The organism is Streptomyces sp. NPDC060184 (assembly GCF_042728795.1).
In the GTDB taxonomy this organism is placed as follows: Bacteria; Actinomycetota; Actinomycetes; order Streptomycetales; family Streptomycetaceae; genus Streptomyces.
In genome coordinates, this window is record NZ_JBHWYX010000025.1 from 1 (window position 1) to 112,923 (window position 112,923).

The 112,923-nt window shown below is 73.3% G+C and carries 97 protein-coding genes and 1 pseudogene; 65 read left to right on the plus strand and 33 right to left on the minus strand.

Annotation, left to right across the window (positions count from 1 at the left end; translation table 11 throughout):
- Positions 1-538 precede the first annotated feature (538 nt).
- The 12 genes from ACFWEE_RS18155 to ACFWEE_RS18210 all read left to right on the plus strand — a co-directional run bounded on the left by ACFWEE_RS18155 (position 539) and on the right by ACFWEE_RS18210 (position 15,021).
- Positions 539-2,134: a phage tail sheath family protein gene (locus ACFWEE_RS18155; RefSeq protein ID WP_386890229.1), complete on the plus strand. Its 1,596-nt coding sequence runs from the start codon at positions 539-541 to the stop codon at positions 2,132-2,134.
- A gap of 137 nt (positions 2,135-2,271) precedes the next feature.
- The gene (locus ACFWEE_RS18160; RefSeq protein ID WP_327177127.1) at positions 2,272-2,715 is read left to right on the plus strand and encodes a phage tail protein; all 444 of its coding nucleotides are present in this window, start codon (positions 2,272-2,274) and stop codon (positions 2,713-2,715) included.
- On the plus strand, positions 2,715-3,242 hold the full coding sequence (locus ACFWEE_RS18165; RefSeq protein ID WP_386890232.1) for a hypothetical protein: 528 nt from the start codon (positions 2,715-2,717) through the stop codon (positions 3,240-3,242). The genes ACFWEE_RS18160 and ACFWEE_RS18165 overlap by 1 nt, the downstream gene beginning before the upstream one ends.
- Entirely contained in the window at positions 3,239-3,397 is a 159-nt protein-coding gene (locus ACFWEE_RS18170) for a DUF6760 family protein (protein ID WP_266707268.1), read from the plus strand. Before ACFWEE_RS18165 ends, ACFWEE_RS18170 begins: the two co-directional genes overlap by 4 nt.
- A gap of 3,114 nt (positions 3,398-6,511) precedes the next feature.
- Positions 6,512-7,114, plus strand: a complete 603-nt coding sequence (locus ACFWEE_RS18175) for an extensin (protein WP_386890234.1) — start codon at positions 6,512-6,514, stop codon at positions 7,112-7,114.
- Positions 7,115-7,275: 161 nt separating this feature from the next.
- Positions 7,276-7,701 carry a phage tail protein gene (locus ACFWEE_RS18180; protein ID WP_386890236.1) on the plus strand — a complete coding sequence of 142 codons (426 nt, stop codon included), beginning with the start codon at positions 7,276-7,278 and terminating at the stop codon, positions 7,699-7,701.
- A gap of 15 nt (positions 7,702-7,716) precedes the next feature.
- A complete protein-coding gene (locus tag ACFWEE_RS18185; RefSeq protein ID WP_386890237.1) occupies positions 7,717-8,439 on the plus strand; it encodes a LysM peptidoglycan-binding domain-containing protein in 723 nt (240 codons plus the stop codon).
- Positions 8,439-10,334, plus strand: a complete 1,896-nt coding sequence (locus ACFWEE_RS18190) for a VgrG-related protein (protein ID WP_386890239.1) — start codon at positions 8,439-8,441, stop codon at positions 10,332-10,334. The genes ACFWEE_RS18185 and ACFWEE_RS18190 overlap by 1 nt, the downstream gene beginning before the upstream one ends.
- A gap of 46 nt (positions 10,335-10,380) precedes the next feature.
- On the plus strand, positions 10,381-10,824 hold the full coding sequence (locus ACFWEE_RS18195; protein ID WP_386890241.1) for a GPW/gp25 family protein: 444 nt from the start codon (positions 10,381-10,383) through the stop codon (positions 10,822-10,824).
- Positions 10,824-12,815 (plus strand): putative baseplate assembly protein, encoded by a 1,992-nt coding sequence (locus ACFWEE_RS18200; protein ID WP_386890242.1) that lies wholly within the window; start codon positions 10,824-10,826, stop codon positions 12,813-12,815. The genes ACFWEE_RS18195 and ACFWEE_RS18200 overlap by 1 nt, the downstream gene beginning before the upstream one ends.
- Positions 12,812-13,378: a phage tail protein gene (locus ACFWEE_RS18205; protein ID WP_386890244.1), complete on the plus strand. Its 567-nt coding sequence runs from the start codon at positions 12,812-12,814 to the stop codon at positions 13,376-13,378. The genes ACFWEE_RS18200 and ACFWEE_RS18205 overlap by 4 nt, the downstream gene beginning before the upstream one ends.
- A complete protein-coding gene (locus tag ACFWEE_RS18210) occupies positions 13,375-15,021 on the plus strand; it encodes an NADase-type glycan-binding domain-containing protein (protein ID WP_386890246.1) in 1,647 nt (548 codons plus the stop codon). Before ACFWEE_RS18205 ends, ACFWEE_RS18210 begins: the two co-directional genes overlap by 4 nt.
- A 132-nt stretch (positions 15,022-15,153) precedes the next feature.
- On the opposite strand, the gene ACFWEE_RS18215 is transcribed toward ACFWEE_RS18210, so the two are convergent.
- From ACFWEE_RS18215 to ACFWEE_RS18225, 3 genes are all read right to left on the minus strand, one after another.
- Positions 15,154-16,182: a peptidoglycan-binding protein gene (locus ACFWEE_RS18215; protein ID WP_386890247.1), complete on the minus strand. Its 1,029-nt coding sequence runs from the start codon at positions 16,180-16,182 to the stop codon at positions 15,154-15,156.
- A gap of 400 nt (positions 16,183-16,582) precedes the next feature.
- On the minus strand, positions 16,583-17,704 hold the full coding sequence (menC, locus tag ACFWEE_RS18220; RefSeq protein ID WP_386890248.1) for an o-succinylbenzoate synthase: 1,122 nt from the start codon (positions 17,702-17,704) through the stop codon (positions 16,583-16,585).
- Positions 17,701-18,585, minus strand: a complete 885-nt coding sequence (locus tag ACFWEE_RS18225) for a chorismate synthase (protein WP_386890250.1) — start codon at positions 18,583-18,585, stop codon at positions 17,701-17,703. Before ACFWEE_RS18225 ends, menC begins: the two co-directional genes overlap by 4 nt.
- 152 nt (positions 18,586-18,737) lie before the next feature.
- Here ACFWEE_RS18225 and ACFWEE_RS18230 point away from each other — a divergent pair, with 152 nt between their 5' ends.
- The gene (locus ACFWEE_RS18230) at positions 18,738-20,288 is read left to right on the plus strand and encodes a PucR family transcriptional regulator (RefSeq protein ID WP_386890252.1); all 1,551 of its coding nucleotides are present in this window, start codon (positions 18,738-18,740) and stop codon (positions 20,286-20,288) included.
- A gap of 19 nt (positions 20,289-20,307) precedes the next feature.
- Here the strand turns inward: ACFWEE_RS18230 and dapE are convergent, their stop codons facing one another.
- The 3 genes from dapE to ACFWEE_RS18245 all read right to left on the minus strand — a co-directional run bounded on the left by dapE (position 20,308) and on the right by ACFWEE_RS18245 (position 24,137).
- On the minus strand, positions 20,308-21,420 hold the full coding sequence (gene dapE, locus ACFWEE_RS18235) for a succinyl-diaminopimelate desuccinylase (RefSeq protein WP_386890254.1): 1,113 nt from the start codon (positions 21,418-21,420) through the stop codon (positions 20,308-20,310).
- The gene (locus ACFWEE_RS18240) at positions 21,417-22,910 is read right to left on the minus strand and encodes an amino acid permease (protein WP_386890255.1); all 1,494 of its coding nucleotides are present in this window, start codon (positions 22,908-22,910) and stop codon (positions 21,417-21,419) included. Before ACFWEE_RS18240 ends, dapE begins: the two co-directional genes overlap by 4 nt.
- Before the next feature lie 462 nt (positions 22,911-23,372).
- Positions 23,373-24,137, minus strand: coding sequence for a thioesterase II family protein (locus ACFWEE_RS18245; RefSeq protein WP_386890256.1), 765 nt, complete (start codon positions 24,135-24,137; stop codon positions 23,373-23,375).
- A gap of 475 nt (positions 24,138-24,612) precedes the next feature.
- Between ACFWEE_RS18245 and ACFWEE_RS18250 the strand changes: the two genes are divergently transcribed.
- Genes ACFWEE_RS18250 through ACFWEE_RS18260 form a run of 3 tightly spaced genes read left to right on the plus strand, consistent with a single transcriptional unit; the run spans position 24,613 to position 28,048 of the window.
- Positions 24,613-25,479: a polyphosphate polymerase domain-containing protein gene (locus ACFWEE_RS18250; protein ID WP_386890361.1), complete on the plus strand. Its 867-nt coding sequence runs from the start codon at positions 24,613-24,615 to the stop codon at positions 25,477-25,479.
- A complete protein-coding gene (locus tag ACFWEE_RS18255; protein ID WP_386890257.1) occupies positions 25,476-26,153 on the plus strand; it encodes a DUF4956 domain-containing protein in 678 nt (225 codons plus the stop codon). The genes ACFWEE_RS18250 and ACFWEE_RS18255 overlap by 4 nt, the downstream gene beginning before the upstream one ends.
- Positions 26,153-28,048, plus strand: a complete 1,896-nt coding sequence (locus tag ACFWEE_RS18260) for a CotH kinase family protein (protein ID WP_386890259.1) — start codon at positions 26,153-26,155, stop codon at positions 28,046-28,048. The genes ACFWEE_RS18255 and ACFWEE_RS18260 overlap by 1 nt, the downstream gene beginning before the upstream one ends.
- A gap of 336 nt (positions 28,049-28,384) precedes the next feature.
- On the opposite strand, the gene ACFWEE_RS18265 is transcribed toward ACFWEE_RS18260, so the two are convergent.
- Positions 28,385-29,065, minus strand: a complete 681-nt coding sequence (locus ACFWEE_RS18265) for a phosphotransferase (RefSeq protein WP_386890260.1) — start codon at positions 29,063-29,065, stop codon at positions 28,385-28,387.
- Positions 29,066-29,253: 188 nt separating this feature from the next.
- On the opposite strand from ACFWEE_RS18265, the gene ACFWEE_RS18270 reads away from it, so the two are divergent.
- Entirely contained in the window at positions 29,254-29,766 is a 513-nt protein-coding gene (locus ACFWEE_RS18270) for a SigE family RNA polymerase sigma factor (protein WP_386890262.1), read from the plus strand.
- An 83-nt stretch (positions 29,767-29,849) separates the two neighbouring features.
- On the plus strand, positions 29,850-31,190 hold the full coding sequence (locus ACFWEE_RS18275; protein ID WP_386890264.1) for a hypothetical protein: 1,341 nt from the start codon (positions 29,850-29,852) through the stop codon (positions 31,188-31,190).
- A gap of 48 nt (positions 31,191-31,238) precedes the next feature.
- Here the strand turns inward: ACFWEE_RS18275 and ACFWEE_RS18280 are convergent, their stop codons facing one another.
- Positions 31,239-32,954 (minus strand): bifunctional 3'-5' exonuclease/DNA polymerase, encoded by a 1,716-nt coding sequence (locus ACFWEE_RS18280; protein ID WP_386890266.1) that lies wholly within the window; start codon positions 32,952-32,954, stop codon positions 31,239-31,241.
- A 160-nt stretch (positions 32,955-33,114) separates the two neighbouring features.
- On the opposite strand from ACFWEE_RS18280, the gene ACFWEE_RS18285 reads away from it, so the two are divergent.
- From ACFWEE_RS18285 to ACFWEE_RS18300, 4 genes are all read left to right on the plus strand, one after another.
- Entirely contained in the window at positions 33,115-34,041 is a 927-nt protein-coding gene (locus tag ACFWEE_RS18285) for an NADP-dependent oxidoreductase (RefSeq protein ID WP_386890267.1), read from the plus strand.
- Between the two features lie 48 nt (positions 34,042-34,089).
- On the plus strand, positions 34,090-35,280 hold the full coding sequence (locus ACFWEE_RS18290; protein WP_386890269.1) for a DUF2786 domain-containing protein: 1,191 nt from the start codon (positions 34,090-34,092) through the stop codon (positions 35,278-35,280).
- A gap of 132 nt (positions 35,281-35,412) precedes the next feature.
- Positions 35,413-37,635, plus strand: a complete 2,223-nt coding sequence (locus ACFWEE_RS18295) for an FUSC family protein (RefSeq protein WP_386890271.1) — start codon at positions 35,413-35,415, stop codon at positions 37,633-37,635.
- A 367-nt stretch (positions 37,636-38,002) separates the two neighbouring features.
- Positions 38,003-38,245: a DUF397 domain-containing protein gene (locus ACFWEE_RS18300; protein WP_327180091.1), complete on the plus strand. Its 243-nt coding sequence runs from the start codon at positions 38,003-38,005 to the stop codon at positions 38,243-38,245.
- A gap of 332 nt (positions 38,246-38,577) precedes the next feature.
- Here ACFWEE_RS18300 and ACFWEE_RS18305 read toward each other — a convergent pair whose 3' ends face one another.
- Entirely contained in the window at positions 38,578-39,105 is a 528-nt protein-coding gene (locus ACFWEE_RS18305; protein WP_386890273.1) for an ATP-binding protein, read from the minus strand.
- A gap of 91 nt (positions 39,106-39,196) precedes the next feature.
- Here ACFWEE_RS18305 and ACFWEE_RS18310 point away from each other — a divergent pair, with 91 nt between their 5' ends.
- The 4 genes from ACFWEE_RS18310 (at position 39,197) to ACFWEE_RS18325 (ending at position 42,470) form a co-directional block, all read left to right on the plus strand.
- Positions 39,197-39,355: a hypothetical protein gene (locus ACFWEE_RS18310; RefSeq protein ID WP_386890275.1), complete on the plus strand. Its 159-nt coding sequence runs from the start codon at positions 39,197-39,199 to the stop codon at positions 39,353-39,355.
- Between the two features lie 88 nt (positions 39,356-39,443).
- Complete coding sequence (locus ACFWEE_RS18315; RefSeq protein WP_386890277.1) at positions 39,444-40,307, plus strand: helix-turn-helix domain-containing protein; 864 nt, start codon at positions 39,444-39,446, stop codon at positions 40,305-40,307.
- 58 nt (positions 40,308-40,365) lie between these two features.
- Complete coding sequence (locus tag ACFWEE_RS18320; RefSeq protein WP_386890278.1) at positions 40,366-41,823, plus strand: aldehyde dehydrogenase family protein; 1,458 nt, start codon at positions 40,366-40,368, stop codon at positions 41,821-41,823.
- A gap of 113 nt (positions 41,824-41,936) precedes the next feature.
- Complete coding sequence (locus ACFWEE_RS18325; protein WP_386890280.1) at positions 41,937-42,470, plus strand: DinB family protein; 534 nt, start codon at positions 41,937-41,939, stop codon at positions 42,468-42,470.
- A gap of 18 nt (positions 42,471-42,488) precedes the next feature.
- Here ACFWEE_RS18325 and ACFWEE_RS18330 read toward each other — a convergent pair whose 3' ends face one another.
- The 4 genes from ACFWEE_RS18330 to ACFWEE_RS18345 all read right to left on the minus strand — a co-directional run bounded on the left by ACFWEE_RS18330 (position 42,489) and on the right by ACFWEE_RS18345 (position 46,644).
- Positions 42,489-43,910, minus strand: a complete 1,422-nt coding sequence (locus ACFWEE_RS18330; protein ID WP_386890281.1) for a glutamate decarboxylase — start codon at positions 43,908-43,910, stop codon at positions 42,489-42,491.
- A gap of 67 nt (positions 43,911-43,977) precedes the next feature.
- The gene (wrbA, locus tag ACFWEE_RS18335) at positions 43,978-44,601 is read right to left on the minus strand and encodes an NAD(P)H:quinone oxidoreductase (protein WP_386890283.1); all 624 of its coding nucleotides are present in this window, start codon (positions 44,599-44,601) and stop codon (positions 43,978-43,980) included.
- A gap of 171 nt (positions 44,602-44,772) precedes the next feature.
- Entirely contained in the window at positions 44,773-46,095 is a 1,323-nt protein-coding gene (locus ACFWEE_RS18340; protein ID WP_386890284.1) for an ion channel protein, read from the minus strand.
- Between the two features lie 183 nt (positions 46,096-46,278).
- Positions 46,279-46,644 carry a YbjQ family protein gene (locus ACFWEE_RS18345; RefSeq protein WP_327177166.1) on the minus strand — a complete coding sequence of 122 codons (366 nt, stop codon included), beginning with the start codon at positions 46,642-46,644 and terminating at the stop codon, positions 46,279-46,281.
- A gap of 146 nt (positions 46,645-46,790) precedes the next feature.
- Here ACFWEE_RS18345 and ACFWEE_RS18350 point away from each other — a divergent pair, with 146 nt between their 5' ends.
- The gene (locus ACFWEE_RS18350; RefSeq protein WP_386890286.1) at positions 46,791-47,513 is read left to right on the plus strand and encodes a DedA family protein; all 723 of its coding nucleotides are present in this window, start codon (positions 46,791-46,793) and stop codon (positions 47,511-47,513) included.
- Positions 47,514-47,601: 88 nt separating this feature from the next.
- On the opposite strand, the gene ACFWEE_RS18355 is transcribed toward ACFWEE_RS18350, so the two are convergent.
- A complete protein-coding gene (locus ACFWEE_RS18355) occupies positions 47,602-49,305 on the minus strand; it encodes a threonine/serine exporter ThrE family protein (protein ID WP_386890288.1) in 1,704 nt (567 codons plus the stop codon).
- A gap of 231 nt (positions 49,306-49,536) precedes the next feature.
- Positions 49,537-50,031 carry an inorganic diphosphatase gene (locus ACFWEE_RS18360; RefSeq protein WP_327180093.1) on the minus strand — a complete coding sequence of 165 codons (495 nt, stop codon included), beginning with the start codon at positions 50,029-50,031 and terminating at the stop codon, positions 49,537-49,539.
- Positions 50,032-50,117: 86 nt separating this feature from the next.
- Between ACFWEE_RS18360 and dacB the strand changes: the two genes are divergently transcribed.
- The 6 genes from dacB (at position 50,118) to folE (ending at position 57,794) form a co-directional block, all read left to right on the plus strand.
- Complete coding sequence (gene dacB / locus ACFWEE_RS18365) at positions 50,118-51,596, plus strand: D-alanyl-D-alanine carboxypeptidase/D-alanyl-D-alanine-endopeptidase (protein WP_386890290.1); 1,479 nt, start codon at positions 50,118-50,120, stop codon at positions 51,594-51,596.
- An 83-nt stretch (positions 51,597-51,679) separates the two neighbouring features.
- Positions 51,680-52,822, plus strand: coding sequence for a zinc-dependent metalloprotease (locus tag ACFWEE_RS18370; RefSeq protein WP_386890291.1), 1,143 nt, complete (start codon positions 51,680-51,682; stop codon positions 52,820-52,822).
- A gap of 194 nt (positions 52,823-53,016) precedes the next feature.
- Positions 53,017-54,114 carry a tRNA lysidine(34) synthetase TilS gene (gene tilS, locus ACFWEE_RS18375; RefSeq protein WP_386890292.1) on the plus strand — a complete coding sequence of 366 codons (1,098 nt, stop codon included), beginning with the start codon at positions 53,017-53,019 and terminating at the stop codon, positions 54,112-54,114.
- Positions 54,115-54,215: 101 nt separating this feature from the next.
- Entirely contained in the window at positions 54,216-54,755 is a 540-nt protein-coding gene (gene hpt, locus ACFWEE_RS18380; RefSeq protein WP_275496049.1) for a hypoxanthine phosphoribosyltransferase, read from the plus strand.
- 238 nt (positions 54,756-54,993) lie between these two features.
- Complete coding sequence (ftsH, locus tag ACFWEE_RS18385) at positions 54,994-57,027, plus strand: ATP-dependent zinc metalloprotease FtsH (protein WP_386890293.1); 2,034 nt, start codon at positions 54,994-54,996, stop codon at positions 57,025-57,027.
- 152 nt (positions 57,028-57,179) lie between these two features.
- On the plus strand, positions 57,180-57,794 hold the full coding sequence (folE, locus tag ACFWEE_RS18390) for a GTP cyclohydrolase I FolE (RefSeq protein WP_386890294.1): 615 nt from the start codon (positions 57,180-57,182) through the stop codon (positions 57,792-57,794).
- Positions 57,795-57,899: 105 nt separating this feature from the next.
- Here folE and ACFWEE_RS18395 read toward each other — a convergent pair whose 3' ends face one another.
- From ACFWEE_RS18395 to ACFWEE_RS18420, 6 genes are all read right to left on the minus strand, one after another.
- A complete protein-coding gene (locus ACFWEE_RS18395; RefSeq protein ID WP_386890296.1) occupies positions 57,900-58,382 on the minus strand; it encodes a DUF3180 domain-containing protein in 483 nt (160 codons plus the stop codon).
- A gap of 112 nt (positions 58,383-58,494) precedes the next feature.
- Positions 58,495-59,106 (minus strand): 2-amino-4-hydroxy-6-hydroxymethyldihydropteridine diphosphokinase, encoded by a 612-nt coding sequence (gene folK / locus ACFWEE_RS18400; RefSeq protein WP_327177175.1) that lies wholly within the window; start codon positions 59,104-59,106, stop codon positions 58,495-58,497.
- Complete coding sequence (gene folB, locus ACFWEE_RS18405) at positions 59,103-59,462, minus strand: dihydroneopterin aldolase (protein WP_386890298.1); 360 nt, start codon at positions 59,460-59,462, stop codon at positions 59,103-59,105. The genes folK and folB overlap by 4 nt, the downstream gene beginning before the upstream one ends.
- A 280-nt stretch (positions 59,463-59,742) precedes the next feature.
- Positions 59,743-60,249 carry a nuclear transport factor 2 family protein gene (locus ACFWEE_RS18410; protein WP_386890299.1) on the minus strand — a complete coding sequence of 169 codons (507 nt, stop codon included), beginning with the start codon at positions 60,247-60,249 and terminating at the stop codon, positions 59,743-59,745.
- On the minus strand, positions 60,246-61,106 hold the full coding sequence (folP, locus tag ACFWEE_RS18415; RefSeq protein WP_386890301.1) for a dihydropteroate synthase: 861 nt from the start codon (positions 61,104-61,106) through the stop codon (positions 60,246-60,248). Before folP ends, ACFWEE_RS18410 begins: the two co-directional genes overlap by 4 nt.
- Before the next feature lie 79 nt (positions 61,107-61,185).
- Positions 61,186-62,376 carry an ABC transporter ATP-binding protein gene (locus ACFWEE_RS18420; RefSeq protein ID WP_386890302.1) on the minus strand — a complete coding sequence of 397 codons (1,191 nt, stop codon included), beginning with the start codon at positions 62,374-62,376 and terminating at the stop codon, positions 61,186-61,188.
- Between the two features lie 171 nt (positions 62,377-62,547).
- Between ACFWEE_RS18420 and ACFWEE_RS18425 the strand changes: the two genes are divergently transcribed.
- The 4 genes from ACFWEE_RS18425 (at position 62,548) to ACFWEE_RS18440 (ending at position 66,517) form a co-directional block, all read left to right on the plus strand.
- Entirely contained in the window at positions 62,548-63,294 is a 747-nt protein-coding gene (locus ACFWEE_RS18425) for an ABC transporter permease (protein WP_386890304.1), read from the plus strand.
- A 3-nt stretch (positions 63,295-63,297) separates the two neighbouring features.
- Complete coding sequence (locus ACFWEE_RS18430; RefSeq protein WP_386890305.1) at positions 63,298-63,975, plus strand: ABC transporter permease; 678 nt, start codon at positions 63,298-63,300, stop codon at positions 63,973-63,975.
- A 58-nt stretch (positions 63,976-64,033) separates the two neighbouring features.
- Complete coding sequence (locus ACFWEE_RS18435; RefSeq protein ID WP_386890306.1) at positions 64,034-65,011, plus strand: glycine betaine ABC transporter substrate-binding protein; 978 nt, start codon at positions 64,034-64,036, stop codon at positions 65,009-65,011.
- A gap of 300 nt (positions 65,012-65,311) precedes the next feature.
- The gene (locus ACFWEE_RS18440; protein ID WP_386890308.1) at positions 65,312-66,517 is read left to right on the plus strand and encodes a hypothetical protein; all 1,206 of its coding nucleotides are present in this window, start codon (positions 65,312-65,314) and stop codon (positions 66,515-66,517) included.
- Between the two features lie 35 nt (positions 66,518-66,552).
- Here ACFWEE_RS18440 and ACFWEE_RS18445 read toward each other — a convergent pair whose 3' ends face one another.
- On the minus strand, positions 66,553-67,695 hold the full coding sequence (locus tag ACFWEE_RS18445; RefSeq protein WP_386890309.1) for an NADH-quinone oxidoreductase subunit D: 1,143 nt from the start codon (positions 67,693-67,695) through the stop codon (positions 66,553-66,555).
- Between the two features lie 70 nt (positions 67,696-67,765).
- Positions 67,766-68,737, minus strand: coding sequence for an SAM-dependent methyltransferase (locus ACFWEE_RS18450; protein WP_386890311.1), 972 nt, complete (start codon positions 68,735-68,737; stop codon positions 67,766-67,768).
- Between the two features lie 129 nt (positions 68,738-68,866).
- On the opposite strand from ACFWEE_RS18450, the gene ACFWEE_RS18455 reads away from it, so the two are divergent.
- Together ACFWEE_RS18455 and ACFWEE_RS18460 are read left to right on the plus strand one after the other, a co-directional pair.
- A complete protein-coding gene (locus ACFWEE_RS18455) occupies positions 68,867-70,066 on the plus strand; it encodes a sensor histidine kinase (RefSeq protein ID WP_386890312.1) in 1,200 nt (399 codons plus the stop codon).
- A 91-nt stretch (positions 70,067-70,157) separates the two neighbouring features.
- Positions 70,158-70,832 carry a response regulator gene (locus tag ACFWEE_RS18460; protein ID WP_386890314.1) on the plus strand — a complete coding sequence of 225 codons (675 nt, stop codon included), beginning with the start codon at positions 70,158-70,160 and terminating at the stop codon, positions 70,830-70,832.
- A gap of 15 nt (positions 70,833-70,847) precedes the next feature.
- Here the strand turns inward: ACFWEE_RS18460 and ACFWEE_RS18465 are convergent, their stop codons facing one another.
- Positions 70,848-71,960, minus strand: a complete 1,113-nt coding sequence (locus ACFWEE_RS18465) for a DUF5937 family protein (RefSeq protein WP_386890363.1) — start codon at positions 71,958-71,960, stop codon at positions 70,848-70,850.
- 104 nt (positions 71,961-72,064) lie between these two features.
- Here ACFWEE_RS18465 and ACFWEE_RS18470 point away from each other — a divergent pair, with 104 nt between their 5' ends.
- On the plus strand, positions 72,065-72,241 hold the full coding sequence (locus tag ACFWEE_RS18470; protein WP_386890316.1) for a hypothetical protein: 177 nt from the start codon (positions 72,065-72,067) through the stop codon (positions 72,239-72,241).
- 112 nt (positions 72,242-72,353) lie between these two features.
- Here the strand turns inward: ACFWEE_RS18470 and ACFWEE_RS18475 are convergent, their stop codons facing one another.
- Positions 72,354-73,499: a threonine aldolase family protein gene (locus ACFWEE_RS18475; RefSeq protein WP_386890317.1), complete on the minus strand. Its 1,146-nt coding sequence runs from the start codon at positions 73,497-73,499 to the stop codon at positions 72,354-72,356.
- A 205-nt stretch (positions 73,500-73,704) separates the two neighbouring features.
- On the opposite strand from ACFWEE_RS18475, the gene ACFWEE_RS18480 reads away from it, so the two are divergent.
- From ACFWEE_RS18480 to ACFWEE_RS18525, 10 genes are all read left to right on the plus strand, one after another.
- Entirely contained in the window at positions 73,705-74,682 is a 978-nt protein-coding gene (locus ACFWEE_RS18480; RefSeq protein ID WP_386890319.1) for a Rossmann-like and DUF2520 domain-containing protein, read from the plus strand.
- On the plus strand, positions 74,679-75,746 hold the full coding sequence (gene panC / locus ACFWEE_RS18485) for a pantoate--beta-alanine ligase (RefSeq protein WP_386890321.1): 1,068 nt from the start codon (positions 74,679-74,681) through the stop codon (positions 75,744-75,746). The genes ACFWEE_RS18480 and panC overlap by 4 nt, the downstream gene beginning before the upstream one ends.
- The gene (locus ACFWEE_RS18490; RefSeq protein ID WP_386890322.1) at positions 75,743-77,422 is read left to right on the plus strand and encodes an L-aspartate oxidase; all 1,680 of its coding nucleotides are present in this window, start codon (positions 75,743-75,745) and stop codon (positions 77,420-77,422) included. Before panC ends, ACFWEE_RS18490 begins: the two co-directional genes overlap by 4 nt.
- Before the next feature lie 80 nt (positions 77,423-77,502).
- A complete protein-coding gene (gene nadC / locus ACFWEE_RS18495) occupies positions 77,503-78,546 on the plus strand; it encodes a carboxylating nicotinate-nucleotide diphosphorylase (RefSeq protein WP_386890323.1) in 1,044 nt (347 codons plus the stop codon).
- On the plus strand, positions 78,546-79,343 hold the full coding sequence (locus ACFWEE_RS18500) for a type III pantothenate kinase (protein WP_386890324.1): 798 nt from the start codon (positions 78,546-78,548) through the stop codon (positions 79,341-79,343). The genes nadC and ACFWEE_RS18500 overlap by 1 nt, the downstream gene beginning before the upstream one ends.
- 161 nt (positions 79,344-79,504) lie before the next feature.
- A complete protein-coding gene (locus ACFWEE_RS18505; RefSeq protein ID WP_386890364.1) occupies positions 79,505-80,086 on the plus strand; it encodes a hypothetical protein in 582 nt (193 codons plus the stop codon).
- 96 nt (positions 80,087-80,182) lie between these two features.
- Positions 80,183-80,362, plus strand: a complete 180-nt coding sequence (locus ACFWEE_RS18510; protein WP_386890326.1) for a hypothetical protein — start codon at positions 80,183-80,185, stop codon at positions 80,360-80,362.
- Positions 80,363-81,033: 671 nt separating this feature from the next.
- On the plus strand, positions 81,034-81,612 hold the full coding sequence (locus tag ACFWEE_RS18515; protein WP_386890366.1) for a BlaI/MecI/CopY family transcriptional regulator: 579 nt from the start codon (positions 81,034-81,036) through the stop codon (positions 81,610-81,612).
- A gap of 9 nt (positions 81,613-81,621) precedes the next feature.
- Positions 81,622-82,191, plus strand: coding sequence for an amino-acid N-acetyltransferase (locus ACFWEE_RS18520; protein WP_386890328.1), 570 nt, complete (start codon positions 81,622-81,624; stop codon positions 82,189-82,191).
- A gap of 145 nt (positions 82,192-82,336) precedes the next feature.
- A complete protein-coding gene (locus ACFWEE_RS18525; RefSeq protein WP_386890330.1) occupies positions 82,337-82,678 on the plus strand; it encodes an Lsr2 family protein in 342 nt (113 codons plus the stop codon).
- On the opposite strand, the gene ACFWEE_RS18530 is transcribed toward ACFWEE_RS18525, so the two are convergent.
- A complete protein-coding gene (locus ACFWEE_RS18530; protein WP_386890331.1) occupies positions 82,657-83,361 on the minus strand; it encodes an SCO3374 family protein in 705 nt (234 codons plus the stop codon). The two genes, ACFWEE_RS18525 and ACFWEE_RS18530, sit on opposite strands and share 22 nt — an antisense overlap.
- A 505-nt stretch (positions 83,362-83,866) precedes the next feature.
- Between ACFWEE_RS18530 and ACFWEE_RS18535 the strand changes: the two genes are divergently transcribed.
- On the plus strand, positions 83,867-86,398 hold the full coding sequence (locus tag ACFWEE_RS18535; protein ID WP_386890333.1) for an ATP-dependent Clp protease ATP-binding subunit: 2,532 nt from the start codon (positions 83,867-83,869) through the stop codon (positions 86,396-86,398).
- A 99-nt stretch (positions 86,399-86,497) separates the two neighbouring features.
- Here ACFWEE_RS18535 and ACFWEE_RS18540 read toward each other — a convergent pair whose 3' ends face one another.
- Both ACFWEE_RS18540 and ACFWEE_RS18545 read right to left on the minus strand, forming a co-directional pair.
- Complete coding sequence (locus tag ACFWEE_RS18540; protein WP_386890334.1) at positions 86,498-89,806, minus strand: NACHT domain-containing protein; 3,309 nt, start codon at positions 89,804-89,806, stop codon at positions 86,498-86,500.
- Positions 89,803-90,162, minus strand: a complete 360-nt coding sequence (locus tag ACFWEE_RS18545; protein WP_386890335.1) for a trypco2 family protein — start codon at positions 90,160-90,162, stop codon at positions 89,803-89,805. The genes ACFWEE_RS18540 and ACFWEE_RS18545 overlap by 4 nt, the downstream gene beginning before the upstream one ends.
- 478 nt (positions 90,163-90,640) lie before the next feature.
- Between ACFWEE_RS18545 and ACFWEE_RS18550 the strand changes: the two genes are divergently transcribed.
- Complete coding sequence (locus ACFWEE_RS18550; RefSeq protein ID WP_386890337.1) at positions 90,641-91,348, plus strand: M23 family metallopeptidase; 708 nt, start codon at positions 90,641-90,643, stop codon at positions 91,346-91,348.
- A gap of 126 nt (positions 91,349-91,474) precedes the next feature.
- Here the strand turns inward: ACFWEE_RS18550 and ACFWEE_RS18555 are convergent, their stop codons facing one another.
- Complete coding sequence (locus ACFWEE_RS18555; protein ID WP_386890338.1) at positions 91,475-92,380, minus strand: A/G-specific adenine glycosylase; 906 nt, start codon at positions 92,378-92,380, stop codon at positions 91,475-91,477.
- A gap of 280 nt (positions 92,381-92,660) precedes the next feature.
- On the opposite strand from ACFWEE_RS18555, the gene ACFWEE_RS18560 reads away from it, so the two are divergent.
- Complete coding sequence (locus tag ACFWEE_RS18560) at positions 92,661-93,503, plus strand: hypothetical protein (RefSeq protein WP_386890340.1); 843 nt, start codon at positions 92,661-92,663, stop codon at positions 93,501-93,503.
- A gap of 59 nt (positions 93,504-93,562) precedes the next feature.
- Here the strand turns inward: ACFWEE_RS18560 and disA are convergent, their stop codons facing one another.
- Both disA and radA read right to left on the minus strand, forming a co-directional pair.
- Positions 93,563-94,687 (minus strand): DNA integrity scanning diadenylate cyclase DisA, encoded by a 1,125-nt coding sequence (gene disA / locus ACFWEE_RS18565; RefSeq protein WP_266707415.1) that lies wholly within the window; start codon positions 94,685-94,687, stop codon positions 93,563-93,565.
- 80 nt (positions 94,688-94,767) lie between these two features.
- A complete protein-coding gene (gene radA, locus ACFWEE_RS18570; protein ID WP_386890341.1) occupies positions 94,768-96,180 on the minus strand; it encodes a DNA repair protein RadA in 1,413 nt (470 codons plus the stop codon).
- A gap of 83 nt (positions 96,181-96,263) precedes the next feature.
- Here radA and ACFWEE_RS18575 point away from each other — a divergent pair, with 83 nt between their 5' ends.
- Positions 96,264-97,097 carry a class I SAM-dependent methyltransferase gene (locus ACFWEE_RS18575; protein WP_386890343.1) on the plus strand — a complete coding sequence of 278 codons (834 nt, stop codon included), beginning with the start codon at positions 96,264-96,266 and terminating at the stop codon, positions 97,095-97,097.
- Between the two features lie 315 nt (positions 97,098-97,412).
- Positions 97,413-99,485, plus strand: a complete 2,073-nt coding sequence (locus tag ACFWEE_RS18580; protein ID WP_386890344.1) for a hypothetical protein — start codon at positions 97,413-97,415, stop codon at positions 99,483-99,485.
- Between the two features lie 37 nt (positions 99,486-99,522).
- Here ACFWEE_RS18580 and ACFWEE_RS18585 read toward each other — a convergent pair whose 3' ends face one another.
- The gene (locus ACFWEE_RS18585) at positions 99,523-100,383 is read right to left on the minus strand and encodes a hypothetical protein (protein ID WP_386890345.1); all 861 of its coding nucleotides are present in this window, start codon (positions 100,381-100,383) and stop codon (positions 99,523-99,525) included.
- Positions 100,384-100,422: 39 nt separating this feature from the next.
- Here ACFWEE_RS18585 and ACFWEE_RS18590 point away from each other — a divergent pair, with 39 nt between their 5' ends.
- The 4 genes and pseudogenes from ACFWEE_RS18590 to ilvD all read left to right on the plus strand — a co-directional run bounded on the left by ACFWEE_RS18590 (position 100,423) and on the right by ilvD (position 105,254).
- Positions 100,423-101,379, plus strand: a complete 957-nt coding sequence (locus tag ACFWEE_RS18590) for a Ppx/GppA family phosphatase (RefSeq protein ID WP_386890346.1) — start codon at positions 100,423-100,425, stop codon at positions 101,377-101,379.
- Positions 101,380-101,590: 211 nt separating this feature from the next.
- Positions 101,591-102,415 (plus strand): sugar phosphate isomerase/epimerase family protein, encoded by an 825-nt coding sequence (locus ACFWEE_RS18595; RefSeq protein WP_386890348.1) that lies wholly within the window; start codon positions 101,591-101,593, stop codon positions 102,413-102,415.
- Positions 102,412-103,143: pseudogene (locus tag ACFWEE_RS18600) on the plus strand (TetR family transcriptional regulator); the annotation flags it as partial. The gene ACFWEE_RS18595 and the pseudogene ACFWEE_RS18600, both read left to right, overlap by 4 nt.
- A 260-nt stretch (positions 103,144-103,403) precedes the next feature.
- Positions 103,404-105,254: a dihydroxy-acid dehydratase gene (ilvD, locus tag ACFWEE_RS18605; protein ID WP_386890350.1), complete on the plus strand. Its 1,851-nt coding sequence runs from the start codon at positions 103,404-103,406 to the stop codon at positions 105,252-105,254.
- A gap of 156 nt (positions 105,255-105,410) precedes the next feature.
- On the opposite strand, the gene ACFWEE_RS18610 is transcribed toward ilvD, so the two are convergent.
- Entirely contained in the window at positions 105,411-107,795 is a 2,385-nt protein-coding gene (locus ACFWEE_RS18610) for a protein kinase (protein ID WP_386890368.1), read from the minus strand.
- A 124-nt stretch (positions 107,796-107,919) separates the two neighbouring features.
- On the opposite strand from ACFWEE_RS18610, the gene ACFWEE_RS18615 reads away from it, so the two are divergent.
- The 6 genes from ACFWEE_RS18615 to proC all read left to right on the plus strand — a co-directional run bounded on the left by ACFWEE_RS18615 (position 107,920) and on the right by proC (position 112,471).
- Positions 107,920-108,333, plus strand: a complete 414-nt coding sequence (locus ACFWEE_RS18615; RefSeq protein ID WP_386890352.1) for an SH3 domain-containing protein — start codon at positions 107,920-107,922, stop codon at positions 108,331-108,333.
- A gap of 73 nt (positions 108,334-108,406) precedes the next feature.
- Positions 108,407-108,946 (plus strand): hypothetical protein, encoded by a 540-nt coding sequence (locus ACFWEE_RS18620; protein ID WP_386890353.1) that lies wholly within the window; start codon positions 108,407-108,409, stop codon positions 108,944-108,946.
- Positions 108,947-109,012: 66 nt separating this feature from the next.
- Positions 109,013-109,804 (plus strand): class I SAM-dependent methyltransferase, encoded by a 792-nt coding sequence (locus tag ACFWEE_RS18625; protein WP_386890354.1) that lies wholly within the window; start codon positions 109,013-109,015, stop codon positions 109,802-109,804.
- 128 nt (positions 109,805-109,932) lie between these two features.
- A complete protein-coding gene (locus ACFWEE_RS18630; RefSeq protein WP_386890356.1) occupies positions 109,933-110,751 on the plus strand; it encodes an ABC transporter ATP-binding protein in 819 nt (272 codons plus the stop codon).
- Complete coding sequence (locus ACFWEE_RS18635; RefSeq protein WP_386890357.1) at positions 110,748-111,530, plus strand: ABC transporter permease; 783 nt, start codon at positions 110,748-110,750, stop codon at positions 111,528-111,530. Before ACFWEE_RS18630 ends, ACFWEE_RS18635 begins: the two co-directional genes overlap by 4 nt.
- A gap of 131 nt (positions 111,531-111,661) precedes the next feature.
- Entirely contained in the window at positions 111,662-112,471 is an 810-nt protein-coding gene (gene proC, locus ACFWEE_RS18640; RefSeq protein WP_386890359.1) for a pyrroline-5-carboxylate reductase, read from the plus strand.
- The last annotated feature ends 452 nt before the right edge of the window (positions 112,472-112,923 follow it).

Sequence of the window (112,923 nt, forward strand, 5' to 3'; positions counted from 1 at the left end):
GTGTTGCGCAGGCGGAGTCGTACGGTGGTGCTGCTGCCGGGATCGACCGTGGCCGACGCGGGTTCGAGAGAGGTCCATAGGCTCACCCGGCCACGCTAGGGCAGCGTCCGGGGACGGGGCAGGTGATCGCGGGCAGGAGCGGCCGGTCGCACGGGTCGACGTTCTGCCTGATCGGCCGCCCGGTCTTCCCCGAAGTGCGACCCGCTGCCCCCGGGTGTGCCCGTCAGGCCCTTACGGGAGAGGGGCGGGTGGTGGTAGGCAGAGAATCGGGCCCCCAGGAGCTTCTGCCGGGCCCGCTCCGGCCGGAGACCTGCCGCTCACCGGTCGGCACGGCCGCCGCTTTCGCCCGGAGCGGAGGAGGTGGGGTGCGGTCGCGCGGCTGAGGGGTGGTACCTCTCCTGCGGCGCGCCGACGTCACCGGCTGCCCTCAAGGGCACCGGCAGTGCCCCCGAGCAGGTCCCGGAGGACGTTTCGGCGGTCCTCCCGCACGGGCGAGAGTGGCAGTGGTTCCTGTCTCGTACCCCGAGGAGAGCAGAACATGCCGTCCTATCTGTCGCCCGGCGTCTACGTCGAGGAGGTGGCCAGCGGCTCGCGCCCCATCGAGGGAGTGGGCACGTCGGTCGCCGCCTTCGTGGGGCTCGCGCCGAGCGGTCCACTGAACGAGCCGACCCTGGTCACCAACTGGAGCCAGTACGTGGCGTCGTTCGGTGAGTTCACCGACGGGTACTACCTGGCGCACTCCGTCTACGGCTTCTTCAACAACGGCGGCTCCGCGGCCTACGTGGTCCGCGTGGGCGGCTCCGCCGAAGGCGCGTCCTCCGACGGTCCGGCCGGCTCCGGCCGCGCCGCGGTGAAGGCCCCCGCCGCCCCGGCCGCGCTGGAGGCCGGTGAGTTCCGGCCGCTCGGCGGGTTCTCGGTCGCGGCCATCGCGCCCGGCACCACCGGCGCGCTCAGCGTCGAGGTCACGCTGCCGGAGGACGACAGTCCGGCCGACCGGTTCAAGCTGACGGTCAAGGACGGCGACAAGGCCGTCGAGACCTTCGACGTGTCCGCCAAGAAGGGCGGCCGTACCTACGTCGTCACGCAGGTGAAGGAGCGCTCCAAGCTCATCACCGTGGCCGAGGCGGCGCCCGCCGGGCAGCTGGTCCGGCCGGACGCGCAGACGGTGGCCCTCGCGGCCCCGGCCGCCGCCGCCCCCGCGACCGTGCCCGCCGACGAGTCGTACCCCGGACCCGCCCGCTACCTGGGCGACTCCGCGGACCGCACCGGCTTCGGCGGCCTGGAGGCCATCGACGAGATCTCCATGGTCGCGGTGCCCGACCTGATGGCCGCCTACCAGCGCGGCGCGATCGACCTGGAGGCCGTCAAGGCCGTCCAGTTGGGCCTGATCGCGCACTGCGAGCTGATGGGCGACCGGGTCGCGGTCATCGACCCGCCTCCCGGTCTGAACGCGCGTCAGATCCGGGTGTGGCGCCAGGAGACGGCCGGTTACGACTCCAAGTACGCGGCCCTGTACTACCCGTGGATCAAGTCCTTCGACCCGTCCGTCGGTCAGTCGGTGCTGGTCCCGCCGAGCGGTCACGTCGCCGGCATCTGGGCCCGCAACGACTCCGAGCGCGGTGTGCACAAGGCTCCCGCCAACGAGGTCGTGCGCGGTGCGGTGGACCTGGAGACCCAGATCACCCGCGGGGAGCAGGACCTGCTCAACCCGATCGGCGTCAACTGCATCCGGGCCTTCCCCGGTCGTGGCATCCGCATCTGGGGCGCCCGTACCGTCTCCTCGGACCCGGCCTGGCGCTACTTGAACATCCGCCGCTACTTCAACTACCTGGAGGAGTCGATCCTCCTCGGTACCCAGTGGGTGGTGTTCGAGCCGAACGACCACGCCCTGTGGGCGCGTATCCGGCGCAACATCTCGGCGTTCCTGACCAACGAGTGGCGCAGCGGCGCCCTCTTCGGCCAGCGCCCCGAGGAGGCCTTCTACGTCAAGTGTGACGAGGAGACCAACCCGCCGGAGTCGGTCGACGTCGGCCGTGTGGTGTGCGAGATCGGCATCGCGCCGGTCAAGCCCGCCGAGTTCGTGATCTTCCGGCTGGCCCAGTTCTCCAGCGGCAGCGGAGAGCTGGAGGAGTAGCAGCCGATCCGGGTGGTGTCCGGCCGCGACCGGCCGGACACCACCCGGGCCCCGGGCTCCGACCGGGTTCGTACCGGACCTGGTCCGCTTCACCGCCGTAGCGCCATCCCACAGACCTTCACAAGGACAGCGAACACATGAGTCTCCAGCCGGGTGACGCCCTCACCTCGCACAATTTCGGCCTGCAGATCGACGGTGTCATGGTCGAGTACCTCGCCGAGGTCAGTGGCATGAGCATCGAGCAGGACGTCATCACCTACCAGCAGAACACCCCCAACGGCCAGAACGTGGTCAAGAACATGCCGGGTGTGAAGAAGAACGGCACCTGCACGGTCATCCGCGGTATGACCCAGTCGGCTTCGTTCACCCAGTGGATCAACCAGTCGATCTCCGGCCAGATGACCACGGCCCGCAAGAACGCCTCCATCATCATGATGGACTTCCAGAACAACCCGGTGAAGCGCTACCACCTGCGCAACGCCTGGTGCAGCAAGATCGACGCGAGCACGGTGAAGGCCGGCGAGGCGTCCGCGCTCACCGAGACCGTCACCATCGTGTTCGAAGAACTGGTCATCGAGTAATGCGTCGTTCGGCCGCCAGGGCCGGCGCGTCCGCCCAGGAGTCCGGTGCGGAGACGGCGCAGCCCGTGCCCACCGCCGCACCGGACGCGCAGCCCGCCGCGCAGCTCCCGCAGCCGCCGCAGCGGCAGGAGCAGGTGCCGCAGCAGCAACGGTACGAGCTGCGCACCGAGTTCGCGTTCCAGCTGCCGCGCGGTTACGTCGACGAGTCGGGCACCGTCCACCGGGACGGGGTCATGCGCCTCTCGACGGCGCGCGACGAACTCGTCCCGCTGCGCGACGTGCGCGTCCAGGAGAACCCGGCGTTCCTGTCGGTGGTGCTGCTGGGCCGGGTGATCACCCGGCTCGGCACGCTGCCGATGATCCACGACGGCATCGTGGAGAACATGTTCGCCTCCGACCTGGCCTTCCTGCAGGACTTCTACCGCCAGATCAACGCGGAGGGCCACACCCGCGCGTCGGTGGAGTGCCCGCACTGCTCCGAACCCTTCGAGGTCGAACTCGGCGGGAGCCGCCTGGGGGAATCGTGACGTACGCGAACGACCGGCTGCACGAGGAGATCGCGTACGTCGCCTACCACTTCCACTGGAGCCTGGAGCAGATCCTGGACCTCGAACACCAGGACCGCCGCCGCTACACCGACCAGATCGCGTCCTTCGTGACGCGCGCAGGCGCGGAGGGCTGAGCCGTGGGTTTCCTGGAGCGGTTCAAGACCGGGCGGACGGGCGGTACGGGCACGGGCGCGCGTACCGGTACGGGTACGGCGTCCGCACCCGCCGCGGGTGCGGCGCGGTCCGCGCACGGCGGCGTCGACGGGGGGCCGGCGACGGAACCGGCGACGGCGGCGGCGGAACCTGCGGGCGGCCGTGTGCCGGTCGCCGCGTCCTGGACCGGACTGCCACCGATCCAGCGTGCTGTGGCCACTCGCCCGGCCGGGGTCGCGGACTCCGGTTTCGGCGGCCGGCTGCCGACCTGGCAGAACCCGTCGTTCATGGGCACCGCGTCCCACGCCGTCCTGGACGGCCGGTCGAACGCGGTGCTCGGCGGCGGTACGCCCACGGTCTCGGCCCGGCCCGTGCCCGGCCTCGAACGCCGCGCGGGCGCACTGCCGTTGGCGGGCAACGACGCCACGGTGCAGCGCGCCCCGGCGGTCCCGCTGCGGGCGCTGCCCGCGAGCTTCCCGGGTACGCCCGCACAGTCCGCGTCCGCATCGGGCCCCGCCGCCCCCCGCGCGCGCACCGCTCGGCCGGTTCCGGCCGCGGTGGCGCCTGCGGCTGTGGCGGCGTCGGCTGCTCCGGTCGCGGTTCCGGCTGTGACTCCGGCGGCGTCCGTCGCCCCGGCCGCGGCTCCGCTCGCGGTTGCCCCGGGCCCGGCGGTCCAGCGGAGCGCCTCGCCGGTACACGGCCCGGGTGCGGGTGCGGGTGCGGGTGCTGGTGCTGGGGTTGGAGCTGGGGCGGCGCGGAGCGGCGCGGCGACGGTTGCCGGTCCGGCCCCGGTGGCCGTCGGTCCGGCCCCGGTGGCGGCGCCTGCCCCGGCGCCGGTGCCGGTACGGCGCTCGGCCCCGGCCGGTCCCGGGTCTCCGGCGGTTGCGTCCTCGCCGCGTGCGGGGCTGCGGGTGACGCCGGTCGCGTCCGGACCGTCCCCCCGGCCGACGGCCCTGACCCGGGCGCAGCCCGGGGCCGCGGTGCAGCGGCGGGCCCTCCCGGTGGCGCGGCGGAGCGCGGGCGCGGTGAGCGGCGCTCCGGCGACCGGTGCTCCCACGAACGGGGCTGCCACGAGAGGGGCCCTCACGACCGGCGCCCAACCGCCCGCCACTCCGGCAGGGCGAGCGGCCGTCCCGCGTGAGGGGGGTACGGCGGGGGATGCTCCGGGCGGAGGTTCCGGCCCGACGGGCCCTGGTCCGGCGGGTACGGCGCAGGGGCCCGTGGGCCCTGGTCCGGCCATCTCCGGTCCGGCGAGTGCGGGGCCTGGTCCCGTGGGCTCTGGTCCCGTGGGGCCTGGTCCGGTTGATTCCGGCCCTGCGGGTTCCGGTCCGGCCGTGCAGCGGTCGGTGGTCGGGCCGTCGGTGGTGCAGCGGTCGGCCGTGCAGCCGACCCGGGACGCGACGGGCCCGGCGCCCGCGGTGCCGAAGGCGTCCGCAGTGCCCGCAGCGTCCGAGGCGCCGTTCGGGGACACCCCGGCGGGGGGCCTCGGTCCTGCCCGTCCCGGCGGAGGCCCCTCCGTGGGGGCGGCTCCGGCGCGTCCCGGTCGTCGCGGAGGTGTGGGGGCCCCGGTCCGCGGGGGCTCCGGTCCCGCCCGGCCTCCGGCCGCGCCGACCCCTTCCGCGAGCGGCGACGCGGGGGCGCCACGCGGTGGTGTTCCGGTGCGGCGCCCGGAGCCCGGTGACGTCCCCGTGCAGCGCGCGGTGACGGAGGGTGCTCCGGTGCGGCGCGCGGTGGCCGGTGACGTTCCCGTCCGGCGTGCCGCGGCCGTACCGGGCGAGGCCCGGGGCGGGCAGCCCGCGCAGGGCGCGCCTTCCCCGCAGTCGCCCGGGACCCCGCCCGGAGTCGCTCGGCCCCCGGCGTCCCCGGCCGCGCCCGTCGCGCCTGCCGCGGCTCCGCTGCCCGTCGTCCAGCGGGCCCCCGACTCCGCCCGGCAGCAGCCCGCCTCGCGGGCGCGGTCCGCCGGCGGACCGGCGGCCTCCCCCCGCACCGGGCCCGCAGCGGCGTCCGGTTCCACGCCGACCGCCCCCGGCGGCCCCGGCTCCCCGTCCGGTGCCCCTTCGGGGGCGGCGTCCGGCGCGGCGCCGGTGGCTTCGCCCGCCCCGGGGACCCCCGTGCAACGCGCCGCCGCCCGGCCGAACACCCCGGCACCCGGACCCGTACAGCCCGAGCAGCCCGTACCTCCCACGCAGTCCGCTCGGCTCGCTCAGCCGACGGGACCTTCCCCGGCCCCCGGCCCTGCCCCGACGACCGGCGCCGGACCGGTACGGGAGTCGGCTGCCCCGTCTCCCGCCCCTTCCGCCGCCGCCCCTGGCACAACTGCCCGTGTCAGCAACTCCGTTCAGCCAGGCGCCCCCGTCCAGCGGGCGGCGGCCCGATCCGGAGGCCCGGAGCGGGCCGCCGGGCGGACGGCCGATTCCTCCGTCGTACCGCCCGTGCGGGGAAGCGCCGCCCGTACGCCGTCCCGCGCGGGTCTGGGTGCTCCGATCGCCTCGGCACCGCCGGTGCGCACCTCCGCTCCGGCCCCCGCCGTCCAACGGGCCCCGGCCAACCCGGCCCTGGGTCCGGCCCCGTCCGCGCGTGCCAACCCGGCCCCGTCCCCGGCGACTTCGCGACGCTCGCCCCTCGGCGCACCGGTGAGCGCCGCGCCCGCCGACGCCGCGCCGATGTCCGTACGGCCCGTGCGGCCCGTGCAGGCAGACCCGCCGGGGCGTACGGACCGGGCGCCGACCCCGCGTACGGATCCGGCTCCGGCGCCGGTCGCCCGCGCCCTCCCGCCGGTCCCGCCGCTTCCCTCCGTGCAGCGGTCACCGGCGCAGCAGCAGTCCGGGACGCCGCAGGTCCGGACGCCGCAGGTCCGGACTGCGCCGATCCGGACTGCGCAGTCCGGAATCCCGCGGCTCCGGACTCCGCAGCCGCCTGCGTCGCGGCCCCCGGTGCCGCAGTCCTCCATCCAGCGGGCCCAACTTCGCCAGCCTCAGGCCCCGTTGGCGCCGCTGCCCCTTCCGGTGGCCGCGCCCGGCTCCGTACAGCCGCCGCTGCCGACCGGGCCTCTGTCGTCTCCGTCGTCTGCGTCCCCGACGCCGACGCCGATACCCATGCCGACCCCGACCCCGACCCCGGCGCCGACCGCGCCGACCGCGCTCCAGCGCAGCGTCGCGGCTCCCGCGACGGCGGTGCCGCTGCGCCGACCGGGGACGGCCCCGGCCCGGTCGGCGGACGGTGGTTCCGCCGCGGCCGTGGCACCGCTCTCGGCTCCCGCCGCTCCCGCGGGCGCGGCGGCGTCGCCGATGCCGGTCGTCCAGCGGCTCTGGGGGCGGCACTCCAAGACCGCCGGGAACACTCCCGGCCACGTGGCCCGCCCGGGCCGGTCCGCGATCGGCAGCCTCGCGGCCTCCGCCGCGGCCACGGTCGCCGGCCACCTCACGCACTCCGCGCCGCCCGACCGCCCGGCCGGGCCACCGCCCCCGTACACCCCGGCGGGCCCTTTGCCGCCGTACTCCCAGGCCGGGCCTCCGCCGCCCGTGCTCCCACCGGAGTACACGGAGGTCACCGAGGGCGCGTTCGACCCCAAGGCGCTCACCGACTTCCAGCTCGACGAGCTCACGCACCTGCTCATCGGCCGGATCACCCGGCTGATCCGCACCGAGCTCCGGCTGGACCGCGAGCGGATCGGAAAGCTCCGCGACCCCCGCCGCTGACCGCCACGGGCCGGACCTGCGAACGGTACGTACGACCCGGACGACCGACCGACGACCGACCAGGACCCACGCCCCGCACGACCGCCCAGGACCGACGAACCGCACGACCGGCCCGCACGCCCGACCCGCACGAACGACGACAGGAAGAAAGGTCCGCCGAGATGCCCTCCAGCCAAGACCCGGGCTCCACCATCTGGTTCTCCCTCAGCATCGACGGCGAGAGCCTCGGCTACTTCAACGGGTGCGAGGGGCTGTCGTCCGAGGTGGAGATCGAGCACCGCCAGGAGGGCGGCAACAACGGCTTCGTGTGGGCGCTGCCGACCCGGGTCACCTTCTCCACGATCCGGCTGACCCGTCCCCTCACCCCGGAGACGGCGAAGGTCGCCAAGTGGATCTCGTCCGTGCAGACCGGGATCACCCGGCCCACCGCGCAGATCGCGGCGCTGCGCGCGGACGGTTCGGAGGTCGCCAGCTGGGGTCTCATCGACGTGCTGCCGGTGCGGTGGACCGGGCCCACTCTCGACCCCGCGAGCCCGGCCGTGGCGACCGAGGTCCTGGAGATCGTCCACCACGGATTCACGAACTGAGAGGCGGCCGACACCATGGCCAAGGGCAGCAAGGGCGCCGGCAAGAGCCTCGTACGCGCCAACCTGGCGATCCACGAACCCCCGGTGGGCGACAGCCTGGTTCCCGGCGGGATCATCGAGACGTTCTCCTTCGACTTCAACCCGGCGCAGCTGTCGCTGAGCCGTCGCGCGCTGTGGAAGGCGACCCCGGCGCAGATCGAACGGACCGGTGCGAGGCCGGAGTTCATGGGCGTCGAGGCGATGCAGATGAACCTGGAGATCTTCCTCGACTCCTCCGGCCGGCCGAGCGACAACACCGTGCTGAAGAAGGTGGAGTCGCTGCTGGACTGCGTGGAGGTGACCCTGCGCAGCATCGGTTCCAAGAAGCCCTCGCCGCCGTGGGTCGTCTTCCAGTGGGGGGCGTTCTCGACGGTGCGGTTCACCGCCTACATCAGCTCCGTCGACGTCTCGTACACGGTGTTCGGCACCACCGGCGTCCCCATCCGGGCGACCGCCCGGTTGCAGCTGACCGAGATCCCCAGCAAGACCAGGGGCCAGAACCCGACGTCGGGCGCGCTCACCGCGCAGCGCGTCCACCGGGTCGTGGCGGGGGACTCCTTGCAGTCGCTGGCCTGGCGGGAGTACGGGAGCGCCGCGGCCTGGCGGTCGATCGCGCAGGTCAACGACATCGACGACCCCCGGTTCCTGCCCCCGGGCACCGAACTGATCATGCCGTCCGCAGAGGAGGTGCGTGGCTGATGGTGCGCGCCGCGTACTCAAGTGTCGTCGACATCAGGATCGGTGGCGCCAAGGTGCCGTCCGATCTCACCGACTCGCTGGTCGAGAGCCATGTGGACCAGGGGATGGGCGTTCCGGCCGCGTTCCGGCTCACCTTCCGGGACCCGTACCGGACGATCCTCGGCAAGCTCGGGGTCACCTTCGGCACCAGTGTCGTCATCACGCCGATCGCCAACGGGCAAGGGGCCGGCGACCCGCTGCTGACCGGTGAGGTCACCGGCCTGGAGGTCGACTACGACGGCACCGGCACCTTCGCCGTCGTCCGGGGCTACGACCTCGGGCACCGCCTGCTGCGCCGGCGCCGGGTCACCGCCTTCCGCAACCAGACCGCGTCCGACATCGCCCGGAAGCTGGTCGCCCAGGACGGCGTGCCCATCGGGAAGATCCAGTCGACGAAGACGGTGTACGAGTTCATCAGCCAGTCCAACGTCACCGACTGGGACTTCCTCGCGCGGCTCGCCGACGAGAACGAGATGGTGATGTCCGTCGACGCGAAGGGCATGTTCCAGTTCGTGTCGCCCAAGCCGTCCTCCGGCGCACCCTCGCCGAGCACCGACGGGGACAAGAGCCCCTTCGTGCTCCAGGCCGGTCACGACATCCTGCGGCTGCGGGCCGCGGTGACCGCCGCCGACCAGGTCGGCAAGGTCGAGGCGCGCGGCTGGGACGTCACGACGAAGCGGGAGCTCACCGCGGTCTCGCCGGCGGTCTCCAACCCGGGCATCGGGATCGGCACCACCCCGGGCGCGGTCGCCGGGAAGTTCGGCACGGCCCCGCTGGTCGACACCGGGACCCCGTACGACAAGCAGGCCGAGGTGAAGTTCGCCGCCGAGGCGCTCGCCGACGACATCACCGCCTCCTTCGCCGAGGTGGAGGTCGTGGCGCGCGGCAACCCGAAGCTGCGGCCGGGCATTCCGGTGGCCCTGTCCGACGTGGGCAAGCCCTTCGAGGGCAAGTACACCGCCACGTCGGTGCGGCACCACTTCGGCGGCGGCCGGCACTACGAGACCTGGGTGACGGTCAGCGGGCGCCAGTGGCGTTCGCTGTACGGGCTCACCTCCGGCGGCACGGAGACCGCGCCCCGGCTGCCCAGTGTGGCCAACGCCCTGGTCACCGACGTGAACGACCCGTTGAAGCAGGGGCGCGTCAAGCTGCGGTTCCCGTGGCTGGACGACACCTACGTCAGCGACTGGACGCGTACCGTGCAGATGGGCGGCCTCGCCGGTGGGGGCATCTTCCCGCTGGACGTCAACGACGAGGTGCTCGTCGGGTTCGACCGGGGCGCCCTGGACCACCCGTTCGTGATCGGCGGGCTCTACAACGGCAAGGACGTGCCCACCCCCGTCAAGGACGTGCCGCTGCACGACGCCACCCGGCGGAAGGCGGCCCGGCACACCGTCTCCGACCGGGACGGCAACCGCATGGACCTGCTCAGCCAGAAGACCGGAGGCCGCAAGCAGGGCGTCCGGCTCGCGTCCGGGGACCAGCAGCTGATCATCCACCTGGACCGGACCAACACCGAGATCGTCGTGGACAGCAAGGGCACGGTGAAGATCAAGGGCAGCCGGTCGGTGTCGGTGGAGGCGGGCACGGATCTGACGCTCAGCGCGCGGCGCGCCCTGACCATCAAGAGCGGCGGGCCGCTCAGCATCAGCGGCGGCGGCGCGGTCAACGTCAGGGCGGCGGGTGAGCTGGGGCTGAACTCGGTCGGTGTCCTGAACATGAGCGCCGCGGGCGCCGCGATGCTGACCGGCGGCGGAACCGTGCAGGTCACCTCGGCCGTCAACACCACCATCAAGGCCCCCACCGTGCTGGTCACGTCCCCCGCGTTCCTGGCCAACGGAATGCCGGTGATATGAGCGTGAACCCCCACCAAGACCCCAACGGAAGGCAGGAGCAGGCCTGATGGCCGAGCAGTTCGTCGGATCCGGCTGGTCCTTTCCCCTGCGCATCGGGCCCACCGGCGGGATCGCCCTGGTCAGCGGGGAACGGGAGGTCGAGGAGGCGATCCGGCTGGTCCTGTCGACGGCACCCGGGGAGCGGCCGATGCGGCCGGACTTCGGATGCGCCATCCAGGACCTGGTGTTCGCGCCGGTCAACGAGCAGACCGCCGGCCGCATCCAGCACGAGGTGTACGCCAGCCTCGACCGCTGGGAACCACGCATCGAGGTCGACGACGTCGACGTCACCGTGGGCGGCGACCAGTCCGTCCTCTACATCGACGTCCGCTACTCGATCCGCGGCACCAACAACCCCCGCAGCCTCGTCTTCCCGTTCTACGTCATCCCGTCCCACGACGAGCCCGACACCGGCCCCCACCCGGACAACTCTCCTGAAAGCGACCGTTGATGGCCCTCCCCTCCCCGAACCTCGACGACCGCCGCTTCCAGCAGTTCGTCGACGACGCCAAGCGCTACATCCAGCAGCGCGCCCCGGAGTGGACCGACCACAACGTCTCCGACCCGGGCATCACCCTCGTCGAGACGGTCGCGCACATGGCCGACGAGGTCGTCTACCGGCTCAACCGGGTACCGGAGAAGAACCACCTGGCCTTCCTGGACCTGGTCGGCATCACGCTCTTCCCGCCCTCCGCCGCCCGTACGGACGTGACGTTCTGGCTCTCCGCGCCGCAGGAGGAGCCGGTGACCGTACCCCTCGGCACCGAGGTGTCCACCTCGCGCACCGGCGACGAGGAGGCGGTCGTGTTCGCCACCGAGCGCGAACTCACCGTCTGGAGCGCCGCGCTGAGCCATCTGCTGGTGCAGCGGCGGGGTGAGGCCGCCCTGGACCGCACGCACGACCTCGCCGACGACGAGAAGGACGTGCTCTGCTTCTCCGAGTCGCCCTCGCCGGGCGACTGCATGCTGCTGGGCCTGACCAGCGCCGTGCCGCACTGCGCGGTCGCCCTGGAGCTGGACAGCCGGGTCGACGGCGTAGGCGTGGACCCCCGGCAGCCGCCCCTGGTGTGGGAGGCGTGGACCGAGGACGGCTGGCAGCCCTGCGAGGTCGACCGGGACGGCACCGGCGGTCTCAACCGGCCCGGCGAGGTGGTCCTGCACGTCCCCGCCGGGCACGTGCTGTCCCGCAACGCGGGCCAGGAGGCCGGGTGGCTGCGGTGCCGGGTCACCGAACCCCTCCCCGGCCAGCCCTTCTACACCACCTCGCCCACCGTCCGGTCCGCCGAGGGCTTCACCATCGGCGGCACCGCCCCCGTCGTGCACGCCGAGACGGTCTACGACGAGGCGCTCGGCGAGTCCACCGGGCTGCCCGGCCAGCGGCTGCGGCTCGCGCACGCGCCGGTGGTCGGAGACACCCCGCCGGTGCTGCTCCAGACCGCCGAGCACGAGGGCTGGGCGGACTGGGAGGTCGTCCCGCACTTCGCGGCCTCCGGCCCGTACGACCGCCATGTCACCGTGGACGCCGCCACCGGCGAGATCGCCTTCGGACCCGCGGTGCGCGAACCCGACGGCACCCTGCGCCGGTACGGGATGGCCGCGCCCAAGGGCTCGCCCGTCCGCGCCCACCGCTACCGCACCGGCGGCGGCCGGGCCGGCAACGTGGCGCGCGGCGCGGTCCAGGTGCTGCGCACCTCCATCCCGTACGTCTCCGAGGTCGTCAACCGCGAGGCCGCACGCGGCGGCGTGGACGGCGAGACCGTCGAGGAGGCGAAGGTCCGCGCCCCCATCACCCTGCGCGCCCAGGAGCGTGCGGTCACCCTGCGCGACTACGAGGAGCTGGCCCGCCGGGCCGCCCCCGAGACCGCGCGCATCACCTGCCTGGAGGGCGAGGAGAGCGAGTACGGCGCCTACGCGGTACGGGTGTTGGTGGTCCCGCAGGCCGTGCCGGACCCGGGCGGACGCCTCCGCTTCGAGCAACTGGTCCCCGGGGACGCGCTGTTGGAACGCATCACCCGCCACCTCGACGAACGGCGGCTGATCGGCACCCGGTTGGCCGTCGGCCCGCCGTTCTACCAGGGCGTCACCGTCGTCGCCACCGTGCACGCCTTCCGCGGCGTCGACACCGACCTGGTGCGCCGCCGGGTCCACGATGCCCTCTACCAGCACCTCGACCCGCTGACCGGCGGCGCGGACGGCAAGGGCTGGCCGTTCGGACGGCCCGTGCAGGCCGGTGAGGCCTTCGCGGTGCTCCAGCGGATCCCCGGCGTCGAGCTGGTGGACGAGGTCGTGCTCTACCCCGCCGACCCGCTGACCGGAAAGCGCGGCGAGGCGACCAACCGCATCGACCTGTCGCCGCCGTCCCTGGTGTTCTCCTACGACCACCGCGTCCGGGTGATCGGGGACACGGCGGACGGCGACCGCACGGGCGGGAGCCGCGGATGAGAGGCTCCATCGACGGACTCGGTTCGTCGGCGCCGATCGGCGCGATGCTGCCCGCCGTCTTCGCCGACGACGACCTCGCCCTGCGCTTCGTCGCCGGGCTCGACGAGGCGATCGCGCCCATCCACACCGCACTGGACTGCGTCGACGCGTACTTCCGGCCCTCGCTGGCGCCCGTGGACTTCGTCCGGTGGCTCACCGCCTGGGTCGGCGCGGAGACCGACGGCACCGAGCCCGAGGCGCTGCTGCGCACCGCGGTGGCGACCGCCGCGTACCTCCACCGCATCCGCGGCACCCGGCGCGGCCTGGCCGAGACGGTCCGGCTCGCCTTCGGCGTCGCACCGGAGATCAGCGAGAGCGGGGCGGCCGACTGGACCGCCCGCCCGCTCGGCCCGATCCCCGGTGTCCCGCGCCCCCATCTGCACGTACACCTGAGGCTGCCCGAGCCGACCGAGGCGGACCACTACCGCCTGGACGGCATCGTGGCCGCCGCCCGGCCCGCCCACATGCCGTACACGGTCCAGGTGACCGCCGGCGATCCGTCCGAAAGGACCTCGGAGAGATGACCACGCAGAACTGCGCCGAATGCGGCACCCGCGCGGAACCGGGCCAGTCGTTCTGCGACGCGTGCGGGGCCGTACTGAGCTGGGCCGACCGCGGGGCCCCGGCCGCCGCCGCGAGCACCGCCCGCGCCCAGGGAACGGGCGCCGAAGCACCGTCGCGGGAGGCGGCGCCCGCCGGGCCCGCGACTCCGCCCCCGTCCGCCGACCGGCCGACCGCGTCCGACGGCCCGGCGCCCGCCGACCCCGGCTGGGACGCCTTCGCCCGGCCCGGCGGCGGCGCGGGACTGCCCCGGCAGCAGCGGCAGCCGATGGACGGCGGCCCCCTCGCCCGGGGCGGCACCCGGCAGGACGGTGCGTACGAGGAGGCGTCCGACGACGGGCGCGCCGCCCCGGCGGAGCGCGCCCGGACCTCCGGCCGGGGCGCGTACGACGACCGCGACGAGCCCGACACCCAGGAGGTCCCCGGGGTGACGGACGACTGGGCGGCCCAGATGGCGGCCCGCACCGCCGACGGAGGCGCGGCCGACGCGGCGGACGACTGGCCGTCGGAGAGGGCCGGTCGGGGTGCGGCCGGTGCGGCGGACGACTGGCCGTCGGAGAGGGCCGGTCGGGGTGCGGCCGGTGCGGCGGACGACTGGCCGTCGGAGAGGGCCGGTCGGGGTGCGGCCGACGCGGCGGACGACTGGCCTTCGGAGGGGGCCGGTCGGGGTGCGGCCCAGGAGACCGGCCGGGGCGCCGACGACGGGGGCATGTCGGACCGCGCCCGGCGGCTCATCGTCCCGGTCGCCGACCCCGGCCCCGCTGCGGCCCCGTCCGTCGCCCCGGTCCTGCCCGGCCTGCCGGCGCCCCAGCGCCCCCAGTCCGTACAGGCCCCGGGTGAGCAGCTCGGCTTCGACGGGGGCACGCCCTGCCCCTGGTGCAGCACCCGCAACCGGCCCGACCGGCACTACTGCACCCGGTGCGCGATGCCCATGGCGGGCGACCAGCACGCGCCGGGCCGCCGACTGCCGTGGTGGCGCAGGCTGTTCGACTCCAGCAACCGGGAGACCCCGTGGGCCGGTGACCGGCCCCGGGTGCGCCGCACCTTCGACCGCGTCCTGAGGTGGGTCGGGGCGGCGCTCGTGCTGACCCTGGTGATCGTGGCGGTCGTCCACATCCCCGACGGCGTCCAGGCGACCCGCGACCACTTCGCCAAGCGCGCCCCTCTCTCCCCGGACCGCGTCACCGCGTCCCGGTCCTACCCGGGCCACAAGCCCGACTCCTCCTTCGACAAGATCAACAACACCTGGTGGGGCCCGGGGGTCTCCGAGTCGGGCCAGGGGCAGTGGATCGAGGCGACCTTCGACTCCCCGACCAAGCTGCTGAACGTGATGGTCACCCCGGGCGTCTCCCCCCACGCCGACAAGAACACCGAGCAGGCGCTCCCGCACCTCATCGACGTCACCGTCACCCGGGCCGGCGGCGAGACCACGCAGAGCCGGCTCACCCTGGACGACGGCGCGGGCGGCCAGACCCGCAACTTCCGCTACGACGACGTCACCAAGGTCCGCTTCACCCTCCAGTCCGCCTACCACACCTCCCCGAAGAAGCAGGTCGCCATCGCGGAGATCGAGTTCTTCGGGCCGTCCCACTCCGGCGACAACTGACCCGCGTCGCCCGTGCGGTGGCGGCTCGTCCGAGTCGCCCGGACCAGCGCCGAAGCCCGGACCGGGAGTTCTCCGGTCCGGGCTTCGGTGTGCCGGGCTTCGGTGCGCCGGGCTTCGGTGTGCCGGGTGGGGTCAGCGGGGCCAGGCGCAGTGCACGTGGCGGGCGTGGCCCGCGTCGCCGGGGCCGAGGACCTCCGTCGCGCCGAGCTTGCGGCAGGCCGCCATCAGGTTCTTGTGCGGGGCCCTGTCGCCGACGTGGCGTCCGTCGATGTGGCTGATGTCGACGGAGAGACCGGCGTAGTGCCGGGAGTTCCCGCTGTGGTCGCCGCCGACGATCTCGGACACGGAGATCCGGAACGCGTACTGGGTGGAGAGCTTGAGCAGCCCGTTCAGCATCCGGGTGTCGAGCGGGACCCTCCGGCCGGGGGTGTCGCCCCACGGGCTGGTGAGGGCGTTCTTCCCGTTCGCGGTGTCGACGATGTTCTGCTTCGCGGTCGACCCGGCGTGGGTTCCGCCGGGGTGGACGGTGGCCAGGGTGATGCCCCGGGTGTCGAGGATCTGCCGGGCGAGGGCGGCCCGGTTGCCGGAGGGGGCGCTCGTACCGGGGTCCAGGAGAGCGGCCCAGGTCCGCGGGCCGACGACCCCGTCGGCGGTGAGGCCCTTCGCCTTCTGGAACTCCTTGACCTTCGCCGTGACGGCCGCCGCGTAGGTGCCGTCGACGGCCACGGCCCGGCCGCGCGCCTTCAGCAGGGTCTGCGCGGCCTTCACCGCCGGACCCCGCCCGCCCTCGCGCAGGGTCGGCACCAGCTTGTTCCAGGTGGCGGGGCCGACGATGCCGTCGGCGGTCAGCCGCTGGGCCTTCTGGAACGCCTTGACGGCTTTGACGGTGGCCGGTCCGAACTCCCCGTCCACGGTCAGCGAGTGGCCCTTGGCGACCAGCAGGTGCTGGAGCGCGGTGACCGTCGCGCCCCGGGCACCCGACTTCACGGCGGGCCAGGCGACCGGCGCCGTCCCGGTGCGGGCGGCGGACGCGGAGACGGGAGCGACGGCCGCTCCGGCGGTCGCGGCGCCCGAGAACAGACCCGCGCCGGTGAGCGACGCCAGGGCGACGACGGCGGCGGCCAGGCGGACGGCCTTCGTACGTACGGTGGTCGAGGACATGCGTGACTCCTTGTCCGAACAGGATGGATGCGGAGCCGCCGGAGCGGGTGCCCCGCCCGTGGACCGGCCGGCCGGACCGGCGGTGGAAGGGCGTAGGCGGAAGCAGCCCCCGAGGGGGCGTGGACCGAGAGGGGAACGGTCCGCTCCGGCGGCCGTGGCATCACTCTGCACGCCGCGACGGGGCGTCGGCCAGCATCTTGCCCATGCCGTCCGATGCATCCATGCATGCACCCCATGCGCGGCTCTGACCAGCGGTTATGTATCAGGCTGTGCCGGTGGCCGGTGGCCGGTGGCCGGTGGCCGGTGGCCGGTGGTTGGTGCGGGGTGCGGGGTGCGGGGTGCCGGGGCCCGCGTCGCGCGGACGCGGGCCCCGGCACGGTCGGGTACGGAGCCGTACGGCTCACCGCCCGGCGCTGCCTCCGTACAGGTCCCGTCGTGCCGTCGTGAAGCGGCGCAGGGCGTCGGGGAGCGGGGCGATGCCGATGCCGGGGGTGGTGGGGACCGGGAGGTGGCCGTCCTGGAGGACGAACGGCTCGGTGATGTCCTCGGCGAAGTAGCGGCTGGACGCGGAGGTGTCGCCGGGGAGGGTGAAGCCGGGGAGGGCGGCGAGGGCCAGGTTGGGGGCGCGGCCGATGCCGGTCTCCAGCATGCCGCCGCACCAGGCGGGCACGCCGTGCGCGGCGGCGACGTCGTGCAGGCGGCGGGCCTCCAGGTAGCCGCCGACCCGGGCGGGCTTGATGTTGACGACCCGGCAGGCGTCCATGGCGATGGCGGAGGCCGTGTCGCGGGCGTTGTGCAGCGACTCGTCGAGGCAGACGGGGGTGGCGATGCGGCGCTGGAGGAGGGCGTGGGCGTGGAGGTTGTTCTCCTCCAGCGGCTCCTCGATGAGCAGCAGGCCGAACTCGTCCAGGCGGCGCAGGTGTTCGGCGTCGGCCAGGGTGTAGGCGGTGTTGGCGTCCACCTGGAGCGGCAGCGCGTCGCCGAAGCGTTCCCGGACCGCGCGGACGGGCTCGACGTCCCAGCCGGGTTCGATCTTCAGCTTGATCCGGACGTACCCCTCGGCGAGGTAGCCCGCCACGTCGTCCAGGAGGGCGGGGACGGAGTCCTTGATGCCGACGGACACCCCGGCGGGCACCCGGTCGCGGACGGCGCCGAGGTAGGTGGCGAGGGACATTCCGTGGGCCCGCAGCTCGGCGTCGAGCACGGCCGTCTCCAGGGCGGCCTTCGCCAGCTCGTGGCCCTTGACCTTCGCCATGGCGGGGGCGAGGGCGGCCGTCGTCAGCTCCGGCCGGGCGGTGACCCGGGGCAGCAGGAAGTCGCGGATCACGGTCTCGGCGCCGGAGACGTACTCGGAGCAGTACAGCGGCTCGGGGTCGGCGGCGAACTCCGACCAGCCCTCCGCCTCGTCGGTGACGACGTGCAGCAGGAAGGTGTCCTTCGTGGTCATCGTTCCGAAGGAGGTACGGAACGGCGTGACCAGGGGGATGGCGACGTGGACGAGTTCGACGCGGTCCAGCTTCATGCCGGGCTGCCTTCCTGGTTCTGCGGGGCGGGCGGGGTGTGCGCGGGGTGCGGGGCGGCGGGGGTGAGGGTGTACCAGCCGTCGCGGGACATCGAGGTGGCGGTGTACCCGTCGGCGAACGCCCGCGTGAAGACCGCGCGTACGGCGTGGCGCCAGCGCAGCGCGAGCGCGGGGTCGGCGGCGCGCAGCTCCACGACGTCGTCGGGGACCCGGCAGCGGACGGTCTCCCCGGCGCGTACGGCGAGCGGCGCGCCGTCGGGGGCGGTGGCGAGGACGACGGGCGTACCGGCGGGCTCCGCCGTCCGCGCGGTCTCCGTCTCCCTGGGGGTACGGTCCCCGGCGGTCAGGTCCCAGGTGACGGTGAGGCGGTCGCTCTCGTCGCCGTCGTTCAGCCCGTCGGTCATCGGGCCGTAGAAGTCCACCAGGTACTCGGTGCCCGTGCCGCCCAGCTTCACCAGGTTGAAGCGGGCGTTGCGGCCCACCAGCGGGTCGAACGTCCAGCGCATGGTGCGGGCACCCCGGTCGAGCGCCCAGACCCGCTGCGCCTGCTTCACGGCGAGCCCCACGCCCCGGTCGCTGGTGCGGGCGGCGGCCACGAAGGAGTACACGTCCAGCGCCGCGGGCTCCCCGAACACGGCGACGGCCGCGCCGCACAGCTCGCCCTGCCCGGTGTACGCGGCGTGCACCGCGCCCCCCGCGTGCACGAGGCTGTGCAGCACCTCGGCCGGGTAGGGCGGGGTGCTGCGCGGGGTCTGCCACACGTCGCTGAAGAAGTCGGCGACGGCCGCGATGCCGGGCACGTCGTGGACGGTACGGGTGGTGACTCCGGCCGCGCGCGCGGTGGCCGCGGCTCGGTCGCGTACTGCGGGTGTCGCTGTCATGTCTTGAGTCTCCGCGCGCCCCTCCGGGAACTGCTTGTCCGGAGGGACAAGAGGCACTTAGAGTCGTTTTGCGATCGGCCAAAGGCGGACGGGCCGCCCCACCCGCACCGCGAACCGGGAGCCCCGCATCCCGCACCGTGAATCGAGGCCCCATGGACGCCCCCACCCTCAGCGATCTGCTCGACGTGCTCGGCGGGTCGTCCGTACGGGCGCTCGCCTCCCCCGGCGGACTCGGGGGGCGGGTCGGCGAGATCCTGCTGTACGACGCCGACGCGGCGCTCCCGCACGCCCCCGGCGCCGTGCTCCTCGCCGTCGGGGTACGCCCCCCGGCGGCGGGCCCCCTGCTGCGCGCCGCAGCCGCCGCGGGGATGGCGGCCGTGGTCGTACGGGGTGCGGACGGGCCCGCCGGGGCGGCCGAGGAGGCCGGGATCGCGCTGCTCGCGGTCGACGAGGACGCGGCCTGGCACCGGGTCCACCTGCTGCTGTCCTCGGCCGTCTCCGCCCGGTCCGGGGGCACGCCCTCCGCCGCCGGGGACCTGTTCGCCCTGGCCGACGCCATCGCCGCCGCGACCGGCGGGGCCACCGCCGTGGAGGACCCGCGCCAGCGCATCCTCGCCTACTCCACGGTGCCCGGACAGGCCGTGGACGAGGACCGCCGCCAGGGCATCCTCGGCCTCCAGGTCCCCGACAGCATGGAGAACGACGCCCAGTACCGGGCCATGTTCGCCGCCCCCGCGCCCCTGCGGCTGCCCGCGCTCGACGCCGACAACCTGCCCCGGCTGGCCGTCGCGGTGCGGGCGGGCGGCGAGACGCTCGGCTCGGTCTGGGTGGTCGACGACGGCACGCTCGCCCCCGACGCGGAGGAGGCCCTGGCCCAGGGCGCCTCCACGGCGGCCCTGTTGCTGCTGCGGGCCCGCGCCGCGCAGGAGCTCGCCCGCCACCTCGGCGGTGACCTGCTGCGCCGGGTCCTGGACGGCACGGTCGACCCGGCCGGGGCCGCGCACCGCCTCGGGATCGGCGCGGGCACCGATCCGGTGCGGGTGGCGGCGTTCGTCCCGGCGGGCGTTAGCACCGCGCCGGACGCCGAGCAGACGGCGCTGCGCCTGCTCGACCTCGTACGGCTCCAGTGCGAGGCCCGGTACGGGCGGCACGCCTGCGTCCTCGTCGACGGGGTGGTGTACGCGCTGCTCCCGGCGGTCGGCGAGCGGGGCGCTGCCCGGCACCGTCAGCTCGCGCAGGACATCGTGGACCGGGCCGGCCAGGCCCTGCGGATGCCCGTACGGGGCGGGCTCGGCGCCCTGGTCGCGGGACTGGCCCGGGTGGCGGACTCCCGGGCCGACGCCGATCTGGTCCTGCGCTGCGTCGACGACGGGCGCCCGGTCGCGCTGGTGGAGGACGTACGGGCCCGGGTGGCCCTGCTGCGCCTGGGCGAACTGATGGCCGGGCGGCGGGAGTTCGAGGAAGGCGCCTGGGCCCGGACGGTGGCGCACGACGCGGCGCACGGCACGGAGTACGCCCGCACGGTGCTGGCCTGGCTCGACGCGGGGTGCGACATGGCGGGCGCGGCCGAGCGGCTCGCCGTGCACCCCAACACCTGCCGCTACCGCCTGCGGCAGGCCCGGGAGCAGGTGGGCCTGGACCTGGACGACCCCGACGAGCGGCTGGTGCTCTGGCTGAGCGCGCGGCTGTCGGGGGCCGCCTGAAGCGGTCGGACGCTCGTGATCAGTGCACCTGGACCGTGGTCAGCCAGCCGGTCAGCTGCTCCTCGCACCGGGCGAGCTGGTCCACCGGGACGAACTCCCCGGGCGTGTGCGCCAGCGAGGGGTCGCCGGGGCCGAAGTTCAGCGCGGGCACGCCCAGTTCGGTGAACCGGGCCACGTCGGTCCAGCCCAGCTTGGGGCGCGGCTCGGCACCGAGGACGCCGACCAGCGAGGCGACCGCCGGGTGCTCCAGGCCCGGCAGCGCCCCCGCCACCGCCTCCGTCACCACGAACGCGTACTCCTGCGGCGGGAACTGCTCCGCCGGGAAGAGCGACCGTACGTACTCCTCCGCCTCCTTCGGCGAACGGCTCGGCGCGAAGCGGGCGTTGAGGGAGACGACGCAGCTGTCGGGCACGACGTTCCCGGCCACTCCGGCGCGGACCGCGACGGCGTTCAGCCCTTCCCGGTACTCCAGCCCGTCGATGAGGACCCGCTCCGGCGTGTGGTCGGCCAGGCGCTGGAGCACCGTCGCGGCACGGTGCGCGGCGTTGGCTCCCATCCAGGCGCGCGCGGTGTGGGCGCGGGCGCCCCGCACGGTGATGTCGGCGCTCAGCACACCCTGGCAGCCGGCCTCGACCCCCGCGTCGGACGGTTCCATCAGGATCGCGAGGTCCGCGTCGAGCAGCAGCTCGGGGCGTTCGGCGGCGATGCGGTGCAGCCCGTTGCGGTCGCCCTCGACCTCCTCGCACTCGTAGAAGACGTAGGTGAGGTCGCGGGCCGGTGCGGTGAGCGACGCCGCCAGCCGCAGGGCGACCGCGACGCCGCCCTTCATGTCGCAGGCGCCGAGTCCGTACAGCCGCTCGCCGTCGAGCCGGGCGGGCAGGTTGTCCGCGGCGGGCACGGTGTCCAGGTGCCCGGCGAGGATCACCCGCTCGGGGCGGCCGAGCGTCGTGCGGGCGACGACGGAGTGGCCGACGCGCTCCACGCTCAGGTGGGGCAGGGCACGCAGGGCCGCTTCGACGGCGTCCGCCAGCGGGCCCTCCTCGCCGCTCTCGGAGGGGAGGTCGACGAGGGAGCGGGTCAGCGCGACGACGTCGGCCGTGAGGTCGAGCGCCGCGGGAAGCCCGGCGGTCACGACCGGTCCTCCTTCGCCCGCTCCTCGGGCCGCTGCTCGGCGGGCGCCCGCGGCCCGGTGGCCTTCGCGAGGGCGGAGTGCTTCATCCCGTACAGCGCGTAGACGGCCAGTCCGACGACCATCCACACGGCGAAGGTGATCCAGGTGTCGGAGCCCAGGCTGAAGAGCATGTACACGCAGCAGATCACGCCGAGCACCGGCACCACCGGCGAGAGGGGCACCCGGAAGCTGCGGGGCGCGTCGGGGTTGCGGCGGCGCAGCAGGACGACGGCGACGTTGACCAGACCGAACGCGAACAGGGTGCCGATGCTGGTGGCGTCCGCGAGGCTGCCCAGCGGGACGAGCGCGGCGAGCACGGCGATGAACGTGGAGACGATCACCGTGTTGGCACGCGGCACCCCGCTCTTCGCGTGCACCCGGGAGAAGACCGGCGGCATCAGGCCGTCGCGGGACATGGAGAACAGGATGCGGATCTGCCCGTACTGGACGGTGAGCACCACGCTGGTGGTCGCCACGACCGCGCCGATCGACAGCAGGATCGGCCAGAGGCTGCCGCCGCCGACGGCCCGCACGAGGACTTCGCTGAGCGTGGCCTCGGTGCCCTCGAAGAGGCCCCACGGCATGGCGCCGAGCGCGGCCACGGCGACCACGACGTAGAGGAAGGTGACCAGGGCGAGCGAGAGGATGATCGCGCGCGGCAGGTCGCGCTGCGGGTTCTTCGCCTCCTCGCCGGCGGTCGAGGCCGCGTCGAAGCCGATGTACGAGAAGAAGAGCGAGGCGGCGCCCGCGCTCATCCCGGCGGCGCCGAGCGGGAAGAGCGGCGTGAAGTTGCCCGCGCGGAACGCGGTGAACGCGACGGCGCAGAACATCACCAGGGCGGCCACCTTCACGCCCACCATGATCACGTTGGCGACCGCGCTCTCCTTGGCGCCGCGCAGCAGCACCACCATGGAGAGGACGACGATGACGGCGGCCGGCACGTTGACGACTCCGCCCGCGCCGGGCGGGGCGGCGAGGGAGTCGGGGAGGGTGACGCCGAAGACCAGGTCGAGCAGTTCGTTGACGTACTGGCCCCAGCCCACGGCGACCGCCGCGACCGACACCCCGTACTCCAGGATCAGACACCAGCCGCACACCCAGGCGACGAGCTCCCCGAGGGTGGCGTACGCGTAGCTGTACGAGGAGCCCGAGCGCGGGATCATGCCCGCGAGCTCGGCGTACGACAGGGCCGAGAAGAGCGCGGTGACGCCGGCCAGGACGAAGGAGACGATGATCGCGGGGCCCGCCTCGGGCACCGCCTCGCCGAGGACGACGAAGATGCCGGTGCCGAGGGTGGCGCCCACGGAGAGCAGGGTCAGCTGCCACATGCCCATGGTGCGCCGCAGCTCGGTGCCGGACGGCACCTCCGCGGACACGTCCTGCCGCCTGGTCAGCCTGTGCTTCAGGCCGCCACCGGGACCGTGCCCCGGCATCGTCCGGACCGTCTCCATGGCACCGCTCCTCTCGCCCCGCGCTGGTTGGTGTGTCCGGCGGATCACGGCCGGACGCCACTGGTCGTCGACCTGATCATGCTGAGGAGCGACCGTGCGGGGGTGAGAATATCCGCCAGAAAGTTTCGAGGCGTTTTGGCCGTTCGGCCAAAGAGAGCCGAGGCGGGTGAGCGGCAGGGGCCGCGGCCGAGCCCGGCGGAACGACTGCGTCCGCTTCGGTGCCGACGGGCCGGAGCGCCTGCGGGAGTCGTGGCATCCTCGCAGGTCACCGCCAACTCGTCGGTGGCGCCCCGCCGCTGGGCGGGCCGGACGGCGCGGGGTGGAGCCGGGCCGCCGCCTCCGGTGCGGCGCCCGGTGGCCGGTCGGGGCGGGCCGAGGAGCCGGGCCGGGCGGACCTCCGGTGGTCACGTCCGCCCGGCCGGTGCGCGGGCGGACGTGACGCACTCCACGCCCGGCAGGCCGCTACACGGCGATGCGCGCCAGGGCGCCGGTGATCGTCGCGAGGACGGCGCGGGACTCGGGTTCCAGGAAGAAGTGGCCGCCGGGGAAGGTGTGCACGGTGCAGGTGCCGGTGGTGTGGTGGCGCCAGGCCTCGGCCTCCTCGGCGGTGGTGAGCGGGTCCTCGGAACCGGTCAGCACGGTGAGGGGGGAGCGCAGGACGACCCCGGGCGGGCAGCTGTAGTTCTCGAGGGCGCGGTAGTCGCCCCGGACGGCGGGCAGCACCAGGCCGACGATCTCGGGGTCCGCCAGCAGCTCGGTGTGCGTTCCGCCGAGCCGCCTGATCCGGGCGAGAAGGCCCTCGTCGTCCAGCGAGCCGACCGGCTCCGTCGCCGGGCGGTGGGTGTCCGGCGCGCCGCGGCCGGAGAGGAAGAGCGTCAACGGCGGCTCGGCGCCGCTCAGTTCCCGCAGCCTGGCCACCTCGAACGCCAGTGAGGCGCCCATGCTGTGGCCGAAGAAGGCCAACGGGCCGGGCAGGGCCAGGAGTTGCCGGTGGATCGCTTCGGCGAGCTCGCCCAGGTCCTCGACGCACGGCTCGGAGAAGCGGTCCTGCCGTCCCGGGTACTGGACGGCCACCACCCCGACCGAGGGCGCCAGGGCCGCCGAGAACGGGTGGAACCAGCCGGCGGAGCCGCCGGCGTGCGGGAAGCACACCAGGGTCACGGCGTCCGCCCCGGCGGCGTGGTAGCGGCGGAGCCAGGGATTGTTCCCCGTGTGCGGTGCGGTCATCTTGCTTCCTCTTCCCGTCCGTTCCCTTGCCGGGACGCGTTTCCCCGCATTCTCCCGCGGGGTGCCGCGTACTGGATTCCGTACGTGATCCATGCCCAAGGGCGCGCGACGGAACCGGTGCCGGAATCCGGAGCTCCGAACCGATCGGCAGCCATGCCGTGTTCACCGTGTGTTCATTGTGTGTACTCAGCTCATTCAGATAAGGATTTCATAAGTTCCTCATCTTTTGCCGATTCCTTACCTGGAGGAAGAACACAAGCGAACGGCACGAAGGGGAGCCATGACTGGCTGGCTGGGGCGACTGCGTCCAGGGGCTCGTGGCACGAAGCCCGTCGAGCAGGAAAGAGCCGGTACGCCGACCGGGGCGGCCGGGGCGGCCGGAACCGTGAACGCCTCCCCCGGGACCGGGACCGGGGCCGGGCCGGGGCAGGGGCCGGGGCCGGGGCCCAGGCAGGGCCTCGCGGGCGAGGATGCCCTGCGGGTGGCCAGCCGGCTGCACGCCTTCAACCGGTACGAGCTCAAGTACCTGGTCCCCGTCGAGCAGGCGGCCGAGATCAGTGACGAGCTGGGCGAGCGCATGGACCGCGACCCGCACAGTCCGGTGGGCGGCTACGGCGTCTGGAGCCTCTACTACGACACCCCTCAACTCCGGTTCTACTGGGAGAAGATCGAGGGGCTGAAGTTCCGCCGCAAGCTCCGCATCCGGCACTACGGCGACCTGGACGGGATCACCGACGCCTCGCCGGTCTGCGTCGAGATCAAGCAGCGGGTCAACCGGGTCACCCAGAAGCGCCGCATCACGCTCCCGTACGAGACGGCCCGGCGGATGTGCGACGACCGGCAGATGATCGAGCACTCGCCGAAGGAGGCCGCCTTCGTCGAGGAGGTCCTCGAACTCGCCGTACGCCTCGACCTCCAGCCCACCGCCATCACCGGCTACCAGCGCGAGGCGCTGGTAGGACGCGACCAGGACACCGGTCTGCGGGTCACCTTCGACCGGCGGATCCGGGGCCGCGACCGGGACTTCCACTTCGGCACCGCCGGTGCGGAGAACCGCTTCACGATCCCGCCGCACATGTCGGTCATGGAGATCAAGGTCAACGAGCGCACCCCGCACTGGATCACCGATCTCGCCGCCCGCCGCAACCTCAGCCTGATCCGCGTGTCCAAGTACGTCCAGTCCATCGAGGCGTTCGGGCTCGCGCCCCGCTCGGTGTTCCACGTACGGGAGGAAGACCTCCCACCGGCTCCGCCCCAAGACCACGGCGACGGAACCCCGTTCGCCGCTTCCCCCATCCAACTCCCCGCTCCGGGGCGCCTGACGGAGGCTGTCCGCCCGTGAATTTCGACCTGCAGGACCTGAGCGGCACATTCAGTGTCATGGACATCGTCCTGGCGATGACCCTGTCCTTCGTACTCTCCACCGTGATCGGTTACGTCTACCGGGCCACGCACAAGAACGTCTCCTACAGCCAGTCGTACGTCCAGACCCTGGTCATCGTCGGCATGGTCGTCGCCCTGATCATGCTGGTCGTGGGCTCCAACCTGGCGCGCGCCTTCTCCCTCGTCGGCGCGCTGTCCGTGGTCCGCTTCCGCAACGCGGTCAAGGAGACACGGGACGTCGGCTTCATCTTCCTGGTGATGGCGATCGGCATGGCGTGCGGCGCGCGCTTCTACACCCTGGCCGCGGTCGGCGGCGCCGTCATCGCGCTGATCATCTTCCTGATGAGCCGCTTCGACCTGTTCGCCCTCAACGTGCAGCGCCAGGTCGTCAAGGTCCAGCTCCCCGCCGGTGAGGACCACACCCAGAGCATCCAGGACGTCCTGCTGCGCCTGACCGACGAGTTCGAGCTGGTGAGCACCGAGTCCATCCGGGGCGGCACGCTGACCGAGGTGTTCTACACCGTGCGCATCAAGAAGGGCCACGAACCCGGTGAGCTGGTCGCCGCGCTCCAGGAGCGCACGAGGGGCCAGCGCGTCACCGTGCTCACCGGTTACGACCAGACGGACCTGTGATGGCGGAGGTGGAGGGGGGCGCCCGCGCGGAGCGGCGCACCCCGCCCCGCAAGCGGCTCGCGCACCGCATACCGCTGCCGGTGCGCCACCACTGGAGGCCGGTCGGCCTGCTCTGCGCGGGACTCGCCGTGCTCCTGGTCTTCTTCTCCGACGCCCGGGTCACCCCGTTCGTCACCAGCGCCTCGGCGGAGGACGCCGACACGATCACCGAGAACCTGCCGGGCACGGTCGGCCTGTACGACACGACGGCGGCGCACACGTTCCGGATCGAGTACGAGCAGACCGACTTCGACAAGATGATGAAGGAGTACGAGAAGGACGGCACCAAGGACTACATCGAGGCCGATCTCACCATCGACGGCACCTACCTCAACGACGTCGGCATCCGCCTCAAGGGGAACTCGACGCTGCAGAGCCTGCGCGGCTCCGGAGGGTTCGGCGGGGCGGGCGGGGCGGGCGGGTTCGGCCGACAGGGCCGAGGCCGGCAGGGCCAGGCACCCCAGCAGGGCCAGGCACCCCAGCAGGGCGAGGCACCCCAGCAGGGCGAGGCACCCCAGCAGGGCGAGGCTGCGCAGGGGCAGGGCGGTCAGCAGCCTGCCGGTGGGATGCCCGCGGGCGGTGGCGGGATGACGCAGTACGACCTCTCCGCCGACAGGCCCGAAGAGCTCCCCTGGCTCGTCAAGATCGACGAGTACGTGGAGGGGCGCGCGTACCAGGGCCACCGGGAGATCTCCCTGCGTCCGGGCGTGGATGACCAACTCCCGCTCAACGAGGCCCTGTCGCTCTCCCTCATGGCCAAGTCGGACCAGCCCGCCGAGGAGTTCGGGTTCGTGGATCTCACCGTCAACAACCGCCCCGCGGCGACCCGGTTGATGGTGGAGAACCCGAGCAAGGACTACGTCGAGCAGCGGGTCCTCGGTGACGGAGTCGCGTACAAGGCCCGTGCGGGCGGCAGTTTCGCCTACGTCGGTGACGACCCGACCGACTACGAGACGTCCTTCAACCAGCTCAACAAGAAGGGCAGTCAGGACCTCGCCCCGGTGATGCGGCTGCTGAAGTGGGTGGACCAGGCGTCGGACGAGGAGTTCGCCGCGGACCTCCACACGTACGTCGACGTCGACTCGTTCGCCCAGTACGTCGCGACCCAGAACCTGATCCTGAACTTCGACGACATGGCGGGCCCGGGCAAGAACTACGTGCTCTGGTACGACCTCGGCACCAAGAAGTTCTCCGTGCTCGGCTGGGACTTCAACCTGACCTTCAGCGGGGACGCGACCAGCGGGCCCGACGACAGCACCAGCATGGGCGGGTTCGGCGGCGGTGGCGCGATGCCCGGAGGCCGCCAGAACGCGACCGGCGGTCAGGACGCGGCCGGAGGCGGTCAGGGCACGACCGGTGGCCAGGGCACGAACGGCGGTCAGGACGCACCCGGCGGGGCGCAGTTCCCGGGTGGCGGGCAGCCGCCGGCCGACGGCGAGTTCCCGGGCGGTGACCTCCCGGCCGGTGGCGGCATGCCGGGCGGCGGCGAGATGCCGGCCGGTGGTGACTTCCCGGCCGACGGCGGATTCCCCGCCGGAGGTCAGGGCGGCGACGAGCAGGCGGGCGGCGCCGGCGGGCGGATGGGCGCCGGGGGCGGCATGGGCGGAAACGCCCTGAAGGAGCGGTTCCTCGCGGCCGACGCCTTCGACGCCGTCTACCACGCCGCGTACAAGAAGCTGTACGAGCAGTTCTACGGCTCCGGGTACGCCACCACCACCCTCGACACCGTCGTCGCCGCCGCGAAGAAGTCGGGCGCCGACGCCTCCGGAGTCGAGAAGACCGCGAAATCCCTGCGGACCACCGTCACTTCGCGGACCGATAGCCTCGCGAAGGACAAGGTGATCACCGGCGGCTGATCGCCTCCGCCCGGTCACCGGTCGCCCGCACCCCGTCGAGGGGTGCGGGCGACCCGCGTTCCGGCGCCCGGCCGCTCACCCCCAGCCGCCGCGCAGGGTCGCCGCCCCCCTGTCCGTACGCGGCGCCGGGGCCCCTGTCCGTACGCGGCGCCGGGGCGGCCTCGATCCGGCCGATGACGCTCCGGGCCACCATCCGGGCCGGACAGCGGTACAGCTCATCGGTGTCCCGGCAGAGCGCCTGGGCGAGGAGGCCGGAGGGGCCCGGTCGCGGCCACCGCCATCGCCGGCTCCTCGTGCTCCCGGCACCGTGGCCCTCGCCTCCGCACCGCCGTCCCGTCACCTCCCGTGCGCGGCCACCAGGGCCGCCGCCTCGCCCAGGACGGCCTGTTCGGCGGCGGAGAGGTACGGGTCCGAGGAGCGGCGGGCGACGGCTCCGGCGAGGTCGTGGTCGGTGATCCGGCCGTCGCGGGCCATGGCGTCGAGCAGCGCGGTGAGCAGGAGGCGCACCCGCTGCGCCGCCGGGAAGTCAGGGATGAGGGAGACCTGCGCCAGGATCAGGGCCGACATGGCGCGGTCCGTCCCGGGCGGGCCCTCGGTGGTGTTGCTCCAGTCGATCACCATCGGCCCGTGCCCGGTCAGCATCACGTTCTCGGGGTGGAGGTCGAGATGGAGGATGCGGACCTCCGGATCGGAGGAGAGGCGCGGCGGCAGCGCGTGCAGCTCCCGCAGCAGCCCGGCGATCATCTCGCCGCCCTGCCGGGCGTCCAGGGAACCGGCCATGAGCGCTTCGGCCAGGGTGGGGCCGGTCAGCCGCTGCATCACGAGGTCGCCGGGGCCCGCCCCCTCGGCCGGCGGCCCGATGCGCGGCACCGGGAAGCCGAACGCGGAGAGGTAGGACATCACCGCCAGTTCGGGGGTGGTGTCGGCGTCGTCGCGGTAGCGGCGCAGGACCCAGGAGTCGTCGAGTGCGTACACGTCGGCGCTGCGTCCTGACCCCAGTAGCTGACCAGTGTCCATGGCGCCGAACCTACCCGCGTGCGGGGGAGTTGGGGAGCGGTGGGGGTGCCCCGGATCCGCCTGTCCGCACCGGGGCGGACAACCGCCCGGAAATTGCTTCGCGTTCGTGTGAAACATTCCGCCGGGTCCGACGCGTCGAAGGAGTGCGGGGCGCACGGCTTGACCGGCCGTGGGAGACGGGGGGACGCATGAGGAAGTCGCGGGTCGAGGACTTCAGGGAGTTCGCGGCGAGCTGCGCGGGCCAACTGTACCGATCAGCAGCGCTGTTGACCGGTGGTGATGTGCACCTCGCGGAGGATCTGGTCCAGGAGACCCTGGGCCGGATGTACATGCTGTGGGGCCGTGTCCACCGGATCGACAACCCGGCGGCGTACGCCCAGACGGTGCTCGTCCGCGCCTTCCTCACGCATCGCAGACGCCGCTCCGCCGGTGAACGCCCCCTCGCGGAGCTGCCGGACACCGCCCCCACCCCCGCCGGGGCGGACCCCGCCCTGCGCCTGACGCTGATCGACGCCCTCGACCGGCTCGCCCCGAAGGACCGGGCGGTCGTGGTGCTGAGGTACTGGGAGGACCGCAGCGTCGAGCAGACCGCCGAGGCCCTCCGGACGAGCCCGGCGGCCGTAAGGACCCGGTGCGTACGGGCGTTGGCCCGGCTGCGCACCCTGCTCGGCGGCAGTCTCGCCGAGTTCGCGACGTACTGAGCCGGCCGGCCCCCCTCCCCGGCCGCAAGCCCGACCCGACCCGACCCACGCTGCCTCCACCGAACGAGAACGGTGACTTCGCCATGCCCTTTGAAGACGACCTGAGCGGAGAGCTCCGCCGTGCCGGCGAGTCCTTCGAGATCCCCGACCGGACCGCGCTGCTCGACGGCGCGGTCGAGCTCGGACGGCGCGGGGTGCGCCGTCGCAGGGCCGCCACCGTCACCGGGGGCGCGCTCGCCCTCGCCCTCGTGGTCCTCGGCGGCGGTCTGGCGACCGGGCTGGTCGGTGGATCCGGGGGCACCACCGACGTGGCGGCGGACGTGGGCTCGGTGTCCCCGGGCGCGGGCTCCGGCGGCGGGGTCTCCGGCACGGAGATGGTCGAGACGCTGGCCGCGCTGCTGCCCGGCGGGAAGGTCTCCGAGGGGTCCGGCATCGGCACCGGGGAGATCGAGGACGGGTCGGTCGCCTCGGCCTCCGTCGTCTACGACGAGGGGGACGGGCCCGCCACGGTCACCGCCTCCCTCTACCCGTCGCCGGCCGGTGCGCGGGACCGGGGCGAGAAGGCCGCCTGCATGAACGTGGCGGGAGCCCAGCGGGACGTACCGGAGGGCGCGGTCCTCACCTACGACGGGATCGGCGGACCCGCCCTCACCGACGGAACCGGGCGGAAGACCACCGACGGGGAGTGCCCTGCCGCCGGGGACGCCGCTCCGGGCGGCGGTCTCGTCGGCTACCGCTTCCGCAGCCTGACGGCGGACGGGGTGACCGTCGACGTCCGGGCCTACAGCGGGCTGCTCGACGGGTCCGGCGAGGGCGTCCGTTCCACACCGCCGCTCGACCGGCGGCAGCTCGCCGCCCTCGGGCAGTCCACGCGGTGGACCCGCCTGGTCCAGCGGATGGCGGCGGTCGTCGCCCTCCAGGAGAAGAACGGCCGGGGCGGATCGGGCGGCAATTCCCCGACCCCCTCGCCCACCCCGAGCAGCGCCCCCGAACTCGACTACTCCCTGCTGATGCCCACGCTCCTGAAGCTGCTCCCGGACGACGTCACCGTGGTCCGCAAGCAGCAGGACGACGGCGGGGAGTACGCCGAGCTGGTCGTGGACGACGGCCAGGGCCAGTCCCTCGTCGGGATCAACGTGCAGCGCGACATGCGGGACGTGGCGGGCGACCTGTACGGCAGTGCCGAGACGCTGCCCGGCGGGGTGCTGCTCGCGGTCCGGCAGGCACCGGGCGAGAAGGGCGGGCAGGGCATCGTCCAGTGGACGGCCGACCTCATGTACCCCGACGGCATGCGGGTCGTGGTCATGGCCTTCAACGCGGACCGGCAGGACGGGACGGCCACCCGGTCCGAGCCCGCGCTCTCCCTCGACGAGCTCAAGGCCCTGGTCACCTCACCGCAGTGGCGCACGCTCCAGGTGAAGTAGGCCCTGCGGTGGGAGGGCGCCCCACTTCGTGCCGGGGACGCCGGGACGTCACTTCGCGTCCGAGTACCGCTCCACCACCGCCGTGGTGAACGGGAACCGCACCGGGGTCACCCCGAAAGCGATCCGCCCGGCCAGCTCACCGGCCTCGCGGATCGCCCGCACCACCCGCTCGGCCTCCTCGGCCGGGCAGTGCACGATCACCTCGTCGTGCTGGAAGAACACCAGCTCCGCCCGGAGTCCCTCCTCGGCGAGCGTGCGGCGCAGCCCTGCGAGCAGCAGCAGCGCCCAGTCGGCGGCGCTGCCCTGCACCACGAAGTTGCGGGTGAAGCGACCGCGGGCCCGCGCGTCGGAGGAGGCGTACCCGGGGGTGAAGCCGTACCCCCGGCGGCCGTCCCCGGAGCCGTCCTGCTCGTCCGCGCCGCCCTCCTGCGGCAGCCCCGCCTCGCCGTCGTCCCCGGCCCCGGCGGCGGGCGGGCTGGTCCGCCCGAGCCAGGTCCTCACGAGGCGGCCCTCCTCGCCCGCCTTCGCCGCGTCGTCGACGTACCCGACGGCGAGCGGGAAGCGGCGGCGCAGCGCGGCGAGGTTCTTCAGGCCGTCGCCTGAGGTCTGGCCGTAGACCGCGCCGAGCAGGGCGACCTTCGCCTGGTCGCGGTCGCCCCGGAAGGCGCGGTCGGAGAGCGCGGCGTAGAGGTCGCCCTCGTGTCCGGCGACCTCCATCAGTCCGGGGTCGCGGGAGATCGCGGCGAGCACCCTCGGTTCCATCTGGTCGGCGTCGGCGACGACGAGCCGCCAGCCCTCGTCCGCGACGACGGCCCGCCGGATCACCTTCGGGATCTGGAGCGCCCCGCCGCCGTTGGTCGTCCACCGGCCGCTGACCGAGCCGCCGGGCGTGTACTCGGGGCGGAAGCGGCCCTCGCGCACCCAGTCCTGGAGCCAGCCCCAGCCGTGCGCGGTCCAGATGCGGTAGAGCTTCTTGTAGGCGAGCAGGGGCTCCACCGCCGGGTGGTCGATCTCCTCCAGCTGCCAGCGCCGGGTCGAGGTCACCTTGATCCCGGCCCCGGCGAACGCCTTGATCACGTCGGCCGGCAGATCGGGCCGCACCCGCCGGCCGAACGCCGCCGACACCCGGTCCGCCAGCTCGGCGAGCCTGCGGGGCTCGCCGCCGCCCGCGTACCGCTCGCCGAGCAGTTCGTTCAGCAGCGCCCGGTGCACATCGGCGCGCCAGGGCATCCCGGCCCGGTTCATCTCGGCGGCGACCAGCATCCCGGCCGACTCGGTGCCGGTGAGCAGCAGCATCCGGTCCGGGTGCTCGGCCGCCGCGTGGCGGCGCAGCTGGTCGGCGTAGACGTCGAGCAGCGCCTCGAACGGCACCTCGGCCCCGGCCGACGGCTCGAAGAGCGGGGACTGCGCCCCGGGGTCGGCGCCGCGGGGCGGCGGGTCGGCGGGTACGGGGGTGTGACGCAGGCGGGCCAGGGCCGCCGCGGCGGAGCGGGGTTCACCGAGCCGCCCCTCGTGGCCGAGGAGAAGCAGCTCCGCGCACTCGATGTCGTAGCACCGCTCGACGCGGACCCCGGCGGCGAGCAGCCGGGGGTAGATCCCGGCGGTGGACCGCCACACCCAGCGCACCACCTCGGGGCGCGCCCGGACCGCTTCGGCGAGGTCGGGTTCGCGGAGCACCGGCCCGGCCGGGCGCCCGTCCCGCTCCAGCGGAGCGAGCAGCGCGCCGCCGCCCTCCGCCTCGGCCAGGGCCCACCGTTCCGTCATGGCCCCGAGTCTGGCACCGGGCACTGACACCGACGGCCGGGGCGTGTCCCGGTGGCCCCGGGCGGCGTCTCCCGGGAGGCAGTTCCGGGGGCAGGCCGCGAGGATCGGTGCGGGGGCGACGGCGAGCGGACCGCGGTGCGCGCGGGGAGCAGGAGCAGGGATGAAGGCGATCGTGTTCGAGGAGTTCGGCGGTCCCGAGGTGCTGCGGCTGACGGAGGTGGACGCCCCGCGGGTGGGGCCGGGCCGACTCCGGGTGCGGGTGCGGGCCGCCGGGGTCAATCCGCTCGACTACAAGATCCGCAAGGGGTGGATGGAGCAGGCCCACCCCACCCCGCTCCCCGCGACGCCCGGCAGCGAGTTCGCGGGCGTGGTCGAGGAGACCGGCGAGGGCGTCACGGACTTCGCCCCCGGCGACGAGGTGCTCGGCTACAGCGAGACGGGCGCGTACGCCACCGAGGTGCTGGCCGCCCCGGAGAAGATCACCCGCAAACCGGCCGACCTGGACTGGGAGACGGCCGCGGCGCTGCCGGTGGCCACCGAGACCGCCTCCCGGGTGCTCGACGAACTGGCGCTGGACGCGGGGGAGACGCTGCTGCTGCACGGTGCGGCCGGTGCGGTCGGCTCGGCCGCCGTACAGCTCGCGACGGCCCGGGGCGCGACCGTCATCGGCACGGCGTCCCCCGCCAACCACGACTACCTGCGCGTGCTGGGCGCGACGCCGGTGGAGTACGGCCCGGGGCTGGTCGAGCGGGTCCGCGCGGTCGCTCCACAGGGTGTGGACGCGGTCTTCGACGCGGCGGGCCGGGGCGCGCTGCCGGACTCCATCGAGCTGCGCGGCGGTACGACGGACCGGGTGATCACCATCGCCGACGCGGACGCCCCCGCGCTCGGCGTCGCCTTCTCCGCCGGGGGCGGCGGCCCCTCTGCCGGGCGGCTCGCCGCCAACGCCCGGCGGGCCGTCCTCGGCGAGCTGCGCATCCCGGTCGACCACACCTACCCGCTGGCGGAGGCCGCCGAGGCGCACCGGGTCAGCGAGGCCGGGCACGTACGCGGGAAGCTGGTGCTGCTCCCTCCGCAGGAGGGGTGAGGGTGCGGGGCCGGGGACGCGGGGTGCGCCCGCCTCTACCCTGAACCCATGGAATCGGTGATCGACCAGGCGTGCGCGGCGGCCCTCTACTCGGAGGGCGACGCCGGTCTGGACACCGGTGCGTCGCTGCTCGCCGCCGCACCGGACGCGGACGACGACGCGCACCGGCGCGGCGAGGAGTTCCTGCGCCGCGCCTGGGCCCGGGGCTGGCAGCCCGCCGACGTCGTCCGGTTCGTGCGCCGGGAGCTGGACGAGGAGCGGGCGGCCCTCGCCGCGACCCTGATCGCCGCCGAGACCACCGCCTACGCGACGCTTCCGCCGCGCTGGTCCGGCCAGCTCGCCGAACTCCCGCCGCCCGTCCCGCGCAACCGCCCCGACCGCTTCTCCTACGCCTCCGCGCTGCTGGAGCTGTACCGGCTGCTGCTGCGGCTCCCCGCCGTGGAGGCGGTCGGGCCGCCGCCCGGCGGGAGCCCGGCCGGTGCCGGACCGCTCCCGCCGCCCGCGCACGACGAACCGCGCATGCTCACCCGCATCCGCGCCCTGCTGGCGAAGGCGGAGGCCACCGACTATCCGGAGGAGGCCGAGGCGCTCACCACCAAGGCCCAGGAGCTGATGGCCCGGCACAGCATCGACGAGGCGCTGCTCGCCGCCCGTACCCACAGCGGGGACCAGCCCGGCGCCTGCCGGATCGGGGTGGACGCCCCGTACGAGACGGCCAAGGCGATCCTGCTCGACGCGGTCGCCTCGGCGAACCGCTGCCGGGCCGTGTGGAACAGCGACCTCGGCTTCACCACGGTCGTCGGGTTCGAGCCCGACCTGGAGGCGGTGGAGCTCCTCTTCACCTCGCTGCTGGTGCAGGGCACCTCCGCGATGGCCCGGGCCGAGGCGGGGCAGCGGGCGGGCGGCCGTAAGAGGACGAAGACGTTCCGGCAGTCCTTCCTGATGGCGTACGCCCAGCGCCTCGGCAGCCGGCTCGCCGCCGACACCGCCCGGGTCACCGCCCAGGCGGAGGCCGCGGGCGCGGACGGCGGCGGTGCGGACGGGCCCGGGAACGACGCGCTGCTCCCCGTGCTGGCCGCCCGCGACGTGGCGGTCTCCGGCGCGGCGGAGCGGATGTTCCCGAAGACCACCACCACCCGGGTGCGCGGCGCCACCGACCTGGACGGCTGGACCCACGGCACCGAGGCCGCCGACCGCGCCCGGGTGGGCGGACGTGAGGGCCGGGGCATCACCCGGTAGGCGAGGGCCGGGGCGTCACCCCGGAGGAGGTCCGGGGCGTCACCCGGTGCCCGGCCCGCGAGCGGCCGGAAGTCGTCCCGGACGGGTGAACCAAAGGTCGGACTTGTCCCGTATCGCGGCTACGCTCGCCCCATGAGCTGGCTCCGGGCGCTGAAGGAGACCGCCCGCTCGGGGTTCACGATCGAGCGGCCCCGGCTGGAGCCGCTCGTCGCGTTGCGCGGCGCCATCGGGCTGGCGCTGGTGGTCGAGACCGCGCTCGCGGTCTTCGGGCCGGTCATCGCGGCCAGTTCCGCGTTCGGCGCGTTCCAGGCGGCCATCGCCACCTTCCAGCGCAGCTGGCGCCCCCGCCCGGTGCTCGCCCTGGTCTCCGGCGTCAGCCTGAGCGTCTCGACGTTCGTCGGCTACGTCGCGGGCCCGTACTACGTGGTGTTCCTCGGCGTCCTGGTCCTCTGGACGTTCGTCGCGGGACTCTGCTGGGCGGCGGGCCCCACCGGCGGCATCATCGCCTCCTCCAACGTGGCGATCATGCTCGTCACCATCACCCTGCCCACCTCCGTCCTGGACGCCGCCGCGCACGCCGGAGTGATCATCATCGGCGGGCTGGTGCAGGCCTCCCTGATCGTGCTCTTCCCCGTACGCAGGTGGGGGGCCCAGCGCGACGCGCTCGCCGACGCGCTGGCCGCCGAGGCCGACTACGCCCGACGGCTGCGCTACGACCCGATCGCGCCCTTCGACTCGGAGGCGCTGATGACGGCCCGCGACGCGGCGGCGATCTCCGCGCGGGAGGCCCGCCACCGCCCGGCCGAACTGCACGGCGCCCGGAGCATCGCCGAACGCATCCGCCCGGTGCTGGCCTCGCTCGCCGACCCCGCCATGGGCGTGCCCGAGGAGGGCCCGCAGCGCGACCGGGCCCGTGAGCTGCTCAAGGCGGCCGGCTCGGTGCTCGACGCGGCGGCCCGCGCGATCCGGCACGGCGATCCGGTCCGGCTGGGCGGACCGGCGCTGGCGGCGCTGGAGGCGCCCGAGACCGGCGGGCTCACCAGCGGCCCGCCCCGGCGGGCGGCCGACCGGCTGATCGCCCTCCTCCACGACGTCGTGGAGATCGCCGAGGGCGCCGGGACCCGGCACGGCTCGGAAGGCGACCCCGAGACCCCGCACCGCCGCCGCCCCGGCCTGATCAAGCTCGTCCCGGTCGTGATCGGCCGGATGAGGGGCGAGTTCCACCGCGGGTCGGCGATCCTGCGGCACGCGATCCGGGTGACCGCGGTCGCCACCGTCGGCTACTTCATCGGAGAAGCGCTGCCCTTCGGGCACGGCTACTGGGCGCCGATGGCCGCGGTCATGGTGATGCGGCCGGACTTCTCGCAGACCTACGCCCGTTCGGTGGCCCGCTTCGGCGGCACCATCGTCGGCGTCACCTTCGCCACCGTCATCGTGCAGGTCGCCGACCCCGGCCCCGAACTCTCCGCCGCGCTGGCGGTCTCCTGCGCCTGGCTGATGTACCTGCTGATGCGCACCGGATACGCGGTCGGCCAGGTCTGCATCTCGGCGTACGTCGTCTTCCTGCTCGGCATGGCCGGCAACGACTGGTCGCAGACGGTCCCCGAGCGCATCGTGCTGACCCTCGTCGGCGGGCTGCTGGCCATGGTCTCGTACGCCGTCTACCCGGCCTGGGAGACTCCGCGGCTGCGCAACCGTCTCGCCGGGTGGCTGATCGCGGTCGGCCGGTACGCCGCCACGGTCATCGACCAGTACGCCGACCCGGCGGCCCGCAGCAACGAGGACGTGCGGACCGCGCTCATCGCCTCCCGCGAGGCCCGCGTCGAGTGGACGGAGACCCTGAAGAAGGCCCAGTACGAACCGGTCCGGCACCGCGGCATCTCCCGGTCGGCCGCCACCGACGCCCAGCACGCGCTGGCGCAACTCGGCCGGGCCGCCATGCTGTTGGAGGCCCACCTGCCGGACCGCGCGGCAACCCCCGTACGCGGCGCGGCGGAACTCGCCGACGCCCTGCGCGGCTCCACCGAGAAGGGGGCGAAGGCGGTACGCGAACGGCGGGTCCCGGAATGGGGGCCGGTCGCCGAGTCGGTGGCGTACTGGGACTTTCTCGAAGCGCCCTACGACGAGGAACCCGAACCGGGAGAACCCGTACCCGACCCCGTCGTACGCCGGGGAGCCGCGCTGCTGCTCGACGCGCTGGTGGAATTGTCGTTCGCGCTGGACGACCGGGGAGCCGTGCCCAGCAGCCGCAGAGCGAGACCGGGCGATGAAGAGGCAGAAGGCGGAGAGGACCGCGAAGGCCGGGAAGGCCGGGAAGACGGAGAAGAGGACCGGGCGGAACCGGAATCCCGCTGAAAAGCATGGAAGCGGGGGAGGGCGCTCGGGCGGTGCCCGGCGGCGTCCGCCGTGGTCGCACCGAGGTGGCACCGCGGACCTGCCGCACCGGCCGTGGCCCGCGGATACGGCGGCGGCACAAGGGGAAACGGCGGGGGGAGATGTCGACGGGGATGCCGGGAGGTGCGACGGCGGAGATCACCGATCCGGGCCGCCCGGGGCCTCCTGTGGCGCACATGCCATTTGTGGTTGCCAGGAATCGCTGTAATCAAAGGACCACCCCGCGTGCACGTGCATTTGCCCATGCATTGGCATGTGAATTACCGCTATGATCCGGGTTGGTTGACGCTTGGTTGACACTTGCACCTTGCAACTCGGGGAGCTTTCTGTGCACGACGTGTACAACGGCATGGCGGCCACAGGACTTCACGGGGTCGTCTGGCAGAAGAGCAGACACAGCAACTCCCAAGGATCGTGCGTGGAGTTCGCGAAACTTCCCGGGGGCAATGTGGCCATGCGCAACTCCCGCCACCCGGACGGTCCGGCGCTCGTCTACACGCCGGCGGAGATCGAGGCGCTTCTGCTGGGCGTCAAGGACGGCGAGTTCGACCACCTGGCGTCCGGAGCCTGAGCGCTCGCCGCGCGGCACGGTCCGGCCTCGCGGGCGCCAGGGGATGCGCGGGGCGCGCCGGATGGCACCGGGAGCGGACTCCGTGCGGACTCGACGCGGGCCCGGACGGTGGGACGCGCGGCGGACGGGACCTGAGGAGCCCGGACGGTGCGACGGGCGGGCGGATGCCCGGCGCGCGGGCGGGCGGGACGTGAGGAGGGCCGGAGCGCGACTCCCCCTCGCACTCCGGCCCCCGGTCTCTCGGGTCCGGCCTCCGCACGGGTCCCGTACGTGTCGTGACGGTCCCGCACCTGTCGTTCACGCGCCCGTGCGGGGCGTGAACCTCCCTCCAGTCAGAGGGAGTTGTCGGCCACCTCGCCGTCGCCCGTCAGCAGGAAAACCGCCCAGACGACCTTCCCGCGCGGGGTCCCCGGGGTCCCGGCGGCCGGGACCGGGTGCCAGCCCCAGCTGTCGCTGAAGGACTCCACCAGGAACAGCCCCCGGCCGGACTCGGCGGAGTCCTCCGCCTCGCCCGCCATCGGGCTCTCCCGGCTGGGGTCGCGGACCGCGCACACCAGGCGGGTGGAACAGCGGGCCAACTGCAGGCGCACCGGCGGGGAGTTCGGGTCGCGGGCGACGTCGGCGGGCAGCGCGTGACGCAGGGCGTTGGTCACCAGCTCGGAGACGACCAGGGCGACATCGTCGAAACGGTCGTCGAGTTGCCACTGGTGGAGCGTGCAGCGGGTGAAGTGCCGTGCGGAGCCGACCGCTTCGTACCGGGCCGGGAGCGTGATCGATGCCGATGCCGTGATCGCCGCGGGGTCGGTGGGGGGCAGGCCACGCCGTAACGGTTCGAGCGTCGTCGATCCATCAGTCCTCATGCGAGGTGCTCCCGGGATTCGCGGCTGCGAGCGGCACTGCCTGTGAGCGGTACTGCGGGGACACAGCGGCACAACACGAACGATCACGCAGGTGCGCAAGGGCCATGCTTCCGAATGCGTGGAGCAGATGCAAGGGCAGATGCACGTGCACGCGCCGGACGTGCCCGGTACCGTGGTGGTTCCGGAGCATTTCTTCCGCACGGCATTTTTCACGGCTCCGGCAAGTCTTCCCCTCTCTGTAACCGAATGAGTACGGCCCGAAGCGTTTTGGTGGCAGAATCCGGTTCTCGGGGTTCGGGGGGCCTCGTTGCCCGGGAAGCTATGGGGAGGGTTGTCCAGTGTCGGCAGGCGAGTCGAGTGGATCCGTGGTGCGCCGCATCCTGCTGGGCTCTCAGCTCAGAAGGCTGCGCGAGTCCCGCGGGATCACGCGTGAGGCGGCCGGCTACTCCATCCGGGCCTCCGAATCGAAGATCAGCCGCATGGAGTTGGGACGGGTGAGCTTCAAGGCCAGGGACATCGAGGATCTGCTCACGCTCTACGGAGTCGCGGACGAGGCGGAGCGCGAATCGCTCCTGGGCCTGGCGCGCGAGGCCAACGTGGCGGGCTGGTGGCACAGTTACGGCGACGTGCTGCCCGGCTGGTTCCAGACCTACATCGGTCTGGAGGGGGCGGCATCCCTCATCCGTATCTACGAAGTCCAGTTCGTGCACGGCCTGTTGCAGACCGAGGCGTACGCGCACGCGGTTGTCCGGCGGGGCATGCGCGGAGCGCCCGAGGCGGAGATCGACCGCCGGGTCGCACTCCGTCTGGAGCGGCAGAAGGTGCTCGTCTCCGAGCGCGCGCCGGACTTCCACGCGGTGCTCGACGAGGCGGCCCTGCACCGGCCCTACGGTTCACGCGACGTGATGCGCTCCCAGCTGCGGCATCTGCTGGAGATGTCGGAGCACCCCAACGTCTCCCTCCAGGTGATGCCTTTCAGTTTCGGCGGACACGCGGGCGAAAGCGGCGCGTTCACCATGCTGCGCTTTCCCGAGTCGGACCTGTCGGACATCATTTTCCTGGAGCAGCTCACCAGCGCGCTCTATCTCGACAAGGCCGAGGACGTCCAGAGTTACGAAAAGGCCATGGTCCAGCTGCGGGCCGACAGTCCCGGGGAGGACGAGACCCGGGATCTCCTCCACCGACTCCTCCAACAGGCCTGATTCACCGTTACGATGACGTTCGATCAGGAGTGTGCGAACGCCTGCAGTAAGGGATTGCATGTCCTTCTTCCATGAACTGGCCCATCAGTACATCGATGGCGAATGGCTGACCGGCAGCGGTTCGTGGGACATCATCGACGTCAATCCCTACAACGGCGAGAAGCTCTGCGCCATCACGGTCGCGACGACCGCCGAGGTGGACCGGGCGTACCGGGCCGCCGAACGCGCGCAGGCGGCCTGGGCCGACGCCCGTCCGCACGAGCGACAGGCCGTCCTCGTACGGGCGTTGGCCGTCGTGGACGAGCGGGCCGACGAGATCGCCGAGGCCATCGTCGACGAGCTGGGCGGGACGCTGCCCCGTGCGCGGTACGAGATCGGCCTCGGCCGCGAGCTCCTTCGCGAGGCGATACGCCAGGCCGTCCGCCCGGTCGGCGGGCTGCTGCCCGCGGCGGTGGACGGCAAGGAGAACCGGCTCCACCGGCGCCCCGTCGGGGTCGTCTCCGTCATCAACGCCTTCAACTTCCCCTTCGTCGTCGCGATGAAGTCCGTCGCTCCGGCACTGGCGCTCGGCAACGCGGTCGTGATGAAGCCGCACCAGAACGCCCCCGTCGTCGGCGGCGGTCTCGTGGCGCGCGTCTTCGAGGAGGCCGGGCTGCCGCCGGGGCTGCTCAACGTGGTGGTCACGGACAGCGCCGAGATAGGGGACGCGTTCATCGAGCACCCGGTGCCCGCGGTGGTCTCGTTCACCGGCTCGGACCGCGTCGGCCGCCGGATAGCGGCCAAGGCCGCCCGCCGTTTCAAGCGGTGCGTACTCGAACTCAGCGGCAACAGCGCCCTGGTGGTGCTGGAGGACGCGGACATCGCGGCGGCGGTGGACGCCGCCGTCTTCAGCCGGTTCTTCTTCCAGGGCCAGGTCGGCATGGCGGCCAACCGCATCCTGGTCGACCGCCGGGTGGAGGCCGAGTTCACCGGGCGGTTCGTCGCCGAGGCGGCCCGGATCACCGCCGGGGACCCGCGCGACCCGGCCACCCGAATCGGCCCGGTCATCAACGCCTTCCAGGTCGACGCGCTCACCGGGCTGGTCGACGAGGCGCTCGCCGCCGGAGCCACCGCGCTGCTGCGCGGCCGTACCCGGGGCAACGTCGTGGAGCCGACCGTGCTGACCGGGGTGCCCGAGGGCTCGCCCCTGCTGACGCAGGAGGTCTTCGGCCCGGTGGCCGTACTGGTCCCCTTCGACGGGGAGGACGAGGCGGTGCGGATCGCCGACGACACCCCGTACGGGCTGAGCGGGTCCGTGTACACCGCCGACGTCGACCGCGGGGTGCGGTTCGCGCGGCGGGTCCGTACCGGGATGTTCCACGTCAACGGTCCCACCGTTCAGGACGACCCGCTGGCCGCCTTCGGGGGCGAGAAGATGTCCGGACTCGGCAGGCGGAACGGCGACGCGGTCGTGGACGCCTTCACGACGACCCACTGGATCTCGGTCCAGTACGGCCGCACGGTCTTTCCTTTCTGAACGCAACCGCGTGTCCCCGGTGTTGAGGACCGAAGCTGTCCGCAAGGGCTCGTAGCGTGTGGGTGTCGGCCGGGGCCAAGGGGGCACCGGCACGAGACCCCGGGACGGTCAGCATGGTCACCCACGTGTCCGAATCGCACGGCGACGAGCGCGGCACCCTCCTCGCCTTCGTCGCGGCCCAGCGCGGCGCGATCCGCCGCACCCTCCTCGGGCTGACCGAGGAGCAGGCGGCGAGCCGGCCGAGCGCCAGCGAGCTCTCCCTCTCCGGGCTGGCCAAGCACGTCGCGGAGGTGGAGCTGAACTGGCTCCGGATGGCGCAGCGGCAGCCCAACGAGAAGGTCCGCACCCAGGAGACCTGGGGGGACGGCTTCCGGCTCGTCGACGACGAGACCGTGCCCCAGGTGCTGGCGTTCTGGGACACGGTGGCGGCCGAGACCGAGAAGTTCGTCCGGTCGGCTCCGGACCTCGGCGCCACCTTCCCGCTGCCGGAGGCCCCCTGGTTCCCGCAGGGCGAGGAGGTCTCCCTGCGGTGGTTCCTCGTCCACCTGGTCGAGGAGATCGCCCGGCATGCCGGGCACGCCGACATCATCCGGGAGTCCCTGGACGGCCGGACGGCCTTCGAGCTGATCGCGGAGAGCACCGAGTAGGGCGGCGCGCAGGGCTGTTCAGTGGTGGAACGAGGTCGCGGCGGTCTTGTCGCGGCTCAGCGGGCGCGCCTGCTCGCGCAGTTCTGGCAGCAGCCCCCGCAGGTCCTCCAGCAGGAGTTCGGCGAGGTCGGAGGAGAAGCCGTTGCGGCAGACGATCCGCAGCACCGACAGGTCCTGCCGGTTGGCCGGGAAGGTGTAGGCGGGCACCAGCCAGCCGCGTTCGCGCAGCCGCCGGGACACGTCGAAGACGTCGTACGCCGTCACGTCCGGTGCGGTCGTCACGGCGAAGACCGGCAACTCGTCGCCCCGGGTGAGGAGATGGAAGTCGCCGAGGGCCTCGATCCGTGTCGCGAGGCCCCGGGCGACGTCCCGGGAGGTCTGCTGGACGGCGCGGTAGCCCTCCCGGCCCAGCCGCAGGAAGGTGTAGTACTGCGCGACGACCTGGGCGCCCGGCCGGGAGAAGTTCAGCGCGAAGGTGGGCATGTCGCCGCCGAGGTAGTTCACCCGGAAGACGAGCTCTTCGGGCAGGTCCTCGGGCGTGCGCCAGAGCGCCCAGCCGACACCCGGGTAGACCAGGCCGTACTTGTGGCCCGAGGTGTTGATGGAGGACACCCGGGGGAGCCGGAAGTCCCACACCAGGTCCTCGTCGACGAAGGGCGCGACCATGGCGCCCGAGGCGCCGTCGACGTGCACCGGGATGTCGAGCCCGGTCCGCTCCTGGAGGGCGTCCAGCGCCTCGCAGAGGCCGGCGATCGGCTCGTACGACCCGTCGAAGGTGGAGCCGAGGATGCCGACGACTCCGATGGTGTTCTCGTCGCACAGGTCGGCGGCGCCCTGCGGGTCGATGTGGAAGCGGTCGCCCTCCATGGGGACGAGCCGGGCCTCGACCTCCCAGAAGTTGCAGAACTTCTCCCAGCACACCTGCACGTTGATGCCCATCACCAGATTGGGCCGCGCGGTGGCCGGATAGCGGTCCGGGTTCTTCGCCGCCCAGCGCCGCTTCAGCGCCAGCCCGGCGAGCATGCAGGCCTCGCTGGAGCCGGTCGTGGAGCAGCCCACGGCGGTGGCCGGGTCGGGGGCGTTCCACAGGTCGGCGAGCATCGCCACGCACCGGCGCTCCAGTTCGGCGGTGCGCGGGTACTCGTCCTTGTCGATCATGTTCTTGTCCCGGCACTCCGCCATCAGCACCCCGGCCTGGGGCTCCATCCAGGTGGTGACGAAGGTGGCGAGGTTGAGCCGGGAGTTGCCGTCGAGCATCAGCTCGTCGTGGACCAGCCCGTACGCGGTGGACGGCGGGAGCGGGCCGTCCGGCAGCCGGTGCGTCGGCGGGGCCGAGGTCATCCCGGCCGTCGGATCGGCCTCCCCGAAGAAGGGGTTGAGGGCCAGCTTCCGGCCCTGGCCGGAGTCGTCCTTGCCGTGTGATCCCTTGTGGAGCGCCATGCGGCACGTCCTCTCGGTCCGCGGGCCCCGGTCGCGGGGCCCGCTCACGCCTGACTCCGCCGAGGAATCATCCCTCGGCGGCGAGTCCGGCCTTGATGGCCCGGGTGAACTTCACGACGCGCTCGGCCTGGACGCGCGCCGCCGTCAGCGTCTGCTCGCCGACCGGGATGTCCCCCTGCCCGGCGACGTGGGAGGTGCCGTACGGATTGCCGTCGACGAACTTCGACGGGTCGGTGTAGCCGGGGGCGACGAGGATGCCGCCGAAGTGGTGGATGGTGTTGTAGAGCGCGAGCAGCGTCGACTCCTGGCCGCCGTGCGCGGTGGCGGACGCGGTGAAGCCGCTGTACACCTTGTCGGCCAGCGCACCGGCCTGCCAGAGCCCGCCGAGGGTGTCGATGAACTGCTTGAGCTGGGCGGCGACGTTCCCGTACCGGGTCGGCGAGCCGAAGATCACCGCGTCGGCCCAGACGATGTCGTCGGGGACGACCTCGGCGATGTCCGCGGTCGCCCGTACGTTGGCGGCCCAGGCCGGGTTGGAGTCGATGGCGGCCTGCGGGGCGAGTTCGGCGGCCCGGCGCAGCCGTACGTCGGCGCCCGCCTTCTCCGCGTCCTCGGCGAGGGCCTTGGCGATCGTCGCGATGGTTCCGGTCGAGGAGTAGTAGACGACGGCGACATTGACGGGCGTGGACATACGAGATCCTCCGGGCGTCGGGTGGTGAGGGCCGTACGGCGGGAGTTCTCGTGCGGCTCCAAGAGGCCGTACGCATGTGACGATACGGACAAATAGCCCATCCGGCACGTCCGGCGGGGGAGCCGGTGCGACGCCGCACCGTGGGGCCTCGGCGCCGCGCCGTACGGCCGCTCACCGCAGCGCGGTACCGTCCTCGCGCAGCTGCATCTGGGGCCGCCCGGTCACCAGCAGCCAGGCCGGCAGCGTCGCCACGCAGAGCACCGGCAGCACCGCCAGGTCGCTCACCAGCACCGCGGCCGTGAAGAGGCTCAGCCAGCCCTGCCGGGTGACCGCGAGGAGCATGCCGAGCACCGCGCAGGCCACGGCGAGCGCCGGCGGCACCGCGTCGACCAGCGCGTGGGCGCAGAGCCCCAGGGCGGCGCCGGCGAAGACCGCCGGGAAGATCCGGCCGCCGCGGAAGCCGCAGGTGGCGGCCACCACCAGCGCCGCCATCTTCACCACCGCCATCACCGCGAACTCCCCGGCCGACCAGCCGTCGGGCGACGCGGCCAGCTCCTTCACCTCCTCCAGCCCCTTGAAGAGGGTCAGATGGCCCCCCAGTGCGCCCAGCAGCCCCAGCACGAGCCCGCCGGCCGTGAGGGCGAGCACCGGGTGCCGCAGCGCCTTGAACGCCCGGTGCGTCCACGGCGCCGCCAGCACCCCGGCCATGCCCAGGACCGCGCCCGCCGGGGCGATCACCAGCGCGGCGAGCAGGTCGCCCCAGCCGGTGTGGGTGTAGTCGGGGAGCGGCAGGTCGAAGCTGGGGTGATCGGCCAGCGACATGGTCAGCGCCCCCGCCGCACCCGCCGCGAGCGGGCCGAAGAGGCGGTCCCAGAGCGCCCCCGGGCCCGGCTGGGAGGCCAGCACCTCGGAGAGGATCAGGGCGGCGGCGACCGGGGTGCCGAAGAGGGCGCCGATGGTGCCCGCCGCCGCGAGTCCCACCCACAGCTGGGCGGGCGAGTCCGGGGCGAGCCGACGGCCCAGCCAGAACGCGAGCGCGATGTTGGCCTCGGTGATCGGGTTCTCCGGCCCGAGGCTCACCCCGCCCGCCAGTGCCAGCACGGTGACCAGCAGCAGCCCCGGTACGACCCCGGGGGCGAGCGGGGCGCCGACCAGTCCGGTGGTGGCCGGGTCGGGGCCCGCGTGGCCGTGCACCAGATGGACGGTGATCCCCACCGCGGCACCGGTCGCGGTGAGCATGACGATCATCCAGAGCGAGGAGTACCGGCCGATCCCCAGCGCGTCCGGGAGGGTCTTCCAGAGCACGTCCTGGAACTCCTCGGCCAGCAGGCTCACGCCGAGCAGGATCAGCGCCGAGGCGACCCCGACCAGCAGCGCCGGAAGCACGACGGGCAGCAGTCGCCGGGCGGGCGTGGCGGCGGGGGCCGAGGGGGGCGGGGAGTCCGGTGAACCGGGGGAGCCCGGAGAGGGGTGCGACGCGGGGGAGGGAGCCACCGGCTCACCCTATCCACGCAAAAGCCGCACAAGCCGCTTATCTCGCACGCCTGGCACGCCCCGCACGCCTCACGCCCCGCACGCCTCACGCCCCGCACCCCGCCTCACGCCCCGCCCGCCCCGCGCCCCGCACCCCCGGCACGCCGCACGCCTCGCCCACGGGGTGGGACGTGCGGCCGGCCGTCACAGCTCGCTGATCACCGCGGCCGTCCCGTACGCGCAGACCTCGGTGCCCACGTCCGCCGCCTCGGAGACGTCGAAGCGCATCATCAGCACCGCGTTGGCACCGCGCGCCCGCGCCTGCTCGACGAGGCGCTCCATCGCCTGGTTGCGGGTCTCCACGAGGGTCTTGGTCAGCCCCTTCAGCTCGCCGCCGATCATCGACTTCAGCCCGGCGCCGATCTGGCTGCCCAGGTGGCGGGAGCGCACGGTCAGCCCGAACACCTCGCCGATCACCCGGGTCACCTGGTGCCCGGGTACGTCGTTCGTGGTGACGACGAGCACGTCCGCGTGGTCGCTCTGGCCGCCGCCGTAATCCTCGATGCCCATGGGTGACACCTCCTGAGGACCAGCTTTGCCCCGGTTGGTGTCGTGCGCACGCCCACCGCGGCCACTGGAACCCGGAGCACCCCCGGCGCGTTGATAGCTTGGGGCGGCCACGCAGCCCCCATCGATCGATCCTGGAGCCCGGACCCTTGAATACGCTTGCGCTCGGCCCGAGCTGGCTGGACCCGGACTATCTGATCAACACCTTCGGACTCCCCGGCGTCCTCCTCATCGTGTTCGCCGAGTCCGGACTGCTGATCGGGTTCTTCCTGCCCGGCGACTCCATACTGTTCACCACGGGCCTGCTGGTGACCACGGGCCAGCTGCGCTACCCGCTCTGGCTGGTCTGCCTCCTGATCGGGCTCGCCGCGATCATCGGGGACCAGGTCGGCTATCTCTTCGGCCGGAAGGTGGGCCCGTCCCTCTTCAACCGGCCGGACTCCAAGCTCTTCAAGCAGGAGAACGTCGAGAAGGCGCACGAGTTCTTCGAGAAGTACGGCCCGAAGTCGCTGGTCCTGGCCCGCTTCGTGCCGGTCATCCGCACCTTCACGCCGATCATCGCCGGTGTCAGCCGGATGAACTACCGCTCGTTCCTCATCTTCAACATCGTCGGCGGAGTGCTCTGGGGCGTCGGCGTGACCGTGCTCGGGGCGGTGCTCGGCAAGATCGAGTTCGTGCACCAGAACATCGAGGCGATCCTCGTCCTGATCGTGCTCGTCTCCGTGGTGCCGATCGCGATCGAGTTCCTGCGGGCCCGCTCCAAGTCGAAGAAGGCCGCCGCGAACCGCGTGGACGACGAGGAGCGGCCCGGCAGCGGCCCCTCCGGCAGCTCGCCCGCCGGCCGCCGCGGCGGCCGTCACGCCAAGCGCTGACACTCGCCCGCACGGCCCTGGTACGGCGCCCCTCCCGGTACGACACGGGACGGGCGCCGTTTCGCGTGCGCCGGGGCCGTGCGAGGTCTCAGAACCCGCGGGTGCGCTTGGCGGCCCTGCGGCCCGCGCCCGTCTCCGTACCCGGTACCCGCATGAAGAGCCGGGAGATCTCGCTGCCGAGGTTCACCCCGATGGCGATCGCCAGCGCCGTCGCCACCGCCGTGGAGAGCGAGGCGAGCCCCCGGTCCAGCTCGCCCTGGGCCACGCCCAGCAGCCCGAAGTACGTCGCCGAACCGGGCAGCAGCGGGCCGATGGCCGCCGTGATGAAGGGCAGCGAGGAGGTGTAGCGGTAGCGCGAGAAGAGCTGCCCGAACAGGCCCACCAGCCCGGCCGCCACCGCCGTGGCCGCGACCGGCGAGAGGTGGCCGGTGCGGGCCATCGCCCCGTAGATGATCCAGGCCACCCCGCCGTTCAGGGTCACCGCGAGCACGGTGGAACGTTCCTGCTGGAGCAGGATGGCGAAGGCCAGGCTCAACGCCATCGAGGCCAGGATCTGGAGCACCGGGCGGTCATGGGCGACGAAACGTTCCTCCGGATTGAGCTCGGCATGCAGCTGGAGCCCCAGATAGAGCACCACCAGCACCCCGACCACGATCCCGATGAAGAAGTACATGACCTCCAGCAGGCGTGCGGCGGCGGTGATGTAGTAGCCGGTCAGCCCGTCCTGCACGCCCGCCACCAGGGCCCGCCCCGGCAGCAGCGCGAAGAGCCCACCGGTGATCACGGCGGACGGCCGCACGTCGCTCCAGTGGGTGAGCGTCAGCGCCACCCCGAGCGCGGCGGGCGGCATCGCGGCGGCGGTGAACTGGTAGAACTCCGGCAGCCCGCGCCCCGCGCAGAACCAGGCCAGCCGGTCGCCGAGCATCGCACCGGCCGCCGCCACGAAGAACACCACCACGCCACCGCCGACCAGCACCGACGCCGCCCCGGCGAGCAGCCCGGCCGCCGCCGTGAGCGCCCAGCCGGGGAAGGGGTGGCGGTTGCGCCGGATCTCCGCGAGGCGCCGGTACGCCTCCTCCAAAGAGACGTCCACGTCCTCGGTGGTGATGTCGTCGATCAGCCGGAAGACGGCCGCCAGCCGGTTGTAGTCGGTGCCCCGGCGGCGCACCGTGCGGCTCGCCGTGACCGGGTCCTCGACCAGCGAGGGCTGGTGCGAGATGGAGAGCAGCGTGAAGGTGACGGTCGGCTCGCACCGGTCGAGGCCGTACGAACGCGTCACCGCGAACATCGCGGCCTCCACGTCCTCGGCGCCCTCGCCCCCGGCCAGCAGCAGCTCGCCGATACGGAGCGTCAGGTCGAGCACCCTCGGTACGGCGGGGCCCGAGTCGTCCGTCCGCTGGACGCTCTCCGCCGCGGGGCGTTCGGTGACCGGCATGCGGAGCATGGTGCGCATCCGGTCCTGCCAGGGCGCCTCCTTGGTCAGCCGGACCATCGGGATGCCCTGGGCCGGGGTGAACGCGGGCGTCTGGCTCGCGTCGTACGCCCGGGGCGGGGTGAAGGCCGAGGCGCCGGTGTCCGAGTCGGAGAGGTTCCTGCCCGCCCGTCCCGGCCCGGAAGCGGAACCCGACCCGGGCGGCTCCGGCTGCACTCCGGCCGGCACCGCGAACTCCGAGGTCGGGTGGTCGTCTTCGAGCGGCAGCGTGGGCTGCTCCACCCCGGCGGGCGCGGTGAACGCACTGTGCGCCTCGTCGGACTGGGGCTTCTGGTCCTCCGGACCGCCCTGTTCCGCCACTGCTGGACCTCGCTCTTCCTGGCCTGACGCTTCTTGGCCGCACTCCTGCCCAGTATGGGCACGGACAAGGGACCCGCACGCGAAACGGGCGGCACACCGATGAGGTGTACCGCCCGTTCACGCTGTCCTCAGGCTGTCGACGCGGCCCCGGGTGACCCCGGAGTCCCCGTCAGGACCGGCCCCGCCACCCCTCGGAAGCGGAACCGGAAATCCCCTGCGAAGGGGACCGCGTCAGTGCGCGCCGCCCTGGTCCTGCAGACGCTTGTAGGAGGCCTCGATCTCGGCCTCGGCCGCGGCGCGGCCGACCCAGTCGGCGCCCTCGACGGACTTGCCCGGCTCCAGGTCCTTGTAGACCTCGAAGAAGTGCTGGATCTCCAAGCGGTCGAACTCCGACACGTGCTGGATGTCCTGCAGGTGCTCGACGCGCGGGTCCGACGCGGGGACGCACAGCAGCTTGTCGTCGCCGCCGGCCTCGTCCGTCATGCGGAACATGCCGATGGCGCGGCACTTGATGAGGCATCCGGGGAACGTGGGCTCGTCCAGGATGACCAGCGCGTCCAGCGGGTCGCCGTCCTCGCCGAGGGTGTTCTCGACGAAGCCGTAGTCGGCCGGGTAGCTGGTCGAGGTGAAGAGTCGACGGTCCAGGCGGATCCGACCGGTCTCGTGGTCCACCTCGTACTTGTTCCGCGAACCCTTCGGGATCTCGATGGTGACGTCGAACTCCACGGGTGGCTCCTCCATGATCAACACATACGACTGGTGGTTAAGTGTCCCCCACGCAGATGTGTGCTCGCGAAAGGGGCTGGTCAACGGTGGCCGAGCCGGTGGATGAACCGTCGAAGGAACCGTCGGGCCCCTGGGGCAAGCTGAAGGGCCTGGCCGGAAAACCGGCCCTGCCGGACAACTGGCGGCTCGTCGCAGGCTCCGCGGTCGTCGGCCTGGTGGTCGCCGCCGGCGCCGTGTTCGCCGCCGGCCCCTGGGACAACGGTCAGCGTACGGCCGAACGCGCCCGGGCAGCCGGCCAGGGCCGGACAGGTGACGCAGCTCACCGGAGTTCCGCGGCGGCCCCCGCCGCGCCCGCGCCCGCCCCCAGCGCCGCCGCGGTGCTCGCGGCCCTCGGCACCGGCCGCGCCCCGGCCGGGGCGGCGGTGGCTCCGGCCAAGGAGCTGGACCGGCTGGTCAAGGCCTCCGCGCTCGGCACCCGTACGACGGCCGTCGTCGTGGACACCGCCACCGGCAAGCAGATCTACGCCCGCGCCGCAGGCACCCCGATGACCCCGGCCTCCACCATCAAGATCGCCACCACGGTCGCCGCGCTCTCGGAGCTCGGCCCCGACCACCGCATCGACACCACCGTGCGCGCCTCGCCCGACCTGCGCACCGTCACCCTCGTCGGCGGCGGCGACCCCACCCTGGACGAGGCCGGACTGCGCGCGCTGGCCCGGTCCACCGCCAAGACCCTGACGGGCCGGAAGGTGCGCGAGGTCGTCCTCACGTACGACGCCTCCGCCTACTCCGGGCCCGCCCGTCACCCCATCGGCCCCAACGACAACATCGCGCCGGTGAGCGCGCTGATGGTCCGCGAGGGGCGGCTCGACAAGAGCGACCACGGGCCCGCCGCGCGCTCGGGCGACCCCGCCGCCGACGCCGCACACCTGTTCGCCGGGTATCTGAAGGACAGCGGCGTGAACACCGCGGCCGAACCCCGCTCCCACCGGCCCGCCGCCAAGGCGACCGTCCTCGCCACCCACCACTCCGCACCGCTCTCCGCCCTGGTCGAACGGACCCTCACCAACAGCGACAACGACCTCGCCGAGGCCCTCGCCCGGCAGACCGCCATCGGCGCGGGGCGCCCGGCCAGCTTCGCCGGAGGCCGCGCGGCGGTCACCGCCCGGCTGAAGGAGCTCGGCGTACCGGTCACCGGTGCCCGGCTCGGCGACGGCAGCGGACTCGACCGGAACGACAAGGTCTCCGCCGCCCTCCTCGCCGCCCTCCTCGCCCGCGCCGCCGACCCCGCCCGCCCCGAACTCCGCCCGGTCCTCACGGGGCTCCCGGTGGCCGGGTTCAGCGGCACGCTCGACGCCCGCTACGGCGAGAAGTCGGGCGGCGCCGGACTCGTCCGGGCCAAGACGGGCACCCTCACGGGCGTCAACGCGCTGGCCGGCACGGTCGTGGACCCCCGCGGCCGGCTGCTCTCCTTCGCCTTCCTCACCTCCGGCACCACCGCCCCGGGCGACGCCGAGAAGGCACTCGACGACCTCGCCACGGCACTCGCCACCGGCACCGGCTGACGCCCCCGCGACGCCGTCGCCCGACGCGGGCGGCGGCCGTCGACGCCCCACCGCCGGAGCGCACCCTCACGTACGGTTGACGCATGACGAGCATCGGTGGTGCCGAGTTGGTCGACTGGAATCTCGCGGTGGCGACCGCGACCCGGCTCGTACGGCCGGGTCCCGAGACCGACCGCGAGGAGGCGCGCGCCGTCGTCGCGGAGCTGCGCCGCCACGCCAAGGCCTCGGAGGAACACGTCCGTTCCTTCACCCGGATGATCCCCCGGGGCCCCGGGGCCCCCGCCCCGGCCGACACCCCCGTGCTGGTCGTGGACCGGGCCGGCTGGATCAAGGCCAACGTCGCGGGGTTCCGCGAACTCCTGCGCCCGCTGCTCTCCAAGATGCAGGAGCGGCGCGGCAACGGCCCCGGCCAGAGCGTCGTCGGGGCCGTCGGCGGCAAGGTGACGGGCGTCGAACTCGGCATGCTGCTCTCCTTCCTCGCCTCCCGGGTGCTCGGCCAGTACGAGACCTTCGCCCCCGCGAGCCGGGAGCTGCCCGCCCTCGACCAAGGCGGCGGCCGGCTGCTCCTGGTCGCCCCGAACATCGTCCACGTCGAGCGCGAACTCGACGTGGACCCGCACGACTTCCGGCTCTGGGTGGCCCTCCACGAGGAGACCCACCGCACCCAGTTCACCGGGGTGCCCTGGCTGCGCGACCACCTCCAGGGCGAGATCCAGTCCTTCCTGGACCAGACCGACGTGGACCCCGCCACCTTCGTCGAACAGCTGCGCGAGGCCGTGCAGTCGCTCGTCGGCGGGCGGCCCGAGGGCGAGCGCGGCGAGGGCGGCGGGCGCAGCCTCGTCGATCTCGTCCAGACGCCCGCCCAGCGCGAGATCCTCGGCCGGCTCACCGCCGTGATGTCCCTGCTGGAGGGGCACGCCGACTTCGTCATGGACGGCGTCGGACCCGCCGTGGTCCCCTCGGTCGCCGAGATCCGCGAGAAGTTCCAGCAGCGCCGGGCGCGCGGTGCGGGCCGCCTCGACCTGGCCCTGCGCAAACTGCTCGGCATGGACGCGAAGCTCCGCCAGTACCGCGACGGCGAGCGGTTCGTGAGCGCCGTCGTCGCCGAGGTCGGCATGGACGGGTTCAACCGGGTGTGGACCTCGCCCAACACCCTCCCCACGAAGGCCGAGATCGCCTCCCCCGCGGACTGGGTCGCGCGCGTGCACCGTAAGGCAGATTCGTGATCTTGACGCGGCCGACGACCGGATAAAGGTCCCCCAATCACCCATCCGAGGGACCATGAGGGCATGGGAAGCCGTGCAATGCTCGATGAACAGCTTGCCTCTGTCACCATCGACGCACTCTGAGTGACGTCAGGGAGGGCTCCGCCGTCCCGCCTCTCGGAGGCACCCCCCAGAACTCCAGAAGGGCACCGGACATGGGTCCCCATCCTGCGGTCGCGGCGATACGCCTGGCGGTCCGCCGCGTACTCCACGACGTACTCACCGAACACACCCTCCGCACCGGCCAGGGTCTCCACCCCGACCGGGTCCAGAACCCCCGCCTCGCCGAAGCCGGCGGAGCAGGCCGGACGGCCTTCCCCGAACGGCCCGCACCCGCCCGGCGCCCGCTCGTCCTGGTGGCCTGCTCCGGTGGCGCCGACTCCATGGCGCTCGCCTCCGCCCTCGCCTTCGAGGCCCGCAAGCTCGACGTCCGGGCCGGCGGAATCACCGTCGACCACAACCTCCAGACCGGCAGCGGACTGCGCGCGGCCGAGGTCGTCACCCGGCTGACCGCCATGGACCTCGACCCCGTCGAGGCCGTCGCCGTGCACGTCGGACGCGAAGGCGGCCCCGAAGCCGCCGCCCGCGACGCCCGCTACGCCGCGCTGGACGCCGCCGCCGAGCGCCACGGCGCCGCCACGATCCTGCTCGGCCACACCCGTGACGACCAGGCCGAGACGGTGCTGCTCGGGCTCGCCCGGGGCTCCGGCATCCGCTCGCTCTCCGGCATGGCCGCCGCCTCCGGGCCGGCCGGCCGCTACCGCCGCCCGTTCCTCCAGCTCGACCGGCAGACCGTCCGCAAGGCGTGCCTGGTCCAGTCCCTCCCCGTCTGGGACGACCCGCACAACGCCGACCCCGCCTACACCCGCTCCCGCCTGCGCCACGAGGGGCTGCCCGCCCTGGAGAAGGCCCTCGGCAAGGGCGTCGTCGAGGCGCTCGCCCGTACGGCCCAGCTCTCCCGGGACGACGCCGACGCGCTGGACGACTGGGCCGCCGAGGCGGCACGCGCCGTGCGCGACGACGACGGCGAGCTGGACTGCGCCAAGCTGTGGGCGCTGCCGCCCGCCGTGCGCCGCCGGGTTCTGCGCCGCGCCGTGATCGACGCGGGCGCCCCGGCCGGTTCGCTCTTCGCCCGGCACGTCGAGGAAGTGGACCGGCTGATCACCGGATGGCGGGGCCAGCGCGCCCTCAACCTGCCCGGCCGCGTCGAAGCCCGGCGGCAGGGTGGCAGACTGGTCATCCGGCAGAGCTGAAGAGCAAGCGGCTGAAGTGCAGGCGAGATGGCCGGCCGGGCCCGGGTGACACACACCGGGCCGGGCGGGCGAAGAAAGAGACGCGGGTGAACGAGAAGGACATGGGCAGCGACCTCCAGTCGGTGCTTCTCACGAAGGAAGAGATCGACGCGAAGCTCGTCGAGCTGGCCGCCAAGATCGACGCGGAGTACGCGGGCAAGGATCTGCTCCTCGTCGGGGTCCTCAAGGGCGCGGTGATGGTCATGGCCGACCTGGCGCGCGCGCTGTCCACCCCCGCCACGATGGACTGGATGGCGGTCTCCTCGTACGGCGCGGGCACCCAGTCCTCCGGCGTCGTCCGCATCCTCAAGGACCTGGACACCGACATCAAGGGCAAGCACGTCCTGATCGTCGAGGACATCATCGACTCCGGGCTGACGCTCTCCTGGCTGCTCTCCAACCTGGGGTCGCGCGAGCCGGCGAGCCTGGAGGTCTGCACCCTGCTGCGCAAGCCGGACGCCGCGAAGGTGGCGATCGACGTGAAGTGGATCGGCTTCGACATCCCCAACGAGTTCGTCGTCGGCTACGGGCTGGACTACGCGGAGAAGTACCGCAACCTCCCGTTCGTCGGCACCCTCGCCCCGCACGTGTACGGCGGCTGACACCCCGCCGGGAGAAACGGCCCCCCTGCCGCACGCCGGCCGGGGGGCCGTCCCCGGAGCACGGCGACGCCGGGAACCCTTACCGCGCTCCCGCCGTTGAAGGTCTCGAATAAGGGTTTCCGGTACGGCCTCGGCGGTCGAACGCCACAATGCTGGGGTACGGTCCGAAGAGCACTCTCAATCTCACAGCAGCATTTACCTACGGGCAGGAGGGACGGGGCGACTTCGCTCCGTATGGATGGACGTGAAGCGATACTTCCGTGGGCCGGTCATGTGGATCGTGCTGGCCGTCCTCGCCGTGGTCGTGCTGATGAATGTCGTCGGCCAGTCCGGCGGCTACAAGACGGTGGACACCGCCAAGGTGGTCCAGGCGATCAGCAAGAACCAGGTGAAGTCGGCCAAGCTGACCACCGGTGACGAACAAATCCTCAAGATCGAGCTGAAGGACGGACAGAAGCTCGACGACGAGTCCGGCAGCAAGTTCCAGGCCAGCTACATCGGCAGCCAGGGCGTCGATCTCGCCGAGACGATGCAGCAGAAGTTCGAGAACGGCGACATCGAGAAGGGTTACACCGTCTCGCCGTCGAAGCAGTCGCCGTTCCTCTCGATCCTGCTGTCGCTCCTGCCCTTCGTCCTCATCGTGGTCATCTTCCTGTTCCTGATGAACCAGATGCAGGGTGGCGGCTCCAAGGTCATGCAGTTCGGCAAGTCCAAGGCCAAGCTGATCACCAAGGACACGCCGAAGACGACCTTCGCCGACGTGGCGGGTTCGGACGAGGCCGTCGAGGAGCTCCACGAGATCAAGGAGTTCCTCCAGGAGCCGGCGAAGTTCCAGGCCGTCGGCGCCAAGATCCCGAAGGGTGTCCTGCTCTACGGGCCGCCCGGTACGGGCAAGACCCTGCTCGCGCGCGCCGTCGCCGGTGAGGCGGGCGTGCCGTTCTACTCGATCTCCGGCTCCGACTTCGTCGAGATGTTCGTCGGTGTCGGTGCCTCCCGGGTGCGCGACCTCTTCGAGCAGGCCAAGGCGAACGCCCCGGCGATCGTCTTCGTCGACGAGATCGACGCCGTCGGCCGCCACCGCGGCGCCGGCATGGGCGGCGGTCACGACGAGCGCGAGCAGACGCTCAACCAGCTGCTCGTCGAAATGGACGGCTTCGACGTCAAGGGCGGCGTGATCCTGATCGCGGCGACCAACCGGCCGGACATCCTCGACCCGGCGCTGCTGCGCCCGGGCCGGTTCGACCGCCAGATCGCCGTGGACCGCCCGGACATGCTGGGGCGCCTGGAGATCCTCAAGGTGCACAAGAAGGGCAAGCCGGTCGCGGAGGACGTCGACCTCAACGCCGTCGCCCGCCGCACCCCCGGCTTCACCGGTGCCGACCTGGCGAACGTGCTGAACGAAGCGGCGCTCCTCACGGCGCGCGGCAACAAGAAGCTGATCGACAACTCCACCCTGGACGAGGCGATCGACCGCGTCGTGGCCGGCCCGCAGAAGCGGACCCGGATCATGTCCGAGAAGGAGAAGAAGATCACCGCGTACCACGAGGGCGGACACGCCCTGGTCGCGGCGGCTTCTCCCCAGTCGGACCCGGTGCACAAGATCACGATTCTCTCCCGCGGCCGTGCCCTCGGTTACACGATGGTGCTCCCGGAGGAGGACAAGTACTCCACGACCCGCAACGAGATGCTCGACCAGCTCGCGTACATGCTGGGCGGGCGCGCGGCCGAGGAGCTGGTCTTCCACGACCCGACCACGGGTGCCGCCAACGACATCGAGAAGGCCAGTGCCACGGCCCGCGCGATGGTGACGCAGTACGGCATGACCGAGCGGCTCGGCGCGATCAAGTTCGGCGGTGACAACACCGAGCCCTTCGTGGGCCGCGAGATGGGTCACCAGCGCGACTACTCGGAAGAGGTCGCGGCGCTCGTCGACGAAGAGGTCAAGAAGCTCATCGAGACCGCGCACAACGAGGCGTGGGAGATCCTGGTCGAGAACCGCGACATCCTCGACACCCTGGTCCTCCAGCTCCTGGAGAAGGAGACCCTGGGCAAGGAGGAGATCGCGGAGATCTTCGCCCCGATCGTGAAGCGCCCGGCCCGCCCGGCGTGGACCGGTTCGGCCCGGCGCACCCCGTCGACGCGTCCGCCGGTGCTCTCGCCCAAGGAGCTCGCCCTGACGAACGGCTCGGCGAGCGCCAACGGCTCGGCGGCGTCCTCGGACACCACCGCCGGCACCAAGGACCTCTCCTCGGAGGACCGTCCGGAGAGCTGACCCCCGTACCGCACAGGTGTGACGGCCCTCACCCGCCGCCCGCCCGTACCGGAATGGATGCCGCGCCCCCCAGGTTTTAGCCTGTGGGGGCGCGGCTTTTCGTTGGGCCGTGCAGGCACCGCGCAGCCGGCGCGCAGAGGAACGAGGCACAGATGACCGACCCGGTGACGCTGGACGGCGCGTACGCGAACGGCCCGTACGGCGAGTTCGACGAGAAGCGGGCCGAGGCCGCGGTACGGGAGCTGCTGATCGCGGTCGGCGAGGACCCGGACCGCGAGGGGCTCCGGGAGACCCCGGCGCGGGTCGCGCGGTCGTACCGGGAGATCTTCGCGGGGCTCTTCCAGGAGGCCGAGGACGTCCTGACGACCACGTTCGACCTGGGGCACGACGAGATGGTCCTGGTGAAGGACATCGAGGTCTTCTCCACCTGCGAGCACCACCTGGTGCCGTTCCGCGGGGTCGCGCACGTGGGGTACATCCCGGCGACCTCGGGGAAGATCACCGGGCTCTCGAAGCTGGCCCGTCTGGTGGACGTCTACGCCCGCAGGCCGCAGGTGCAGGAGCGGCTCACCACGCAGATCGCCGAGTCCCTGATGGAGATCCTGGAGCCGCGCGGCGTCATCGTCGTCATCGAGTGCGAGCACATGTGCATGTCGATGCGCGGTATCCGCAAGCCCGGGGCGAAGACGATCACCTCGGCGGTGCGCGGGCAGCTCCGCGACCCGGCGACGCGGGCCGAGGCGATGAGCCTCATCATGGCGCGCTGAGGCGGCGCAGGGCGCCGAGGCGTGCGGCGGCCGGGAGCGTGGCCGGGGCGTGCGGCGGCCGGGAGTGTGGCCGGGGCGTGCGGCGGCCGGGAGTGTGGCCGGGGCTCAGGCCGCGGCCACGCTCTTGTCGTCGTCGTGGTCCTCGGGGAGCTTGCAGACGTGCTCCAGGAAGAGGGCCGCGGCGATGACGGCGAACGACGCCACCACGGCGGCGCCCGCGTAGATCGCCTGGTCGCGGCGGGGCGGCAGGTCCAGGTAGCTCAGCAGGAAGACGCCGATGCCGCCGTACACCCCGGCGACCAGTGCGGCCACCAGGGCACTGGCCTGGCCGAAGACGAGGGCCCGGGCCGCCATCAGCGGCTCGACGCCCTTGGCCCCGGGGCGGCGTTCGCGCTGGGCGCGCAGCCGGGACCGGAGCGAGAGGGCCGTGGCCAGCAGGACCGCGGCGATGGCCGCGAGCACGATCGGTGCGGCCAGCGGGACGCTCGGCAGGGTGCCGAGGGCGTTCCACAGGCGCGCGCCGGCCCAGGACAGCACGCCCGCGCCGACGAAGAGCCCGGCCAGCACGCGGAGCCGTAGTTGCCTCACCGATCAAGCCGCCCTTCGCCGCCCGCGGTCCGTCCGCGATCCGTCCGTCACCTGTCCGTCCAGGGCTGTCCGTGGTCCGGGTGGACCGGGGACAGCCCTCAGAGCCTAACGACTACTCGGGCAGACGGAGTTCCAGGTCGGCCCGGGGCAGCACGCCGTCCCGGCCGATTCCGGCCAGCAGCTCGGCGACCGGACCGGCGCCCGGCAGCTGCGCCTCGGGGTCCACGTCGTGCCAGGGCGCGAGGACGAAGGCCCGCTCGCCGGCCCGGGGGTGCGGCAGCGTGAGGTGCGGGTCGTCGGAGACCACGTCGGCGTACGCCACGATGTCGACGTCGATGGTGCGGGGTCCCCAGCGCTCCTCGCGGACCCGGTCGAAGGCCTCCTCGATGGCGTGGCCGCGCTCCAGCAGCGAGGACGGCGGCAGCGTCGTCTTCACCACGACCACCGCGTTGAAGTACGACGGCTGGGAGCCGGGCTCGACGCCCCAGGGCTCCGTCTCGTACACCGGGGAGACCGCTTTGACCCGGACGCCGGGGGTGTCCTCCAGGGCGTCGATGGCGCCCTGGAGGGTCTCCAGGCGGTTGCCCAGGTTGGAGCCGAGCGAGATCACGGCCCGCTTCGGGTTGGAGAGGGTGATGTCGGCGTCGTCCACCTGCTGGACGACCGAGGCCGGCACCGGCTGGACAGTGGGATCGCTCTGCCCGCGGGCGGAAAATGCTGTCATGCTCGGCTCCGGATGATGGTGATGGTCACGTCGTCGAAGGGGACCGTGATCGGGGCGTCCGGCTTGTGGACGACCACCTCGACCTCGTGGACTCCCTCGTGCTTGAGGCACTGCTGGGCGATGCGTTCGGCGAGGGTCTCGATCAGGTCGACCGGCTCGCCCTCGACGATGGCGACGACCTCTTCCGCGACGATGCCGTAGTGCACGGTCCGCGAGAGATCGTCGGAGGCCGCGGCGGCCCGGGTGTCCAGGCTCAGGGCCAGGTCCACGACGAAGATCTGGCCCTCTTCGCGTTCCCGGGGGAAGACGCCATGGTGTCCACGGGCCTTGAGGCCGCGCAGCGCGACACGATCCACGCGAATCACTCCTGCTGTTGTTGGTCCACGAGGCGCGGGAACCTTCCTTTCGGAGGGCGCCGGGCCCGCGCGCCCCGGCATACCGGCACCGCGCCCCGGCGAAGACGCCTTCTTCCGAATCTACCCGCGCGCACCGACAGAGCCGGGCCTCGGGTGTGTCCGGTCCACGCCCCGCGAGCGGCGTGGGCCGTTCCCACGGACGCTGGTGTCCGCGTATACCCGCTGCTCCGGGGGCTCAATCCCCCGACGGGCGGTGCCGTACCGGCCGCGCGCGGCCGGGTCAGGCCGGGGACTCCCGCTCCGGTTCCTCGTCGGACTCGGCCAGAACCGGGGATCCGTGGTGCGACCAGAGCTTCCAGCCGTCCGGGGTGCGCCGGAAGACGTTGGTCGCGACGACCAGCTGTCCGACGAGCGGGCCGACCGTGTCGTCGCCCTCGGCGGGGCCGCCGCTGAGGATGTTCTCCGTGCAGTTGACCAGGGCGGTGTCCCCGGTCATGGCGACGTCCACGTCGGTCAGGATGAACTGGATGTACTCGGTGTTCGCCATGATGAGCGCGTAGCTGCGCAGCACGTCGCCACGGCCCCGGAGCACCGGCCAGCCGGGGTGGACGCAGGAGACCGTGAGGTCCTCGCCCGGCAGCCAGAGAGCGGCGAGGCGTTCGTAGTCGCCGCTCTCCATCGCCTCGTAGAAGTCGGTGTTCGCCTGCTCCACGGCGGCGACGTCGGTGGCCGCGTCGGGGGAGCCGGGGGCGTCGTCCCCGTCGGAGCCCGCGGGCGGGGTGGTCACGCGGCTCCTTCGACGGCACGGCACACGCGTACGGCGTCGGCGCTGGCCCGGACCTCGTGGACGCGGACGGCCCAGGCACCCGCCCGCGCGGAGATCGTCGAGATCGCGGCGGTCGCCGCGTCGCGCTCCCGGGCCGGGGGCGGGGTGCCGTCCGGACCGGCCAGGGTCCGCCCGAGGAACCGCTTGCGGGACGCGGCCACCAGCAGCGGGCGGCCCAGGTCGCGCAGCGCGTCCAGGTGCGCGACGAGCGCCAGGTCCTGGGCGGTGTCCTTGGCGAAGCCGAGGCCCGGGTCGATCACGACGCGCTCGGGTGCGACCCCGCCCGCGACCACGGCGTCCATGCGTTCGCGCAGCTCGGTGACGACCTCGCCCACCACGTCCGTGTAGACCGCGCGGGCGTTCATGGACTCGCTGAACCCGCGCCAGTGCATCACGACGAAGGGGGCCCCGGTCTCGGCGACCACCCGGACCATGTCCGGGTCGGCCAGACCGCCGCTGACGTCGTTGACCAGCACGCCGCCGGCCGCGACGGCCTGCTCGGCGACGCGGGCCCGCATGGTGTCCACGGAGACGACGGCGCCCTCGGCGACCAGCTCCCGTACGACGGGCACCACCCGGCGCAGCTCCTCGTCCTCGTCGACCCGGCTGGCCCCGGGCCGCGTCGACTCGCCTCCGACGTCGATCAGGTCCGCGCCGTCGGCCATCAGGGCCAGCCCGCGCTTGATCGCGGCCGTGGTGTCGAACCACCGGCCTCCGTCGGAGAAGGAGTCGGGGGTCACGTTGACGACACCCATGACCGCACAGCGGTCCCACTCCGGCAGGCCCTCGACCGTGCCCCGTCCGCGCAAGCTACTCATACGTCCAGCGTAGAGCGTTGCGGTACCGGGGCACGTACGGCCGGGGCAGCGGGCGTACGCCGGGGGGCCGCACGCCCGGTCAGCCCGCCCGGCCGCCCGGTCGCGTTCCCGGCCCCGCCTCCGGTGCCGTGGCCGCCGCCTCCGCCGCGTCGGCGCCGACCGAGCGGCGCAGGGCGGCGTGGAGCCGGTCGGGGGTGAGGGTGCCGAGGTAGCGGCCGGACTCCTCGTCGTCCACGACGGCGATCCACCCCGCGTCGTGCTGGAGCATCGTGGCGAGGGCGCGGCGGAGCGGGGCGCCGAGCGGGAGGCGGGCGTCCAGGGGGCGCAGCCCGTCGCGGACGGTGGCGTCCTCGCCGGCGGGCGACGGGTCCGTCCCGGCGGGCAGCCAGCCCAGCGGGCGGTCCTGGTCGTCCAGCACCACCGCCCACCGGGCCCCGTCCCCGGCGATCCGGGCGGTGGCGTCCCGGAGCGGTTCGCCGGGCCGGGCGACCGGCGGCCGGTCGAGGTCGGCCTCGGCCACGGGGGTGACCGCGAGCCGCTTGAGGCCGCGGTCGGCGCCGACGAAGTCCGCGACGTACGGGGTGGCGGGGGCGCCGAGCACCCGGGCGGGGGAGTCGAACTGCTCGATGCGGCCCTGTCCGTAGACGGCGATCCGGTCGCCGAGGCGTACCGCCTCCTCGATGTCGTGGGTGACGAAGAGGATGGTCTTGCGGACCCGCTCCTGGAGTCCCAGGAACTCGTTCTGGAGGTGTTCGCGGACCACCGGGTCGACCGCGCCGAACGGCTCGTCCATCAGCAGCACCGGCGGATCGGCGGCCAGGGCCCGTGCCACGCCCACGCGTTGGCGCTGGCCGCCGGAGAGCTGGTCGGGGTAGCGGTCGCCGTGCACGGACGGGTCGAGGCCGACCAGGTCCAGGAGTTCGGCGGCACGTTCCCGGGCCTTGGCGCGTTTCCACCCGAGGAGATGGGGAACGGTGGCGGTGTTCTCCAGGACCGTCCTGTGCGGGAAGAGGCCCACTTGCTGGATCACATAGCCGATACGGCGCCGGAGCTCGACGGGGTCGACGGCGGATATGTCCTCGCCGTCGAGGAACACGCGCCCCTCGGTCGGTTCGATCAGCCGGTTCACCATCTTCATGGTGGTCGTCTTGCCGCATCCTGACGGGCCGACGAGCGTGACGAGTTCGCCCTCGGCCACCTCGAAGGAGAGCGAGTCGACGGCGGTCGTGCCGTCGGCGTACCGCTTGGTGACGTTCTCGAACCGGATCATGGTTCCCCCTTGTGGCGCGCCCTTTGTGACGGGCGTGTTGCTGGAACGGGACGGCCTCCGTGCCGGTCCGTGGACGAGGATAGGCTCGCCGCCGTGCCCGCCGCCGGAAGGCCCGGGAAGGGCCCGTACCCGGGATTCGGACGGGTACGGGGGATGGGGAGGTGGGGGCGGATGGCCGGGTCGGACTGCCTGGTGACGAACGACTGGATCTGCGGCGCGTACCTGCGCTCCCGCAGCCAGGAGCTGACGGACGCGACCGTCCAGCACGTCTGGATCACCGCCGTGTCGGTGGCGATCGGTCTGCTGATCGCCTTCCCGCTGGCTCTGCTCGCCCGCCGGGGACGGCACTTCGCCGGACCGGTCCTCGGGCTGACGACGGTGATCTACACCGTGCCGTCGCTGGCGATGTTCTCCCTGCTGCTGCCCGTGTTCGGGCTCTCCGCCGCGCTGGTGGTCACCGGACTGGTGCTGTACTCGCTGACCATCCTCGTACGGAACATCCTGGCCGGGCTCGAAGCGGTGCCCGAGGAGGCCAAGGAGGCCGCGCGCGGCATGGGGTACGGGCCCGTACGGCTGCTCTGGGAGGTCGAAATCCCCCTGGCGCTGCCCGCGCTGATGGCCGGTCTGCGGATCGCCTCGGTCTCCACCGTGGCGCTCACCACCGTCGGTTCGCTCGTCGGCAAGGGCGGACTCGGCAACCTCATCCGGGACGCCCTGCCCAGCCTCTTCAAGGCCCAGGTGCTGGCCGCCTCGGTGCTCTGCGTGCTGCTCGCCGTCGCGGCGGACCTGCTGCTGCTCGGGGTGCAGCGGTGGCTGACCCCGTGGACCCGGGTACGGGCGGCGGCGCCCGCCGCCGTGACGGCCCGTACGCCGGGGACGGCGCCGGTGGCCGACGCCGCGAAGACGGAGGTGGGCTGAGCCGTGGGAGTGGTCGCGGACGCCTGGACCTGGCTGGTCACGGGCTCCAACTGGTCCGGGCCGGACGGTGCCGGGCACCGTCTCGCCGAGCATCTCTACGTCAGCGGGCTCGCCCTCCTGGTGGCCTGCGCGCTCGCGCTGCCGATCGGGCTCCGGCTCGGTCACCTCGGGCGGGGCGGCGCGCTCGCCATCAACATCTCCAACGTGGGCCGGGCGGTGCCCGTCTTCGCGGTGCTCGCCCTCTTCATGCTCACCCCGCTGCGCAACTCCGGCTATCTGCCGACCGTGATCGCCCTGGTGCTCTTCGCGGTGCCGCCGCTGCTCACCAACACCTACGTCGGCATGACCGGGGTGGACCGCGCGGTGGTGGAGGCCGCCCGGGGCATGGGGATGTCCGGGACTCAGGTCTTCCTCCGGGTGGAACTGCCGCTGGCCCAGCCCATGATCATGTCCGGGCTGCGGTCCGCCGCCGTCCAGGTGGTGGCCACCGCCTCGATCGCGGCGATGGCCGGGCTCGGCGGCCTCGGCCGCGTCATCACCGCCGGGTTCAACCGGTACGACACCGCCCAGGTGTTCGCGGGAGCGGTCCTGGTCGCCCTGCTGGCCCTGGTGGTGGAGGGCGTGCTCCTGGCGCTCGACCGGCTGCTGTCGCCGCTGCGGCGGCGGGGCCGCCGGGCGTGAACAAAAGCCCGCCCGGCAACGTCATCTCACTGTCAACAGGCTTGGACGGAGAAGGAACATGAGCAGAACCTCGCGCATAGCGGGTGCGGTCATCGGGACGATCGCGTTGGCCGGGTCGCTCGCCGCCTGCGGGGGCGACAGCCTGGAGAAGGACGGCGGCAAGAGCGGTGCCTCCGCCCCGGCGGACGCCGGGAAGGGCACGCTCGTCATCGGTTCGGCGGCCTTCACCGAGTCCAAGGTGCTCGCCGAGCTCTACTCCCAGATCCTCGCCGACGGAGGCTGGAAGACCTCCATCACCACGGTGGAGAACCGGGAGCTGTACGAACCCTCCCTGGAGAAGGGCGAGATCGACGTCATCCCCGAATACGCGGCGACCCTGGCGGAATTCCTCAATGCCAAGGTGAACGGCGCGAAGGAGGCGGAGAAGGCCCCGGTGGCCTCCGGCGACGTGGCGGCCACCGTCGCCGCGCTGGAGAAGCTGGCGTCCCCGCTCGGCCTGAAGGTCCTTCCGGCCGGAGAGGCGGTCGACCAGAATGCGTTCGCGGTGACCAAGGAATTCGCCGCGAAGAACAAGCTGACGACCCTTTCCGATCTTGGTAAGTCGAAGATCAAGGTGAAGATCGCGGCCGGCGACGAGTGCGCGGTACGGCCCTTCTGCGCTCCCGGGCTGAAGGCCACGTACGGCATTGACGTGGCCGGTATCGACCCCAAGGGCGTCGGCACTCCGCAGTCCAAGCAGGCGGTGAAGGACGGGGTGGACCAGCTGGTGCTGAGCACCACCACGGACGCCGTCCTGGACGCGTACGACCTGGTCTTCCTGGAGGACGACAAGCACCTCCAGAACGCCGACAACCTCCTTCCCGTGGTGAATGCCAAGGACGCCGGGTCGCCGGAGGTCGCCGCACAGCTGGCCAAGGTCACCGGGGTCCTGACCACTCAGGACCTCGCGGAACTCAACCGCAAGGTCGACGCGGAGCGCGCCAAGCCGGCGGATGTCGCCAAGGAGTATCTGACCTCGAAGAAGCTGATCGGCTGACGGCCCGTCCCCGGGTATGCGGCGCGCGGGTATCGGGCCCGCCGGTATCCGGTTCGCGGGTATCGCGCCCGCGGGTATCGGGTGGCCGGTTTACGGCCCCCGGTATCGGACGGCCGGTTTCCGGCGGCCGTATCCGGGGTGACCGCCCGGTGGCCGGGGATTTCCTGACGGGATCTCCGGCCGCCGGAAAGCGGGAGGAAAGAGGCTGCCCGCGTTGTTCGACGCCGTGTCAGGTAACCGCAGGGGAACAAAAGACCGGTCGGACTCCCGTACGCCGATCGCACGCGGTAAATTCCAGCCATGCCCCGTGGACGTCATCGTCATTCGCCACCCCTGCACAAGTTGCTGCCGCCCTCCGCGGTGGCCGGAGTGTCGGTCGCGCTGGCCGCCGGTGCGTGGGTGCCCCTGGACACGCTCCCGCTGCGCCTGCTCGCGACGGCTGCCGCCGCCACCGGTCTCGTCGGCGCCTTTCTGATGCGTACCTGGGACCAGGCCGCCGGACTCCGTGTCGCGGAGCTCCAGCGCGCCCAGGCCGGTGCCGAATGGCGGGCCGAGGAGCGGGTGGCGGAGCTGGAACAGGAGCTGGAGGAGGCGCGCGAGCTGCGCACCCGGCTGGAGACCAAGCTGCGTTCCAAGCGGATGGAGCTCGCCGGACTGCGCGGGGAGCACGCCGGGCTGCTGCGCCGGTACGCCACCGCCGAGACCGAGCGGGCCAGTGCGCTGGAGGGCCGCAGGCAGCTCGCCATCGAGGCGGCGGCCACCCCGATCGCGCTGCCGCCCGCCCGTTCCACGCCCACCCCGTCCGCGTACCTCGCCGCCGCCCGCGCCCTGCGCGACCTGCCGCGCAACGCCGCGCTCCAGGAGGCCCGCCGGACCGCCGAGCTGGCCCGGCAGCGGGATCTCGCCGAGCGCGCCCGGGAGTCGGTCGCGGAGGCGGACGGCCCGGGGGGCCGGCACGCGGCGGACGGGGAGTACGGCGACCGCACGGGCGGCGACCACGCCGCGTACGGCGGCCACCTCACCGACCACCGGACCAACGGCACCAGCGGCGACGGCGCGCATCCGGCGGACCTCGCGCCCCGGGCCCCGCGCGCACCGCGGCAGCAGCCGGGTCCGCTGCCCGCGTTGCCCGCGCCCCGGGCGGCCGGCCCGTCCTCGCCGCCGGCCCGGGTGGCCCGTACGGTCCCCGCGGCCTCGGCCCTCGTACCGCACTCCGCGCCGCGCCGGGCGCAGGTGCCGCAGGGCGGGTTCGACTTCTTCGGCACCCAGCCCGGGGGCACGGGCCCGGCGGCCGGGGCGGGGACGGCGGGTGCGGCACCGGGACAGCGGCAGCCGTCGCGGCCCGTGCAGGAGGAGGACCTGGCGGACGTGGTCGGGGAGGAGGCGCTGGCCGTGCACCGCAGCCACGCCGGTGACCCGCGCGCCGTGGGCAAGGTCATCGACCTGGCGCAGCCGGACACCCGGGACCGCCCCGGCCCCTCCGGGCTGCGGGGCGCCGCTTCCTGACGGGGCGCCCGCCGCGCGGGGCGGGGCCCGGCGGGCTACTTGTCGATGTCGCCGACGACGAAGAAGAGCGAACCGAGGATCGCGACCATGTCGGCGACGAGCGTGCCCGGCAGCAGCTCCGTCAGCGCCTGGATGTTGTTGAACGAGGCGGAGCGGAGCTTCAGCCGGTACGGCGTCTTCTCGCCCTTGGAGACGAGGTAGTAGCCGTTGACGCCGAGCGGGTTCTCGGTCCAGGCGTAGGTGTGGCCCTCGGGGGCCTTGAGCACCTTGGGCAGCCGCTGGTTGATCGGCCCCGGCGCCAGCTCGTCCATCCGGTCCAGGCAGGCGTCCGCGAGGTCCAGCGCGTTGACCGTCTGCTCCAGCAGGCACTCGAAGCGGGCCAGGCAGTCGCCCTCGGTCCGGGTGACGACCTTCAGCACGTCCGCCAGCTCCCCGTACGCGAGGTACGGGTCGTCGCGCCGCAGGTCGAAGTCGACGCCGGAGGCGCGGGCGATCGGCCCGGACACGCCGTACGCGTGCACCGCCGCGGCGGTCAGCACCCCGACGTCGCGGGTGCGGCCCCGGAAGATCTCGTTGCCGAGCACCAGGTCCTCGTACACGTCCATCCGCGAGCGTACGGAGGCCACCGCGTCCCGGGCCCGGCCCAGCCAGCCCGCCGGGAGGTCCTCCTTGAGGCCGCCGACCCGGTTGAACATGTAGTGCATCCGGCCGCCGGAGACCTCCTCCATCACGGCCTGGAGCTCCTCGCGCTCCCGGAAGGCGTAGAACATCGGCGTGATGCCGCCGAGTTCGAGGGGGTACGAGCCGAGGAACATCAGGTGGTTGAGGACCCGGTTCAGCTCCGCCAGCAGGGTCCGCGTCCAGACCGCGCGCTCGGGGACCTCCATGCCGAGCATCCGCTCGACGGCCATCACCACACCGAGTTCGTTGGAGAACGCCGACAGCCAGTCGTGGCGGTTGGCGAGCATCACGATCTGCCGGTAGTCGCGGGCCTCGAAGAGCTTCTCGGCGCCCCGGTGCATGTAGCCGATGACCGGCTCGGCGCTCAGGACGCGCTCGCCGTCCAGGACCAGCCGCAGCCGGAGCACACCGTGCGTGGAGGGGTGCTGCGGACCGATGTTGAGCACCATGTCGGTGCTCTCCGCCGCGCCACCGATGCCGACCGTCGTCTCCGTCATGCGGCCCAGTATTCCTTGCGCGGTGACCCGTGCGTGCGGGCAGCCGTCCCCGTACGGCCGGGGGCGCCGCTCACCCCACCCGCTGCACCAGCCAGCCGAAGTCGCCGAGCCCGCCGCGCGCGGTGAGTTCGGCCGCCTCGCCCGCCGCCGCGAGCGCCCGGACGTACCCGGCGGGGTCGGTGGACGCCAGCGCCAGCGGCGGCCGTCCGCCGAAGACGCCGAGGCGGCCCAGGGCGGTGCGCTGGTCGAGGAGTTCGGGCGCCGGGCCGCCGGGCGGCGCCCCGGCCGCCGCGCAGGCGTCGAGGGCGACATGGGCGGTGAGGTCGCAGGAGCCGTCCGGCACCGGGTCCACCTCGCGCCCGGCCCGGAACCCGGTCAGGGTGCCGAACGGCGGCCGGGCGCCGCGCACGTGCGCGTAGTCCACGGCGACCGCGCGCCCCGCCGCCAGCGAGCCGACGGCCGCCGCCCACGCCAGGTCGCGGGGCAGCCCGATCTCGGCCCGGTCGCCGGGGCCGGCCGGTGTCCACCAGCGCTCCAGCCACCGCGCGTCCGCGCCGGACACCGGATCGCCCAGCCGCTCCGCGCCGTCCGTGGGCCGGACCCGGACGTACCGGACGGTGCCGTCCGCGTCGGCCTCCACGACGTCGAGCGGCACGTTGTCCAGCCACTCGTTGGCGAAGAGCAGCCCGGTGACACCCTGCGGCAACCGCGCGCACCACTCGATCCGGTGATCCAGGCCCGCCGGACGGTCCGCGACCTCGACGGCGTACGCGGTGATCCGCAGCCCCGCCGGAGCGGCGGCCAGCACCCCCGCGGCCAGCTCCCCGCGTCCCGCACCCATGTCCACCAGATCGACGGTGTCCGTACCCAGCTCGGCGGCGGTCTCCGCGAGCAGCCGGGCCACCGCCGAAGCGAAGAGCGGGGAGGCGTGCACCGAGGTGCGGAAGTGCCCGGCCGGGCCCTCCGGCCTCCGGTAGAACCCGCGGTCGCCGTACAGCGCGGCCTGCGCCGCCGCACCCCATCCGAGCCATTCTTCCGTCACGGGGCAAGTCTCCGGCATCGCTCTTCGGTACCTCTCGGGTACCTCTCCACCTTGGGGAGTACGGGCCGTCGTACCGGATCGATCCTCCGGTTGACCCGGGTACCCCGCGCCCTTCCCTACGCTGGCAAGGTGCAGCGCCTCTACGACTTCCTCCGCAGACACCCGACGGGCGTCGACTGCTTCTGGGCCGTCGTCCTGCTCGGGCTCTCCGGGGTGGCCTTCGTGGCCGAACCCCCGGCAGGGCTGCGGGAGCGGGCCTGCTCGGTTCCGGTCATCCTCGGGCTCTGCGCCGTGGTGGCACTGCGCCGCCGGATGCCCGAGCGGATGCTGCTGCTCGCCCTCGGGATCGGGATCGCCCAGGTGGCGCTCGGCGTCGAGACCGGCATCGCCGACTTCGCGCTGCTGGTGATCATCTACACGGTCGCCGCGTCCGGGGAGCGCTGGGCGTCCCGGCTGGCGCTCGCCTGCGGCCTGGGCGCCGCCGGGATCTCGCAGGCGCGCTGGCCCGAGCAGGAGGGCGGCTGGGTCCAGCAGGCCTTCGTCGTGGTCGTGCTGACCGTGCCGTTCGTGCTCGCCTGGGTGCTCGGCGACTCGCTGCGGACCCGGCGGGCGTACTTCCGGGCGCTGGAGGAGCGGGCGGCCCGGCTGGAGCGCGAGCGTGAGGCCCAGTCCAAGGTGGCCGTCGCCGCCGAGCGCGCCAGGATCGCCCGCGAGCTCCACGACGTGGTCGCCCACAACGTCTCCGTGATGGTGGTCCAGGCCGACGGCGCCGCCTATGTCATGGACGCGGCACCCGATCAGGCCCGTCAGGCCCTGGAGACCATCTCCACCACCGGCCGCCAGGCCCTCGCCGAGATGCGCCGGCTGCTCGGCGTGCTGCGCACCGGGGACGCCGAGACCAGCGGCGAGTACGTCCCCCAGCCCGACGTCGAGCAGATCGACGAACTCGTCGAACAGGTCCGCAAGGCCGGTCTCGCCGTCGACTTCACCGTCGAGGGCACCCCGCGCCCGCTGCCCAGCGGCGTCGAGCTGACCGCGTACCGCATCGTGCAGGAGGCGCTCACCAACACCCGCAAGCACGGCGGCCCCGACGCCGGGGCCAGCGTGCGGCTGGTCTACTTCGACGACGGCCTCGGGCTGCTCGTGGAGGACGACGGCCGAGGCGCCCCGCACGAGCTGTACGAGGACGGCGGGGCGGACGGCGCCGGCCACGGCATGATCGGCATGCGGGAACGGGTCGGCATGGTCGGCGGCACCCTCGACGCGGGCCCGCGCCCCGGCGGCGGCTTCCGGATCAGCGCGCTGCTCCCGCTGAAACCGGGCACGTGACCTCCGGTCCGCTGCCCGCGAGCCCTTCTTCCCACCCAGAGTCCCCTCGTCCGCCCCGAGCCCTCTTCCCACGAGACAGGAGCCCCGCCCCATGGCAGCCATCCGCGTGATGCTCGTCGACGACCAGGCGCTGCTGCGCACCGGCTTCCGCATGGTGCTCGCGGCCCAGCCGGACATGGAGGTGGTCGCCGAGGCGGGCGACGGCGCCGAGGCGATCGAGGTGCTCCGCGCCACCGCCGTGGACGTCGTCCTGATGGACGTCCGCATGCCGAGGCTGGACGGGGTGGAGGCCACCCGCCGCATCCGCGCGCGGGAGAACCCGCCGAAGGTGCTCATCCTGACCACCTTCGACCTGGACGAGTACGCCTTCACCGGGCTCAAGGCCGGGGCCAGCGGCTTCATGCTCAAGGACGTGCCGCCCGGGGAACTGCTCAACGCGATCCGCTCGGTGCACAGCGGGGACGCCGTCGTGGCACCGTCCACCACCCGGCGGCTCCTCGACCGGTTCTCCCCGCTGCTGCCGAGCGCCGCCTCCAGCCCCGGCGACAAGCGCGTGGAGCGGCTCACCGAGCGGGAGCGCGAGGTGATGCTGCTGGTCGCCCAGGGACTGTCGAACGGCGAGATCGCGGGCCGGCTGGTGCTCTCGGAGGCCACGGTGAAGACGCACGTCGGCCGCATCCTCACCAAGCTCGGGCTGCGCGACCGGGTCCAGGTCGTCGTCATGGCCTACGAGTCGGGGCTGGTCAGAGCGGGCGGCGCGCGCTGACCCGGCGCCCCGCGCTCAGCGCAGTACGCCCTCCAGGAAGTCGCTGCCGAGCCGGGCGACGACCGTCAGGTCCAGCTGGTGCAGGACGTACCGGCCGCGCCGCCGCGTGGTGACCAGGCCCGCCTTCTTCAGCACCGACAGATGCCGGGAGACCTCGGGGGAGGTGATGCCGTGCGCGTCGGCCAGCTCGCCGGTGGTGTGCGGGGAGCGGGCCAGGTTGCGGCAGAGCCGCAGCCGCTGCGGATGGGCCAGTGCCTCCAGGCGCAGCCGGACGAGCTCCACCGAGGCGGACGAGGGCAGCTCGGGCCGGTGCACCGGGTAGAGGATCACCGGCCGCCACGCCGGGGCGTGCCCGATCATCAGGTGCGGCCAGCCGAAACCGGTGGGGACGAGGGTGATGCCGGGCTCGACCCCGGGGCCGGTCGCGGTGGTCCGGGCCGCGTTGAGCTTGTCGACCACGATCCGGTCGCCGTCCTCGCTCAGCGAGAGCGCCGCCGACACCGCGCCGACCGCCTCTCCGAGACCCTTGCGGCGGAGCACTTCCGTCTTGTGCCGGGCGTCGGCCACCAGCGGGACGCGCGCCCGGTTCCAGGTGTCGGCGAAGAACGCCTCGTCGCAGTCCTCGAAGAGCCGCCGGAGCCAGGCCCGCACCGAGCCCGGGTCCGCCAGCAGCCGTTCGGTGAAGTCGGTCTGGCGCGGGCCGCGCGCGGCGGCCATGTCGCGCGCCCGCTCGCCCGCCGCCGCGTTCGTCAACGGGGACGCGGTGCCCGTGCCGTAGAAGGTGCAGGAGGTGAACTCCAGGGCGGCCGAGACGAACTGCTCCTCGCTCAGCCGGTCCAGGGTGTCCAGGTCCTCGGCGAGGGTCGCCCCGGCCCGGCCGCTGCCGCCCGGGAGGCCCGCGAACGGCACGAAGATGTCGGAGAAGGTGTTCCGCCACAGGAACTCCGCCTCGTGCAGCCGGTCCGCGAGGTCCGGCGGGAGCGCGGCGGCGGTCGCGGTGACCCAGCCGTGCAGCCCGGGGTGGTGCCCCGGCTCCGAGAGCGCGTGCAGCGCCATCCCCAGCTCGGCCAGGGGGGAGGTCTCGAAGATGATGCGGTCGGCGGGGAGTCCGGCGATGTCGATGGTCACGCTCACCCGACCATGGTGCGGGGTCCCCGCCTCCCCGCGCACATCGCTTGACGGAGGACGTCAATCGGCGCGCGGTGCGGGGCGGGGCCGCGCAGGCTGAAGCCATGGACGCGATGCAGCAGCAGATGTACGACACCTGGCGCGCGACCCGGCGCGGCGAGCGCCCGCCGCCGCTGCCCGGCACCCACGACCGGGAGGTCCTGCGCGACCTCCGCCGCCGGTTCCGGGCCCGCCGCGAGGCCGGAGCCCGCAGGCGGGCCGGGGCCTGGCCGCGGTGGTGACCCCGGCCCCGGTCCCGGGTCCTTGCCCGGTGGTGCCCCGGCTCCGGTGGCGACCCCGGCCCCGGTGGTGACGTACCCGTGGCGGGGGCTCCGGCCCCCGGGGCGCGCGGGCTCAGACCAGGCGGGCGACGAACGCGCGCACCGCGTCCCGTACGTCCTCGGCGGTCCACTCCAGCCCCGGCGCGTTCACGGTGACCTCGGTGTACGCGACCCCGGGCGGCAGCTGGGAGCCGGCGAACCAGCGGCGGAAGAGGGTCGTCCCGGTCTCCTCGGCCTGGCGCACCGAGGCCTCGTCCAGCACCTCGGTGGAGTACGGCAGCCAGAGGTGGAACTGGTGGGTGTGCGGGGGCTCGGGGCGCAGCCGGAACCACGGCACCGCCGACTCCTCGAACGCCTCCGTCAGCGCCTCGGCGACCATCCTGGCCTGGGCCACGTACGCGGGCAGCCGGGGCAGCTCGTTCTCCAGGCCGATGAGGGCGGCGAGCGCGGCCGGGTACTGCTGGAAGAGCTGGCCGCCGTAGCGGTGCCGCCAGGTGCGGGCCTCCTCGACCAGCGTCCGGGGCCCGGCCAGGGCCGCTCCGGACATGCCGCCGAGCGACTTGTAGAAGGAGACGTACACGCTGTCGGCGAGGCCCGCGATCTCCGGCAGCCCGCGACCGAAGTGCGGGGCGCACTCCCAGAGCCGGGCGCCGTCCAGGTGCACCACCGCGTCGCGTTCCCGGGCCGCCGCCACGACCTCGGTCAGCTCCTCCCAGGTCGGCAGCGTGAAGCCGGCGTCCCGCAGCGGGAGCTCCAGCATCAGGGTGCCGAACGGCTCCGCGAAGCCGGCGACCTCCTCGGCGGTGGGCAGCCGGGGCGCGGTCGTCGGGTACACCGTCCGCAGCCCGCTCACCGCGCCGAGCGCCCCCCGTTCGTGCACCTCGGGGTGGGCCAGCGGGTGCAGGGCGACGGTGGCGTTGCCGGTACGTGCCGCCCAGCACCGCAGCGCGACCTGCTGGGCCATCGTGCCGGTCGGGAAGAAGGCCGCCGCCTCCATGCCCAGCAGCCCGGCCACCCGCTTCTCGACCTCGGCGACGACCCCGTCGCCGTAGATGTCGGCCGGTTCGTCCGTGTCGTACACCGCTTTGGCGCCCGCCGCGAGGGCGGCCAGGTGGTCGCCGAGCGTGCCGTCGGCGGAGGTGCGCGCCAGGATGCGGCGGGAGGCCTGCCAGGCGGTCAGCCTGCGCTGCCGCATCTTCTCTTCGTCCGTTGCTGCCATGCGACGATCATCGCCCGCCCGGTCCGGGCCGCCCACCCGGGGGTTTCGCGGGCCGTCGCGGGACACCCGGCACCGGGGGCCGGGGAGGGCGCCGGGAAGTTACCCACAGGCTGTGGACAGAGCGGAACCGGGACGGGGTGCTGGCGTAGCATGCAGAGGAATCGTCCGGTACCCCCCGCGGACTGGAACGGAAGGCCATAGCCGCGTGAACACGACATCTCCGAGAGATCCTCTCGACGCCAGGGACCGCCCCGCCCGCCTCACCGTGGGCGTCGTCGGAGCGGGCCGCGTCGGCCCCGCCCTCGCCGCCTCGCTCCAGCTCGCCGGGCACCGGCCGGTCGCCGTCTCCGGCGTCTCCGACGCCTCCCGCCGCCGGGCCGCCGCCCTGCTGCCGGACGTGCCGCTGGTGACGCCCGCCGAGGTCCTCGCCCGCGCCGACCTGGTGCTGCTCACCGTCCCCGACGACACTCTGCCCGGTCTGGTGCAGGGGCTCGCCGACACCGGCGCCGTCCGGCCCGGCCAGCTCCTGGTCCACACCTCGGGGCGGTACGGCACCCGGGTGCTGGACCCCGCGCTGCGTGCCGGGGCCCTGCCGCTCGCCCTCCACCCCGCGATGACGTTCACCGGCACCCCCGTGGACGTCCAGCGCCTCGCCGGCTGCTCCTTCGGGATCACCGCGCCCGAGGAGCTGCGGCTCGCCGCCGAGGCCCTCGTCATCGAGATGGGCGGCGAGCCCGAGTGGATCGAGGAGGAGGCCCGCCCGCTCTACCACGCGGCGCTCGCCCTCGGCGCGAACCACCTGGTCACCCTGGTCGCCGAGGCGATGGAGCTGCTGGCCAAGGCGGGGGTGTCGGCCCCCGACCGGATGCTCGGCCCGCTCCTCGGCGCCGCGCTCGACAACGCCCTGCGCTCCGGCGACGCGGCCCTCACCGGACCGGTGGCGCGCGGCGACGCGGGCACGGTCGCCGCCCACGTCGGCGAGTTGCGCGCGCACGCCCCGCAGATGGTCGCGGGGTACCTCGCGATGGCCCGCGCCACCGCCGACCGGGCCCTCGCGCAGGGCCTGCTCAAGCCGGAGTCCGCCGAGGACCTGCTCGGCGTCCTCGCGGACGGCACGCGCTCCGCCGGCCGCCCGGCCGGCCCCGCACCCACCGACGACGACGAGCCGGGGGAGTCCCGATGACCGCCGCACCCACCCCGGCGGGCACCGCCGTCCTGCTGCACACCGCCGCCGCGCTGGAGGCGCTGGAGCGCCCGGCGGGCGCGCGCCGCGCGGTCGTCATGACGATGGGCGCGCTGCACGAGGGCCACGGCACCCTGATCCGGGCCGCCCGCGAGGCCGCGGGACCGGGCGGCCAGGTCGTGGTCACCGTCTTCGTGAACCCGCTCCAGTTCGGCGAGGCCGCCGACCTGGACCGCTACCCGCGCACCCTGGACGCCGACCTCGCGGTGGCCTCGGCGGCCGGTGCGGACGTGGTCTTCGCGCCCTCGGTCGAGGAGGTGTACCCGGGCGGCGACCCGCAGGTCCGGATCACCGCCGGACCGATGGGCGAGCGCCTCGAAGGCGCCTCGCGCCCCGGGCACTTCGACGGGATGCTCACCGTCGTCGCCAAGCTCCTCCACCTGACCCGCCCGGACGAGGCGCTCTTCGGGCAGAAGGACGCCCAGCAGCTCGCGCTGGTCCGCCGGATGGTCCGCGACCTGAACTTCGGCATCGTGATCACCGCCGTCCCCACCGTCCGGGACGCCGACGGCCTCGCGCTCTCCAGCCGCAACCGGTTCCTGTCGCCCGCCGAGCGGCGTACCGCCCTCGCCCTGTCGGCAGCCCTCTTCGCCGCCCGCGACCGGCTCGCCGCCCAGCAGGCGCTGCGCGAGCGTGCCCTCGCCACCGGCGGCCCGGGACGGCAGGGCGCCGGTTCCGGTCCGGCGGGCACCGGCACGGACCGGGTCGCCGGGCTCAACGCGCTCGGCGAGTCCCGTCTCGCCGCCGACGCCCAGGCCGTGGCGCTCGCGCCGCGCGGCAGCACGGCCGAGGCCGTCCGGGCCGCCGCGCGCACCGTCCTGGAGGACGCCGCCGGGGCCGCGGAGCCGCTCGTGCTCGACTACCTCGCCCTCGTGGACCCGGCCGACTTCACCGAGGTCCCCGACGACCGGGACGGCGGCGAAGCCGTCCTCGCCGTCGCCGCCCGGGTCGGCGCCACCCGCCTGATCGACAACATCCCCCTCGACCTGGGAGTCCTCGCGTGACCGGAATACGGCTGACAGCCCCCGAACCCGGCTGGTCCATCGACGCCGACGTCGTGGTCATCGGCTCCGGCGTGGCCGGACTCACCACCGCCCTGCGCTGCGTCGCCGCCGGACTCGACACCGTCGTCGTCACCAAGGCCCGCCTGGACGACGGCTCCACCCGCTGGGCCCAGGGCGGCGTCGCCGCCGCGCTCGGCGAGGGCGACACCCCCGAGCAGCACCTCGACGACACCCTGGTCGCGGGCGTGGGCCTCTGCGACGAGCCGGCCGTCCGCACCCTGGTCACCGAGGGCCCCGGCGCGGTGCGCCGGCTCATCGACACCGGGGCGCGGTTCGACACCGACGAGAGCGGCGACGTCGCCCTCACCCGCGAGGGCGGCCACCACCGGAACCGGATCGCGCACGCGGGCGGCGACGCCACCGGCGCCGAGATCTCCCGCGCCCTGGTGGAGGCGGTACGCACCCGCGCCCTGCACACCATCGAGAACGCCCTCGTCCTGGACCTGCTCACCGACGCCGAAGGCCGTACGGCCGGTGTCAGCCTGCACGTCATGGGCGAAGGCCAGCACGACGGGGTCGGCGCGGTCCGCGCCCCTTCGGTGGTGCTCGCCACCGGCGGCATGGGCCAGGTCTTCTCCGCCACCACCAACCCGCCGGTCTCCACCGGCGACGGCGTGGCGCTCGCGCTGCGGGCCGGGGCGGAGATCTCGGACCTGGAGTTCGTCCAGTTCCACCCCACGGTCCTCTTCCTGGGCGCCGGCTCCGAGGGCCAGCAGCCGCTGGTCTCGGAGGCGGTGCGCGGCGAGGGCGCGTACCTCGTCGACGCCTCCGGTACGCGCTTCATGACCGGGCAGCACGAGCTGGCGGAGCTCGCCCCCCGCGACATCGTCGCCAAGGCCATCACCCGCCAGATGCAGCTCGACGGCACCCAGCACATGTACCTCGACGCCCGGCACTTCGGCGCCGAGATGTGGGAGCGCCGCTTCCCCACGATCCTGGCCGCCTGCCGCGAACACGGCATCGACCCGGTCACCGAGCCGATCCCGGTCGCGCCCGCCGCCCACTACGCCTCCGGCGGCGTCCGTACCGACCTGCACGGGCGCACCACCGTGCCCGGCCTGTACGCCTGCGGGGAGACCGCCTGCACCGGGGTGCACGGCGCCAACCGCCTCGCCTCCAACTCCCTCCTGGAGGGGCTCGTCTTCGCCGAGCGCATCGCCGCCGACATCGCAGGGCGCCGCCCCGCCCGCACCGAGGCGGTCCACCCCGAGGGCGGCCCGCGCGCCGCGCTGCTCGCCCCCGAGACCCGTACGACGATCCAGCGGATCATGACCCGGGGCGCCGGGGTGCTCCGCTCCGCCGAGAGCCTGGCCGCCGCCGCCCGGGAGCTGGAGGCGCTGCACGACAGCGCCGCGGGCTCCGGCGCGTCCGACGGGAAGGCCGCCGTCCCGGGCGTCGAGGCGTGGGAGACCACCAACCTCCTGCTGGTCGCCCGGGTCCTGGTCGCCGCCGCGTCCGCGCGCGCGGAGACCCGGGGCTGCCACTGGCGCGAGGACCACCCGGACCGCGACGACGAGAACTGGCGCGCCCACCTCGTCGTACGCGTCGGCGAGGACCGGACGCTCGCCGTGCGCCGCACGGAGGGCTCCGACTTCGACCCCGTACGCCCGGACTGACCCGCACCGCACCGCACGACCGCACCACCGCGCACAGCACCACCGCACCGCACCGCCCGACGCCCCGAGGAGCCGCAACCGTGAGCACGCCCGAAGAGAACCGCCCGACACCGGTGGACGTTCCGCTGATCCACATCGGGGCCCCCGCACCGTCCGCGGGCGGCTGCGGCGACGACTGCGGCTGCGCCTCCGACGCGTACGACCCCGACGCCCTGGAGTGCGGCCTCGACCCCGCGCTCGCCGAACTGCTGGCCGAGGCCGGCCTCGACCCCGTCCAGGTGGAGGACGTCGCGCACGTCGCCATCGAGGAGGACCTGGACGGCGGGGTGGACGTCACCACCGTGGCGACCGTCCCCGAGGACGCCGTCGCCACCGGTGACTTCACCGCCCGCGAGGACGGCGTCGTCGCCGGTCTGCGCGTCGCCGAAGCCGTGCTCTCGATCGTCTGCACCGACGACTTCGAGGTCGAGCGCCACGTCGAGGACGGCGAGCGCGTCACCGCCGGACAGAAGCTGCTGACGGTCACCACCCGCACCCGCGACCTGCTCACGGGCGAGCGCGGCGCGCTCAACCTGCTCTGCCGCCTCTCCGGCATCGCCACCGCCACCCGCGCGTGGGCGGACGTCCTGGAGGGCTCGAAGGCCCAGGTCCGCGACACCCGCAAGACCACCCCGGGGCTGCGCGCGCTGGAGAAGTACGCGGTCCGCTGCGGCGGCGGCGTCAACCACCGGATGTCGCTCTCGGACGCGGCCCTGGTCAAGGACAACCACGTGATCGCGGCCGGTGGCGTGGCCGAGGCGTTCAAGCGGGTCCGCGAGGAGTTCCCCGAGCTGGCCATCGAGGTGGAGGTCGACACCCTCCAGCAGGTCCGCGAGGTGCTGGAGGCCGGCGCCGACCTGATCCTGCTGGACAACTTCACCCCGGGCGAGACCGAGGAGGCCGTCGCGCTCGTCGCCGGACGTGCCGTGCTGGAGTCCTCCGGCCGCCTCACCCTGGACACCGCCCGCGCCTACGCCGACGCGGGCGTCGACTACCTCGCGGTCGGCGCGCTCACCCACTCCTCGCCCATCCTCGACATCGGCCTGGACTTCCGCGAGGCCGCCACCGGTGAGGCCGACGCCTGATGCTGCTCACCATCGACGTCGGCAACACCCACACCGTCCTCGGGCTCTTCGACGGCGAGGAGATCGTCGAGCACTGGCGGATCTCCACCGACTCCCGGCGCACCGCCGACGAGCTGGCCGTGCTCCTCCAGGGGCTGATGGGCATGCACCCGCTGCTCGGCGTCGAGCTGGGCGACGGCATCGAGGGCATCGCGATCTGCTCCACGGTCCCCTCCGTCCTGCACGAGCTGCGCGAGGTGACCCGCCGCTACTACGGCGACGTGCCCGCCGTCCTCGTGGAGCCCGGCATCAAGACCGGCGTACCGATCCTCATGGACAACCCCAAGGAGGTCGGCGCCGACCGCATCATCAACGCGGTCGCCGCGGTCGAGCTGTACGGGGGCCCGGCGATCGTCGTCGACTTCGGCACCGCCACCACCTTCGACGCGGTCTCCGCGCGCGGCGAGTACACCGGCGGTGTCATCGCCCCGGGCATCGAGATCTCGGTCGAGGCGCTCGGCGTGAAGGGCGCCCAGCTCCGCAAGATCGAGCTGGCCCGCCCGCGCAGCGTGATCGGCAAGAACACCGTCGAGGCCATGCAGGCGGGCATCGTCTACGGCTTCGCGGGCCAGGTCGACGGCGTCGTCGCGCGGATGAAGCGCGAGCTGGCGGCCGACCCCGACGACGTGACCGTCATCGCGACCGGCGGCCTTGCGCCAATGGTGTTGGGCGAGGCTTCCGTCATCGACGAGCACGAGCCCTGGCTGACCCTCATCGGGCTCCGCCTGGTCTACGAGCGCAACGTCGCGCGGATGTAGTCCCCGGCGCGGCGCACCCCGGCGCACCTGCGACGACGCCTTCCGGCGGCGGCGCGGGGGGCACCGGAACGCGCCGCGCCACAGGTGACCAGTTAAGAGGATTTTGTCCCTTTAGCACGTACTGTCGCGCCATGCCCACGCCCTACGGTTCACGAGGCGGCATGGCGTTCGGCGCGGACGAGCTGCGGGTACTCCGACGCGCTCTCGCCGTTGCCCTCCACCCCATGCCCTTGCCCGACGAGGATGTCCAGGACTGCCTGCGGCTCGCGGGAGCGGTGGACGATGCGGTCGGCGAGGCGGGCCGGCTCCGCGCGTTCCTCCTCGCCGACCTCGCCCGCTACCGCGCCGCCCTCCCCGGTTCCGTCACCGGCTACCTGGAGCTCCTCCAGGACGCCCTGGCCGCCGGTTACGACCCCAAGGCGGACGACCTCGCCGCCCTGCGGGCGCTGCGCGGCAGACCGGTCGCGGCGGCGCTCCTGGAACGCTGCCAGGTGCTCGCCGAACGCTCGGTGCGGGCCCGGCTGGCGGGCCGCGGCGCCGCCCTCACCGCGCCGGGCCCCCGCAGCCGGCTGCTCGCCCTGCCGGGCGGCCGTGCGGCGGCGGAGCCCCAGCGCCCCGCGAGCCCGGCCGCCCCGTCCCGGCCGCCGGTGCCGGGCGACCGCCCGATGCCCAAGCCGTCCGAGGTCTTCCCGCCGCGCCGCCGCCCGGTGCCGCCGCCGGAGGAGCACCGCGCCGCCGGCTGACCGCCCGGCGCGCCCCCGTGACTACGGCGGCCCGGCCCCCGACCCACCGGGAGGGGTGCTGCGGGCCGCCGTACCGCGCTCGCTACTCTGGACGGCATGGACTACGTGAAGGCGCTCATTCCGCCTGTCGTGATGGCCGCATTCTTCATCCGGCTCGTGATGACGATCGTGAAAAGCCAGGGCGGGCCGAACAAGGCCAAGGAGGACGCGGCCGTGGACGCCGCCCTCGCCCGCGCCGAGGCCGCCCGCCCGACCCCGGCCGCCGAAAGCGCCTGAGCGGCGCATTCACCGGGCGCCTCAGTCCGTTCCCGTTCCCCGGCCGGTTTCCCCGCAGGGGCGGGTGCCCCCGCCGCGCATCCGGTGGTCGTATACGCGCGCGCCCGTGAGCGGCGCCTCCTGTGCCGCGCCCCTATGCGTGCCGGGTATGCCGTGCCGCTATGCAGGTGTTCGCGGGTGGCCGGCCCCCGTGGCGGTATCCGGTGCCCGGTATCCGACGCCCGGTATCAGGGGTTCGGCCCGGTGCGGATCCTGATTCATCCCGCGTTCCGGCGTCGGCGCGCCCGTTTTCTCCGGTGCGGGTATCCCGGAGTCGCGCCGTCTTCCGCTTCTCGGGCCTTCCGGCGTCTTGGGCCTTCCGCATCTTGCGCCTTCCGTGCCTTCCGCGTCTTCCGTCCGGAACAACCGACCGTGCGGACGGTTATCGGCCGCCAAGACGGGCGTGCGGCGCATAATTCGCGCCCCCCATGTCACGTGCACAACCCGGCGCACTCCAAGAGCGCACGACTCGCATCGAGCCGTGCGCTCCTTTTCGTCGCCCACAGGGTTCCCTGGCTTCTCCCCGTGTTCTCCGGGGGTGGGTCTCCCGAGAAAAATAACTACTCATTTCGGACATCTCGCATTAAGGTGGCCGTGTGCCCCGTCAATTGGGAGAGCTGGAAGACGCCGTGATGACGCGCGTCTGGCAATGGAACCGACCCGTCACCGTGCGAGAAGTCCTGGAAGACCTTCAGCGCGAGCGCTCGATCGCTTACACCACCGTCATGACGGTTATGGACAACCTTCACCAGAAGGGGTGGGTCCGCAGGGAAGTCGACGGCCGGGCTTATCGATATACGGCCGTCTCCACGCGCGCCGCCTACTCGGCCGCACTGATGAACGACGCCTGGTCGCGGAGCGACAACCCCGCCGCCGCTCTCGTCGCCTTCTTCGGCATGATGTCCGCGGAGCAGCGGGAGGCCCTCAGGGACGCCGTGCGGATCGTTTCCCCCGGTGCGGGCGGTGTGGTGGCGCAACCGGCGCCACCCGCGGGCACGGGGGGCGCCGCGGCGGGCGGTACGGCGGCAGGCAGGGGCGACGGCACGTCCGACGACCCGGTGGGAGTTCCCGGCGAAGTCCCCACCGGACCCACCCCCGGACTTCCCGCCGAACCCACTCCCGAAGTCTCCACCGGACCCACCCCTGAAGTTCCCACCGAACTCCCCGCACAAGACCCGGCCGATGGCACGGCCGAGGACGGCGGGCGATAGCGTCGGGACATGTCTGCAGACCTGACGCAAAGCGAGTCGGAAACCGAAGGTGAAACCGACTCGGCGGTCGAAAAGCCCGCCATCACCGTCCGCCGTGCCAGGACCAGCGATGTGGGAGCGGTGCGCCGGCTGCTCGACGGCTACGTGACCGACGGCATCCTCCTGGACAAAGCGACGGTCACCCTTTACGAGGACATCCAGGAGTTCTGGGTCGCGGAACGCGACCAGGACGCGCGGGTCGTCGGATGCGGTGCACTCCACGTGATGTGGGAAGACCTCGCCGAAGTGCGAACTCTCGCGGTCGATCGCCGGGTCAAGGGCACCGGAGTGGGCCACCAGGTTCTCGACAAGCTGTTGCAGACCGCGCGCTGGCTCGGGGTCCGCCGGGTTTTCTGTCTGACCTTCGAAGTCGACTTCTTCGCCAAGCACGGCTTCGTGGAGATCGGCGAGACGCCGGTCGACACGGATGTCTACAGTGAGCTGCTGCGTTCCTATGACGAGGGTGTCGCCGAGTTCCTCGGTCTCGAACGGGTGAAGCCGAACACCTTGGGCAACAGCCGGATGCTTCTGCACCTGTGAGCGGTAGAACTGCGCCGAGTCCCTATGTCCGATACGCGCCCGTTTCCCGTGTTCCCCGGGTCCTGAACCTCTCCCTGGGGTTTGTGTTTTCCCGGGAAAAGCGGTTTCCTTTCCGCGTACTCCATTTTCGATGAAAGGATATCTCGTGGCGCAGAAGGTTCAGGTCCTTCTTGTTGACGACCTCGACGGCGGCGAGGCGAACGAGACCGTCACGTTCGCGCTGGACGGCAAGACCTACGAGATCGACCTCACCACGGCCAACGCGGACAAGCTCCGTGGCCTTCTCGAGCCGTACACCAAGAGCGGACGCCGCACCGGCGGCCGTGCCGCCACGGGCCGCAAGGGCCGTGCGCTCGGTACCGGCACCGGCGGCAACAAGGACACGGCCGAGATCCGGAAGTGGGCCCGCGAGAACGGCCACAACGTGAACGACCGCGGTCGCGTGCCCGCCGACATTCGCGAGGCCTACGAGCAGGCCAACGGCTGACTCGATGGCCGGTCGGCCGGCGGACGTACCCGGGAACGCCTCAGACGGACCCGGTGGCATTCCGTCGCCGCCATGTCCACCAGTCGCACGAGATCGGGAGCATCCCCACCCCTGCTCCCGAAACCCGCGAGGGCCGGAAGGAAAAGGTCCGCGCCTCGCGGCGGTCCGGGGGGCCGCAGCCAGAGCGCGGCCCCCGGCTGACGGGGCCACGGCGCCCCGTGCGGTGCCGGTGCGGTGATCCTGCCACCGGCTCCGATGCCCACGAGATCCAGTGCGATGCCGCCCCACTCCAGCCAGTCCAGGAGCGCGGGAAGTTCCTCCGCGCTCCCGGCCGCCACGAGCAGCAGCATCCGCCCCCGCGCCACCGCCACGGGACCGGTGCGTCCGAACCGGCGCAGCACCGCGCGGCCCGCCGCCGCGGGCAGCTCCAGTACGTCGAAGCGCACCCCGGTCAGCAGCGCCGGCGGGCGGCCCCGGTCGGTCGCCCAGCCGAGACCGTCCTCGTACCACCGCTCCACGTGCTCGCACCAGCGCTCCACGGCCGGGGCGGCGCTCTCCGCGTGCCGTGCGTCCCCGGCCTCCCGGCGCGTTCCCGCGTCCGGGTCCGACCCGCGACCCGACGGGACCAGTGCCGACGTGTCGGCCCGCTGCGGGGCGCGGGGAGACGGGACGATGGGGCTCATGTGCGATGAACCGCCGGACCGCCCTCCGGGTTACGCGAGGGTCTTCCGCCGCCGTACGAGGCCCGCCCGCGAGAGGCCCCGGAAGGCGACGGGCGTCACGCACGGTGCGCGGAACGCCACGAAGGGTTCCGGTCAAGGGCGTGCGGGGAGCGTCCGGCGCCACGCGGTTGTTCGCCCGTAGCGGAGGAGACGGGCGCGCGCCGCATGGACTGTCTGTAATTGCGGGTAAGACATGACTGGTGGGAAGGGGCGACACGAGGACCGGGGCGTCTCACGTTCGCCACCGGCGTAGTGGTGACAGGGGTATCTGCCTGGCCTGCGGGAACATCGTCTCGCACCATCGGGTTGGAGCAGGTGTCGGCTGATCGGCAAGGTTTCCTCGCTGCTGCGGGGGTGATCCGGTCGGCAGTTGGAATGAGCGGTCCCCGCTTGCGGGACTAAGCTGCGGAAGGACAGGGAGGGGACCGACCCCTAACTGCCTGACCGCTCTGAGGAGCGATTAACGATGTTCGAGAGGTTCACCGACCGCGCGCGGCGGGTTGTCGTCCTGGCTCAGGAAGAAGCCCGGATGCTCAACCACAACTACATCGGCACCGAACACATTCTCCTGGGCCTTATCCACGAGGGTGAGGGTGTCGCCGCTAAGGCCCTGGAGAGCCTCGGGATTTCGCTCGAGGCGGTCCGCCAGCAGGTGGAGGAGATCATCGGCCAGGGCCAGCAGGCCCCGTCCGGCCACATCCCCTTCACGCCCCGAGCCAAGAAGGTCCTGGAGCTGTCGCTCCGCGAGGCCCTCCAGCTCGGCCACAACTACATCGGCACCGAGCACATCCTGCTCGGCCTGATCCGCGAGGGCGAAGGTGTCGCCGCGCAGGTCCTGGTGAAGCTGGGTGCCGACCTCAACCGGGTGCGGCAGCAGGTCATCCAGCTGCTCTCCGGTTACTCCACCAGCAAGGAGGCCGCCACCGCAGGCGGTCCCGCCGAGGGCACCCCCTCCACCTCCCTGGTGCTGGACCAGTTCGGCCGCAACCTCACCCAGGCCGCCCGCGAATCCAAGCTCGACCCGGTCATCGGGCGCGAGAAGGAGATCGAGCGGGTCATGCAGGTGCTGTCCCGCCGGACCAAGAACAACCCGGTCCTCATCGGTGAGCCCGGCGTCGGCAAGACGGCGGTCGTCGAGGGCCTGGCCCAGGCGATCGTCAAGGGTGAGGTGCCTGAGACCCTCAAGGACAAGCACCTCTACACCCTGGACCTCGGCGCCCTGGTCGCCGGCTCCCGGTACCGCGGTGACTTCGAGGAGCGCCTGAAGAAGGTCCTCAAGGAGATCCGCACCCGCGGCGACATCATCCTGTTCATCGACGAGCTCCACACCCTCGTGGGTGCGGGTGCCGCCGAGGGCGCGATCGACGCCGCGAGCATCCTGAAGCCGATGCTGGCCCGTGGTGAGCTCCAGACCATCGGTGCGACCACGCTCGACGAGTACCGCAAGCACCTGGAGAAGGACGCCGCGCTCGAGCGCCGCTTCCAGCCCATCCAGGTCGCGGAGCCGTCGCTGCCGCACACCATCGAGATCCTCAAGGGCCTGCGCGACCGCTACGAGGCCCACCACCGCGTCTCCATCACCGACGAGGCACTGGTCCAGGCCGCCACCCTGGCCGACCGGTACATCTCGGACCGCTTCCTCCCGGACAAGGCGATCGACCTGATCGACGAGGCCGGCTCCCGGATGCGCATCCGCCGGATGACCGCGCCGCCGGACCTCCGCGAGTTCGACGAGAAGATCGCGGGCGTCCGCCGCGACAAGGAGTCGGCGATCGACTCCCAGGACTTCGAGAAGGCAGCTTCCCTCCGCGACAAGGAGAAGCAGCTGCTGGCCGCGAAGACCAAGCGCGAGAAGGAATGGAAGGCCGGCGACATGGACGTCGTCGCCGAGGTCGACGGCGAGCTCATCGCCGAGGTCCTGGCGACCGCCACCGGCATTCCGGTCTTCAAGCTGACGGAGGAGGAGTCCTCCCGTCTGCTGCGCATGGAGGACGAGCTCCACAAGCGCGTCATCGGCCAGAAGGACGCCATCAAGGCCCTTTCCCAGGCGATCCGCCGTACGCGGGCCGGCCTGAAGGACCCGAAGCGCCCCGGCGGCTCGTTCATCTTCGCCGGCCCGTCCGGCGTCGGTAAGACCGAGCTCTCCAAGACGCTCGCCGAATTCCTCTTCGGCGACGAGGACGCGCTGATCTCCCTCGACATGTCGGAGTTCAGCGAGAAGCACACGGTTTCCCGCCTCTTCGGTTCGCCTCCCGGCTACGTGGGCTACGAAGAGGGCGGCCAGCTCACCGAGAAGGTGCGCCGCAAGCCGTTCTCCGTCGTCCTCTTCGACGAGGTCGAGAAGGCCCACCCCGATATCTTCAATTCCCTGCTCCAGATTCTGGAAGACGGTCGCCTGACCGACTCCCAGGGCCGGGTCGTGGACTTCAAGAACACGGTCATCATCATGACGACCAACCTCGGGACCCGGGACATCTCGAAGGGCTTCAACCTGGGCTTCGCCGCCCAGGGCGACGTCAAGACGAACTACGACCGGATGAAGGTCAAGGTCAACGAAGAGCTCAAGCAGCACTTCCGGCCCGAGTTCCTGAACCGTGTCGACGACACCGTCGTCTTCCACCAGCTCAGCCAGGAAGACATCATCCAGATCGTCGACCTCATGGTCGCCAAGGTGGATGAGCGTCTCAAGGACCGTGACATGGGCATCGAGCTCAGCACGGACGCGAAGAACCTGCTCGCGAAGAAGGGCTACGACCCCGTGATGGGCGCCCGGCCGCTGCGCCGGACGATCCAGCGCGAGATCGAGGACGTCCTCTCCGAGAAGATCCTCTTCGGCGAGCTGCGCCCCGGCCACATCGTGGTCGTCGGCACGGAGGGCGAAGGCGACGAGAAGAAGTTCTCGTTCCGCGGCGAGGAGAAGTCGGCCCTGCCCGACGTCCCGCCGGTCGAGTCGGCCGCCGGTGGCGCGGGACCGAACATGCAGAAGGACGCGTCGTAGTTCAGGCGTGAGCGCGTGAGTCCGCTCGCGTGAGGTGAAGAAGCTGCCCCGGACCGGTATCGGTCCGGGGCAGCTTCTCGTGTGCGGGGAGGAGGGGGTTCAGAAGCGGTCCTCGACGGACAGGCGGTCGCCCATGAGCTCGGCGCCGAAGAGCTGCCCCCTGGCTGTCAGCCAGATCACCTTCACGTTCAGCCCGTCCTGCCCGCGCAGGGGTTCCAGGTCGATCCGGACCTCTGTGTGACAGGTCAGCGTGAGGGATCGGAGGGACGGAAACAGGTCGGGGAGCCCCCGCAGGTCGTTACCGGGGCCCGGGCCGACCCCGAAGGAGAGTTTGCGTACCTGCGTGACGGGCTCGGCTCGCGGCCACGGCTCGACGCGGGGTTGGGTCACTTCGACCTCGGTGAGGCTCGGGGCGGTGCGGAGCGAGTCGACCAGCGAGGACAGCGAGGTCACCGTGGGCAACCGCAAGGACTGGAGCGAGGACCACCCCCGTAGATCGCCGAGTTCCATCACGCTGCTTCGCAGCAGGGCCAGATGCCGGAGGTGGGGGATGGGCGGGAAGTCGCTCAGGCGTCCTGTCGGGGAGCGGAGTTCCAGCGCGTTCAGACTCGCCACGTCCCGCAGAGCGGTGAGCCGGTCCCACGGGAGCCGGCTGACATCGAGATTGACCTCCTGGAGGGCGGACCATTCCTTGAGCGGCGAGAGATCGGTGACCCCGGGGCAGCCGTCGACCGTGAGATGCCTGAGGTTCTCGCCGTGGCGCAGCGTCGAGAGGTCGCGGAGCAGGGGATTCCCGAGGTGGCCCAGGATTCCGGGAGCGGCCTCGGACAGCCCGTGCCGCAGCTCGGCGTCGGTGAAGGGGCCGCCGAGGGTGACGCCGACAGAGTGCCCGAGAGAGCCGAGATGAGGTAGCGCCCTCAGCTCGGCACGGGAGCGGATGGTCAGGTACACCCCCCTGAGATCTCCCTTGCCCAGCACGTCCTTCGCGAACTCCTCGGTGGGGAAGCTCGTCCAGCCGGAGGCCAGCACGCGGGCTGCCCTTGGTGAGGCCGCGACCCAGTCGCGGGCGTACGACAGGGCCTCCGGTCCGCCGACCTCGCCGAGCAGCCGGGCGATGAATTCCGTGCCGATGCTGTCGGACCGGATGGTGGACGGCCCCCGCAGGTAGGTCAGCGCATCGGGACCGAGGGACCCGAGCAGCTTCGCCATGGACGGCAGGCGGGGCGGGAAGAGCCCGGTGAGCGCACTGCGTACCCTGCGCCGCGTCCCGTCGTCCAGCAGTGTCGCGTGCTGGGCGCAGAGGGCGGCGAGCACACGGGTCTTCGGGACGAGCTCGGCATCGAGGGCGAGGAGGCCGGGGGCGTACCCCTCCGCCCGGTCCAGCAGGCCGTTGACCAGCTCGCCGATCTCGCGTCGGCCGCAGTGGCCGGCCGCCAGCTCGATCACGTCCGCCCACGACTCGTCCTCGGCGGACCGGAGCAGTTCGTTGATCTGGTCCGACTCGACGAACTCGGCAGCCGCCAGGTAGTCCTGAAAGGTGCGGTGGGTGAACTGGTAGAGGTCCTCGGCGCGTTCCTGGAGAAGACCGCTGCGATTGAGCAGATGGGTCAGGATCGCGTCGGTCGTCCCCTGTTTCCGCACCCGCTCCATGCTCGCCAGCGCTCGGTCCAGCTGGCGCAGGGCCTGCTCGCGGGAGAACTCCGTCTGGCCCTCGCGCACCAGCCAGATCGCGATCCGCTGGAGGAGCAGTGCCTGCTCCTCCACTTCCATGGTGATGCCCTCGGGGTCCGCGATGCCCCGCCGCTGGTCCCGGTTGCCCAGAAGCATGTCGAGCGACGACCGGTAGAGCTTCCACCGGGTGTTCGGGAGGAAGCCCTCCTGCCGGCGGTGCAGGGCACAGATCACCGCGCACAGCAGGGGCGTACGCGCCAGGTCGCTCAGCGTGCGGTTGGTGCGGAACTGCCTGGCGAGGTCGTGTTCCAGCTCGCGCAGGCGCTGGTGGTCGTCGTCGTTCAGCCGTGCGGCCTTGTGCCAGGCCGCCACGAACGCCTGGACGTCCTCGTTCCGCAGGGGCAGCAGCCGCAGCTCCTCGAAGCCCTCGGCGGCCAGCCAGTCCGGTTCGACGGCGAGCGGGCGGACGGTGGCCACGCAGCGGGTCGTGGGGAAGCGGGCGAGGAGGCGCGAGAGCCAGGCGTACGCCTCCTCCCGCTCGGTGGACGGCACCTCGTCCAGCCCGTCCACCAAGAGGAGGCCACGGCCGGACTCCAGTACGCGCCCGGCCCAGCCGTCCGGTGCGGCGTCCACGGCCAGCCGGGCGGCCCCCGGGAGGCCTGCGGGGGCGGGCAGCTCCTCGCTGCGGGCCCGGAGGGTGCGCAGGGGGACGACGAAGGGGACGAGGCCGTTCAAGGCGCCCAGCCGGTCCGGCAGCGTCCCGGCCGAGGCGTGCGCGGCCAGCCACCACAGCAGGGTGGTTTTCCCGGCTCCCGCGTCGCCCCGGAGCAGAACCCGGGGGCGGTCGGTCAGGAGCTCTTCGACGCGACGCGGTGAGGACGCCGAGGCGCGGTCCGGTCGGCGGCGGTCCTTGCGGGCCCACCGCCCGCCGGTCTCCGCCTCCAGGCTCAGGTAGGCGGTGTCCAGGTCCCACTCGGAGTCGCGGCGGCCCAGCTCGTCCAGCCCGAAGATCCTGGTGCGGCGGTAGGCAGCGCCGAGGGCGTCCGCGTACTCCTCCTCGTAGCGGATGTCGGCCGGGTGGTTGCCGTGCACGTGTTCTGTACGGGGCTGTGATCCGGTGGTCTGTTCGTATGCCTGGCGGAAGCCCGCCGACTCCAGCACGGGGCGCAGCGAGACGCACTCCACCCGTCGTCCGTCACGTCGGGGAGGTATCTGGCGGGCGAGGCCGAGGAGGACCGCCCCGGCGAAGACCGGGCCGCCGGAGAGGCCGCTCAGCAGCGCCTCGCCGTCCTCGTCCGCGACCGGGGGCGGGCTGTCCAGGTCGCAGGCCAGGAGGTTGCGGAGGAGGCCCGCCAGGGGCACCACGGTGGCGGTGTACTGGTCGGCCTCCAGATGGCGGTCGGAGCCGTACCGCTGGATCTCGGGGAAGCCGGTGATCTCGCAGTGGGGGAGGGCCTGGGCCGTGGCGAGTACACCGAGGCGCACGGGCGGGACGGGCAGCAGCGGGCTGTCGGCCAGCAGGAGCGCCGCGTCCCGCTTGGCGCTCACCCAGAGGACGCGGCCGGGCACGGGGTCCGGCCGGTCCGGGTGTGCGATCGACGCCAGCGCCTCGCCGCCGAGTACGTGCGCGCAGGTCAGCACCAGCCGGTCGGTGAGCAGCACCCCGCTGCCCTGGCGGGCGGACTGGACCACGACGGTGCGGTCCGTCGGGCGTACGGGGCGGGGACGGGTGCTCACTCGCCGCCGCGCCCCCGTCCGAAGTGGGCGGTGCTGCCGCCGGGGGCGTCGTTGCCGATCTCCAGCGGGCCGGAGCCGTCGGCCTTGCGGGGGCTCAGGGTGAAGGCGACCTTGTGCGTGGTGCCGGTGGTGCGGGAGGCGTCGGCGCCTGCCTCGACCACCCAGGCCTTGACCTTGCCGCCCGCCTTGGCCTCCTTGCGGAGCTCCACGGTGAACTCCATCTGGATGTCGCCCACGCCGAAGACGACGGGGCGGCCGGTGGCGCGGGCCGCGGCCTCGACGAGCTGATTCCGGACGGATTCGACGGCGTCGGCCAGTTCGATCCGGTCCACCGGGTGGTTCTCGTCGGTACTCATGGCATCCCCCGACGCCGCCGGCCTCGGCGGCGCATTGACGTGGCGTGCCGAAGGTCCCGAAGCGGACATCCCTTGGTCCCACCGGCGGTGACAAGGCGCACAGGCCGTTTCGAGCCTACTAGGGGACTTCGTAATGACGCTCGGGATCGCCGGAAGGTCTTTGGTCCCGGAGGCGGCCGGGACCTTCGAAAGTCGAAACGATCAGCCGCGATTCTGGGGCCGTGTCCGGGTCCGGCCCTTTCGACCTGGGGTTTAGCGGCGCGTGGCGGCGGGTCCCCGGGGGCTCGCGCGGCCTCGCCGGCGGGACGTCCCGCCCCCGATTCCCGGTGTCCGATCTACGGCTTTGCCTCGTAGATGGGGTACTTGAGCATCGCTGCGGGGCGGGTTACCAAGGTGGAGCAAGCCCGGACAAACGCTCGGGTTTCGCCCCCCGGACAGAACGACCGGGGAGCCCCCCATCTTCGGAGGACCTACTCGTATGTCGAAGCGCGTTACGACCCCCACCCGCCCGTCCACCTCTCGTGTCCGTGGCGCTGTCCTGGCCGCCGGTCTGGGAGCGTCGATGGTCCTGGGTGCTGGCGCGGCGTTCGCCTCCGGCACCACGGGCACCGTCGCCCTCACCAGTGCCACCACCGCCGACGCGGTCGCCAAGCAGGCGTCCGCCCAGAGCAAGGCCGCCGTGGACGCGAAGAAGTCCGCCGCGGAGCAGGCCGACACGGCCAAGAAGGCCGCAGCCGCCAAGCAGGCCGCCGCGAAGAAGAACGCCGCCTCGTGGCAGGTCCCGGTGAAGCACTACACCCTGAGTGCCACCTACGGCACCGGTGGCGACCGCTGGGCCCACAAGCACTCCGGCCAGGACTTCGCGGTGCCGATCGGCACCCCGGTCCACGCGGCCCACACCGGTACGGTCGTCAAGGCCGGCCCGAACGGTGGCGGCGACGGCCCGGCGTACGGCAACGCGATCGTGATCAAGCACGCCAACGGCAAGTACACGCAGTACGCGCACCTGTCGAAGATCGACGTCCGTATCGGCCAGACCGTGAAGACCGGCCAGGAGATCGGCCTCTCCGGCAACACCGGTAACTCCAGCGGCCCGCACCTGCACTTCGAGGTCCGGACCACGGCCAACTACGGCTCGGCGATCAACCCGGTCAACTTCCTGCGGACCGTCAACGTGTCGGTCTGACCGATCGGGATCGCACCCGGCGCTGAGCACGGCTGATCCACGAAGCCCCCGGGACCGAACGAGAAGTTCGGTCCCGGGGGCTTCGCCGTGCCCGGAGCGCTACAGGTCCGTCCCGGACGGGCCGGGTCAGGTCAGCGGCAGCCGGTAGAGGCCGTTCGCCAGGGGTTCCACCAGTCCGTCGGCGACCAGGCCGTCCAGGGCGCGGGCGCGCTGCACCGGCTCGTCCCACACCGCGTCCAGGGCGGCCTGCGAGACCGGGGCGACGGAGTCGCGGAGCACCGCGAGGAGCCGTCCGCGCACCTGCCGGTCCGTACCGGCGTACGCCTGGCCGCGGCGGGCCGGGCCCTGGTGCGCGGGCTTCCCTGCGAGCAGCCAGGCGCACTGCGAGGCGATCGGGCAGCGCGAGCAGTCCTCGTTCTTCGCGGTGCAGACCAGCGCGCCGAGCTCCATCGTCGCCGCCGCCCAGGCCGCCGCCCGCGCGTCCTCCTCGGGCAGCAGGGCGCGGGCGAGCTTGCGCTCGGCGGCGGTGGTCGCGTTCGGCGGGTACTGGATGCCGGTGGCCGCCCGCGCGAACACCCGGCGGACGTTCGTGTCGAGCACCGCGTGCCGCTGCCCGTACGCGAACGAGGCGACCGCCGCCGCCGTGTACTCGCCGATCCCGGGCAGCGCCAGCAGTTGGGCGTGCTCACTCGGTACGTCGCCGCCGTGGCGTTCCGTTATGGCCTGCGCCGCGCCGTGCAGGCGCAGCGCGCGGCGCGGGTAGCCGAGCCGGCCCCAGGCGCGGACCGCCTCGCCCGGCGCCTCGGCGGCCAGGTCGGCCGGGCGCGGCCAGCGGGCCAGCCACTGCTCGTACACCGGGAGGACCCGGTTCACCGGGGTCTGCTGGAGCATGAACTCGCTCACCATCACGCCCCAGGCGCCCGCCTCGGGGCGGCGCCAGGGCAGATCGCGGGCGTGCTGCTCGAACCACCCGATGACGGGGGTGTGGAGGAGGGAAGCGGGGGGCGTGTGTGTCGAAGTCGTGGCAGTCATCGCACCTACGATCCTGGCACGGACGGCGCGGCGGCGGTCACGGGCGCGGGGGTGTCGCCACCCGGCGAGACCTCTGGGCGAACAACGCCACCCGTTCTGTCCCCTCTGTGCGGTATACCCGCTCTGTGACGGTATCTCCGTGCTTGCCCGGTGTGCGCGTCGCGCGAGAGGTACTCGGCAGCCGTCAACAGGCCCTCGCGGAATGATGATCCGTAAAAGTTGACGATCGGAGCGGCGGGTGGGGCGGGAGTTGGCCACGATCTCTCGTACAGTTTGCGACGTGGGATCTCTGCGCAAACCGGTCGGCCCGCTTCCCTCCAGCATCTACTGGCGACGGAGGGTGGTAGCGGCGATTCTGGTTGCGCTGCTCGCCGCGCTGCTCGCCTGGGTCTTCCTGCCCGGCGCGGGCAGGAAGAGCCCGCCCGACGCCAAGCCCGGCAGCACCGAGCCCGCGCGTTCGATCACCCCCGGCCCCGCCGAATCCGGGCCTGCCATCAGCCAACAGCCCGGCGGGCGCCACGAGTCGGGCGGCGCGGGCGGGTCCGGTGACGGTTCTGACGGAGCGTCCGACGGTTCGTCCGACGGCTCGAACGGTGACGGCGGCGATCCGAGCGCGAGCCCCTCCGCCGGTGCGCAGGCCTCCGCGGACACGGCCGGCGGCGCCGCCGCGTCGGCCGGCGGCACGGCGGGCGTCCAGGTCCCCGCGAACTCCGCGCTCCCCGACTGCCGCCCCGCCGCCGTGCAGTTGAGCGTGCGCACCAAGGTGACGTACGACCCCGAGGAAACCCCGAAGTTCGAGCTGATCGCGAAGAACACGTCCACCGGCGACTGCAAGGCCGACCTCGGCCCGAAGACCGTGGTGCTCACCGTCACCGACGCGAGCGGGGACGACGACGACCAGGTGTGGTCCTCGAAGGACTGCCCGACCGCGTCCGGCAGCCTCTTCTTCAAGGTCCCGGCGGGGCAGACGGTGATCCGCACCATCGACTGGAAGCGCACCAGGAGCGCCCCGGGCTGCGCGACCCCGCCGGCCGGGAAGGCCGCTCCGGGGACGTACCTCCTGGAGGCCAAGGCCCCGGGCGAGCCGCTGCAGCGCGCGTCCTTCGTCCTCGCCAAGGACTGACGCCCCGCGCGGTGTCCGGCGTGGGGCTGGTTCCCGCAGGGGCGCCGGCCCCCGCGAGGTCAGACGTACCGCTCCAGGATCGAGGACTCGGCGAGCCGGGAAAGGCCCTCGCGGACGCTCCGCGCCCGCGCCTCGCCGACGCCGTCCACGGTCTGGAGGTCGTCCACGCTCGCCGCGAGCAGCTTCTGCAGACCGCCGAAGTGCTCCACCAGCCGCTCCATGATCGCGCCGGGCAGCCGCGGCACCTTCGCCAGCAGCCGGAAACCGCGCGGGGAGACGGCCGAGTCCAGCGTCTCGGGCGAACCGCTGTACCCCAGCGACCGGGCCACCACGGCGAGTTCGAGGAGTTCGGGGTGGCTGAGCGCGTCCAGCTCGGTCAGCGCCTCGGCGACCGTGCGGGAACGCTTCGCCGTCGGCTCGGGGACGTAGTCGCGGACGACGAGCTCCCGCTCGGGCTCCACGCCCGCGATCAGCTCGTCCAGCTGGAGCGCCAGCAGACGTCCGTCGGTGCCGAGCTCGACCACGTACTCCGCGATCTCCGTGGCGATCCGGCGGACCATCTCCAGCCGCTGCGCGACGGCCGTCACGTCCCGGACCGTCACCAGGTCCTCGATCTCCAGTGCGGAGAGCGTGCCGGCGACCTCGTCGAGCCGGAGCTTGTACCGCTCCAGCGTGGCGAGGGCCTGGTTGGCGCGGGACAGGATCGCGGAGGACTCCTCCAGCACCCGCCGCTCGCCGTCGACGTACAGCGCGATCAAGCGCATCGACTGGGAGACCGAGACGACCGGGAAACCGCAGGACTTGGAGACGCGGTCGGCCGTGCGGTGACGGGTGCCGGTCTCCTCGGTGGGGATCGAGGCGTCCGGGACGAGCTGGACGCCCGCCCGCAGGATCTTGGTGATGTCCTTGTCGAGGATGAGCGCACCGTCGAGCTTGCAGAGCTCGCGCAGACGGGTCGCGGCGAACTCGACGTTCATCACGAAACCGCCGGTGCACATCGACTCGACGGTCTTGTCCATGCCGAGGACGATCAGCCCGCCGGTGTTCCCCCGCAGGATGCGCTCCAGCCCGTCACGCAGGGCCGTTCCGGGCGCGACCGCGCTCAGCGAAGCGCGCATCAGCGCTTCGTTACCGGTGCCTTGGCCGGACTTTCCGGGCGATGATGCCCGGTCGTTGGCTGCCACTGCACTCCTCCGGTCACAGGTTTGCGGTGCCCTTGCGTCCCTCGTGCCGCGCGTGCGAGCGGGCGAGACCAGGGCAAAGTCTACCGGCGCGCGCCGTCCTCCCGTGGTGCCTCCGAACGAGACCGGCGCGGCAGCACCCTGAGAGCATCACCCATGTCGGCGACTTCTGTGACCTTCATACCGGCCGGGACCTTGCCCGGATCGCCCGGGACCAGCGCGTGCGTGAACCCGAGGCGGTGCGCCTCGGCCAGCCGGCGCTGGACGCCGGTGACCCTGCGCACCTCTCCGGCGAGACCCACCTCACCGATGGCGACCAGGTTCTTCGGGAGAGGGGTGTCGCTCGCCGCGCTCGCCAGTGCCAGCGCGATCGCCAGGTCCGCGGCGGGCTCGGTGAGCTTCACCCCGCCCACCGTCGCGCTGTAGATGTCCCGCTTGCCCAGCGCGCTGATCCGGCCCCGCTGCTCCAGCACCGCCAGCATCATCGAGACCCGCGAGGTCTCCAGACCCGAGGTGGTGCGGCGCGGCGACGGGATCTGCGAGTCGACCGTGAGCGCCTGCACCTCGGCGACCAGGGGCCGCTTGCCCTCCAGGGTGACGGTCAGACAGGTGCCGGGCACCGGCTCGTCGCGCCGCGTCAGGAAGAGGCCCGACGGATCGGCGAGACCGGTGATCCCCTCGTCGTGCAGCTCGAAGCAGCCGACCTCGTCGGTCGCGCCGTAACGGTTCTTGACGCCCCGGACCAGCCGCAGCCGCGCGTGCCGGTCCCCCTCGAAGGAGAGCACCACGTCGACCAAGTGCTCCAGCAGCCGGGGCCCGGCGATGGCACCGTCCTTGGTGACGTGGCCCACCAGCAGGGTCGCCATGCCCCGGTCCTTGGAGGCGCGGATGAGCGCCCCGGCGACCTCGCGGACCTGCGCCATGCCGCCCGGCGCCCCCTCGATCTCCGGCGACGCGACCGTCTGCACCGAGTCCAGCACCAGCAGCGAGGGCTTCACCGCGTCGAGGTGGCCGAGCACGGCCGAGAGGTCGGTCTCCGCCGCGAGGTAGAGGTGGTCGTTGATCGCCCGGATCCGGTCGGCGCGCATCCGGACCTGGCTCGCGGACTCCTCCGCCGTGACGTAGAGGGTGCGGTGCTCCTCGCTCGCGGCCTTCGCGGCCACGTCGAGCAGCAGCGTCGACTTGCCGACCCCCGGCTCCCCGGCCAGCAGCACCACGGCGCCCGGGACGAGCCCGCCGCCCAGCACCCGGTCCAGCTCGCCGACACCGGTCGAGCGGGCCGTCGCCTGCCGGCTGTCCACCTGTCCGATGGGCAGGGCGGCGGTGGAGACCCGGCCGGCCGCGGTGGTGCGCACGGCGGGCGCGCCGCCGAACTCCTCGACGGTGCCCCAGGCCTGGCACTCCGGGCAGCGGCCGAGCCACTTGGCGGTCGTCCAGCCGCACTCGGTGCAGCGGTAGGACGGACGGTCCTTCGTGGACTTCGTACGGGCAGCCATGACGTCAGCCTAGGGGGCGGCTACGACAATGGGGTTTCCGGAGGGCCGCGGGCGACCGCGGGCCCGTTGTGGGAGGGGACCGCATGACCAGCAGCAGCACACCGTTCGACGAGGCCGAGCGCCTGAAGTGGGCGGGCCTGGCCGACGCCTACGCCGCGTCCTTCGCCCGGCTCTGCGCCCGCACCGTGCCCGACCTGCTGGACGCGGCGGGGGTGAGCGGGGGAGCCCGGGTGCTGGACGTGGGCACCGGTACCGGGGCGGTGGCCGTCGCGGCGTGCGCGCGGGGCGCGGTGGTCACGGCCGTGGACGCGGAGCCGGACATGGTGAAGAGCGCGGCCGGGGCCGCACCGGCGGCGGACGTGCGCGTCGCGCTCCTGCCCGAGCTGCCCTTCGCCGACGGTGAGTTCGACGCGGTGGCCGCCAACTTCGTCCTCAACCACGTCGGGCGCCCCCGCAAGGCGCTCGCCGAACTGCGCCGGGTGACCCGCCCCGGCGGCCGGATAGCCGTCACCATCTGGGGCGCCGACGCCGGGACCGGCCAGCGGCTGCTGGGCAGGGCGGTCGCCGCCGCCGGTGCCCTCCGGCCGCCGGAGGTGCCCCCGCTCGCCCCGGAGGAGGCGTTCGAGCAGACCCCGGGAGGCCTCGCCGCCCTGCTGGCGGGGGCCGGGCTGACGGACGTCTCCTGTACCGCCCTCGCCTGGGACCACCGGGCAGGCGTCGAGGAGTGGTGGAGCGGCGCCGCCTCCGGGGTGGCGACGATCGGCCGCATCGTCACCGCCCAGACGCCCGCCACGGTGGCGGAGATCAAGCGCCACTACGAGGAGCTCAGCGCGGAGTTCGTGGCCCCGGGCGGCGAGGACGAGAAGGTGCTGGTGCTGCCGCACCGGGCGCTGCTCGCGTCCGGCCGGGTGGGGTAGCCCGCCGGACGGTGCGGCGCGTACGCCTCACGGGCTCCGGGTGGGAGCCCGTGAGGGGCGCACGGGTTCGGGAGCCGCGGGCGCACGGGGGTACGGGTGCCGTGGGGTGCACGAGGTACGGGAGCCGTGAGGGGCGCACGGGGTTCGGGAGCCGCGCGGGGTGGCGCGAACGCTCCGGGAGCGCTGGGGGCGCACGACGGCGCTCGTGCCGGAATGGGGAGTTCCTGTCCCGTTTCGAGCGATACGTTCACCCATAGGGGTTAAAAGTCCGGAAGGGGCACCGAGGGGGTGCCCTCCTCTGCTTACGGTCGCAAGGTGACGAGCAGCAGGCTGGAGCCCCCCGCGCACACCACCGGCGCACCCCGATCGCACCGTCGCGCCCCCCACCTCCCGGCGCAGCGCCCGCCCGCACGTTACGAGCCGTACCTCGACGGACTCTTCACCTACTGCCTCTCCGTCCTCTGCGACCACGAAGCCGCCACCGAGGCGCTCGGAGCCGTACTCGCCGTCGCGGAACGCCAGGACGGCCGCTGCCCCGCAGGGCAGGAGGAACGTAAATCCTGGCTGTACGCGCTGGCCCGGTGGATGTGCCTGCGGGCGCTCGCCGAGCAGAAGCGCGGCCGTCAGGCCCACCGGAGGACGCCCCGGGACTCCGGCCGGGGGGCGCGCGAGGAGCGCGGCGCCGTCCTCGCGGACGCCCTCGCCCTGGCCGCCCCCGCCGGGGCCCCCGCTCCGGGCCCGGTCGCGGTCGCGGGTACGGCCGAGGCCCCGGTCGCGCCCCCTGCCGAGGCGCCCCGGACCACCCCCGAGGAGGCGGTCGTGCCGCCCGCGGAGGAGACCCCCGCCTCCGAGGCCCGCCGCCGCGAACTCGCCCAGCTGGCCTGGCCGGAGGCGGCCGGCACCACGCCCGAGCAGCGGGAGGCGCTCGAACTCTCCGTACGCCACGGGCTCCCCCCGCGCGCCGTCGCCTCCGTACTCGGACTCGACCCCGCCACCGCGCGCGAACTCCTCGCGGCGGCGGCCTGCGAGGTCGAGCGGACCCGGGCCGCGCTCGCCGTCGCCGAGGACGGCAGCTGCACCGCCGCCCGCCGCCTCACCGGCAACCGCCAGTCGCTGCTCTCCGCCCCGCTGCGCCGCGAACTCGTCCGCCACGTCGACGACTGCCCCGGCTGCCGCCGCGCCGCCGAACGCGCCGGAGCCACCGGCCCCTGGCCCGGCGTGGCCGTCGCCCCCGCCGCGGGGCTGCCCGTCGTGGAGGCGCCGCGCCCGTCCGTGCGCGTGGCGATGGTGCACGCCCAGCGTTCGCGCACCGGTTCCCCGCGTTTCGACCGGACCGGCTACCCGCTCGACCCGAAGGACCACGCGGCCCGCCGCGACCGGCTGCGCGCCCGGGTCATGACGACGACGGTGGTCGCGACGGTCGTCGCCGCCCCGGTCATCGCCCTGTGGGCGGCGGCCTACCGGGGGGCGCCGTGGGCCGGTGACGGCCACGAGGGCGCCTCGGCCGCCGCGACCGAGATGGACGCGGTCGGCGACTCGGCCGGGACCTACGCGGACGGCCCGGACGGATACGACCGCCACGACGGGGACGACCGGCGCGGCGTGGGCGAGGGGCACGCGGAGGACGTCCGCGCCGGTGTCCGGAGCGGCGCGCCGGACGGGGCCCACGCCCCGGAGGTCACCGCCGAGGTGATCAGCGCCGAGGGACCTGGCGGCGCCCACCGCCGGGCCGGGGCGCTGACCGTCACCGCGCGGGCCTCCGGCGGCGTCACCAGCCTCCGGCTGACGGCCTCCGGAGGCGGCCCCGTCGCCTGGGCGGCCCGGACCGACGCCCGCTGGCTGCGGCTCAGCCACACCTCGGGCACGCTCGCGGCGGGGCGGAGCGTCACCGTGCACGTCCTGGTCGACCGCGCGCGGGAGCCGCGCCACCCCTGGCGGGCCCGGGTCGTCCTGGCGCCCGGGTCCCAGCACGTACGGATCGAGGGCCGCGGCCGGACCCCCGCGTTCACCGGCTTCCCGGCGGGCAGGCCGCTCCACCCCGTGGCGCCCGCCGCCCCGCCCGGCCCCACCGGACCGGCCGCACCGGCGGCTCCCACGGCACCCGGGCCCGTCCTCGCGGCCTCGGCCGGGGAGAGCCCGGACCCGACCCACTCCGCCGGGACGCCGCCGGACACCTCGCCGGACCCGACCGCTACGAGGGTTCCGAGCGAGGCGAGCGGTGCGACGGACCCGTCAGGCCCGTCCTCGGGCCCGACTTCAGGCCCGTCCTCAGGCCCGGCCGAACCGTCCCCGCCCGCACAGTCGCCGAGCGGGACACCCGCCCGGTCGCCGGAGCCGTCCGCCCCGCCCAGCGGTACCAGTACCGGCGAACCGGCCCCGGCGGGCTGAGGCGAACCCCGGCCGCCAGGGCGTCGTCGTACCGGCCTCAGGCCGGGGTGACCGGGTCCGCCGGGTGCGGGGCCATCGGCAGCAGCGACGCGAGCCGCTGTTCGCAGAGCTCGACCAGCCGCTCGTACGCCTCCTTGCCCATCAGCTCCGTGAGCTCGGGGCGGTACGTCACGTACACCGGGTCACCGGCGCCGTGCGCGGAGGTGGCCGAGGTGCACCACCAGTGCAGGTCGTGGCCGCCCGGGCCCCAGCCCCGGCGGTCGTACTCGCCGATGGAGATCTGCAGCACCCGGGTGTCGTCGGGCCGGTCGATCCAGTCGTACGTACGCCGGACCGGGAGCTGCCAGCAGACGTCGGGCTTGGTCTCCAGCGGCTCCCTGCCCTCCTTCAGTGCCAGGATGTGCAGCGAGCAGCCCGCGCCGCCGGCGAAGCCGGGGCGGTTCTGGAAGATGCAGGAGCCCTTCCAGCGGCGGGTCTGGCGCTCGCCGTCGTCGTCGATGCCGACCCACCCCGTCTCCGTACCGACGTCGTGGAACTGCCACATCTCCGGGGTCAGCCGCTCGACGTGTCCGGCCACCCGCTTCTCGTCGTCCTCGTCCGAGAAGTGCGCGCCCAGCGTGCAGCAGCCGTCGTCCGCCCGGCCCGCCTGGATGCCCTGGCAGCCGCTGCCGAAGATGCAGGTCCACCGGGAGGTCAGCCACGTCAGGTCGCAGCGGAAGACCTGCTCGTCGTCGGCGGGGTCGGGGAACTCCACCCACGCCCGGGGAAAATCGATCCCCTTCTCGTCGGACCGGCCCGGTCCGTTCTGCTCCGTCCGCGGACTCTCCTGATCCTGATCCTGCTTCGTTCTGGGCTTCTTCGTCGCTTTGCCCGGCTTCGTCTTGTTCGTCTTTGGCACGCGCCAAGCGTAAGTCCCTTTCGGCGTAGCGTTCCGGGTATGAGACTCGGAGTCCTCGACGTGGGGTCGAACACGGTTCATCTGCTGGCGATGGACGCCCACCCCGGCGCCCGGCCGCTGCCCGCGCACTCGCACAAGACGGAGCTCCGCCTCGCCCAGCTCCTCGACGCCGACGGGGCGATCGGCCCCGAGGGCGTCGACCGGCTGGTCGCCACGGTGGCCGAGGCGGTCCAGGCCGCCGAGGACAAGGGGTGCGAGGAGGTGCTGGCGTTCGCCACCTCGGCGGTACGGGACGCCACCAACGCCGACGAGGTGCTGGGCCGGGTCCGTGCCGAGACCGGCGTCGACCTCGCGGTCCTCAGCGGTGAGGAGGAGGCGCGGCTGACCTTCCTGGCCGCCCGCCGCTGGTTCGGCTGGTCTGCGGGGAAGCTGCTGCTGCTCGACATCGGCGGCGGTTCGCTGGAGATCGCCCTCGGGCTGGACGAGGAACCCGCGGCGGCCGTGTCGCTGCCGCTCGGCGCCGGCCGCCTCACCGCCGGCTGGCTGCCCGGCGGCCCCGACCGCCCGGCCGACCCGGCCGGGCTGCGCGAGCTGCGCCGGTACGTCCGCGCGGGCATCGCCCGTACGGTCGGGGAGTTCAGCCGCCACGGCAGGCCCGACCGCGTGGTCGCCACCTCGAAGACCTTCAAGCAGCTCGCCCGGATAGCCGGGGCGGCCCGCTCCGCGGAGGGGCTGTACACCCGGCGGACCCTCTCCGCCGCCGCCCTCGGGGAGTGGGTGCCCAAGCTCGCGACGATGACCGCCGAGGAACGCGGGCACCTCCCCGGCGTCTCCCCGGACCGGGCCGGCCAGCTGCTCGCCGGGGCGCTCGTCGCCGAGGGCGCGATGGACCTCTTCGGGATCACCGAGCTGGAGATCTGCCCCTGGGCGCTCCGCGAGGGCGTCATCCTGCGCCGCCTCGACCACCTCCCGGCGGAACGGATCGCGCTGAGCTGACGGGCAGGGACCACGGGCAGGGACCACGGGCAGGGACCACGGCCGGGGACCACGGGCGAGGGCCATGGGCGGGACCGTCCACGGCCCGTCCACGGCCGTCCGGGTTCCCGGCCCGCACGGCAGTCCGTGGCCTTCGGTGCCCGCCCATGGCCCTTGTCACTTTCGCTCCCGCCCCCTCGGCGGTGCGCGATCCGGCCCGTACGCTGTCCAGGTGGCAGATCCAGCGGTGCGCATCCCCGATGCGAAGGTCGCCCTGTCGACGGCCTCGGTCTATCCGGAGTCGACGGCGACGGCCTTCGAGATCGCCGCGCGCCTGGGGTACGACGGCGTCGAGGTCATGGTGTGGACCGATCCGGTCAGCCAGGACATCGAGGCGTTGCGGCGCCTCTCCGACTACCACCAGGTCCCGATCCTCGCCGTGCACGCGCCCTGCCTGCTGATCACGCAGCGGGTCTGGTCCACCGACCCGTGGGTCAAGCTCCAGCGGGCGAAGTCCGCCGCCGAGCGCCTCGGCGCCTCCGCTGTCGTGGTCCACCCGCCGTTCCGGTGGCAGCGTCACTACGCCCGCGACTTCGTCGACGGGATCTGGCGCATGGCGAACGAGACCGACGTCCGGTTCGCCGTCGAGAACATGTACCCGTGGCGCTACCGGGACCGCGAGATGCTCGCGTACGCCCCGGACTGGGACGTCACCCACGACGACTACCGGCACTTCACCGTCGACCTCTCGCACACCTCGACGGCCCGTACGGACGGGCTGGCCATGGTGGACCGGATGGGCGACCGGCTCGCCCACGTCCACCTCGCGGACGGCAAGGGCTCCGGCAAGGACGAGCACCTGGTGCCCGGCCGGGGCGACCAGCCCTGCGCGGAGCTGCTGGAGCGGCTGGCGCGTACCGGCTTCGACGGGCACGTGGTCCTGGAGGTCAACACCCGCCGGGCGATGTCCTCCGCCGAACGCGAGGCGGACCTCGCCGAGGCGCTCGCCTTCACCCGGCTCCACCTCGCCTCGGCCAAGCGGACGCCCCGGCCGTGACCTCCCGTTCCACACCGGATCGTGCCGAGCAGGATCGTGCCGCGCCGGACCGTGCCGCGCCGGACCGTTCCACGCCGGACCGTGCCGCGCCGGACCGTGCCGCGCCGGGCGCCGCCCTCCCGGAGGAGCCCGCCGCACCCCGCCGCAGGGGCCGCCCCTCGCGCGCCGCCGCCCAGGACGGCCCGGACGCCCGGACCCGCATCCTGGAGTCGGCCCGTACGGAGTTCGCCGAGCGCGGCTACGACAAGGCGTCGATGCGCTCCATCGCCCGCGCCGCGGGGGTCGACGCGGCGCTGGTCCACCACTACTTCGGGACCAAGGGCGAGGTGTTCGCGGCGGCCGTGGAGCTCTCCTTCGAGCCCGCCCTCGTCGTCCCGCAGATCCTGGGCGGTCCGCCGGACGGGGTGGGGGAGCGGATGGCCCGCTACTTCGTCTCCGTGTGGGAGAACCCCGTCAGCCGGGCGCCGCTGCTGGCGATCGTCCGGTCCGCGCTCACCCACGAGGCGGCGGCGAAGGTGCTGCGGACCTTCGTACTGCGGCGGCTGCTGGAGCGGATCGCGGCGGAGCTGGACGTGCCCGACCCGACGTTCCGGGCCGAACTGGCGGCCTCGCACCTGGTCGGCATCGCGGTCCTGCGGTACGTCGTACGGACCGAGCCGCTCGCGTCGGCGGACCCGGAGCGGATCATCGCGATGGTCGCGCCGACCATCCAGCGCTACCTGACCGAGGACGGTCCGCACGGTCCGGACAGCCGGCACGGTCCGGACGGTCCGCACAGCCCGCACGGTCGGCCGGACCCGGCGGGGCAGGCACCCGCGCAGGCACCCGGCGGACCGGATCCCGGCGAGGCCGCACCGACCGCTCCGTGAGCAGAGCGTCCCGTTATCCGGACAGGCTGTCCAGATCCTGGAGTCGGGGCGTAGGCTCGGAACAGTCTTTTCCGTCGAAGTAGACAGTCTTTCTTTATCTGTCGAAGGAGCGAGCGACGATGCCGCAGCTGAGGTCCCGCACTGTCACCCACGGTCGCAACATGGCGGGCGCGCGCGCCCTTATGCGGGCGTCGGGCGTAGCGAGCGAGGACATCGGCAAGCCGATCATCGCCGTCGCGAACTCCTTCACCGAGTTCGTCCCGGGCCACACGCATCTCTCCCCGGTCGGCCGGATCGTCTCCGAGGCGATCCACGCCGCGGGCGCGGTGCCGCGCGAGTTCAACACGATCGCCGTGGACGACGGCATCGCGATGGGCCACGGCGGCATGCTCTACAGCCTGCCCTCGCGCGACCTGATCGCCGACTCGGTCGAGTACATGGTCGAGGCGCACTGCGCGGACGCGCTGATCTGCATCTCCAACTGCGACAAGATCACCCCCGGCATGCTGATGGCGGCCCTCCGCCTCAACATCCCGACGATCTTCGTCTCCGGCGGCCCCATGGAGTCCGGCCGGGCCACCCTCGTCGACGGCACCGTCCGCACCCTCGACCTCGTCGACGCCATGTCCGACGCGGTCAACGACAAGATCTCCGACGCGGACATGCTCCGTATCGAGGAGAACGCCTGTCCGACCTGCGGCTCCTGCTCCGGCATGTTCACGGCCAACTCCATGAACTGCCTCGCCGAGGCCATCGGCCTCGCCCTCCCCGGCAACGGCTCGACGCTCGCCACCCACACCGCCCGCCGCGCCCTCTACGAGAACGCCGGCCGCACGATCGTCGAGATCACCAAGCGCCACTACGAGCAGGACGACGCGACCGTGCTGCCCCGCGCCATCGCGAGCCGCGCCGCGTTCGAGAACGCCATGGCCCTCGACATCGCCATGGGCGGCTCCACCAACACGATCCTGCACCTCCTCGCCGCCGCCCAGGAGGCCGAGCTCGACTTCGGGCTGCCGGAGATGGACGAGATCTCGCGCCGCGTCCCCTGCCTCGCCAAGGTCGCGCCGAACGTCGCCAAGAACCGTACGTACTACATGGAGGACGTCCACCGCGCCGGTGGCATCCCCGCCATCCTCGGCGAGCTGCACCGCGGCGGACTCCTCAACGAGGACGTCCACTCCGTCCACTCCGCCTCCCTCGCCGACTGGCTGAAGAACTGGGACGTGCGCGGCGGTTCGCCCGCCCCCGAGGCCGTCGAGCTGTGGCACGCCGCCCCCGGCTGCGTCCGCTCCGCCACCGCCTTCTCGCAGTCCGAGCGCTGGGACACCCTCGACACGGACGCCGCCGAGGGCTGCATCCGCGACGTCGCGCACGCCTACTCCAAGGACGGCGGCCTCGCGGTCCTCAAGGGCAACCTCGCCGTCGACGGCTGCGTCGTGAAGACGGCCGGTGTCGACGAGTCGATCTGGACCTTCGAGGGCCCGGCCGTCGTCTGCGAGTCGCAGGAAGCGGCCGTCGAGAAGATCCTGCTGAAGCAGGTCAAGGAGGGCGACGTGGTCGTCATCCGCTACGAGGGCCCCAAGGGCGGCCCCGGCATGCAGGAGATGCTCTACCCGACCTCGTACCTGAAGGGGCGCGGCCTCGGCAAGGCGTGCGCGCTGATCACCGACGGCCGGTTCTCCGGCGGTACGTCGGGCCTGTCGATCGGCCACGCCTCCCCCGAGGCGGCCTCCGGCGGCACGATCGCGCTGGTCGAGGACGGCGACCGCATCCGCATCGACATCCCGAACCGCTCCATCGAGCTGCTCGTGCCGGACGCCGAGCTGGCGGCCCGCCGCGAGGCGCTGAACGGGGTGTACGCGCCGAAGAACCGCGAGCGCAAGGTCTCGGCCGCGCTGCGCGCCTACGCCGCGATGGCGACCAGCGCGGACCGGGGCGCGGTGCGCGACGTCTCCAAGCTCGGCTGACCGCTCCTCGGAAACGGCCCACGACGCGACGACCGCCCGGCCGCCCCGAAAGGGGTGCCGGGCGGTCGTCGCGTCCGGGTCCCGCAGGGGGCCCGGGCGGTCGTCGCGCCCGGGGTCTCCCAGGATCGCCGGGCGGCCGGACCCGCGGCCCGTGCCTCACCAGGAGCCCGGATCGTTCCCGTCCACCGCGAAGACGGAGCCGTCCGGGGCGGTGCCGACGACGTGCCCGCCGACCGGGACGGGCGCGGCCGGCCAGGAGGTCGTCGCGAGCTCGCCCGACCCCAGCCGGGGGGCCGTCTGCCCGAGCAGGGTGCCCCGCCGGGTGTCCACGGCGAGGAGCCGCCCGTCCGCCGCCGTGAAGTACAGGCGGTCGTCCGCCGCCGTCACCGGGAGCGACGACAGACCCACCCCGGTCTCCAGCCGCCACCGTTCGGCGCTGCCGCCGCCCGCCGCGGCGCGGGTCCGCAGGGCCACGACGGCACCGCCGGGAGCCAGCAGATAGGCGGTGTCACCGGCGACGACGATGTTCGGTCCGGTCATCCGGAACGGCAGCGGAATCCGTCGAGCCGTCCGCTCTCCGGGGTCGTACCGCACCAAGGCGTCCGTGGCCGAGTCCTCTCCCGTCGCCTTCAGGATCAGCGCCCCTTCCGACACGCCGACGGGCGTCAGCATGCCGTCCAGCCGCCGCTGCCACCGGAGGTGCCCCGTCGTCGGGTCGATCGCCGTGACGAGTGTGGTGTCCCGGTCGGGGGCGTTCTCGTAGAGATAGGCGACCCCGGTCGCGGGGTCGTGGAAGCCGTAGGCCGGCAGCGTGTGTCCCGCGAGTCGTCCGCTCCAGCGCACCGCCCCCGTCCCGGAGTCGATCCCCTCGGCGGCGCCCCCGCCGCCGAGGCGGAGCAGCGTGTTCCCGGTGCTCCGCAGGGTGCCGGTGGCCGGGGGCGTGTCCGTCGACCAGATCTGCTCACCGTCCTCGGAGCCGTAGGCCCGGAGCGCCCCGCCCGGCTCGTCGACCAGGACGGCACGACCGCCCGGGGCGAGCGCCTCCCCCTTGTACGAGGAGTCCCGGTGCGACCAGAGGGGGTGCCCGTCCTCGGGGTCGAGGCGGGCGATGCCGTAGCCGGGCGCCGAGCAGTAGAGCGCGGCCTCGTGCGTGCCCCCGCCGCCGGCCGGAGGCGCGGTGCTCCCGCCGCCGGACGGAAGCGTGCCGCCCCCGCCGCCGCCGGACGCTGCCGCCGTGAAGCAGTACGGGATCGAGCCGGCCGCCCCCGGCAGGACGGTCCGCCACGGGACGAAGGCGGCCACCGTGCCCGGCGCCGCGCCGTCCGGCTCCGCCGCCCGGCCCGGTGGCGCACCCGCGCCCACCTCCGCGTACACCGCACCCGCCGTGGCGAGCGTCAGCAGCGCCGCCGCGCCGGCCACCCACCGCGCGCGGCGCGTCGGCCGTCGCCCGGCCAGCGGGGCACGGTCCGGTGGGACGGGCACGTCCCGCACGTGGGTCGTCCCCGAGGAGGGAGGCGGCCCGGCCGGGGCGACGTCCTGCGGGGCCCCGGCACCCGGAGCCCCGGTAGCCGGGGCCCCGGCGCCTCGGGCACCGCCCCGCTCCCGCGGGTGCGTGGGGGCCGCCGTGTCCTCCGCACGCCGCTCCGGGGTCCCTCCGGCCAGGGATCCCCCGGGCGCCGGGCGCCGCTGGGCCGGCACGAAGGCAGCCGCGTCGTACGACGGCGGCAGCAGCGCCGCCATGATCTCGTCCGGGGTCGGCCGCCGCGCCGGGTCCTTCGCCAGGCACTGCGCCACGAGCGCGGTGAGGTCGGCGGGCACCCCGGTCAGGTCGGCCTCGTCGTGCACCACCTGGTAGGCCACCAGGTAGGGGCTGTCCGAGTCGAACGGCCCCCGACCGGTGGCCGCGTGGACCAGCACCGCGCCCAGCGCGAACACGTCGGCGGCCGGTCCGACCTCACGCGGACGCTGGAACTGCTCGGGCGCCATGTAGGGCGGCGACCCGATGAGCTTCCCCGTCTCCGTACGCAGCTCGCTGTCGTACGGACGGGAGATCCCGAAGTCGATGACCTTCGGCCCGGAGTCCGGCAGCAGCACGTTGCTCGGCTTCAGATCGCGGTGGATGACCCCCGCCCGGTGGATGTCCCGCAGCGCCTCGGCGAGTCCGGCGGTGAGGCGCCGCAGTTGCGCCGGGTTCATCGGACCATTCCGCTTCACCTGGGCGGAGAGCGTCGGGCCGGGCACGTACAGCGTCGCCATCCAGGGCAGCGCGGCGGCCGGGTCGGCGTCGACGACCGGTGCCGTGAAGGCTCCGCTGACCCGTCGGGCAGCCGCGACCTCCTGCCGGAAACGTGCCCGGAACTCGGGGTCCGCCGCGTAACTCCGATGCACGATCTTGATCGCCAGCGGGAGCCCGGAGGCAGACGTGGCGAGGTGCACCACACCCATGCCGCCTTCGCCGAGGCGCCCCTCCAAGCGGTACCGGCCGGCGTACTCGGGATGTTCCGCTTCCGGACCCGGCCCGGCTTCCCGCAGCGGCGCCATCACCCACCCCCGTGTGTTCGACCGCAAGCGCGACGCACGGAGCCTATTCGATGCTTCGTCCTTGTCGCGCAAGGGTTGTTAGCCTGCGCGTCACCTGTACCGATCCGACCCGGGGGAGGGCCGTATGGCCGTCGAAGAGAACACCACCGAAGCAACCGCCCCAGCGAACGACGCCGAACCCGTGAGCGCGGTGGGCACGCTCCGGGAGCAGGTACCGGTCGTACCGGAGACGGCGAAGACCCTGGCCGTCGAGCCGCTGGCCGGCACCGCGACGCTCGCCTCGTACGAGGTCGCCCGCTACCCGATCGCCCCGGGCTACCGCGTCAACGTCCGCACCGGACCGGGCACCGATTACCCCATCGTCCGGCTGATGCCCTACGGGATGACCGTGCCGATCTTCTGCCAGAAGACGGGCGAGCGGGTCACCGGCCCCTACGGCTCCTCGAACCTCTGGGACTGCATCGCGAACGGCGAGTACGTGTCCGACGCGTACGTGCACACCGGCAGCGACGGCTGGGTCGCCAGCCGCTGCGCCTGAGCTGTCGCGGCCGGTCCGGTCGGCGGGGCGTGGGGGCACCCCGCCGGCCGGACCGCGCGGAATAATCGACGGCGTGAGCGAGAACAGCGACACCACCCGACCCGACGGAACGACCGGCGCGAGCCCGCGCGGCACAACGGCCCTGGGCCCGCAGCCGGAGACGCTCCGCTTCTTCGGCACCACCTGGGTCGACCACGACGGCGGTTACACGCTGCGCCGGATCGGCGTCTCGGCCGGATCGCTGGCCGCGGCCGTCGCCTCCTGCGTGGTGCTGCGCTTCGCCTTCAGCGGCCTGGAGGTCGCCGCGATCGGCAGCTTCCTGAACATCCTGGTCGTGCTCATGTTCGCCGTGTGCAGCGCCGTCGCGTTCCGCAAGACCTGGGAGGGCTTCCGCAGCCGCCCGGCGGACCCCGGCCGCGAGGACAACCTGCGGGGCCTCAAGACGATCGGCTTCGTCGGCTCCCTGCTCGCGTACTTCGTCCGCTCGCTCCGCGAAGCGCCCGGCGAGACGCTGCTGCGCACCGAGTACGAGACCGCTCTCGCCCGCTACACCAAGCGCCGCACGACCCGCACCGGCAACCCGGCGGCCCGCAAGGCCCGCAACGGCAGGTAGCGCCCGGCCCGCAAGGGCGGGCAAGGGCCGGTCGGCGTACCACTGACTCCCCGAAGGACGTGCCGCATGCCACCCGCCACCCCGTCACCCGTGCCCGCGTCGGTCCGCGCCCTCTCGTTCGGCGGGGCCGCCGCCCTCTACGCCGCCGCCCGGCCCGGCTACCCGCCGGAGGTGTTCGCGGCCCTGGAAGAGGTGACCGGACGCGCCCTCCCCGCGCTGAGCGCGGTCGACGTGGGCGCGGGCACCGGCATCGCCACCCGTGAACTCGTCCTGCGCGGCGCCCGCGTCACCGCCGTCGAACCGGACGCCGGCATGGCCGCCGAACTGCGCCGGTCGCTGCCCGGGGTGCCCGTGGTGCGCGGCGACGGCAACCGGCTACCGTTCGCCGGCGGCTCCGCCGACCTCGTCACGTACGCCCAGTCCTGGCACTGGACCGACCAGGCCCGCTCCTGGCCGGAGGCCGTCCGCGTCCTGCGCCCCGGCGGGGTCCTCGCCCTCTGGTGGAACGTCGCCGACCACCAGGTCCCCTGGGTCGCCGAACAGGACGCGCGCATCCGCCGTCACCTCGGCGCGGACCACGGCGTCCACGCCACCCCCGCTCCCGGCACCCCCTCCCGCGCGGTGGGCCTGCCCGAGGAGGGGCCCGTGGGCCGCCGGCTGCCCTGGTCCCGTCGAGTGAGCCTGAGGACCCACCTGGACAACCTCGCCAGCCATTCCGCGTTCCTGGTGCGGGGCGAGGAGCACGCCGAGGCCGACCACCGGTTCCTCACCGAGGAGGGCGACCGCCTGCGGGGGCTCTTCCCCGACGGCACGGTCGAGGAGCGGTACGTCGTCGACCTGACGACCGTCACGGTCTGAGAACTTCCGCCCCCACCTCGCGGACGGAGGGCAGACCCTCGGTACCCGGCCCGGAGCCCCGGAATTCCCCGGGACTCCGGGCTTTCCCATGCCTTGACGCCGGAACCGCCGCGGAGCATATTCATCGCATGATGAATAATCAGCGCACCGGTGGCCCCGACCCCGCGCCACCACCCCCCGGGGCCCCGGGGAGCCCGGCCGTCCGAGCCGAGGGCCTCACCGTCGTACGCGGCGACCGCACCGTGCTGCGCGGCCTCGGCTTCACCGTCGAACCCGGCAGGATCACCGGCCTCCTCGGCCCCTCCGGCTGCGGCAAGAGCACGCTGATGCGCGCGATCGTCGGCACCCAGGCCCAGGTCACCGGCGCACTCGACGTCCTCGGCGCCCCCGCCGGGCACCCCGGCCTCCGCTCGCGCGTCGGGTACGTCACCCAGGCCCCGTCCGTCTACACCGACCTCACGGTCCGCCAGAACCTCGACTACTTCGCGGCCGTGCTCCTCCCCGGCCGCGCCCACCGCTCCACCCGCCGCGCCGCCGTCGCCCGCGCCATCGACGACGTGGACCTCGCAAGCCACGCCGACGCCCTGGCCGGCCGCCTCTCCGGCGGGCAGCGCAGCCGTGTCTCCCTCGCCGTCGCCCTGCTCGGGGAGCCCGAACTCCTCGTCCTGGACGAACCGACCGTCGGCCTCGACCCCGTCCTCCGCCGCGACCTGTGGAACCTCTTCCACGCCCTCGCCGCCGACCGGGGAACCACGATCCTGGTCTCCTCCCACGTCATGGACGAGGCCGAGCGCTGCCACCGGCTGCTCCTGATGCGCGAGGGCGCCCTCCTCGCCACGGCGACCCCGGAGGAACTGCGCACCCGCACCGCGAGCACCACCGTGGAGGACGCCTTCCTCCGCCTTGTCGACGAAGCGTCCGCCCAGCCCGAGGAGAGCGCGCGATGAGCAGCGACAGCCCCGCCGGAGCCCTCACCCCGGCCCGGCCCCTCACCCCGGCCCGCACCCTCGCCACCGCGGGCCGCGTCCTGCGCCAGCTCCGCCACGACCCGCGCACCATCGCCCTGCTGCTGGTGATCCCGGTCGTGATGATCGTCCTGCTGCGGTACGTCTTCGACGGCAGCCCGGAGACCTTCGACTCCATCGGCGCCTCGCTGCTCGGGATCTTCCCGCTCATCACGATGTTCCTGGTGACCTCGATCGCCACCCTGCGCGAACGCACCTCCCAAACCCTGGAACGCCTCCTCGCGCAGCCCCTCGGCAAAGGCGACCTGATCGCCGGATACGCGCTGGCCTTCGGGGCGATCGCCGTCGTCCAGACCCTGCTGGCCACCGCCGTCTCCGTCTGGCTGCTGGGCCTCGACGTCGTCGGCTCGCCCTGGCTGCTGATGCTGGTGGCACTGCTCGACGCCCTGCTCGGCACGGCACTCGGGCTCTTCGTCTCGGCGTTCGCGGCCTCCGAGTTCCAGGCCGTCCAGTTCATGCCGGCGGTGATCTTCCCGCAGCTCCTGCTCTGCGGCCTCTTCACCCCGCGCGACCAGATGCAGCCCGTCCTGGAGGCGATCTCGAACGTCCTGCCCATGTCGTACGCCGTCGACGGCATGAACCAGGTGCTCCACCACCCCGAGATCACCGGTGACTTCGTCCGGGACGTCGTCGTGGTCGCGGGCTGCGCCCTGCTGGTCCTCGGCCTGGGAGCGGCCACCCTCCGCCGCCGTACCGCCTGAGCTGTCCGCCCTGCGGTAACCCGACCGGCTCCGGGCGGGCCCGGTGCGAGGATGACCGCGACGAGCACGGGACGGAGCCCGGAGCACACCGCGTGCCGAGAACCGTGAGCACAGCCCGGAGGGTGAACCGCATGACCCAGACAGTCGCAGTCCTCGGCACCGGCAAGATCGGCGAGGCGCTCCTCAGCGGAATGATCCGGGCCGGCTGGCGCCCGGCGAACCTGCTGGTCACCACCCGCCGCCCCGAGCGCGCCGAGGAGCTGCGGAACCGGTACGGCGTCGAGTCGGTCGACAACGCGGAAGCGGCCAAGAGCGCCGACATCCTCATCCTGGCGGTGAAGCCCCAGGACATGGGCTCCCTGCTGGACGAGCTCGCCCCGCACCTCACCGCCGACCGCCTCGTCATCAGCGCCGCCGCCGGCATCACCACGGCGTTCATCGAGGACAGGCTGCCGTCCGGCACCCCGGTGGTCCGCGTCATGCCCAACACCCCCGTGCTCGTGGACGAGGGGATGTCCGTCCTCTCCGCGGGCAGCCACGCGACGGGCGAACACCTCGGGACCACCGAGGAGATCTTCGGCGGGGTCGGCAAGACGCTCCGGGTCCCCGAGTCCCAGCAGGACGCGGCGACCGCCCTTTCCGGCTCGGGCCCGGCGTACTTCTACTTCCTGGTCGAGGCCATGACCGACGCCGGAATCCTTCTCGGCCTCCCGCGCGCCCAGGCGCACGACCTGATCGTGCAGGCGGCGATCGGCGCCGCGGTGATGCTCCGCGACAGCGGGGAACACCCGGTGAAGCTCCGCGAGGCCGTGACCAGCCCCGCCGGCACCACCATCAGCGCCATCCGAGAGCTGGAGAACCACGGGGTGCGCGCCGCCTTGATCGCCGCCCTCGAAGCCGCCCGTGACCGCAGCCGCGAGCTCGCCTCCGGCCAGGGCTGACCCGCCCGTACCCCCGCGGGGCCCGCCTTCCCGCCGCGTCGGTGCGCCGTGCTCGCCGCGTACGCCGCCGCGCGGTGCGGACCCCGCAGGGGGCCGCGGCCCCGGGGTTGACACGCCGCCTCCCGATCCGTAATGTTCTCCGAGTTGTCCGACGTGAGCGCCGACCCCGGTCGGTCCCCGGACAGCCATTCCGCACCACCACTCAACAAGGCCCGACTTTCCGTCGTGTGCCTTTGCGTGTGCTTGTGTGAAATGAGGATTGCGCGTTCGAGAGAACAGCCCCGATTGGCTTCGGGGCCCGGTAATCCGCTAATGTCTCACTCGTCGGAACGGCCCGCAACGGTCGGGAAGACAAGCCCCGCTGACTGGGAATCAGGCCCGAAAGGATCTGATAGAGTCGGACTCGCCGGAAAGGGAAACGCGAAAGCGAAGAACTGGAAAGCGAAAACCGC

Coding starts and splice junctions, on each gene's coding strand:
- ACFWEE_RS18155 (WP_386890229.1), top strand. CDS start 539: ATGCCGTCCTATCTGTCGCCCGGCGTCTACGTCGAGGAGGTGGCCAGC.
- ACFWEE_RS18160 (WP_327177127.1), top strand. CDS start 2,272: ATGAGTCTCCAGCCGGGTGACGCCCTCACCTCGCACAATTTCGGCCTG.
- ACFWEE_RS18165 (WP_386890232.1), top strand. CDS start 2,715: ATGCGTCGTTCGGCCGCCAGGGCCGGCGCGTCCGCCCAGGAGTCCGGT.
- ACFWEE_RS18175 (WP_386890234.1), top strand. CDS start 6,512: ATGCCGACCCCGACCCCGACCCCGGCGCCGACCGCGCCGACCGCGCTC.
- ACFWEE_RS18180 (WP_386890236.1), top strand. CDS start 7,276: ATGCCCTCCAGCCAAGACCCGGGCTCCACCATCTGGTTCTCCCTCAGC.
- ACFWEE_RS18185 (WP_386890237.1), top strand. CDS start 7,717: ATGGCCAAGGGCAGCAAGGGCGCCGGCAAGAGCCTCGTACGCGCCAAC.
- ACFWEE_RS18190 (WP_386890239.1), top strand. CDS start 8,439: ATGGTGCGCGCCGCGTACTCAAGTGTCGTCGACATCAGGATCGGTGGC.
- ACFWEE_RS18195 (WP_386890241.1), top strand. CDS start 10,381: ATGGCCGAGCAGTTCGTCGGATCCGGCTGGTCCTTTCCCCTGCGCATC.
- ACFWEE_RS18200 (WP_386890242.1), top strand. CDS start 10,824: ATGGCCCTCCCCTCCCCGAACCTCGACGACCGCCGCTTCCAGCAGTTC.
- ACFWEE_RS18205 (WP_386890244.1), top strand. CDS start 12,812: ATGAGAGGCTCCATCGACGGACTCGGTTCGTCGGCGCCGATCGGCGCG.
- ACFWEE_RS18210 (WP_386890246.1), top strand. CDS start 13,375: ATGACCACGCAGAACTGCGCCGAATGCGGCACCCGCGCGGAACCGGGC.
- ACFWEE_RS18215 (WP_386890247.1), bottom strand. CDS start 16,182: ATGTCCTCGACCACCGTACGTACGAAGGCCGTCCGCCTGGCCGCCGCC.
- menC (WP_386890248.1), bottom strand. CDS start 17,704: ATGAAGCTGGACCGCGTCGAACTCGTCCACGTCGCCATCCCCCTGGTC.
- ACFWEE_RS18225 (WP_386890250.1), bottom strand. CDS start 18,585: ATGACAGCGACACCCGCAGTACGCGACCGAGCCGCGGCCACCGCGCGC.
- ACFWEE_RS18230 (WP_386890252.1), top strand. CDS start 18,738: ATGGACGCCCCCACCCTCAGCGATCTGCTCGACGTGCTCGGCGGGTCG.
- ACFWEE_RS18240 (WP_386890255.1), bottom strand. CDS start 22,910: ATGGAGACGGTCCGGACGATGCCGGGGCACGGTCCCGGTGGCGGCCTG.
- ACFWEE_RS18245 (WP_386890256.1), bottom strand. CDS start 24,137: ATGACCGCACCGCACACGGGGAACAATCCCTGGCTCCGCCGCTACCAC.
- ACFWEE_RS18260 (WP_386890259.1), top strand. CDS start 26,153: ATGGCGGAGGTGGAGGGGGGCGCCCGCGCGGAGCGGCGCACCCCGCCC.
- ACFWEE_RS18265 (WP_386890260.1), bottom strand. CDS start 29,065: ATGGACACTGGTCAGCTACTGGGGTCAGGACGCAGCGCCGACGTGTAC.
- ACFWEE_RS18270 (WP_386890262.1), top strand. CDS start 29,254: ATGAGGAAGTCGCGGGTCGAGGACTTCAGGGAGTTCGCGGCGAGCTGC.
- ACFWEE_RS18275 (WP_386890264.1), top strand. CDS start 29,850: ATGCCCTTTGAAGACGACCTGAGCGGAGAGCTCCGCCGTGCCGGCGAG.
- ACFWEE_RS18280 (WP_386890266.1), bottom strand. CDS start 32,954: ATGACGGAACGGTGGGCCCTGGCCGAGGCGGAGGGCGGCGGCGCGCTG.
- ACFWEE_RS18285 (WP_386890267.1), top strand. CDS start 33,115: ATGAAGGCGATCGTGTTCGAGGAGTTCGGCGGTCCCGAGGTGCTGCGG.
- ACFWEE_RS18290 (WP_386890269.1), top strand. CDS start 34,090: ATGGAATCGGTGATCGACCAGGCGTGCGCGGCGGCCCTCTACTCGGAG.
- ACFWEE_RS18295 (WP_386890271.1), top strand. CDS start 35,413: ATGAGCTGGCTCCGGGCGCTGAAGGAGACCGCCCGCTCGGGGTTCACG.
- ACFWEE_RS18305 (WP_386890273.1), bottom strand. CDS start 39,105: ATGAGGACTGATGGATCGACGACGCTCGAACCGTTACGGCGTGGCCTG.
- ACFWEE_RS18320 (WP_386890278.1), top strand. CDS start 40,366: ATGTCCTTCTTCCATGAACTGGCCCATCAGTACATCGATGGCGAATGG.
- ACFWEE_RS18325 (WP_386890280.1), top strand. CDS start 41,937: ATGGTCACCCACGTGTCCGAATCGCACGGCGACGAGCGCGGCACCCTC.
- ACFWEE_RS18330 (WP_386890281.1), bottom strand. CDS start 43,910: ATGGCGCTCCACAAGGGATCACACGGCAAGGACGACTCCGGCCAGGGC.
- wrbA (WP_386890283.1), bottom strand. CDS start 44,601: ATGTCCACGCCCGTCAATGTCGCCGTCGTCTACTACTCCTCGACCGGA.
- ACFWEE_RS18345 (WP_327177166.1), bottom strand. CDS start 46,644: ATGGGCATCGAGGATTACGGCGGCGGCCAGAGCGACCACGCGGACGTG.
- ACFWEE_RS18370 (WP_386890291.1), top strand. CDS start 51,680: ATGACGAGCATCGGTGGTGCCGAGTTGGTCGACTGGAATCTCGCGGTG.
- tilS (WP_386890292.1), top strand. CDS start 53,017: ATGGGTCCCCATCCTGCGGTCGCGGCGATACGCCTGGCGGTCCGCCGC.
- hpt (WP_275496049.1), top strand. CDS start 54,216: ATGGGCAGCGACCTCCAGTCGGTGCTTCTCACGAAGGAAGAGATCGAC.
- ftsH (WP_386890293.1), top strand. CDS start 54,994: ATGGACGTGAAGCGATACTTCCGTGGGCCGGTCATGTGGATCGTGCTG.
- folE (WP_386890294.1), top strand. CDS start 57,180: ATGACCGACCCGGTGACGCTGGACGGCGCGTACGCGAACGGCCCGTAC.
- folK (WP_327177175.1), bottom strand. CDS start 59,106: ATGACAGCATTTTCCGCCCGCGGGCAGAGCGATCCCACTGTCCAGCCG.
- folP (WP_386890301.1), bottom strand. CDS start 61,106: ATGAGTAGCTTGCGCGGACGGGGCACGGTCGAGGGCCTGCCGGAGTGG.
- ACFWEE_RS18420 (WP_386890302.1), bottom strand. CDS start 62,376: ATGATCCGGTTCGAGAACGTCACCAAGCGGTACGCCGACGGCACGACC.
- ACFWEE_RS18425 (WP_386890304.1), top strand. CDS start 62,548: ATGGCCGGGTCGGACTGCCTGGTGACGAACGACTGGATCTGCGGCGCG.
- ACFWEE_RS18435 (WP_386890306.1), top strand. CDS start 64,034: ATGAGCAGAACCTCGCGCATAGCGGGTGCGGTCATCGGGACGATCGCG.
- ACFWEE_RS18440 (WP_386890308.1), top strand. CDS start 65,312: ATGCCCCGTGGACGTCATCGTCATTCGCCACCCCTGCACAAGTTGCTG.
- ACFWEE_RS18445 (WP_386890309.1), bottom strand. CDS start 67,695: ATGACGGAGACGACGGTCGGCATCGGTGGCGCGGCGGAGAGCACCGAC.
- ACFWEE_RS18460 (WP_386890314.1), top strand. CDS start 70,158: ATGGCAGCCATCCGCGTGATGCTCGTCGACGACCAGGCGCTGCTGCGC.
- ACFWEE_RS18470 (WP_386890316.1), top strand. CDS start 72,065: ATGGACGCGATGCAGCAGCAGATGTACGACACCTGGCGCGCGACCCGG.
- ACFWEE_RS18475 (WP_386890317.1), bottom strand. CDS start 73,499: ATGGCAGCAACGGACGAAGAGAAGATGCGGCAGCGCAGGCTGACCGCC.
- panC (WP_386890321.1), top strand. CDS start 74,679: ATGACCGCCGCACCCACCCCGGCGGGCACCGCCGTCCTGCTGCACACC.
- ACFWEE_RS18500 (WP_386890324.1), top strand. CDS start 78,546: ATGCTGCTCACCATCGACGTCGGCAACACCCACACCGTCCTCGGGCTC.
- ACFWEE_RS18505 (WP_386890364.1), top strand. CDS start 79,505: ATGGCGTTCGGCGCGGACGAGCTGCGGGTACTCCGACGCGCTCTCGCC.
- ACFWEE_RS18510 (WP_386890326.1), top strand. CDS start 80,183: ATGGACTACGTGAAGGCGCTCATTCCGCCTGTCGTGATGGCCGCATTC.
- ACFWEE_RS18515 (WP_386890366.1), top strand. CDS start 81,034: ATGACGCGCGTCTGGCAATGGAACCGACCCGTCACCGTGCGAGAAGTC.
- ACFWEE_RS18520 (WP_386890328.1), top strand. CDS start 81,622: ATGTCTGCAGACCTGACGCAAAGCGAGTCGGAAACCGAAGGTGAAACC.
- ACFWEE_RS18530 (WP_386890331.1), bottom strand. CDS start 83,361: ATGAGCCCCATCGTCCCGTCTCCCCGCGCCCCGCAGCGGGCCGACACG.
- ACFWEE_RS18535 (WP_386890333.1), top strand. CDS start 83,867: ATGTTCGAGAGGTTCACCGACCGCGCGCGGCGGGTTGTCGTCCTGGCT.
- ACFWEE_RS18545 (WP_386890335.1), bottom strand. CDS start 90,162: ATGAGTACCGACGAGAACCACCCGGTGGACCGGATCGAACTGGCCGAC.
- ACFWEE_RS18550 (WP_386890337.1), top strand. CDS start 90,641: ATGTCGAAGCGCGTTACGACCCCCACCCGCCCGTCCACCTCTCGTGTC.
- ACFWEE_RS18555 (WP_386890338.1), bottom strand. CDS start 92,380: ATGACTGCCACGACTTCGACACACACGCCCCCCGCTTCCCTCCTCCAC.
- radA (WP_386890341.1), bottom strand. CDS start 96,180: ATGGCTGCCCGTACGAAGTCCACGAAGGACCGTCCGTCCTACCGCTGC.
- ACFWEE_RS18575 (WP_386890343.1), top strand. CDS start 96,264: ATGACCAGCAGCAGCACACCGTTCGACGAGGCCGAGCGCCTGAAGTGG.
- ACFWEE_RS18590 (WP_386890346.1), top strand. CDS start 100,423: ATGAGACTCGGAGTCCTCGACGTGGGGTCGAACACGGTTCATCTGCTG.
- ilvD (WP_386890350.1), top strand. CDS start 103,404: ATGCCGCAGCTGAGGTCCCGCACTGTCACCCACGGTCGCAACATGGCG.
- ACFWEE_RS18610 (WP_386890368.1), bottom strand. CDS start 107,795: ATGGCGCCGCTGCGGGAAGCCGGGCCGGGTCCGGAAGCGGAACATCCC.
- ACFWEE_RS18615 (WP_386890352.1), top strand. CDS start 107,920: ATGGCCGTCGAAGAGAACACCACCGAAGCAACCGCCCCAGCGAACGAC.
- ACFWEE_RS18625 (WP_386890354.1), top strand. CDS start 109,013: ATGCCACCCGCCACCCCGTCACCCGTGCCCGCGTCGGTCCGCGCCCTC.
- ACFWEE_RS18630 (WP_386890356.1), top strand. CDS start 109,933: ATGATGAATAATCAGCGCACCGGTGGCCCCGACCCCGCGCCACCACCC.
- ACFWEE_RS18635 (WP_386890357.1), top strand. CDS start 110,748: ATGAGCAGCGACAGCCCCGCCGGAGCCCTCACCCCGGCCCGGCCCCTC.
- proC (WP_386890359.1), top strand. CDS start 111,662: ATGACCCAGACAGTCGCAGTCCTCGGCACCGGCAAGATCGGCGAGGCG.